105 protein-coding genes, 3 tRNA genes, 1 other RNA gene, 1 pseudogene and 1 riboswitch are annotated in these 103,702 nt (G+C 66.8%); of the genes and pseudogenes, 42 read left to right on the forward strand and 68 right to left on the reverse strand.

Going from position 1 to position 103,702, the window contains the following annotated elements:
* Positions 1-376: 376 nt before the first annotated feature.
* The 6 genes from JF542_RS21305 to JF542_RS21330 all read right to left on the reverse strand — a co-directional run bounded on the left by JF542_RS21305 (position 377) and on the right by JF542_RS21330 (position 3,995).
* A complete protein-coding gene (locus tag JF542_RS21305; RefSeq protein ID WP_207077338.1) occupies positions 377-931 on the reverse strand; it encodes a metallophosphoesterase in 555 nt (184 codons plus the stop codon).
* A gap of 192 nt (positions 932-1,123) precedes the next feature.
* Positions 1,124-1,198: transfer RNA gene (locus JF542_RS21310), tRNA-Gln, on the reverse strand.
* 94 nt (positions 1,199-1,292) lie between these two features.
* The gene (locus tag JF542_RS21315) at positions 1,293-2,270 is read right to left on the reverse strand and encodes a GGDEF domain-containing protein (protein WP_340689173.1); all 978 of its coding nucleotides are present in this window, start codon (positions 2,268-2,270) and stop codon (positions 1,293-1,295) included.
* Positions 2,267-2,881: a heme NO-binding domain-containing protein gene (locus JF542_RS21320; protein WP_007799240.1), complete on the reverse strand. Its 615-nt coding sequence runs from the start codon at positions 2,879-2,881 to the stop codon at positions 2,267-2,269. The genes JF542_RS21315 and JF542_RS21320 overlap by 4 nt, the downstream gene beginning before the upstream one ends.
* Before the next feature lie 134 nt (positions 2,882-3,015).
* A complete protein-coding gene (locus JF542_RS21325; protein ID WP_207077339.1) occupies positions 3,016-3,714 on the reverse strand; it encodes an HAD family hydrolase in 699 nt (232 codons plus the stop codon).
* Positions 3,711-3,995 (reverse strand): DUF3572 domain-containing protein, encoded by a 285-nt coding sequence (locus JF542_RS21330; protein ID WP_207077340.1) that lies wholly within the window; start codon positions 3,993-3,995, stop codon positions 3,711-3,713. Before JF542_RS21330 ends, JF542_RS21325 begins: the two co-directional genes overlap by 4 nt.
* A 121-nt stretch (positions 3,996-4,116) precedes the next feature.
* Here JF542_RS21330 and JF542_RS21335 point away from each other — a divergent pair, with 121 nt between their 5' ends.
* Positions 4,117-5,517 carry a diguanylate cyclase gene (locus JF542_RS21335; protein WP_340689174.1) on the forward strand — a complete coding sequence of 467 codons (1,401 nt, stop codon included), beginning with the start codon at positions 4,117-4,119 and terminating at the stop codon, positions 5,515-5,517.
* 13 nt (positions 5,518-5,530) lie between these two features.
* Here the strand turns inward: JF542_RS21335 and JF542_RS21340 are convergent, their stop codons facing one another.
* The 5 genes from JF542_RS21340 to JF542_RS21360 all read right to left on the reverse strand — a co-directional run bounded on the left by JF542_RS21340 (position 5,531) and on the right by JF542_RS21360 (position 8,804).
* Positions 5,531-6,028 (reverse strand): periplasmic heavy metal sensor, encoded by a 498-nt coding sequence (locus JF542_RS21340; protein ID WP_007799232.1) that lies wholly within the window; start codon positions 6,026-6,028, stop codon positions 5,531-5,533.
* A 3-nt stretch (positions 6,029-6,031) separates the two neighbouring features.
* A complete protein-coding gene (locus tag JF542_RS21345; RefSeq protein ID WP_224887571.1) occupies positions 6,032-6,421 on the reverse strand; it encodes a hypothetical protein in 390 nt (129 codons plus the stop codon).
* The gene (locus tag JF542_RS21350) at positions 6,414-6,998 is read right to left on the reverse strand and encodes an RNA polymerase sigma factor (protein ID WP_007799229.1); all 585 of its coding nucleotides are present in this window, start codon (positions 6,996-6,998) and stop codon (positions 6,414-6,416) included. The genes JF542_RS21345 and JF542_RS21350 overlap by 8 nt, the downstream gene beginning before the upstream one ends.
* Positions 6,999-7,079: 81 nt before the next feature.
* Positions 7,080-7,748: an EF-hand domain-containing protein gene (locus JF542_RS21355; protein ID WP_007799227.1), complete on the reverse strand. Its 669-nt coding sequence runs from the start codon at positions 7,746-7,748 to the stop codon at positions 7,080-7,082.
* A gap of 153 nt (positions 7,749-7,901) precedes the next feature.
* Positions 7,902-8,804, reverse strand: coding sequence for a LysR family transcriptional regulator (locus JF542_RS21360; protein ID WP_007799225.1), 903 nt, complete (start codon positions 8,802-8,804; stop codon positions 7,902-7,904).
* A 149-nt stretch (positions 8,805-8,953) separates the two neighbouring features.
* Between JF542_RS21360 and JF542_RS21365 the strand changes: the two genes are divergently transcribed.
* The 3 genes from JF542_RS21365 (at position 8,954) to JF542_RS21375 (ending at position 10,854) form a co-directional block, all read left to right on the forward strand.
* Positions 8,954-9,433 (forward strand): fasciclin domain-containing protein, encoded by a 480-nt coding sequence (locus JF542_RS21365; RefSeq protein ID WP_207077343.1) that lies wholly within the window; start codon positions 8,954-8,956, stop codon positions 9,431-9,433.
* Between the two features lie 220 nt (positions 9,434-9,653).
* Complete coding sequence (locus JF542_RS21370; RefSeq protein WP_007799222.1) at positions 9,654-10,124, forward strand: DUF983 domain-containing protein; 471 nt, start codon at positions 9,654-9,656, stop codon at positions 10,122-10,124.
* A gap of 37 nt (positions 10,125-10,161) precedes the next feature.
* Positions 10,162-10,854: an NUDIX hydrolase gene (locus JF542_RS21375; RefSeq protein WP_007799220.1), complete on the forward strand. Its 693-nt coding sequence runs from the start codon at positions 10,162-10,164 to the stop codon at positions 10,852-10,854.
* A 20-nt stretch (positions 10,855-10,874) separates the two neighbouring features.
* Here JF542_RS21375 and JF542_RS21380 read toward each other — a convergent pair whose 3' ends face one another.
* Positions 10,875-11,255 carry a hypothetical protein gene (locus tag JF542_RS21380; RefSeq protein ID WP_207077344.1) on the reverse strand — a complete coding sequence of 127 codons (381 nt, stop codon included), beginning with the start codon at positions 11,253-11,255 and terminating at the stop codon, positions 10,875-10,877.
* Between the two features lie 122 nt (positions 11,256-11,377).
* Here JF542_RS21380 and JF542_RS21385 point away from each other — a divergent pair, with 122 nt between their 5' ends.
* Complete coding sequence (locus JF542_RS21385) at positions 11,378-12,142, forward strand: alpha/beta fold hydrolase (protein ID WP_207077345.1); 765 nt, start codon at positions 11,378-11,380, stop codon at positions 12,140-12,142.
* 118 nt (positions 12,143-12,260) lie between these two features.
* Here the strand turns inward: JF542_RS21385 and JF542_RS21390 are convergent, their stop codons facing one another.
* Positions 12,261-13,229: a LysR family transcriptional regulator gene (locus tag JF542_RS21390; protein WP_040544709.1), complete on the reverse strand. Its 969-nt coding sequence runs from the start codon at positions 13,227-13,229 to the stop codon at positions 12,261-12,263.
* A gap of 90 nt (positions 13,230-13,319) precedes the next feature.
* On the opposite strand from JF542_RS21390, the gene hisD reads away from it, so the two are divergent.
* A complete protein-coding gene (gene hisD, locus JF542_RS21395; protein ID WP_207077346.1) occupies positions 13,320-14,633 on the forward strand; it encodes a histidinol dehydrogenase in 1,314 nt (437 codons plus the stop codon).
* 176 nt (positions 14,634-14,809) lie between these two features.
* Here hisD and JF542_RS21400 read toward each other — a convergent pair whose 3' ends face one another.
* The gene (locus tag JF542_RS21400; RefSeq protein WP_040544707.1) at positions 14,810-15,154 is read right to left on the reverse strand and encodes a hypothetical protein; all 345 of its coding nucleotides are present in this window, start codon (positions 15,152-15,154) and stop codon (positions 14,810-14,812) included.
* Between the two features lie 242 nt (positions 15,155-15,396).
* Between JF542_RS21400 and lepA the strand changes: the two genes are divergently transcribed.
* Positions 15,397-17,199: a translation elongation factor 4 gene (gene lepA / locus JF542_RS21405; protein WP_207077347.1), complete on the forward strand. Its 1,803-nt coding sequence runs from the start codon at positions 15,397-15,399 to the stop codon at positions 17,197-17,199.
* A gap of 260 nt (positions 17,200-17,459) precedes the next feature.
* Here the strand turns inward: lepA and JF542_RS21410 are convergent, their stop codons facing one another.
* Positions 17,460-17,912: a DUF4168 domain-containing protein gene (locus tag JF542_RS21410; RefSeq protein WP_207077348.1), complete on the reverse strand. Its 453-nt coding sequence runs from the start codon at positions 17,910-17,912 to the stop codon at positions 17,460-17,462.
* A gap of 487 nt (positions 17,913-18,399) precedes the next feature.
* On the opposite strand from JF542_RS21410, the gene JF542_RS21415 reads away from it, so the two are divergent.
* Positions 18,400-18,999 carry an outer membrane protein gene (locus tag JF542_RS21415; protein ID WP_207077349.1) on the forward strand — a complete coding sequence of 200 codons (600 nt, stop codon included), beginning with the start codon at positions 18,400-18,402 and terminating at the stop codon, positions 18,997-18,999.
* Between the two features lie 111 nt (positions 19,000-19,110).
* Here JF542_RS21415 and JF542_RS21420 read toward each other — a convergent pair whose 3' ends face one another.
* The 3 genes from JF542_RS21420 to JF542_RS21430 are packed head-to-tail and all read right to left on the reverse strand — an operon-like array spanning position 19,111 to position 24,762.
* On the reverse strand, positions 19,111-20,502 hold the full coding sequence (locus JF542_RS21420; protein WP_207077350.1) for an efflux transporter outer membrane subunit: 1,392 nt from the start codon (positions 20,500-20,502) through the stop codon (positions 19,111-19,113).
* Positions 20,499-23,612: an efflux RND transporter permease subunit gene (locus JF542_RS21425; RefSeq protein ID WP_207077351.1), complete on the reverse strand. Its 3,114-nt coding sequence runs from the start codon at positions 23,610-23,612 to the stop codon at positions 20,499-20,501. The genes JF542_RS21420 and JF542_RS21425 overlap by 4 nt, the downstream gene beginning before the upstream one ends.
* A 4-nt stretch (positions 23,613-23,616) precedes the next feature.
* Positions 23,617-24,762 carry an efflux RND transporter periplasmic adaptor subunit gene (locus JF542_RS21430; protein WP_207077352.1) on the reverse strand — a complete coding sequence of 382 codons (1,146 nt, stop codon included), beginning with the start codon at positions 24,760-24,762 and terminating at the stop codon, positions 23,617-23,619.
* Between the two features lie 294 nt (positions 24,763-25,056).
* Here JF542_RS21430 and JF542_RS21435 point away from each other — a divergent pair, with 294 nt between their 5' ends.
* Positions 25,057-25,386, forward strand: a complete 330-nt coding sequence (locus JF542_RS21435; RefSeq protein ID WP_007799195.1) for a hypothetical protein — start codon at positions 25,057-25,059, stop codon at positions 25,384-25,386.
* A gap of 230 nt (positions 25,387-25,616) precedes the next feature.
* Positions 25,617-25,871 carry a hypothetical protein gene (locus tag JF542_RS21440; RefSeq protein WP_007799193.1) on the forward strand — a complete coding sequence of 85 codons (255 nt, stop codon included), beginning with the start codon at positions 25,617-25,619 and terminating at the stop codon, positions 25,869-25,871.
* Positions 25,872-26,256: 385 nt separating this feature from the next.
* On the opposite strand, the gene JF542_RS21445 is transcribed toward JF542_RS21440, so the two are convergent.
* Complete coding sequence (locus JF542_RS21445) at positions 26,257-27,006, reverse strand: COG3904 family protein (RefSeq protein ID WP_007799188.1); 750 nt, start codon at positions 27,004-27,006, stop codon at positions 26,257-26,259.
* Positions 27,006-28,391 (reverse strand): hypothetical protein, encoded by a 1,386-nt coding sequence (locus tag JF542_RS21450; protein ID WP_207077409.1) that lies wholly within the window; start codon positions 28,389-28,391, stop codon positions 27,006-27,008. The genes JF542_RS21445 and JF542_RS21450 overlap by 1 nt, the downstream gene beginning before the upstream one ends.
* 125 nt (positions 28,392-28,516) lie before the next feature.
* Between JF542_RS21450 and JF542_RS21455 the strand changes: the two genes are divergently transcribed.
* Positions 28,517-28,984 (forward strand): MmcB family DNA repair protein, encoded by a 468-nt coding sequence (locus JF542_RS21455; RefSeq protein WP_207077353.1) that lies wholly within the window; start codon positions 28,517-28,519, stop codon positions 28,982-28,984.
* A gap of 20 nt (positions 28,985-29,004) precedes the next feature.
* On the opposite strand, the gene JF542_RS21460 is transcribed toward JF542_RS21455, so the two are convergent.
* Positions 29,005-29,199: a DUF6324 family protein gene (locus JF542_RS21460; RefSeq protein ID WP_007799185.1), complete on the reverse strand. Its 195-nt coding sequence runs from the start codon at positions 29,197-29,199 to the stop codon at positions 29,005-29,007.
* A gap of 98 nt (positions 29,200-29,297) precedes the next feature.
* Here JF542_RS21460 and JF542_RS21465 point away from each other — a divergent pair, with 98 nt between their 5' ends.
* Positions 29,298-29,789 (forward strand): GNAT family N-acetyltransferase, encoded by a 492-nt coding sequence (locus tag JF542_RS21465; RefSeq protein WP_207077354.1) that lies wholly within the window; start codon positions 29,298-29,300, stop codon positions 29,787-29,789.
* A 66-nt stretch (positions 29,790-29,855) separates the two neighbouring features.
* Positions 29,856-29,932 (forward strand) — tRNA-His (locus JF542_RS21470).
* 114 nt (positions 29,933-30,046) lie between these two features.
* Here JF542_RS21470 and JF542_RS21475 read toward each other — a convergent pair.
* The 3 genes from JF542_RS21475 to JF542_RS21485 are packed head-to-tail and all read right to left on the reverse strand — an operon-like array spanning position 30,047 to position 32,097.
* Positions 30,047-30,835, reverse strand: coding sequence for a metal ABC transporter permease (locus JF542_RS21475; protein ID WP_007799183.1), 789 nt, complete (start codon positions 30,833-30,835; stop codon positions 30,047-30,049).
* Positions 30,836-31,621: an ATP-binding cassette domain-containing protein gene (locus JF542_RS21480; RefSeq protein WP_207077355.1), complete on the reverse strand. Its 786-nt coding sequence runs from the start codon at positions 31,619-31,621 to the stop codon at positions 30,836-30,838.
* Positions 31,618-32,097: a Fur family transcriptional regulator gene (locus tag JF542_RS21485; protein ID WP_040545363.1), complete on the reverse strand. Its 480-nt coding sequence runs from the start codon at positions 32,095-32,097 to the stop codon at positions 31,618-31,620. The genes JF542_RS21480 and JF542_RS21485 overlap by 4 nt, the downstream gene beginning before the upstream one ends.
* 86 nt (positions 32,098-32,183) lie before the next feature.
* On the opposite strand from JF542_RS21485, the gene JF542_RS21490 reads away from it, so the two are divergent.
* Positions 32,184-33,245, forward strand: a complete 1,062-nt coding sequence (locus JF542_RS21490) for a zinc ABC transporter substrate-binding protein (RefSeq protein WP_207077356.1) — start codon at positions 32,184-32,186, stop codon at positions 33,243-33,245.
* Between the two features lie 50 nt (positions 33,246-33,295).
* Here the strand turns inward: JF542_RS21490 and JF542_RS21495 are convergent, their stop codons facing one another.
* From JF542_RS21495 to JF542_RS21510, 4 genes are all read right to left on the reverse strand, one after another.
* Complete coding sequence (locus JF542_RS21495) at positions 33,296-33,550, reverse strand: DUF2484 family protein (RefSeq protein ID WP_207077357.1); 255 nt, start codon at positions 33,548-33,550, stop codon at positions 33,296-33,298.
* Positions 33,551-33,695: 145 nt separating this feature from the next.
* The gene (gene murC / locus JF542_RS21500) at positions 33,696-35,099 is read right to left on the reverse strand and encodes a UDP-N-acetylmuramate--L-alanine ligase (RefSeq protein ID WP_040545362.1); all 1,404 of its coding nucleotides are present in this window, start codon (positions 35,097-35,099) and stop codon (positions 33,696-33,698) included.
* Positions 35,100-35,128: 29 nt separating this feature from the next.
* Positions 35,129-36,262, reverse strand: coding sequence for a UDP-N-acetylglucosamine--N-acetylmuramyl-(pentapeptide) pyrophosphoryl-undecaprenol N-acetylglucosamine transferase (locus JF542_RS21505; protein WP_207077358.1), 1,134 nt, complete (start codon positions 36,260-36,262; stop codon positions 35,129-35,131).
* A gap of 129 nt (positions 36,263-36,391) precedes the next feature.
* Entirely contained in the window at positions 36,392-37,561 is a 1,170-nt protein-coding gene (locus JF542_RS21510) for a peptidoglycan glycosyltransferase FtsW (protein ID WP_207077359.1), read from the reverse strand.
* Positions 37,562-37,773: 212 nt separating this feature from the next.
* Here JF542_RS21510 and JF542_RS21515 point away from each other — a divergent pair, with 212 nt between their 5' ends.
* Together JF542_RS21515 and JF542_RS21520 are read left to right on the forward strand one after the other, a co-directional pair.
* Positions 37,774-38,964, forward strand: a complete 1,191-nt coding sequence (locus JF542_RS21515; RefSeq protein WP_207077360.1) for a BaiN/RdsA family NAD(P)/FAD-dependent oxidoreductase — start codon at positions 37,774-37,776, stop codon at positions 38,962-38,964.
* 54 nt (positions 38,965-39,018) lie between these two features.
* Positions 39,019-39,717, forward strand: coding sequence for a hypothetical protein (locus tag JF542_RS21520; protein ID WP_007799168.1), 699 nt, complete (start codon positions 39,019-39,021; stop codon positions 39,715-39,717).
* A 3-nt stretch (positions 39,718-39,720) separates the two neighbouring features.
* On the opposite strand, the gene murD is transcribed toward JF542_RS21520, so the two are convergent.
* From murD to mraZ, 8 genes are all read right to left on the reverse strand, one after another.
* Entirely contained in the window at positions 39,721-41,124 is a 1,404-nt protein-coding gene (gene murD / locus JF542_RS21525) for a UDP-N-acetylmuramoyl-L-alanine--D-glutamate ligase (protein ID WP_207077361.1), read from the reverse strand.
* Positions 41,125-41,461: 337 nt separating this feature from the next.
* Complete coding sequence (gene mraY / locus JF542_RS21530; RefSeq protein WP_207077362.1) at positions 41,462-42,544, reverse strand: phospho-N-acetylmuramoyl-pentapeptide-transferase; 1,083 nt, start codon at positions 42,542-42,544, stop codon at positions 41,462-41,464.
* A gap of 13 nt (positions 42,545-42,557) precedes the next feature.
* Positions 42,558-43,991 carry a UDP-N-acetylmuramoyl-tripeptide--D-alanyl-D-alanine ligase gene (locus JF542_RS21535; RefSeq protein ID WP_207077363.1) on the reverse strand — a complete coding sequence of 478 codons (1,434 nt, stop codon included), beginning with the start codon at positions 43,989-43,991 and terminating at the stop codon, positions 42,558-42,560.
* Complete coding sequence (locus tag JF542_RS21540) at positions 43,988-45,472, reverse strand: UDP-N-acetylmuramoyl-L-alanyl-D-glutamate--2,6-diaminopimelate ligase (RefSeq protein WP_207077364.1); 1,485 nt, start codon at positions 45,470-45,472, stop codon at positions 43,988-43,990. The genes JF542_RS21535 and JF542_RS21540 overlap by 4 nt, the downstream gene beginning before the upstream one ends.
* A gap of 63 nt (positions 45,473-45,535) precedes the next feature.
* Positions 45,536-47,326, reverse strand: coding sequence for a peptidoglycan D,D-transpeptidase FtsI family protein (locus tag JF542_RS21545; RefSeq protein WP_207077365.1), 1,791 nt, complete (start codon positions 47,324-47,326; stop codon positions 45,536-45,538).
* Positions 47,323-47,667, reverse strand: coding sequence for a cell division protein FtsL (gene ftsL, locus JF542_RS21550; protein ID WP_207077366.1), 345 nt, complete (start codon positions 47,665-47,667; stop codon positions 47,323-47,325). Before ftsL ends, JF542_RS21545 begins: the two co-directional genes overlap by 4 nt.
* Positions 47,667-48,659: a 16S rRNA (cytosine(1402)-N(4))-methyltransferase RsmH gene (gene rsmH, locus JF542_RS21555; protein WP_207077367.1), complete on the reverse strand. Its 993-nt coding sequence runs from the start codon at positions 48,657-48,659 to the stop codon at positions 47,667-47,669. The genes ftsL and rsmH overlap by 1 nt, the downstream gene beginning before the upstream one ends.
* A 1-nt stretch (position 48,660) precedes the next feature.
* Positions 48,661-49,170: a division/cell wall cluster transcriptional repressor MraZ gene (gene mraZ, locus JF542_RS21560; RefSeq protein WP_083793931.1), complete on the reverse strand. Its 510-nt coding sequence runs from the start codon at positions 49,168-49,170 to the stop codon at positions 48,661-48,663.
* Between the two features lie 692 nt (positions 49,171-49,862).
* Positions 49,863-50,050, forward strand: a riboswitch (cobalamin riboswitch).
* Positions 50,051-50,200: 150 nt separating this feature from the next.
* Between mraZ and JF542_RS21565 the strand changes: the two genes are divergently transcribed.
* The 7 genes from JF542_RS21565 (at position 50,201) to JF542_RS21595 (ending at position 57,619) form a co-directional block, all read left to right on the forward strand.
* Positions 50,201-52,063 (forward strand): TonB-dependent receptor plug domain-containing protein, encoded by a 1,863-nt coding sequence (locus tag JF542_RS21565; RefSeq protein WP_207077368.1) that lies wholly within the window; start codon positions 50,201-50,203, stop codon positions 52,061-52,063.
* Positions 52,050-52,886, forward strand: a complete 837-nt coding sequence (locus tag JF542_RS21570) for an ABC transporter substrate-binding protein (protein ID WP_340689175.1) — start codon at positions 52,050-52,052, stop codon at positions 52,884-52,886. Before JF542_RS21565 ends, JF542_RS21570 begins: the two co-directional genes overlap by 14 nt.
* Complete coding sequence (locus tag JF542_RS21575) at positions 52,883-53,860, forward strand: FecCD family ABC transporter permease (RefSeq protein WP_207077369.1); 978 nt, start codon at positions 52,883-52,885, stop codon at positions 53,858-53,860. The genes JF542_RS21570 and JF542_RS21575 overlap by 4 nt, the downstream gene beginning before the upstream one ends.
* On the forward strand, positions 53,857-54,606 hold the full coding sequence (locus JF542_RS21580; protein WP_207077370.1) for an ABC transporter ATP-binding protein: 750 nt from the start codon (positions 53,857-53,859) through the stop codon (positions 54,604-54,606). Before JF542_RS21575 ends, JF542_RS21580 begins: the two co-directional genes overlap by 4 nt.
* Positions 54,607-54,714: 108 nt before the next feature.
* A complete protein-coding gene (locus tag JF542_RS21585; RefSeq protein WP_207077371.1) occupies positions 54,715-55,521 on the forward strand; it encodes a TatD family hydrolase in 807 nt (268 codons plus the stop codon).
* Entirely contained in the window at positions 55,518-56,318 is an 801-nt protein-coding gene (locus JF542_RS21590; RefSeq protein WP_007799145.1) for an MBL fold metallo-hydrolase, read from the forward strand. Before JF542_RS21585 ends, JF542_RS21590 begins: the two co-directional genes overlap by 4 nt.
* 371 nt (positions 56,319-56,689) lie before the next feature.
* Positions 56,690-57,619 carry an AEC family transporter gene (locus JF542_RS21595; protein WP_007799144.1) on the forward strand — a complete coding sequence of 310 codons (930 nt, stop codon included), beginning with the start codon at positions 56,690-56,692 and terminating at the stop codon, positions 57,617-57,619.
* Between the two features lie 77 nt (positions 57,620-57,696).
* Here JF542_RS21595 and JF542_RS21600 read toward each other — a convergent pair whose 3' ends face one another.
* Positions 57,697-59,880: a DEAD/DEAH box helicase gene (locus JF542_RS21600; RefSeq protein WP_207077372.1), complete on the reverse strand. Its 2,184-nt coding sequence runs from the start codon at positions 59,878-59,880 to the stop codon at positions 57,697-57,699.
* A 261-nt stretch (positions 59,881-60,141) separates the two neighbouring features.
* Between JF542_RS21600 and JF542_RS21605 the strand changes: the two genes are divergently transcribed.
* Positions 60,142-61,443, forward strand: a complete 1,302-nt coding sequence (locus JF542_RS21605) for an MFS transporter (protein ID WP_007799142.1) — start codon at positions 60,142-60,144, stop codon at positions 61,441-61,443.
* Positions 61,444-61,544: 101 nt separating this feature from the next.
* Here JF542_RS21605 and JF542_RS21610 read toward each other — a convergent pair whose 3' ends face one another.
* Positions 61,545-62,147: an inner membrane-spanning protein YciB gene (locus JF542_RS21610; RefSeq protein WP_207077373.1), complete on the reverse strand. Its 603-nt coding sequence runs from the start codon at positions 62,145-62,147 to the stop codon at positions 61,545-61,547.
* Between the two features lie 108 nt (positions 62,148-62,255).
* On the opposite strand from JF542_RS21610, the gene JF542_RS21615 reads away from it, so the two are divergent.
* The gene (locus JF542_RS21615; protein ID WP_007799140.1) at positions 62,256-62,750 is read left to right on the forward strand and encodes an MgtC/SapB family protein; all 495 of its coding nucleotides are present in this window, start codon (positions 62,256-62,258) and stop codon (positions 62,748-62,750) included.
* A gap of 54 nt (positions 62,751-62,804) precedes the next feature.
* Here JF542_RS21615 and ftsY read toward each other — a convergent pair whose 3' ends face one another.
* Entirely contained in the window at positions 62,805-64,193 is a 1,389-nt protein-coding gene (gene ftsY / locus JF542_RS21620) for a signal recognition particle-docking protein FtsY (protein ID WP_207077374.1), read from the reverse strand.
* A 100-nt stretch (positions 64,194-64,293) separates the two neighbouring features.
* Here ftsY and JF542_RS21625 point away from each other — a divergent pair, with 100 nt between their 5' ends.
* Complete coding sequence (locus JF542_RS21625; RefSeq protein WP_207077375.1) at positions 64,294-65,202, forward strand: lytic transglycosylase domain-containing protein; 909 nt, start codon at positions 64,294-64,296, stop codon at positions 65,200-65,202.
* 25 nt (positions 65,203-65,227) lie between these two features.
* Complete coding sequence (locus JF542_RS21630; RefSeq protein ID WP_207077376.1) at positions 65,228-66,259, forward strand: alkane 1-monooxygenase; 1,032 nt, start codon at positions 65,228-65,230, stop codon at positions 66,257-66,259.
* 68 nt (positions 66,260-66,327) lie between these two features.
* Here JF542_RS21630 and JF542_RS21635 read toward each other — a convergent pair whose 3' ends face one another.
* Positions 66,328-66,525, reverse strand: a complete 198-nt coding sequence (locus JF542_RS21635) for a hypothetical protein (RefSeq protein ID WP_007799134.1) — start codon at positions 66,523-66,525, stop codon at positions 66,328-66,330.
* 288 nt (positions 66,526-66,813) lie between these two features.
* Here JF542_RS21635 and JF542_RS21640 point away from each other — a divergent pair, with 288 nt between their 5' ends.
* Positions 66,814-67,209 (forward strand): hypothetical protein, encoded by a 396-nt coding sequence (locus tag JF542_RS21640; RefSeq protein WP_207077377.1) that lies wholly within the window; start codon positions 66,814-66,816, stop codon positions 67,207-67,209.
* 90 nt (positions 67,210-67,299) lie between these two features.
* On the opposite strand, the gene xseA is transcribed toward JF542_RS21640, so the two are convergent.
* Positions 67,300-68,832: an exodeoxyribonuclease VII large subunit gene (gene xseA, locus JF542_RS21645; RefSeq protein ID WP_207077378.1), complete on the reverse strand. Its 1,533-nt coding sequence runs from the start codon at positions 68,830-68,832 to the stop codon at positions 67,300-67,302.
* Positions 68,833-68,995: 163 nt separating this feature from the next.
* Between xseA and purD the strand changes: the two genes are divergently transcribed.
* Entirely contained in the window at positions 68,996-70,258 is a 1,263-nt protein-coding gene (gene purD, locus JF542_RS21650) for a phosphoribosylamine--glycine ligase (RefSeq protein WP_207077379.1), read from the forward strand.
* 278 nt (positions 70,259-70,536) lie between these two features.
* Here purD and dps read toward each other — a convergent pair whose 3' ends face one another.
* The 3 genes from dps to mgtE form a co-directional block, all read right to left on the reverse strand.
* A complete protein-coding gene (gene dps / locus JF542_RS21655; RefSeq protein WP_007799125.1) occupies positions 70,537-71,022 on the reverse strand; it encodes a DNA starvation/stationary phase protection protein Dps in 486 nt (161 codons plus the stop codon).
* A 112-nt stretch (positions 71,023-71,134) separates the two neighbouring features.
* Positions 71,135-71,701, reverse strand: a complete 567-nt coding sequence (locus JF542_RS21660) for a 5-formyltetrahydrofolate cyclo-ligase (protein ID WP_007799124.1) — start codon at positions 71,699-71,701, stop codon at positions 71,135-71,137.
* Entirely contained in the window at positions 71,698-73,095 is a 1,398-nt protein-coding gene (gene mgtE, locus JF542_RS21665) for a magnesium transporter (RefSeq protein ID WP_007799123.1), read from the reverse strand. Before mgtE ends, JF542_RS21660 begins: the two co-directional genes overlap by 4 nt.
* A gap of 119 nt (positions 73,096-73,214) precedes the next feature.
* On the opposite strand from mgtE, the gene guaD reads away from it, so the two are divergent.
* Positions 73,215-74,498, forward strand: coding sequence for a guanine deaminase (gene guaD, locus JF542_RS21670; protein ID WP_207077380.1), 1,284 nt, complete (start codon positions 73,215-73,217; stop codon positions 74,496-74,498).
* Between the two features lie 36 nt (positions 74,499-74,534).
* Here the strand turns inward: guaD and JF542_RS21675 are convergent, their stop codons facing one another.
* The 5 genes from JF542_RS21675 to JF542_RS21695 all read right to left on the reverse strand — a co-directional run bounded on the left by JF542_RS21675 (position 74,535) and on the right by JF542_RS21695 (position 78,438).
* On the reverse strand, positions 74,535-75,095 hold the full coding sequence (locus JF542_RS21675) for a CAP domain-containing protein (protein ID WP_207077381.1): 561 nt from the start codon (positions 75,093-75,095) through the stop codon (positions 74,535-74,537).
* A gap of 110 nt (positions 75,096-75,205) precedes the next feature.
* The gene (locus tag JF542_RS21680) at positions 75,206-75,682 is read right to left on the reverse strand and encodes a CAP domain-containing protein (protein ID WP_242533884.1); all 477 of its coding nucleotides are present in this window, start codon (positions 75,680-75,682) and stop codon (positions 75,206-75,208) included.
* Between the two features lie 65 nt (positions 75,683-75,747).
* Positions 75,748-77,088, reverse strand: a complete 1,341-nt coding sequence (locus JF542_RS21685; RefSeq protein ID WP_207077383.1) for an 8-oxoguanine deaminase — start codon at positions 77,086-77,088, stop codon at positions 75,748-75,750.
* A gap of 110 nt (positions 77,089-77,198) precedes the next feature.
* A complete protein-coding gene (gene hisN, locus JF542_RS21690) occupies positions 77,199-77,999 on the reverse strand; it encodes a histidinol-phosphatase (RefSeq protein ID WP_207077384.1) in 801 nt (266 codons plus the stop codon).
* Between the two features lie 55 nt (positions 78,000-78,054).
* Complete coding sequence (locus JF542_RS21695; protein WP_007799117.1) at positions 78,055-78,438, reverse strand: helix-turn-helix domain-containing protein; 384 nt, start codon at positions 78,436-78,438, stop codon at positions 78,055-78,057.
* A 298-nt stretch (positions 78,439-78,736) separates the two neighbouring features.
* Here JF542_RS21695 and JF542_RS21700 point away from each other — a divergent pair, with 298 nt between their 5' ends.
* A complete protein-coding gene (locus tag JF542_RS21700) occupies positions 78,737-79,702 on the forward strand; it encodes an NADPH:quinone oxidoreductase family protein (protein ID WP_207077385.1) in 966 nt (321 codons plus the stop codon).
* A gap of 114 nt (positions 79,703-79,816) precedes the next feature.
* Here the strand turns inward: JF542_RS21700 and JF542_RS21705 are convergent, their stop codons facing one another.
* Entirely contained in the window at positions 79,817-80,689 is an 873-nt protein-coding gene (locus JF542_RS21705; RefSeq protein WP_007799114.1) for a LysR family transcriptional regulator, read from the reverse strand.
* Between the two features lie 125 nt (positions 80,690-80,814).
* Here JF542_RS21705 and JF542_RS21710 point away from each other — a divergent pair, with 125 nt between their 5' ends.
* Together JF542_RS21710 and JF542_RS21715 are read left to right on the forward strand one after the other, a co-directional pair.
* On the forward strand, positions 80,815-81,036 hold the full coding sequence (locus tag JF542_RS21710; protein ID WP_207077386.1) for a DUF1127 domain-containing protein: 222 nt from the start codon (positions 80,815-80,817) through the stop codon (positions 81,034-81,036).
* Positions 81,037-81,172: 136 nt separating this feature from the next.
* Complete coding sequence (locus JF542_RS21715) at positions 81,173-81,913, forward strand: Bax inhibitor-1/YccA family protein (RefSeq protein WP_207077387.1); 741 nt, start codon at positions 81,173-81,175, stop codon at positions 81,911-81,913.
* Positions 81,914-81,999: 86 nt separating this feature from the next.
* Here the strand turns inward: JF542_RS21715 and JF542_RS21720 are convergent, their stop codons facing one another.
* The 8 genes from JF542_RS21720 to JF542_RS21755 form a co-directional block, all read right to left on the reverse strand.
* Positions 82,000-82,656 carry an aminotransferase class IV family protein gene (locus tag JF542_RS21720; protein WP_340689176.1) on the reverse strand — a complete coding sequence of 219 codons (657 nt, stop codon included), beginning with the start codon at positions 82,654-82,656 and terminating at the stop codon, positions 82,000-82,002.
* Positions 82,617-83,768, reverse strand: a complete 1,152-nt coding sequence (locus JF542_RS21725) for an aminodeoxychorismate synthase component I (protein ID WP_207077388.1) — start codon at positions 83,766-83,768, stop codon at positions 82,617-82,619. Before JF542_RS21725 ends, JF542_RS21720 begins: the two co-directional genes overlap by 40 nt.
* 93 nt (positions 83,769-83,861) lie before the next feature.
* On the reverse strand, positions 83,862-84,029 hold the full coding sequence (gene rpmG / locus JF542_RS21730) for a 50S ribosomal protein L33 (RefSeq protein WP_007799108.1): 168 nt from the start codon (positions 84,027-84,029) through the stop codon (positions 83,862-83,864).
* 116 nt (positions 84,030-84,145) lie between these two features.
* Positions 84,146-84,549: RNase P RNA component class A (gene rnpB, locus JF542_RS21735), an RNA gene on the reverse strand.
* 52 nt (positions 84,550-84,601) lie between these two features.
* Entirely contained in the window at positions 84,602-85,312 is a 711-nt protein-coding gene (locus JF542_RS21740; RefSeq protein WP_007799105.1) for an alpha/beta fold hydrolase, read from the reverse strand.
* A gap of 154 nt (positions 85,313-85,466) precedes the next feature.
* Positions 85,467-85,904: a VOC family protein gene (locus JF542_RS21745; RefSeq protein ID WP_207077390.1), complete on the reverse strand. Its 438-nt coding sequence runs from the start codon at positions 85,902-85,904 to the stop codon at positions 85,467-85,469.
* Positions 85,905-85,909: 5 nt separating this feature from the next.
* Positions 85,910-86,506: a histidine phosphatase family protein gene (locus JF542_RS21750; RefSeq protein WP_207077391.1), complete on the reverse strand. Its 597-nt coding sequence runs from the start codon at positions 86,504-86,506 to the stop codon at positions 85,910-85,912.
* Positions 86,503-87,243 carry an alpha/beta fold hydrolase gene (locus JF542_RS21755; protein WP_207077392.1) on the reverse strand — a complete coding sequence of 247 codons (741 nt, stop codon included), beginning with the start codon at positions 87,241-87,243 and terminating at the stop codon, positions 86,503-86,505. Before JF542_RS21755 ends, JF542_RS21750 begins: the two co-directional genes overlap by 4 nt.
* A gap of 304 nt (positions 87,244-87,547) precedes the next feature.
* Here JF542_RS21755 and JF542_RS21760 point away from each other — a divergent pair, with 304 nt between their 5' ends.
* Positions 87,548-87,886: a hypothetical protein gene (locus JF542_RS21760; RefSeq protein WP_207077393.1), complete on the forward strand. Its 339-nt coding sequence runs from the start codon at positions 87,548-87,550 to the stop codon at positions 87,884-87,886.
* An 80-nt stretch (positions 87,887-87,966) separates the two neighbouring features.
* On the opposite strand, the gene JF542_RS21765 is transcribed toward JF542_RS21760, so the two are convergent.
* The 4 genes from JF542_RS21765 to JF542_RS21780 all read right to left on the reverse strand — a co-directional run bounded on the left by JF542_RS21765 (position 87,967) and on the right by JF542_RS21780 (position 91,583).
* The gene (locus JF542_RS21765) at positions 87,967-88,707 is read right to left on the reverse strand and encodes a YebC/PmpR family DNA-binding transcriptional regulator (protein WP_007799096.1); all 741 of its coding nucleotides are present in this window, start codon (positions 88,705-88,707) and stop codon (positions 87,967-87,969) included.
* A 335-nt stretch (positions 88,708-89,042) separates the two neighbouring features.
* Positions 89,043-89,819 (reverse strand): LamB/YcsF family protein, encoded by a 777-nt coding sequence (locus JF542_RS21770; RefSeq protein WP_207077394.1) that lies wholly within the window; start codon positions 89,817-89,819, stop codon positions 89,043-89,045.
* A gap of 13 nt (positions 89,820-89,832) precedes the next feature.
* Entirely contained in the window at positions 89,833-90,846 is a 1,014-nt protein-coding gene (locus tag JF542_RS21775; protein ID WP_207077395.1) for a 5-oxoprolinase subunit C family protein, read from the reverse strand.
* Complete coding sequence (locus JF542_RS21780) at positions 90,843-91,583, reverse strand: 5-oxoprolinase subunit B family protein (RefSeq protein WP_207077396.1); 741 nt, start codon at positions 91,581-91,583, stop codon at positions 90,843-90,845. The genes JF542_RS21775 and JF542_RS21780 overlap by 4 nt, the downstream gene beginning before the upstream one ends.
* Before the next feature lie 233 nt (positions 91,584-91,816).
* On the opposite strand from JF542_RS21780, the gene selD reads away from it, so the two are divergent.
* Positions 91,817-93,979 carry a selenide, water dikinase SelD gene (selD, locus tag JF542_RS21785; RefSeq protein ID WP_207077397.1) on the forward strand — a complete coding sequence of 721 codons (2,163 nt, stop codon included), beginning with the start codon at positions 91,817-91,819 and terminating at the stop codon, positions 93,977-93,979.
* Here the strand turns inward: selD and mnmH are convergent.
* The gene (mnmH, locus tag JF542_RS21790) at positions 93,961-95,019 is read right to left on the reverse strand and encodes a tRNA 2-selenouridine(34) synthase MnmH (protein ID WP_207077398.1); all 1,059 of its coding nucleotides are present in this window, start codon (positions 95,017-95,019) and stop codon (positions 93,961-93,963) included. The genes selD and mnmH overlap by 19 nt on opposite strands.
* Before the next feature lie 149 nt (positions 95,020-95,168).
* Here mnmH and JF542_RS21795 point away from each other — a divergent pair.
* Positions 95,169-95,243, forward strand: a tRNA-Phe gene (locus JF542_RS21795).
* A gap of 697 nt (positions 95,244-95,940) precedes the next feature.
* On the opposite strand, the gene JF542_RS21800 is transcribed toward JF542_RS21795, so the two are convergent.
* From JF542_RS21800 to JF542_RS21810, 3 genes are read right to left on the reverse strand one after another with little or no spacing between them, the layout of a single operon-like run.
* Entirely contained in the window at positions 95,941-96,717 is a 777-nt protein-coding gene (locus JF542_RS21800) for an ImmA/IrrE family metallo-endopeptidase (protein WP_207077399.1), read from the reverse strand.
* Positions 96,717-97,127, reverse strand: coding sequence for a hypothetical protein (locus JF542_RS21805; protein WP_207077400.1), 411 nt, complete (start codon positions 97,125-97,127; stop codon positions 96,717-96,719). Before JF542_RS21805 ends, JF542_RS21800 begins: the two co-directional genes overlap by 1 nt.
* Complete coding sequence (locus tag JF542_RS21810; RefSeq protein ID WP_207077401.1) at positions 97,124-97,681, reverse strand: hypothetical protein; 558 nt, start codon at positions 97,679-97,681, stop codon at positions 97,124-97,126. Before JF542_RS21810 ends, JF542_RS21805 begins: the two co-directional genes overlap by 4 nt.
* A 317-nt stretch (positions 97,682-97,998) precedes the next feature.
* On the opposite strand from JF542_RS21810, the gene JF542_RS21815 reads away from it, so the two are divergent.
* Together JF542_RS21815 and JF542_RS21820 are read left to right on the forward strand one after the other, a co-directional pair.
* Positions 97,999-98,538: a multiubiquitin domain-containing protein gene (locus tag JF542_RS21815; RefSeq protein WP_207077402.1), complete on the forward strand. Its 540-nt coding sequence runs from the start codon at positions 97,999-98,001 to the stop codon at positions 98,536-98,538.
* A complete protein-coding gene (locus JF542_RS21820) occupies positions 98,535-98,915 on the forward strand; it encodes an E2/UBC family protein (protein WP_207077403.1) in 381 nt (126 codons plus the stop codon). The genes JF542_RS21815 and JF542_RS21820 overlap by 4 nt, the downstream gene beginning before the upstream one ends.
* On the opposite strand, the gene JF542_RS21825 is transcribed toward JF542_RS21820, so the two are convergent.
* On the reverse strand, positions 98,840-99,355 hold the full coding sequence (locus tag JF542_RS21825) for an Arm DNA-binding domain-containing protein (protein ID WP_242533880.1): 516 nt from the start codon (positions 99,353-99,355) through the stop codon (positions 98,840-98,842). The genes JF542_RS21820 and JF542_RS21825 overlap by 76 nt on opposite strands.
* Positions 99,356-99,659: 304 nt before the next feature.
* On the opposite strand from JF542_RS21825, the gene JF542_RS21830 reads away from it, so the two are divergent.
* The 4 genes from JF542_RS21830 to JF542_RS21845 are packed head-to-tail and all read left to right on the forward strand — an operon-like array spanning position 99,660 to position 102,783.
* The gene (locus JF542_RS21830; RefSeq protein ID WP_207077404.1) at positions 99,660-100,634 is read left to right on the forward strand and encodes an HNH endonuclease; all 975 of its coding nucleotides are present in this window, start codon (positions 99,660-99,662) and stop codon (positions 100,632-100,634) included.
* A gap of 21 nt (positions 100,635-100,655) precedes the next feature.
* Positions 100,656-101,297 carry a DNA-binding transcriptional response regulator gene (locus JF542_RS21835; protein WP_207077405.1) on the forward strand — a complete coding sequence of 214 codons (642 nt, stop codon included), beginning with the start codon at positions 100,656-100,658 and terminating at the stop codon, positions 101,295-101,297.
* The gene (locus JF542_RS21840; protein ID WP_207077406.1) at positions 101,297-101,911 is read left to right on the forward strand and encodes a hypothetical protein; all 615 of its coding nucleotides are present in this window, start codon (positions 101,297-101,299) and stop codon (positions 101,909-101,911) included. Before JF542_RS21835 ends, JF542_RS21840 begins: the two co-directional genes overlap by 1 nt.
* Positions 101,911-102,783 carry a hypothetical protein gene (locus tag JF542_RS21845; protein ID WP_207077407.1) on the forward strand — a complete coding sequence of 291 codons (873 nt, stop codon included), beginning with the start codon at positions 101,911-101,913 and terminating at the stop codon, positions 102,781-102,783. Before JF542_RS21840 ends, JF542_RS21845 begins: the two co-directional genes overlap by 1 nt.
* Positions 102,784-103,183: 400 nt before the next feature.
* Here the strand turns inward: JF542_RS21845 and JF542_RS21850 are convergent.
* Positions 103,184-103,702 (reverse strand): annotated as a pseudogene (locus JF542_RS21850) (transposase); the annotation flags it as partial.

A 103,702-nucleotide genomic window follows, 5' to 3' on the forward strand; every position in this document is an offset into this window, starting at 1 on the left:
GCTGGCCCGATACGGCTGCGCTGTGTGAGGGCTACACCGCATCGGGCCAGCTACCCGGGCGCTCCAAGGGGGTCATTTTTGGATGCCGATAGGGGGTCACGATTGGCTGCCGATTGACACCATCCTCGGGTTTGACAGGGGAGGGGCTGCGACGGGATCGACATGGCCTGAGCCAGGGATCAAAGCAGCATGGATTTTCGTAAGGAAAACAGCACCGGTCTGCGCGGCAGAGGCAAATCCTCTGACGAGAAAGGCAGAACTATATGGTGCTTTTCAACACGGATGCGAGCTGCCCTTGCGAGATCGAACCTCCGAGCTCTTGCTCACCATGCGATCGCTCAACCAGCTGGTCCGAGATGCCACCCGCTCAATTGGTCTACGGAAGCTCGTTTCCATGTTCGACATCTGCCCAATGCTTGTTAACCGGCATACGGGCTGCCCGCTTTGCTATTTCTCCAATCTGGATTGGTCGAAAATCCCACTGGTCGACGCCGACATTTATGCTGTTTCGCGAGCCTGCCCATTGGTCGTGGACGTGGCCGAACAGCTGCAGGGCGCCTCTACGTGCGCCGTTCCAGGTGATCATCGGATAGTGGCACAGGACGAGGCTATGATCTCCGTCTTGTATCTCGGCCATGTACTCGGTGCTGGCCCAAGGGAGCGAGATTACTGCTTCGTCGTCGTGGTTGCCAATGATCAGATGCTTGCGGCCGGGCAGGCTGTGAAACCAGCTCTCAAACTGTGCCGTATCATCAGCGCGACCGAAGGCGAAATCTCCCAAGATCCAGAGGTCATCATCGTGCGCGACACAGCCCTGGAAGTTGGCGATCAGGGCCGCGTTCATCTCCGCGGTTGAGGCGAAGGGGCGCCTGCAGAAGTCGATGATGCGGTGGTGGCCGAAGTGCAGGTCGGCCGAATACCAGTTGGCCATACCTGTGCCCTCCGTGTTCGTCGTCCCTCAGTTTAGGGACGAGATCATACGGGCGCAAATGCCTGTCAGTTCAGAGGAATTGCGGACGGCGAAACGTTCGAAATCTCAGCAGATACCAGTCTTGCCCGAGCAAGGTGCCAAGTAGAACCGGATAGGTTCCAATCTTCGGCGAACGTCATACTTAGGAAGTACTGGCTGGGGTGGCAGGATTCGAACCTGCGGTACGCGGTACCAAAAACCGTTGCCTTACCACTTGGCTACACCCCAACCGTGGCGGCGGTATTACTGTAGGTGTTCGGGGGGCGCAAGACCTCAGAATGCAAAAAGTTCATCTCTTTTTCGCCTTACGTCGGGACAGCCCTCAGGCGGCCTCGGCGCGGTGAAAGGCGTGACGGCTGCGGCCCTCGCGTTTGGCCGCGTAAAGCGCTGAATCCGCCTGCGCCAAGAGCCCGGCGACTCCCGCAGGCGACGGATTGTCCGGATCGTGCAAAGCGATTCCGATGCTCGCCGAGACCTGGCAGGCGCCATCCTCGATCGGAACCGGCTCTTCGATTCGTGCAATCAGCTGGCGCGCCAGATCCGACAGCCGCTCGTGATCGGTCAGGCCCAGCGGCAGGATGACGAACTCGTCCCCGCCGATCCGCGCCACCAGATCATTCTTGCGCGTGAGATCCAGCATCGTCCGCGCGACCGCCTGCAGGACCCGGTCGCCGGCGGCATGGCCGCGGCTGTCGTTGACCTGTTTGAAGTGATCGAGGTCGAGATGCAGCACGGCGAACCGCTCACCGCCGCGGATCAGCCGCTGCAGGAGCTGATCCATCGCCCGCCGGTTGCCGAGACCGGTCAGGGGATCGGTGAAGGCCCGCTGCTCGGCGGCCTGCATGGCCCCCTGAAGCCGCCGGTTGAGCGTGCGCGACGATTCCATCGCCGCGCTCTTGGCCTCGACCAGGTAGAGCATGTCGATGGCAAGATCGGTGGCCGCAAAATCACTGCTCGTGAGCGCATGCCGGCGCACCGCCTCGACCACGCCGATTCCGAAGGAGAGATTGAGCACCGCGCCGCCGCGTCCGTCGGGCATCGCCAGCCCCTTCATGGCAAGCCCCGCCCGACCGCGAAGGCGAAGCTGCAACTTACGCCCCGCAAGCGACAGCAGCACGGGCAACGTGGCCACCGCGCGCGGACGGTAAATCTCGACCAACTGGGTGAAGGCCGCCCCCTCGCCCGCCCCTGGGCCGAGCACCTTGGCCAGCGTCGGGCCAAGCGACACGACCTGTCCATCGGCCCCGATCGCCATGTGAAGCGGCATCAGGGTCGCCATCGTCTCGGGCGGGAGGCTCACTGTCCCTCAACCGGCGAAGGCGGCGCGCCACCGAGGTCGAAACTCCGCCCGGCCGCGAAATCGGTCTGCACCACGGTGATCTCGATCCGCTCGCGACCTGCGCTCGCGCCCGAATGTCCAAGGATCACCAGCGCGCCGTAATCGTCGGCCATCGCCCGCAGCACGCCCACCAGCACGTGGCCGAGGCCGCGCGGATGGGTGCTGCCCGCCCGGCAGATCAGGTCGAACCCGCCACCCTCCCGGTCACAGAGTTCGAGCTCGGGAAGATCGAGGTCCGCCACGGCGAGCCGCGCCCGGCCCGGCAGATCCTCGAGCGAATGCAGGAAATCGATGAAGTCGAGCCCGCCATAGCGCATCAGCCGGCGCAAACCCTCGTTGTTGTGGTGGCTGATGAGATAGGTGCCGATATCCTCGAGGATCGCCTCACCGGGCTTGTCGAGGCGCTGCACCGCGGCGGCCAGCACCCGCTCGACCGTGGCCGGCTCGTAATCGAGCATCGCCTCGAAATCGGGGCTGTCGAGATCGGCGCGACGGGCGATCTCGGCCCAAGTGCCCAGCCCGTAGGTATCCTGCAGGAAACACTGAAGTGTCCGCGCCAGAAGCCCGTGCATCCGCTTTATCCGCTCTCTTCGCTTGCCTGTCGTTTCAGGCAGTGTCGGAGGGGGATATTAATATTGGCACAACAATTAGAATTTGCCGGAGATTCCTGGCACAGCCCCTGCGAAGCTCCGGCCCAGGGCGCGGCTCAGATCGCCGTCAACCAGCCCGGCAGATGGCCGACATCCGGCAGCACGGCATCGGCAAGCGGTGCGAGCCGGTCGGCGCCGATCGGACCGGTCAGCACGGCCACGGTCTGCATCCCGGCAGCCCGCCCCGCGGTGAGGTCGTGCGGGCTGTCTCCGACCATGACGATGCGGCCCGGCGCGAGCCCCAGCCGGTCCGCAAACGCGAGCAGAGGCGCAGGGTCCGGCTTGGCGCCAAAGCCGCTGTCGAAGCCGGCGATGAAATCGAACACGCCGCGGATCCCCGCATGACCAAGATGCGCATGCGCGACGCTCTCGGCGTCATTGGTCATAACGCCCAGCGCCAGCCCGAGCGCCTCGAGCTGCGCCATCAGAGGCACCAATGGCGCGGCCTCTACCAAAGGCGCCTCGGCGCCGCTGATTTCGAGATAGGCCTCGACCTCCGATGCACTGCGCCCTGGCAGCACCGACGCGAGACAGGCCGCGGCCTCGCGGTTGGTTCCGGCCACCACGGGGCTGTCGGCCCGGAAGCTCTGGGTCTCGAGATCGAAGCGCGCGGCCTCGGCAAGCGCCAAGAGCGTCGCCTCGCAGCCCTCGGACAGGTGCTGCAGCGCCTCACGGCCCCAGGCATTCCACGTGGCTCCGAACTCGAACAGCGTGCCATCCTTGTCGAACAGCACCGCATCCGCGCGCAGCCTCATGTCCAGTTCACCTCGCCACCGCCCGGCAGCATGGCCCGGGCCATGCGCGGGGTCTCGTAGGACAGCGACTGCGCGTCGCAGAAGCCGGAGATCCAAGCGTCGTCCATCAGGATGAAATCGAGAACCGCGACTTGGAAGACCGGATCCTCCAGCGCCTCGCGGAAGTCTTCTTGCGAGGCCCCGGTCGCGCCGAGAAAAACCGGCAGAAGCTCGTCATTGGTGGCCAGCCAGGCCACGGCCTGAAGCCCGACCAGTTCAGCGCTGTCGCGGGAAAGTGCCATGGGGACGCCTAAAATCCGAAAGAGATTATTAACCATTGTACGGGAAGACTTCCCGCCACAGGACGCGGGCGCCCCGGTGCCTGCGTAGCGCATGGTGGAAAAGGCTGCAATGACGGGAAAGGTGCTTATCGCCGATGGTCTCGCGACCCATCGCATCTCGCTGGCGGCGGCGCTGGACCGGGCGTTCTATGACGTGATCGTCACCGGCAGCGGCGCCGAAGCCCTGCGCGCGATGCGTCGCGAGCGGCCCGACCTCGTGATCGCGTCGACGGCCCTGCCCGATCTGGATCCGACGCGGTTCTGCGCCCGGGCGCAGGCGCTCGCGGGTGGCGGGGACATGCCGCTCATCCTGCTTGGTGGCGCGCTCACGCGCCCCGAGCGTCTCGCCCTGCTCGCCGCCGGTGCCGATGACGTGCTGAGCGCGCCGGTCGATCGGAGCCTGCTTCTGGCAGGTCTGCGCAACCGACTGCGGGCGCGCGCCGCCGATGCCGAACTGACCCTGCGCGACGACACCCGGCTGGCGCTGGGACTGGCCGAGGCCGCCGGCGCCGCGATCCAGTCCCCGGCGCGCGTGGCCCTGATCGAGATATCGGCAGAGCACGGTATCCCCCCGATGCTCGAACGCTTGCGGAGCCTTGTCCCGGACCGGATCGAGCTGCTTGCCGCCTCCGAGGCGCTACGCGCCACCGCCTCGCCGCCCGAGGCCTTCATCATCGTCGAGACCGGCAACCAGCCGCATGGCGGGCTGGCGCTGCTGACGCAGCTGCGCGCCAGTCCCAGCGCCCGCAACGCCGCCCTGCTCTATGTCGGCTGCGCCTCCCGGCCAAGGCAAGCTGCGGCGGCGCTCGATCTCGGCGCCGACGACGTGCTCATGGGGGCGCTCGATCCCGACGAGCTGGCGTTGCGCCTGCCGCGTCAGATTGCACGAAAACGCAACCGCGACCGGCAACGGGCCAACCTTCGTGACGGGGCGCAGGCGGCCCTCATCGACCCTCTGACCGGGCTCTACAACCGCCGCTACGCGCTGCCGCACGTCGCACGCCTGCTGGAGCGGGCAACCGAGCGAAGCCGTGGCTTCGCGCTTCTGCTGGCCGATCTCGACCACTTCAAGCAGGTGAACGATCGCTTCGGCCACGCGGCCGGCGACGTCGTTCTGCGCGAGGTGGCGCGCCGCCTGAACAGCATCCTGCGACCGTCCGATCTGGTGGCCCGCATCGGCGGAGAGGAGTTCCTCGTCACCCTGCCGGATGCCACCGCCGAAACCGCCCATGCCGTGGCGCAGCGGCTGCGCGCGTCGGTGGCGGCCCGCCGTTTCGCCCTACCCGGCACGCCCACGCGGCTGCCGGTCACCCTGAGCATCGGTCTTGCCCTGTCCGGGAGCGGTGCGGCGCCCGGGGCAGACGCGCTGCTGGAGCGGGCCGACCGGGCGCTCTATGCCGCCAAGGATGCGGGGCGCGACAGGGTCATGGCGTGGGCCGACCCGCACGACACCACGTGCCGGGCGGTCGGGGCCGCGCGGTGACCTTGCCCACGTCTCAGGGCTTGTTCTTGCGGATGCGCTTGCCGATCTCGCTGATCTTGTCTTCGAGCCGCTGGGCGTAGACCGCGCGCTGCTCCGGCGAGAGCCCCGCGACATACTCGACCAGCATCCGCTGCCCCTCTTCCTGCCGCCGCTCGGCACGGGCCCCCTGCCGGTCAAGCGTGGCGGCAAAGGCCGCCGGATCGAAGGGCTCGGTCCGCAATGTCTCGATCGCGGTCCGGTACTCGGCGAGGAAATCGCCCCGGGTGTCGCGCTGCCGCTCGATCCGGCCGCGCAGGCTGCGACCAAGCTCGCGGCGCTGATCCTCGTCGAGCGCATGGGTGTAAGGGAACACGAAATCGCGCCCGCGCGGCGGCCCGCCACGCTCCATGTCGGGGCGGTTGAAATAGAGCCCCGCAACCACGCCAACAACAGCCAGGTTGGCGGCCAGCGAGGCAAAGAGCAGGATGCGCATCCCGGCGGTCATCTTCGGGGTCTTGGCGTCTTCGGTCATGGCTCAGAGTCCCAGCATCGCGACATCGAACCCGCTTGCCGGTTCGAAGGTGGTGTAACTGTCAGAGGCGGCGGCGGTGGCTGTCGCGGCGGTCCACTCGGTCAGCCCCGTCGGCGAGACCGCCCCGAACCAGACCCCGGCGGCACAGGCCGCCGCCAGTCCGGCCACTGCGGGCCATCCGCCCAGCGCCGACATCAGATCGCGCAGCCGGACGCCGCGGCGCGAGCGCTCGGGGCTGACGGCGACCGCAGGCGCCTGCGGCGCGGGCTGCTCCTCGAGCGCCAACGCCTCCATGCGCGCCAGCCAGTCGCCCGACGGCGCCGGCGCCTCGGCGCGCCCCGCGTCGAACCAGGGGCCCAGCCCCGCTTCCTCTGCCTTGCGCTTGTCACTCATCGTCATATCCCAGCTCTGCGCGTCGGGCCCCGAGCAGGCCCTCCAACGCCTTGCGGCCCCGCGCGGTCAGACTTTCGACCGCGCGCACGCCTATGTCCATGATCTCGGCGATCTCGGGGTTCGAAAGCCCCTCGAGATGGCGCAGGATCACCGCCTGTCTCTGCCGCTCGGGCAGCGTGTCGAGCGCTGCCTGAAGCGCCGCGCCGCGCGCCGTCTCCTGCAGTTCCTGCTCGGCCGAGCGCGCCGGATCGGGAGGCTCGGCCACCGCGTCGAGATCGACATGGCCGCCGCGCGCCTTGCGGATCCGGTCGATGCACAGGTTCGACACCACACGGTAAAGCCAGGTCGAGACCTTTGCCTCGCCCGCGCGCCAGCCCGGCGCCGCGCGCCAAAGGCGCAGCAGCGCCTCCTGTGCCACGTCCTCGGCCTCGGCCCGGTCCTTCAGCATGCGCATCGCCACGCCGAAGGCCTTGGGCCCCAGACGCAGCGCAAGCGCCCGCGCCGCGGCAGGCTCGCCGGCCGCATAGGCCGCGAGCAGGTCCTCGTCACTGGTGTCGCTCATCGCGTCATATGGCATCCGGTCCATCCAATTGCGCTAGCCCGACCCGGGCCGCAACGCAACGGGCGCGGCGGCGGCACGGGGCCGCCGCCTGCCGTGTCAGTCCTGCGCCTCGGGCGCGGCTTCTGGCATCTGTGCCCCCGGACGCATCGGCGCCTGGCCGTCCGGGCCACCGCGTCCGCCGCCCTGATGCATCTGGTGCTGGTGCTTGCCGCCATAGCCGCCGGCGCGCATCTGATGCTTGCCGTCGCGACCGCCGCGATCGCGCATCTCCGAGCGACGCTCCTGCATCTTCTGCAGCATCCGCTGCTGCGCCTCGGCCAGCTCCTCGAGGCTCACCTCGCCATTGCCGTCTGCATCGAGACGATCGAACATCTGCTGCGGTCCGCGCCGGGAGCCCGCCTCGATCTCTTCAAGGCTCAGCATGCCGTCGCCGTCGGTGTCGAGGCGCTCGACCATGCGCTGCTGCCGCCGCTCTTCGCGGGCACGCTCCTGCGCCGCGCGGAAGGCCGCCAGCTCGTCGCCATCAAGCATGCCGTCGCCATTGGCATCGGCCTCGGCGAAGGCCGCGGCGGGGCCAACTGCGGACAGTTCCTCGGCGGTCACGACACCATCACCATCGGCGTCGAGGCTGCGGAACATCTCGAGCATCATCGGTGCCCGAGCCTCGCGCGCGCCCCCCTGCTGACCGGGCTGGCCCTGGAAGGCCATCGCCAGGCTTGCGGACCCCATCACCGCAAGCGCGGCACCGGTAAGAAGTTTGCTCATGCGTGTCATTTTCTGCGATCTCCTGTTATCGCGGGTCGCCGGCGCCCCATCGGCCGCCGATCTGTTCCTTTCACGCGCTGGCGCAGAGATCCCGTCGCAGATTTTTCACGGCCAATGATTTTCGCGCCCCCAGAGCGATGCCCTCGGTGCGCTTCAGCCGATGCGGCCCGCCGGCCCGGCGAAGGCTTCGGCGAGGAAGTCGATGAAGCTACGGGTCCGCGAAGGCACATAGCGACGCGCCGGGTAGACAAGAAATATGTCGGCATTGTCGACGCTGTAATCCGGCAGCAGCTCCATCAGCCGGCCCTCTGCGAGATCCTCCTGCACATCCCAGATTGATTTTAGCACCACTCCCTCGCCATGCAGCGCCCAGCTCTGCGTGACCTCGCCGCTGTTGCTTGCCAGCGTCGCCGGCACGCTCACCGAGCGCATCACGCCATCGATCTCGAACATCCACTGATCGAGCAATTGGCCGTCGCGTATCAGCACGATGCCGCGATGCTCTGCGAGATCGTCGGGCACCTGCGGTGCGGCACGGTTCTCGAGGTAAAGTGGAGCGGCGCAGACCACGCGCCGCGCCTTGAGCAGGCGGCGCGTGATGAATTCGCCCTTGGTCGGGCGACCGACTCGCAGTGCGCAATCGTATTCGCGCCATAGCAAGTCATCGCTTTCGTCGGAGAGCGTGAGTTGCACCGAGATCTGGGGGTATTTCCTTCGAAAGGCGGTGACCAGTGGCGCGATCTGGCGGCGGCCGAAGGACAGTGGCGCCGCCACCCGCAGCGCTCCGTTCGGACCAAGGCGGCCGGTGCGGATCTCGTCCTCTGCGTCCTCGAGCTCGCTCACCAATGGCGCGCAGCGCTCAAGAAAGCGCTCGCCGTCGAGGGTCAGTCGGCACTGCCGGGTGGTCCGGGTGAAGAGCCGCACCTCAAGCCGCGCCTCAAGCGCGGCGATGGCACGGGTCACCGAGGCTGGCGATATCTGCAGCTTCCGTCCGGCGCCAGCAAAGCTGCCCTCCTCGGCAGTGGCAATGAAGATCTTCAGTTCGGTGCTGTCCATAGCGGCTCCCTCCGGGTTCCATCAAAATCGCGCTTTAAGCTGCAACGGAGCATTTCATAATCCGGCGTAGTCGAAATTCTGTGGCGACTATGTCTTTTGGCAAGCCCCGGGGATGGTCCCTGACGGGCGCAATTGAAAGGAAACTCACGATGAAGATGTTCTTCGCCACCGCCGCCACTGCAGCCGTTCTTGCCAGCCCGGTTCTTGCCGATCACCACATGGAAACCATCCCTGCCGTCGCGGAAGAGGCCGGCGACTTCACCACGCTGCTGGCCGCCGTCGAGGCCGCTGGCCTTGCCGAGACCCTCTCGGGAGAAGGCCCCTTCACCGTGCTCGCCCCGACCGATGCAGCCTTCGAGGCGCTGCCCCAGGGCACCCTCGACGAACTGCTGATGCCCGAGAACAAAGACCAGCTGGTCGACATCCTGACCTACCACGTGATTGAGGGTGCGGTGATGTCGGGAGATCTCGACGATGGCATGACTGCCACCACGATCGAAGGCGGTGACGTCACATTCGATCTTTCGAGCGAACCGATGGTCAACGACGCCACCATCGTGATGCCGGATGTGGAAGCCTCGAACGGCGTGATCCACGCCATCGACACCGTGCTGATGCCTGAGGGCTGATCGTCCCTCTGGCATCTCAAAAACCATACGAAGCGCCCGGTCGAGCCCCTCGGCCGGGCGTTTTGTCATGGCGGGTCGCCCTTCCCGTCCCACGGCACGGGTTGCAGCGCAAAGGTGCACGCTCCACACTGCTTTGCGACATGGCGCCGCAAGGACAGTCTGCGCACTTCTGTTAGCGTAGAGCTTTCGTCACGCTTCGCGGGAGGAGCGAGGGAAACCGATGCAAGACACGACCACGACCCGTGAGGACGCCGCAGAGCCGCCCTCGGACGTCAGGACCACCGACCCGGCCGCCGCGCCGCTGGATGGTGCGCCCGACACCAGCGCCGATGCCGGCGAAGAGCGCGACGCCTGGCCCGCGGTCTGGCGCGGCTTTCGCGGGCGCTGCCCGAATTGCGGCTCGGGGCCGCTCTTGCGCAGCTATCTCAAGGTGCGGGACCACTGCCCCGTCTGCCGCCAGGAGCTGCACCACAACCGTGCCGATGACGGCCCGGCCTATCTCACGATCCTGATCGTCGGCCACATCATGGCCCCGGCGCTGCACATCGTCTTCGTGACGTGGCGTCCCGAGCCGCTGATCCTGATCACCATATTCTCCATTGGCTGCATCGGCTTGTCCCTCTATCTTCTGCCCAGACTGAAAGGGGCGATCGTGGGCTTCCAATGGGCCCGCCGGATGTACGGGTTCTAGACCCGAGGCACGGTCGGCCACACCGGCAGGAGACCAGATGACCCAGGACAAGACGGCAATCCGCAACGCGGCGACGGTGATCGTGATGCGCGACCGTGCCACTGCTCCGCGCATTCTCATGGGCCAGCGTGGCGCCAAGGCAGCCTTCATGCCGAACAAGTTCGTGTTCCCCGGCGGCGCCGTGGATGCCGAGGATGCGCAGGTGCCGCTGAGCCGCCCCCTGCCCGCGCTCTGCGAAACCCGGCTCGGCGAGGACAGCCCGGCGGGCCTCGCCCATCCGCTGGCCGTCGCGGCGATTCGCGAGCTCTGGGAAGAGACCGGGCTGATTCTCGGCGCGCGCGGAGACTGGGCCGAGCCGCCCGCCGACTGGCGCAGCTTCGCAGCCACCGGCCACGTGCCCGATGCCTCGGGGCTTCAGTTCGTGTTCCGCGCCATCACGCCTCCGGGCCGTCCCCGGCGCTTCGACGCGCGGTTCTTCCTCGTCGACGCCGAGGCGCTGGCCACCGATCCAGACGATTTCTCCGCCGCTTCGGACGAACTCAGCCACCTGCAATGGATCGGGCTCGACGCGCTGCGCAATTTCGACATGCCGTTCATCACCGAGGTGGTGCTGGCCGAGATCGCCGCCCGCGCCCACGAGGTCGGTCCGCCCGCCTCGGTGCCGTTCTTCCGCAACGATGACGAGGAAAGCCTGTTTCTGCGGCTCAACGGAACAGCGCTGCCGGACTGACCCGTCGCCTTGCCGTGCGCTCAGATAAAGCCGCGCCAGCGCAGCACGATCACCACCAGAGCGACCACGACGATGATCCCCGCCATGATGCTGGCGAGGACGCCGAGGATCCGCCCCTTGCGCTGATCGGCGAGATCGATCGCATTGAGATGACGCTCGAGCCGCCCCGCCGCGGCGCGGATCGACGGCGCGTCGAGGGTGCGCGCGAGCTTGGGGTGGTCGGCAAAGCGCCGCGCCTCGAGAATCCGGGTCAGATCCTTGCGCAGCTTGTGCGGCAGACGCCGCCGCGCCTTGGCGGCACGGGCGTCGAAATCGCCCCGGGTGAGCTTGAGCCGGCTCTCGAAGAGCCGGTCGAGCCGCCCCACCGCGGCCTTGGTTTCCTGTGCGCCATCCATCGACATGGGCCACAGATCTCCTGATTTGGCACGGCGGCGCAAGGGGGCGCGGGCACGGAGCCGGGCAAACCGCGCGGATCGGCAACACGGGCATTCCCTTTGCCCCGCCGCTCTCCTAGAAACGGGCCATGCTGAACACCATCTTGCACGGCACCGAAGGTGCGAAACCGCCGCTTCTCATCGTTCACGGCCTCTACGGCTCGGGGCGCAACTGGGGCGTCATCGCCAAGCGGCTCTCGGACGAGCGGCAGGTGATCGCGGTCGACCAGCGCAATCACGGCGACTCGCCCTGGACCGAGCGCCACGGCTACGAGGACATGGCCGGCGATCTGGCCGAGGTGATCGAGGCGCATGGCGGCAAGGCCGACGTGCTTGGTCACTCGATGGGCGGCAAGGCGGCGATGGTGCTGGCCCTGACCCGGCCCGAGCTGGTCAACCGCCTGATCCTCGCCGACATCGCGCCGGTGGCCTACGATCACAGCCAAATCCAGTATATCGAGGCGATGCGCGCGGTGGATCTCGACGCGGTCGAAAAGCGTTCGGATGCCAATGACCAGCTTGCCCGACACGTGCCCGAGCCGACGCTGCGCTCGTTCTTCACCCAGTCGCTCGACATCAAGGAAAAGCGCTGGAAGCTGAACCTCGACCTGCTGGCCGAGGAGATGCCCAAGATCATCGGCTTCCCGGAGGTCGAGGGCCGCTTCGACGGCCCCACCCTGTTCCTGTCCGGTGGCGAGAGCGACTACGTGACACCCGAGCACCGCCCCCGCATCAAGGCGCTGTTCCCCGAGTCGCGCTTTGCCAAGATCCCCGGCGCCGGCCATTGGCTGCATGCCGAGAAACCGCGCGAATTCGAGGCGGCGGTGCGCGCCTATCTGGCAGCCACGGACTAACAGTTTCAGGAAAACCGAAACTGTGCGGGCCGTTTCTCAAATGCGCACGCGCAAGGGTTGATCCGTTCGGCGTATGCGCCCTTTCTCCCGAGAGAAAGGAGTCCCGATGCCACCCGCGCTACTCTCCGACCAGAACGCGCAGATCGTCTTCGAGCCACGGCAACTGGCGCAAGGCCGGTGCGATCACCAGCTCCGAGACCAGCTTGCGCATGGTGCGCGCCACGTCGCGCGGCACCCGGTCGCTCCAGTCGGCAGCAGCAAACAGCGAGATGGTGCGCGCGAACGGGCTGAAGGGCAGCGGGTGCGCCTCCATCTGGTCATGGAAGCGCCCGGCCCGCATGTAGCCCAAGGGCGTCGTGATGCCCCAGCCGACACCGCGCGCCACCAGCGTCATCAGCGACAGATGCGCGCCGATCTCGAAGCGCTCGGGGAAATCGAGCTTCTGGCGTTTCAGATGCGCCTCGATCTGCCGCCCGATGAGCTGGTCACGATCGTAGCGCAGCATCGGCAGCCCGCCCATCAGCGCATCCGCGCCGCCCGCCTCGGCCAGCGCGCCCCGGGCACAGACGAGGATGAAGGGATCGCGCACCAGCGGGTACTCGACGACGCCGTCGGTGACTCCGCCGGCGCTGGCGGCGATGGCGATGTGGAGCTTGCGCTCGCCCATCGCCTCCGCGATCTCGTGGCTCGGCGCGGTGACCAGCTTGAAGCGGCAGCGCGTCATGCTCTCGGCAAGGATGGTGACCAGCTTCGGGGTCAGGTCGTTGTCGAAATCGTCGATCACCCCGAGGTTCAGTGTGCTGAGATGGGTCAGGTCCATGACCGTCAGCTCGTTCTGCGCCAGCCGCAGCTGGCTCAGCACCGACTGGGTGCGCAACAGAAACGAGCGCCCGGCCTGCGTCAGCCGCATCGGGCGGCGGCCGTGATCGACCAGATCGGCGCCGAGCGCGCTCTCGAGGTTGCGCATCTGCTGGCTCACGGCGGGCTGGCTCAGCCCGGTCATCTCGGCTGCCTGCGCCACCGAGCCGGTCGCCGCCAGCGCCTCGAACACCTCGAGCCCGCGCAGCGTCACGCCCTTCATCACCATCGGTTCTCTCCCGCCCCGACGCGGCCGGACCGCGCCCCAGATATTCACCTTTTGTGAAACTCCCTCCCCTCAAGGTCAAGCGTTGCCGTCATGTCCCAAGCCTCCCAGATCCAGCAGCTGAAACCCGCCCCCGGCCTGCCGCCGCAGAGCGCCGCCGACATTTCCGACACCGTGGCGATCATGCTCGCCCGGCTGCGCACAGGGCGCGAGGATGCCGCGCGGGACTATGCCCGCCGCCTCGACGGAACTGACCGCCCCCCCGAGATCACGCCGGAGGCGCTGGTCACGGCGCAGCGCCGGCTGCCGGTGACGCTGGTCGAGGACATCGCCTATGCCCACGCCAATATCCGCGCCTTCGCCGAGGCACAGCGCGCCTCGATCACCGAGTTCGAGACCGAGCTGCGCCCCGGGCTCTTCGCCGGACAGACGCTGATCCCGCTGGGCTGCGCCGGGGCCTACGTGCCCGGCGGGCGCTACGCCCATATCGCCTCGGCGCTGATGAGCCTGACCACCGCCCGCGCCGCCGGGGTCGAGAATGTGATCGCCTGCACGCCGCCCGGCGCCGAGGGCCCGCACCCGGCGATCCTGCACGCCATGCACGTGGCCGGCGTGGACCGGGTGCTCGCCATGGGCGGGGTGCAGGGGATCGCGGCGATGGCGCTGGGGCTTTTCGACCTGCCCGAGGCCGACATCCTCGTCGGGCCCGGCAATGCCTTTGTGGCCGAGGCCAAGCGCCAGCTCTTCGGCCCGATCGGCATCGACATGGTGGCGGGCCCCACGGATTCGATGATCCTCGCCGACGCCACCGCCTCCGCGCAGACGGTGGCGCTCGATCTAGTCAGCCAGGCAGAGCATGGCGGCAATTCCCCGGTCTGGCTGGTCACGACCCACAGGCCGCTCGCCGAGGCGGTGCTGCGCGAGGTGCCCCGCATCATCGCCACCCTGCCCGAGCCCAACCGCAGCGCCGCCGCCGAGGCCTGGGCGGCGCTCGGCGAGGTCATGCTGGCCGAAAGCCGCGAGGCGATGGCGGCGCAGGCGGATCTCTATGCGCCCGAGCACCTGCACGTGCAGGCCGCCGATCCCGACTGGTGGCGCGGGCGGCTGCGCGCCTATGGCTCGCTGTTCCTCGGGGCCGAGACCACGGTGGCCTTCGGCGACAAGGCGGCCGGGCCGAACCACGTGCTACCCACCGGCCGTGCGGCGCGCTATACCGGCGGGCTCTCGGTGCACAAGTTCCTGAAATGCGTGACCTGGCAGCGGGTCGAGGAACAGGCCCTGCCGGATCTCGCAGGGGCCAGCGCCGGCATCGCCCAGGCAGAGGGCATGGAGGGCCACGCCCGCGCCGCCGAGGCACGACTGCCACTCGGGCGCGCCCGCAGCCCGCGGGCGGCGGCTGGGGCGTAGGATCCGAGCCAAGACGTTCAAGCGCGCGCGACGCCCCAGGACCAAAGCCGCAGCCAGCCCGGCCTGTCAGACGTGCGCGGCATGCTCGACGTTGATCGACCAACGCCGGGCCCGTGCATAAGCTGCTGCGGCGCCTCCCCGCTGGGGGGCGCCTCCCAGAGTAAGCTGTCCGTGGATCAGAGCCCGGTGCACATGCTCTCGGCGCGGTTCACGAAGGCGCTGTAGCGCTTCCAGAATTCCTCGTCGCGGGCGCGGTCCGACTGGCGCACCTCCTGTGCCTCGTGGGGATCGTCGTAGAAGCGCACCATGCGGCGCTGATCGCTGCCGCTCAGTTCGACATCCGCCGCCGCCTGGATACAGCCGCACAGCTGGGGATTGCGGGCGCTGCGCTGCGAGCTGTTGCACGCATTGCTCACCGGTCCGCTGGCCATCCGCACCACGCGATAATCGTTGGACGATCCGCCGCCGCCACCACAACCGGCCACGAGGGCCAGCGCCAAAACACAGGAAATCGCTTTCATCCGCCTGTCACCTTTTCCGCTCGGCGCTCCCCCGGGCTTGTCGCCCTGCTCTGTCGGGAGCTTTTGCGACAAGATGCCCGAAACCGTGCACGGTTTCAATTCACCAGCCCGTCAGAAGCGCTGTCGACCCGGCCGGCGGGCGCGCCCTGCTTCAGTCTGTGGCGGGGCAGCGCCAAAAGACCCGCCCAAGGCCCACAACTCACCTTGACCGGCCAGCGAAACACCCGCATATCCAGCAAATCATGACCGATCTCGCGCATATCCGTAACTTCTCCATCGTTGCCCATATCGACCACGGGAAATCCACCCTGGCCGACCGGCTGATCCAGCTCACCGGCACCGTCGCCGAACGCGACATGCAGGAGCAGCTTCTCGACTCGATGGATATCGAGCGGGAACGCGGCATCACCATCAAGGCCAACACCGTCCGCATCGAATACCCGGCGCAGGACGGGCAGACCTACGTGCTGAACCTGATCGACACGCCCGGCCACGTCGACTTCGCCTACGAGGTCGCGCGCTCGATGCACGCGGTCGAGGGCTCGCTGCTGGTGGTCGACGCGACCCAGGGCGTCGAGGCCCAGACCCTGGCCAATGTCTATACCGCCATCGACGCCGATCACGAGATCGTGCCGGTGCTCAACAAGGTCGACCTGCCCGCGGCCGAGCCCGACCGCGTCAAGGAGCAGATCGAGGACGTCATCGGCATCGACAGCCAGGATGCCTGCCTGATCTCGGCCAAGACCGGCGTCGGCATCCCCGACGTGCTCGAGGCCATCGTCAAGCGCCTGCCCGCGCCCACCGAGGGCGACCGCGACAAGCCGCTCAAGGCGATGCTGGTGGATTCGAAATACGACCAGTATCTCGGCGTGATCTGTATCGTTCGCATCATCGACGGCGTGCTGAAAAAGGGCGACCGCATCCGCATGATGAAGACCGGCGGCACCTACGATGTCGACGATGTCGGCGTCTACCGCCCGGCGATGACCAACGTGAAAGAGCTCGGACCCGGCGAGATCGGCTATCTCAACGCCTCGATCAAGCAGGTCCGCGACACCCGCGTCGGCGACACCATCACCCACGAGAAGAAGCAATGCGCCGAGCCGCTGCCGGGCTTCAAGCCGTCGGTGCCGGTGGTGTTCTGCGGCCTGTTCCCGGTCGATGCCAACGACTTCGAGGACATGCGCGACGCCATCGAGAAGCTGGCGCTCAACGACGCCTCCTTCACCTTCGAGATGGAGACCTCGGCGGCGCTCGGCTTCGGCTTCCGCTGCGGCTTCCTCGGGCTTCTGCACCTCGAGGTGATCCGCGACCGGCTCGAGCGCGAGTACAACATCGAGCTGATCACCACCGCGCCGTCGGTGATCTATCACCTCTACACCAAGGACGGGGAGCGCCGCGACCTGCACAACCCCGCCGACATGCCCGACATGTCGACCGTGGACCATATCGAAGAGCCGCGCATCAAGGCCACCATCATGGTGCCGGACGAGTATCTCGGCGACGTGCTCAAGCTCTGCCAGGAGCGCCGGGGCCTGCAGCTCGATCTGACCTATGTCGGCGGCCGGGCGATGACGGTCTATGACCTGCCGCTCAACGAGGTGGTGTTCGACTTCTACGACCGCCTGAAATCGGTGACCAAGGGCTATGCGTCCTTCGATTACGAGATGATCGGCTACCGCGAGGACAACCTCGTGAAGATGTCGATTCTGGTGAACGACGAGCCGGTCGATGCGCTGGCGATGATGGTTCACCGCGAGCGCGCCGAGATGCGCGGTCGGGCGATGTGCGAAAAGCTCAAGGAGCTGATCCCGCGCCACATGTTCAAGATCCCGATCCAGGCGGCGATCGGCGGCAAGGTCATCGCGCGCGAGACGCTGTCTGCGATGCGCAAGGACGTGACGGCCAAGTGCTACGGCGGCGACGCCAGCCGGAAGAAGAAGCTTCTCGAGAAGCAGAAGGCCGGCAAGAAGAAGATGCGCCAGTTCGGCAAGGTCGAGATCCCGCAGGAAGCGTTCATCTCGGCGCTGAAGATGGACAGCTGAGGTCTTCGGCCTCGGTTTGGATTTGCGAAGGGGTGCCCACGGGCGCCCCTTTTTTTTTTGGCGACAGGAGCAATCGTCCTCAAGCATGGGCGAACGGCTGAACGTCGTGCGCGCGGAATAAAGACCGCAGGCCAAGGCCCAATCGCTGGCCCGCCCCCCACGATGGCGATCGCGCGGCTTCACAAACGATGTTGTGTGAAACCAATGAAAAAGCCGCCCCGAGGGGCGGCTTTCCCGTTTGTCAGACTGTCAGTCCCGGATCATTCCGTCATGGTCTCTGCGCCGCCCTGCTGGCGGGTCTGCAGCATCGCGAGGATGCGCTCGTTGAGTTCGGGGTTGGTCTGGGCGGCCTGACCGATCTCGTTGTAGGTCTGCACGTCCATGCCCTCAGTCTCCTCGACCGCGTTGGCCATCTCCTGCTGTGCCTCCTGCACCAGCGCCTGGCGCTCGGCATCCTCGGGCGCGGCCTCGATCTGGGCCATGTAGTCCTGCTGCACCGCCTGCACTTCCATCGCCGCATCGACGAAGGAGGTCAGCTCGTCCTCGCTGAAGCCTGTCGACGGGGTCTCGGGCATGGTGTCGGGCGCGGCCTGAGCCGGCGCCTCGGTGGCGGCAGGATCGTCCTGCATCGTCTGGGCCATCACCGGCGCGACGGGCGCGGCGACGAGGGCAGCAATGACGGTGGACTTGAGAAGCATACCGTTGAGTTTCATGACGTCTCCTTCCGGGGGTTCCGGTTGTCTGTGTCGTCGGGCGCAGGGGCATCCCGCGCCGTCTTCCCAGAGCTATGCAGCCTGCCCCGACGCTTCAAAGGGGGAACGCACGCGCGACATGATAGACAGCGAGGTCTTGCCGGAACCGGCCCTTCGCGCTGGCGGCGCCCCGCGCACCCGGCTTGACGTTTCGACCTGCGACCCCACGCGCGAGGGACGCCGCTCCCGGCACCGTCGGACCGCCCCGCAAGGAAAGGTTCCGTTGACGTTGCGTGCGTTGAGCCAATCCTTGCCGGAGACCGCTCACGCGCCGGCATGTTCCTGCAAACATGTCGAAAAATCCGCAAATCCGTCGCTGTTCCGCAACAGCAAAATCATGTGACCGGTGCGTGTGGAGCGGATCGCCCGCCCCGTGGTTATGTCCCCAGTCGCCGCACCGGACCTCCCCCGGATCGGCGCGAGACACAAAAGCAATGGAGCAGAAGACATGACCTTCAAACCGCTCATCCTCGTCCCCTTCCTCGCCACCCCGGCCTTCGCGGGTTCTCTCGATCAGACCCCGGTCGAGCCCGCGCCGGTGGCGCCCGTCGCCCCTGTCGCGTCGCCGGTCACCGGCGACTGGACCGGTCCTTCGGTCGGTGTTCAGCTGGGCTACGGCTATGCCGATCCTGACGGCCCCGAAGAGGAGACCTCCGACGGCGCGGTTTACGGCCTCAACGCCTATTACGACCACGATTTCGGCAACTGGATCGCCGGTGCCGGCGTGGAATACGAAGGCGCCGATATCGACCTCGGCGAGGCAGGTGACCTCGAGAGCATGGCGCGCGTCGGTGGCCGCGTCGGCTATGACCTCGGCACGACCATGGTCTACGGCCAGGGCGGCTATGCCCGCGCTATGACCGATGGTGGCAGCCTCGATGCCGGCGATTCCAACGGCTACTACGTGGGCGTCGGGGCCGAGACCTACGTGGCCGACAACGTCACCCTCAGCGGCGACGTGAAGTACAACGAGTTCAGCGATTTCGACGATGACGACCTCGAGATCGGCGCAACCACCGCGACTGTGGGCCTGAACTACCGCTTCTAAGCGCCCACGCGTCTGAAGCGCACATGAAAAGGGCCGCGTCCGGGATCCCCGGGCGCGGCCCAATGCTTTTCAGCTTCCCCGTCCGCCTTGCAACGGGCGGGCCGGTACGGCTCAGCTGTCGCCGGCGACGGTCGGCGTGGCGCTCGACGCGGCGGTCGGAACCGACCAGCCCTTGCCGGCAGCCACCTGAAGCGACGCCCAGCTGGTGGCGAGATCGCGCACGCTCGAGGCCAGCGTCAGGCGTGCGCTCGAGAGCGCGCGCTGCACGGTCAGCAAGTCGAGCAGGGTCGTGGTGCCGCCGCGATAGGTTTCGCGCGACAGCTCGACCACGCGCTCGTTCGAAGCGACGCTGCGCTGGTAGCCCGCCACGGCGCGACGGTTGCGCAGATAGCTGGTCTGGGCGCTTTGCACCTCTTCCACGGCGTCAAGCACCGAGGAACGCCACTGCAACTCCGACTGCTCGGCCTGCGCGGCCTGCTGGTCACGCTGGGCGCGCAGCGCCGGCTGGTTCAGCACCGGCAGAACCACCGACGGGCCAAAGGTCCAGGAGTTGAAGCCCTCGGTACGGGTGATCGTGCCGCCCAGCGTCAGCGACGGGTAAAGCGCCGCCTCGGCAATGCCGATCTCGGCGGTGGCGGCGGCGAGGTTGCGCTCGGCGGCGCGCACGTCGGGGCGGTTGCGCACCAGGTCCGCAGGTACGCCGACATCTGCGCCCGAAGCGGGACGCGGCTGCGCGGCACCACGCTCGAGGCGGTCCTCGATGCTCTGCACCGGCTGCGCCAGAAGCGTCGCGATGGCGTAGGTGGCCGAGTAGAACCCGGACTCCAGCCCCGGCAGCGACGCGAGGTCGGCATCGAGGCTGGCCTGCGCCTGCGCCTCGTCGAGTGCGGTGGCCGCCCCCGCCTCGCGCTGGCTCTGCACCAGCGACAGGGTCTCGCGCCGGGTCTCGATCGTCTGACGGTTGATCGCGAGCGCGTTCTGGAAGTAGCGCATGTCGATATAGTTGGTCACCAGCGACGAGAGGTAGGCCAGCCGGGCAGTGCCGACGCTCAGCTCTGCCGATTGCAGCGCAGCGAGCGCCGCTTCGCGCGAGCGCCGCTCGCCGCCAAACAGGTCGAGCACGATCGCAGGGTTGAACGACCCCGAGTTGGTCGCGGTGTTGTCGACGACCTCGTTGCCGGAAATGCTCCGCTGTGCAGAGAGGTTGCCGCTCACCAGGCTCGGAAGGCCCGTCGCCCGGGCCACGGCCTGTGCTTCCGCCACCCGCGCGACCGCAGTCTGGATGTCGAGGTTCTGGTCGAGACCGGTCTGCACCAGCTCGTTCAGCATGTTGTCGTTGAAGGCACGCCACCAGTACTGCTGGGCCGCCTGCCCGATCGGCTGGGCGCTGCCTTCGGCAAAGGCCACGGCGAGGGTTTGGCTCGGGGCTTGATACTCGGGCCCGACGGTGCAGGCCGCGAGTCCCAATGTAAGGGAAAGTAGGGCTGTTTTTTTCGGGGTCATCTGCTCGATACTCTGGAACGCGTTGCCGACAGTATTTGCATGATTAAAGCATAAAAGGCAGGGACCAAGAAAATCCCGACGAAAGTTGAGGCAATCATGCCACCAATCACCCCGGTGCCGATGGCGTTCTGGGCCGCGGCCCCTGCCCCGCTGGCCGTGGCGAGCGGGACGACGCCAAGGATGAAGGTCAGCGCGGTCATCAGGATCGGCCTGAGGCGCAGGCGGGCCGCCTCGACCGCGGCCTCGGTGATCGAGCGGCCCTCGCGACGCAATTCCTCGGCGAATTCGACGATCAGGATGGCGTTTCGCGCCGCCAGACCGATGGTCGTCAACATGCCTACCTTGAAGTAGACATCGTTGGACTGGCCAAAGGCCCAGGCCGCAAGCAACGCCCCAAGAACCCCGACCGGCACAGCGAGCATCACCGAGAACGGAATCGACCAGCTCTCGTAGAGAGCGGCGAGGGCGAGGAAAATCACCAGCGCCGAGATGGCGTAGAGATACGGCGCCTGATCGCCGGACTGCCGCTCCTGGTAGCTGATTCCGGTCCAGGCGCTGCCGTAGCCGCCATCAAGGCCGGCGACCATCTCCTCCATCGCATCCATCGCCGCCCCGGAGCTGACGCCGTTCGCCGCCGAACCGGAGATCTCCAGCGCCGCGGTGCCGCCGTAGCGTTGCAGAGACGGTGCGACGGGCTCCCAGTCGGTGGTCATGAAGGCCGAAAACGGCACCATCTCTCCGCTGGCGTTGATCGCGTACCACTTCATGATGTCCTCGGGCTGCATCCGGTGCTCGGGCGCGGCCTGCACGATCACCGGGCGCAGCGAGGCGCCGAGGACGAAATCGTTCACGTCGGAGCCGGCGAAGATCACCGACAGCATGCTGTTCACCGCCGACAGCGAGACGCCGAAGCTCTCGGCCTTTTCCTGGTCGATGTCGATTCGCAGCGCGCTGTCCTCCTCGGTGCCGCGGGCATCAACATTGGTCACCAGCGCGTTCTCCTCGCCCAGCGCCACCAGCTGCTCCGCCGCGGTCTTGAGCGCCTCGGCGCCGTTGCCGGCCTGGTCGATGAGATACATCGAGAAGCCGCCGGTGTTGCCGAGGCCCGGGATCGCGGGAGGCTGCATGATCATCACCCGCCCCGCCCGGTGCCCGGCAAAGCGCGCGTTGGCGCGGGCCGAGACATTGGCGGCAGAGAGCGCGGGATCGTCCTGACGCGCCTCGAAGTCGCGCAGCTTCACGAAGACCATCGCGCTGTTCTGCCCGCTGCCGCCGAAGCCGAAGCCCAGCGCCGCGAAGGTCGCCTCGACCGCCTCGCCCTCCTCTTCAAGCAGATAGGTCTCGACCTCCTTGACGGTTTCCAGGGTCTGCTGCGAGGTCGCCCCTTCCGAGAGCGACACCATGGTGATCAGGACGCCCTGATCCTCGGTCGGGATGAACGAGCTCTCGAGCCGCTGGTTCAGCCACCACGCGCCACCCAGCACCAGCGCCAGCACGCCCAGCATCAGAACCGGTGCGCGCAGGCTCGCCTCGACGCCCCGGCCATAGGCATTGGTGACGCGGTCGAGGCTGCGGTTGAACCAGCGCGCCGGTGCGAAGCGGATCATCTCGTCGCGCGGGCGCAGCAGCTTGGCCGACATCGGCGGCGACAGGATGATCGCCACCAGAAGCGACAGGGTCATCGCCGTCACCATGGTGATAGAGAACTGCCGGTAGATCACACCGGTAGAGCCGCCGAAAAACGCCATCGGCAGGAACACCGCCGCCAGCACCACGTTGATGCCGAGAAGGGCCGAGGTGATCTGCCCCATGCTCTTCTTGGTGGCCTCCCGGGCCGAAAGCCCCTCCTCGTCCATGATGCGCTCGACGTTTTCGACCACCACGATGGCATCGTCGACCAGAAGGCCGATGGCCAGCACCATGGCGAACATGGTCAGCGTGTTGATGGTGAAGCCGGTGGCATAGAGCACCGCGAAAGTGCCCGAAAGCACCACGGGCACTGCGATCAGCGGGATCAGCGTGGCGCGCCAGCTTTGCAGGAAGACAATCAGCACGAGGAAGACCAGCACCACCGCCTCGATCAGGGTGTGATAAACCTGTTCGATCGACAGCTCTACGAAGGGCGAGGTGTCGTAGGAGATGCGGAACGCGACGCCCTCGGGCAGCGTGTTCTCGAGCCGCGCCATCGTCGCCTTGACCGCATTGGCGGTGTCGACGGCATTGGCGCCGGTCTCGAGGTTGACCCCGAAGCCCGCGGCGTTGAGACCGTTGAAGCGCGAGTCGCCGCCGTAGCTCTCCTGCCCGATCTCCACATCGGCCACGTCGGCCAGCCGTACGGCGCCGCCATCCTCCTCGGTCTTGAGCAGAATCCGCTCGAACTGCTCGACGCCGGTGAGCTGGCTCTGCGCGGTGATGGTGGCGGTGAATTGCTGCCCCTGGACCGTGGGTTGCTCACCCAGCGAGCCGACAGAGACGGTGGTGTTCTGGTTCTGGACCGCCGCGACCACATCCGACGGGGTCAGCTGGTAGCGCGCCAGCGCCAGCGGCTTGAGCCAGATGCGCATGGCATAGCCCGAGCCGAAGACGTTGATGCCGCCCACGCCGTCGGTACGCTGAATCGGCCCCTCGACGGTCTCGCTCAGGATGTCGCCCAGTTCGAGCGTCGAATGCGCGCCATCGGTCGAGACCAGCGCACCGACCATCAGGATCGACGAGGTCGAGCGGCGGATGCTGACACCCTGGCTCTGCACCGCCGAGGGCAGCTGGCTCTCGACCTGGCTGACCTTGGTTTGCACCTCGTTCTGAGCATCGATCGGATCGACGCTGTCATCGAAGGTCAGCGACAACGAGGCCGAGCCCTGGGAGGAGCGCGCGGTCATGTAGATCATGCCCTCGAGCCCGGTCATCGAATCCTCGATCACCCGGGTGACGGAGTTCTCGACCGCCTCGGCGGTGGCGCCGGGATAGCTGGCCGAGACGCGCACGGTGGTGGGGGCGATGTCGGGATACTGCGACACCGGCAGGGAGAGGAAGGACCACGCTCCGGCGAGCATGGTCATGAGCGCCAGCACCCAGGCAAAGACCGGGCGGCGAATAAAGAACGTTCCCACTGTCTCAGCCCTCGTCCGCGCTGTCCTGGACCTCGGTCACGACCCCGTCCTCCGAGATCGTCACCGGCAGCGTGCTCACCGCCGCGCCGTCCTGCAGGTTGCTGAGCCCGTCGACGATCAGGCTCTCGCCGGCCTCCACACCCTCGGTCACCACCCAGGCATTGCGGTAGCTGCCCTGATCCTCGAGCACACGCTCCTCCGCAAGGCCGTCCACGGCCACGAAGGCGGTCAACTCGCCGTTCGAGGCGCGCGAGGTGGCGCCTTGCGGCACCAGCACCGCCTGAATCGTGCCGATCGTGATGTCGACCCGCAGGTACTGGCCCGGCATGATGCGGCGCTCGGCATTTTCGAAGCGCAGGCGCATCTCGGTGGTGCCGGTGGTGGTCGAGACAGTGGTGCCGGGCGACACCATTTCGCCCTCACCGGAATAGGTGTCGCCGGTCTCGAGCTCGAGATTGATCTCGAGCCGGTCGCCGCGCTGCAACGAGCCGGTGTCGAAACGGTTGCGGATCTCTCCGACGCGGCGGCTCGATTCGGCCACATCGACATAGATCGGATCGAGCCGAGTGACCGTGGTAAGCGCGTCGGTCTGGTTCTCGGTCACCAACGCCCCCACCGAGACGGTCGGCACCGTGGCGTAGCCCGAGATCGGCGAGGTGATCTCGGTGCGTTCGAGATCGAGCCGCGCCACCTCGAGAGCCGCCTGCGCCGAGCTGCGATCGGCCTCGGCCTGCTTCAGGGAGACGCGCGCGGTGGCCATATCCTCGGCGGTGACGCCGGTACCGAGCAGGTTCTCGTAGCGGGTCACCGTCTCCTGCGCCGCATCGACCGAGGCCTGCGCCAGATCGACGGCGGCCTGCGCCGAGGCGACATCGGCGCGGTAGGTGTCGTCCTCGATGCGAAAGAGCACGTCGCCCGCCGCGACAGGGCGACCCGACTCGTAGACGATCTCCGAGATCATCCCCCCGACCCGCGGCCGGATATCCACCTGCTGGTAGGCCACGGCGCGGCCCGGCACGGTGGTGGTGAAGGGCACCGGCTCGCGCTCCAGCGTGATGACCCCGACCTCGGTCGCCCCTCTCCCCTGGGCGCCTCCGGCCTGTTGTGCGCTGCTGTCTCCTCCCCAAGACGACAAGATGACTGTCGCCATGGCAAATCCTGCAAGCCATGACGGGCGATAGACGCAAGCTCGGTGCATGAAACCTCTCGTTCGATTGTCTCGAGTTCTGCTCAACTGGTCTAACACGATGCAAAGGCCAGTTTCCGTCGCATGTTTCGAAAAGAATCTTAACACCGCAGCGCAAGCCTGCCCTCCTGTGACGCACTGCTTGCAAAACCGGCCAATGCATTCCACATTAGAGATGTAACGGTCTCGAGAGGCGCTTTGCGCTTGCCATCGGACCGATGTGAGATACCTTGCCTTCAAGAGGAAGGAGACTTCGCAATGCCCCGTTTGATCCGTCTGTACATCCTTCAGATCCTTGCCGGCTTCGGCCTGTCGACCGTATTCGTCGGCATCCTGCTCTGGCAGAACGTCGCGAATCTCTACCATCTCGTCACCCATACCGAGGCCGGTCTGCTGGCCGTCTTCCTGCTCTGGCTGTTCAACGGGCTGGTCTTTGCCGGTGTCCAGTTCGCCATCTCGGTGATGCGCATGCAGGACAACGGCACGCCCCCGTCCGGTGGCAAGCGCGACATGGTGCTCGACTACCAGCCGGTACGCGTGCCGGTGGATCAGGCGCCCCGCAACCAGCTGACGCGTCGCCGTCACTGAGCCTAAACGTCACGGTCCCGTTATCTGGAGACGGAAAAAGCGCCCCATGGGGCGCTTTTGTCTGTTCTGGCCATATGGCCTTGGGCTTAGACAGGAACAATGACAGTTTGGTAACGTTGTTTCATCCTACGGTGCCGGTGCGCGCGTCCTCGGATGCCGCCGGCCGCGGCCCGCACGGTGCGGCGACCGCAGCCGACAATCGACCGATCACAACGAAGAGGACCTCCTCCTTGCAAGCTCAGACGATTGCCTTCCTGATCATCGTGCCCTTCGCACTGGCCTTCCTCTACGCATGCATCCACGAATATCTGAGATACCGCACCGAGGGCCGCGCCAGCTACGGGCTGGTCTACAATGAAGAAACCGGCACCACGCATGTCACCGGGATCCCCGAGCACGAAGAAGCCTACGATCCCGTGGATTACGATCCCAACGACTACAACGACCCCGAGATCAACCGGTCGTCGGACGACGAAAAGACCTGAGATCGCCCCGCTGAACAGCATGAGGATCGCGCCGCAACGCTTTGAGGGAAAAGCCCTTCAGGCCTTGTGGGCGACACGCGAGCAACCGAACTTGGAACAGGCCGGTTTCCCGTCCGCCAATAGCGAGCAGGCAGGCACATCGCGCCTGTCGATCAGGTGAGCTCGGAGGGAAAGCGGCGGGAACCACACCAACCGTGGGGTTATCTCATTCCCGAGGACCTGTATATACAGGTGGGCGTCAGGTAACCGGACCAGGGCCCGGACAGAGCCAACTCCCTCGGAATTGCTTAAGGCCACCGGAATGCAACCATGAACGAGAAGGGCAGAACCCGCCTGAGCGCGAGATAGTCGCGACCAGCCGGTTCGGCAAGGGCTTGCTGCGAATTCAGCCTTCTTCGACCGTCACGAAATTGTAACGCTCCAGCTCTTCCGGCAGCAGCAGGTAGATCTCGTCCGAGGGCGTGGTCAGCGCGTGGCTCATCACCAGCGGGTCGATGCCCATCTCCTCGAGATAGATCATCACTTCGCCCTGCCCGCGCTGGATGTCCTCGACCGCCACGAAGGCCGGGAGAATGGTGCTCTTGCCGAAGTAGTGCTGGTGCACGCCCACCGAGGCGCCCTCCTCGATGTCGCGGCGCGCACCGCCCGCAAGCAGATAGGGGCAGGCCGAATAGCAGATTTCGCCGCGCAACATCCGCGTCCCGATACCGGCCTCGCGCAGGTGCCGGCCAAGCTCGAGCGCATCGCCCACCGAGCCGCCGGGGCTTTGCAGAACCAGCGTCTCGACCGCCGGATCGGCCGCCTCGATCAGCCCGATCACGCGCGCGCCATCGCCCGGCGCGATGGCCCCCTCGAGCCGCCATTCCCCGCCGGTGCCGGTCTCCGTCAGCGTGAGCCGCTCGGGCAACTCACCGGCATCGCGCGCCGGGTCGAGCGGTGGACGCTGACGCGACGGATCGAAGACCCGGCGCTGATCGCCCGGGCGCACCGGCTCGGACAGGCGCGGCGCCGCGGGGGTCATGCTGGGCAGGCGAAAGCCGTTGGCGCGCATGTCGCCCAGAACGAGGAAGGCGCCGATGGTGATCTGGAAGGCGAGGATGCCGGTCAGCACCCGCCCGACCGTCAGCCCGCGCATCAGCTGCCCGCGCCCTTGAGCCGCGCCACATCCGCTTCGCGACGAGTGGGCGATGGGTCTGGCGACTCAGCCTCCTCCGCCGCGGGCGAGACCGGCCGTGCGGTGCTCTCTGGCAGATCGCCGGGCGGATCCCCTGCCCGGTCGCGCACCTCAGGCATCCGCGACATGTCGGTTTCCACGTCGCGCAGCGCCGAGAGCGCCGAGCGCAGCTCGCTGAGCGTCATGGTGTCCTCGATGGCGGCATCCTCGCGGTTCTCGCGGATCGCCGCCTGCGTCACGGCGAGGATCAGCACCAGCACCGCCGGCAACAGGTCGATGGCGATGGCCCCGGCCCAGGAGGGCACGAAGTTGCGGGCGTAGAGGATCACCGCATCCGCCGCCGAGACCGGCGTGTAGGTCACCTCCGCCGCGGGCGTCATCGCCATGACCTCGCGCGCTGCCTGTTCCAGCGTCGCCGCCCGGCTGGCCAGCGCCTCGAGCACCGAGTCGATGGTGGCGGTCTGGTTGCCGCGGATTTCTTCCGTGCTGCCGTCGAGCTCTGGCAGCACCACGGACGCCGAGAGATCCTGCGCCGCGCGCTCCACCAGCGGTGCCACCGAGAGCTGCCGCAGCTGCGCGATCAGCCCCTGCAGCTGCACCGCCGCCTCGGAGAATTCGACCGAGCGCGCCTCGACCGGGCCGGGCTCGACCGTCAGCGCCCGCATCTGCGACAGGATAGTGTTGCCTTCGGTAAAGGCGGATTGCACCAGCGGCGTCTGGCCCGCGATCTGGGTCTCGAGCGCCGACAGCTCCGCCGCCTTCTGCCGCAGCACCCGGAACACCGCACCGCGCCCGGCAAGCCCCGAGAGCGTGCCCTGAGCCTCCTGCTCGGAGAGATCCTCGAAGCTCTGGCGCACCCGCGACACGTCACGCTCCAGCGCCTGCGCCGAAAGCGCGATCTCATGGGTGCGCTCGAGCGAGGACTGGTAATCCTGCACGGTCTTGGCGAGATGCTGCTCGATGGCTGCCGAACCCGCCAGCGCCGCGGCATTGAGCCACGAGGACATGGCCACGATGGCGAGGCTTCCCAAACCCATCGCGCCCAGCAGGCCGATCCGCGCCCGCGCCGTGCGCACCGCCGGGAACAGTCGCATCAGGTAGGACCAGAACACGAAGATCCCGACCGAGACGGCGACGGAGTAAGCGATGGCGGCAAACACCGTCATCGCGCCGTTGTCGTCGAGCAGCGAGGACACGCCGAGATAGGTGTAGATCCCGGACGCCACCGCCAGCACGCCGAGCGCGGTGCCCGAGAACGTGTCGAGCCAGTTCAGGTGGTCCTGCAATTCGCGGGCATGGCGCACGCGCCGCGCCTGATGGCGGGGCATCCCCGTCTCGTCGCTCATCCTCTCGTCACTCATACGCGGGTCTCCCGTAAGCACATTTGTAAGAAGTTAGGGGCTTCCAGCGCTCAAGGAAGAGTGACGGGGCAGATGCTTGCGTTTGTTCACGGATTGTTCATACTTGCGCCATGACCCTTCAGTCCGATCCCGTCCTGATGCCCGGCCAGCTTCTGGCGCGCGGCGTGTGCCGTCACCTCTCGGGGGCGCATAACTTCGCCGTGGTCGAAGAGTTCGTGCCCGAGCGCGGCAAGCGCGTCGACGTGATGGCGCTGGGACCGAAGGGCGAGATCTGGGTGATCGAGTGCAAGAGCAGCCGCGCCGATTTCATGTCGGACGGCAAGTGGCAGGGCTATCTCGACTGGTGCGACCGCTATTTCTGGGCGGTGGACGAGGCGTTTCCGACCGATCTGCTGCCCGAGGGCACCGGGCTGATCATCGCCGATGCCTACGACGCGGAAATCCTGCGCATGGGCCCCGAGAGCAAGCTCGCTGGCGCCCGACGCAACGCGCTCACCCGGCGTTTCGCGATCCACGCGGCACGCCGGCTGCAGACGTTGCGCGATCCCGGCGCGATGCTGGATGGCCGGATTGGCTAGGCCGGCTGCATTTCAAGGCCTTAGCGGCGGCCCTTCATCTTGCGCGCGGCGGCGGCGGCGGCGCGGATCTCTTCTGCGATTTCCTCGGCCTCTTCGGGTTCGAAATCCATCGGGATCTCGGCGTCTCCCGCGGCCACGAAGATCCGGACCATGGCCTGATCCGTCGGACCGATCTGCAGGTTGGCTTCGATGTCGCGTTCGGTGTTGATACCCATGGCCTCGTCCTCGTCTGGCCGCGCAACCCCGCGCGGCATCCCTGCGAGGTAGCCCCGGCGGGCTTGATTTGCAAGCCGCGCGGTGGAACCGTGGCGCCATGACCGCCATGACCCTACCCGAGATCACCCCCTATACCAGCGCCGATCATGATTGGCTGGTCGAGGCCCATGGCCGCCTCTACGCCGCCGAGAACGGCTTCGATGCCAGCTTCCCGGTCGTGGTCGATGCGGTTCTGCGGGATTTCGAGACGGCTCACGACCCCACGTGCGAGCGCGGCTGGATCCTGCGCGCCGGGGCGCGTCGGCTCGGCAGCATCTTCTGCGTTCGCGAGGACGACCGCACCGCGCGGCTGCGCCTGTTTCTGCTGGAACCGGAGGCGCGCGGCACTGGCCAAGGCCGACGCCTGCTCGAGACCTGCATGGGCTTCGCACGCGGGCATGGCTATCGCCAGATTGTTCTCGGCACCCATGAAAGCCACCGCGCGGCCTGTGCGCTCTATGCCCGGAACGGCTTTGCCTGCACGCGTTCGACACCGATCCGGAACTACGGCCAGGCCTTGGTCGAGCAGGTCTGGGAGCGCCCACTCTGATCGCCGGAACAAGGTCCGGATTTTGACTTGCAATCCTCCGGAGCCGACGGTATTTCCCCCCAACGTGCCGCCTTAGCTCAGTAGGTTAGAGCGCTTGATTGTGGATCAAGAGGTCTCCCGTTCGAACCGGGAAGGCGGTACCACCCTCCCCCTCCAAGATTTTGGTGCCTGATCGCGGGTTGCCGCGTCCCTGATCGACGGGCTCTGTCGCGCGCGGTGTGCCGCGAATCGTTGCGACGCCCCGGAGGGCGCCGCGCTTATTTCTTCAGAAGACGCACCGCGCTGGTGGCGGCAAAAAGCAGGGCCGCGGCGCTGATCATCGACGGGCCCGCCGGCGTGTCGAGCAGGAATGCCCCCCACAGCCCGGACAGCGCCGCCATTGCGCCGATGCCGGCGGCGATCAGCGCCATGCCCTCCGGGCTGCGCGCCAGCGGCCGGGCGGCGGCGGCGGGAATCAGCAGCATGGCGCTGACCAGCAGCGCCCCCACCACCTTGATCGCGACCGCCACGGTGAGCGCCAGCGCCAGCGTCAGGATGCGCTGCTCGCGCCGCGGGTCGAGCCCGCTGGCATAGGCCAGATCCGGCGAGACCGTGGCCGTCAGCAGCGCCTGCCAACGCCAGGCGATCAGCGCGATCACCGCGCCCGCCCCGGCCCAGATCACCGCAAGGTCGACCTTGGTCACCGCGAGGATGTCGCCGAAAAGATAGGCCGAGAGATCGAGTCGCACCCCGGGAACGAAGGTCACCGCCACGAGGCCCAGGGCCAGCGCGCTATGGGCCAGCACCCCCAGCACCGTGTCCATCGCCAGCCCCCGGTCGGTGAGCGAGCCCACCAGAAAGGCCATCAGCAGCGCCACGACCATCGTGCCGATGACCACCGGCAGCGACAGGGCAAGCGACAGCGCCACGCCGAGGATGGCCGCATGGGCGGTGGCATCGCCGAAATAGGCCATGCGCCGCCACGCCACGAAACAGCCCAGCGGCGCCGCCGCGAGGGCAAGGCCCAGCCCCGCCAGCGCGGCACGCACGAGAAAATCGTCGAGCATTCAGCTTGCCTCCGAACGGGTATGCGCGTGGCCGTGATCGTGCGCGTGACCATGATCGTGATCGTGATCGCAGGCCGCATCATGGCGATGGCTGTGCTCATGCCGATAGAGCGCCAGCGCGCCGGCGGTGCCGGTGCCGAAAAGCGCCCGGTACTCCGCCGCCTGCGCCACCACCTCCGGGTGGCCCTGACAGCAGACATGGCCGTTCAGGCACACCACCCGGTCCGAGGCGCTCATCACCACGTGCAACTCGTGGCTGACCATCACCACGGCACAGCCCAGATGCTCGCGGATATGTTCGACCTGCCTATAGAACGCCGCTGAGCCGGGCTGGTCGAGCCCCTGCGTCGGCTCGTCGAGCAGCAACAGGTCGGGCTTTTCGAGCAGCGCGCGCGCCAGCAGCACGCGCTGGAACTGCCCGCCCGAGAGCCCGGACATCGGCCGCTCGCCGAGCGTGCCCGCCCCTGCCTCGTCGAGCGCCGCCTGCCGCTCGGCCGCCGGTACGCGCTTCGGCAGCGACAGGAAGCGCATCACGTTCATCGGCAGGGTCGGATCCATCATCAGCTTCTGCGGCACGTAGCCCAGCCGCAGGCCCGGCTTGCGGGTCACCTTGCCTGCATCCGGGCGCAGCGCGCCCAACAGCGTCCGCAAGAGGGTCGACTTGCCCGACCCGTTCGGGCCCACGATGGTGACGATCTCGCCCGGCGCGACGTGAAAGTCGACATGGCTCAGCACCTTGTGGCTGCCGAGCGTCACCTCGAGACGCTGCGCCTCGATCAGGTTCATGCCGCGGCCGTCCGGCAGTCTGGGCAGCGACCCTCGGCCTCGATCACCATGCGCGCCACCTCGAAATCGAGCGTGCCGGCAGCCTTGCGCACCGCCTGCGCGATCTCGCGCGAAGGCATCTCGGCCACCGCGCCACAGTCCGAGCAGATCAGGAAGGCGGGGGCGTGGCGCTCGCCGGGATGGGCGCAGGCGACAAAGGCGTTCAGCCGCTCGATCTTGTGTGCAAAGCCGTTGCCCACGAGGAAATCCAGCGCCCGGTAGACCGTCGGCGGCTGCGCGCCGATCCCCTCGGCACGCAGCACGTCGAGCAGTTCGTAGGCGCCCATGGCGCGATGCTTCTCGAGCAGGATCTCGAGCACCCTGCGGCGCTGCGGGGTGAGCTGGAGCCCCTGCTCGGCGCAGGTTTCCTCGGCGGCGCTCATCGCCTGCGAGATGCAATGCTGGTGATCGTGGTGGGTGAACCCGAGCGCGTCCATGGCGGCCTCCATCAATTATGGGCTTGATATGTTATAGCGTGGCCAGTATCAAGCCCGCGATGTTATACTATAACGAGATGAAGACGATGCTGAAACCGCTCCTCCCCGCGCTCTTCCTGGCCAGCCCGCTTTGCGCCGAGGTGCCCAAGGTGGTCACCGACATCGCCCCCGTGCAGGGACTGGTGGCTTCGGTGATGGGCGATCTGGGGACGCCCGAACTGCTGGTGCCGCAAGGGGCCTCGCCGCATGATCACGCGCTGAGCCCGTCCGAGGCCCGCAACCTTCAGGATGCGGATCTGGTGGTCTGGATCGGCGCCGAACTGTCGCCGGGCATCGGCCGCAAGATCGACGCCATCGCCGGCAGCGCTGCCGAGCTGGCGCTGTTCGACGCCGAGGTCACCGCGCATCTCGCCACCCGCGACGGGGCATTGTTCGAGCACGATCATGACCATGCGGACGACGGGCACGCGCATGAAGAGCATGCGCACGAAGACCACGACCACGACCACGACCACGACCACGACCACGACCACGACGATCATGACCATGATGATCACGATCATGAAGGCCATTCTGACGCGCATCACGACGACGACGATCACGCCGCGGCCGCCCATGGCCACGATCACGGCCCCGAAGATCCGCATGTCTGGCTTTCGCCCGCCAATGCCCGCGCCTGGCTCGGCGTGATCGCCGACGCACTGGCCGAGGCCGACCGTGAGAATGCCGGCGCCTACCGTGCCAATGCCGAGGCGGCGCAAGCGGAGATCGATGCCGCCGTCACCACGGCGCGCGCGCAGCTGGACGCCGCTCGGGACAGCCGGTTCGTGGTGTTCCACGACGCCTACCAGTATTTCGAGGACACTTTCGGCCTCAACGTTCTCGGCGCCATCCAGCTCTCGGACGCCACCGCGCCGAGCCCTGCGCGCCTCTCGGAGCTGCGCGATGCCATTGCCGAAACCGGTGCCACCTGTGTCTTCGCCGAGCCGCAGTTCGATTCGCGGCTGATCGATGCGGTCACCGAGGGCACGGAGGTGAAAGTCGCCGAGCTCGACCCTCTCGGCATGGCGCTCGAGCCCGGTGCGGGATTCTACCCTGCTCTGATCGGGGATCTGGCGACCCGCATCTCGGATTGCGCCGCCGACTGAGCGACGCTCGCAGAACCAAGATCACCAGAGGGGGCCGTGTGCCCCCTTTGTCATGCGCCGGGACGAGACCGCCGGCGCAGCCATCGCCAGAGGTAGAGCACCGGCCAGCGCAACACGCTCATCATCGCGAGCAAGACAACCAGCCCGACCCACGGGCCGCTCTCCCAGACCACGTAGCCGAGGATCGGCAGGCCGCTGGCGATCAGCAGATAGGCGCGGGTCCAGTGGTTGTCGCGCGAGGGCAGCAGGGCGGCGAGATTGGCCGCGATGCCCCAGGCGCAGGCCAGCATCAGCGAGACGGGCATGGGGCGGTCCTTTCGCGGTGACGTCGCTGGCAGACTGCCCCGGCGGACTCCCCCCCGCAAGCGGAAGAAACAGGAATTTTCGTACGAAAATTCCTGTCAGGCGCAGGGTCGGACAAGATTTTTCGTCCGAAAAATCTTCGCCGGCTCAGGCCTCGCGGCTCAGACGATCCGGCAGGTTGTTGGCCCAGCTCGAGATCGTGCCGGCGCCGAGGCAGACCACCATGTCGCCCGGGCGCGCCTGCTCGCGCACCAGCCGCTCGAGATCGTCCTCGTCGTGGATGGCGCGGGCATGGCGATGGCCGTGGCGGATCAGCCCGGCGACGAGATCGTCGCGGCTGGCGCCCTCGATCGGGTCCTCGCCAGCGCCGTAGACATCGCCGATTGCGACCACGTCTGCCTCGTTGAAGCAGGCGCAGAAATCGTCGAACAGCGTGTGCAGGCGCGAATAGCGGTGCGGCTGGTGCACCGCGATGACCCGGCCCTCGCTGGCCTGGCGCGCAGCCTTGAGCACCGCGGCGATCTCAACCGGGTGGTGGCCGTAATCGTCGATCACCGTCACCCCGTTGACCTCTCCCACGCGGGTGAAGCGGCGGTTGACGCCACCAAAGGCCGCGAGCGCCGCGCGGATCTCTTCGCGCGTCATGCCGAGATGGCGCGCCACCGCCACGGCGGCCAGCGCGTTCGACACGTTGTGATCGCCCGGCATCGGCAGGGTGCACTCCTCGATCTTGCTGTCCTCGCCCTGCAGCAGGATGTCGAAATGGGCGATGCCCTTCTCGTAGCGCAGGTTGACGGCGCGCACGTCGGCCTGGGCGTTGAAACCGTAGGTGGTCACCCGACGATCGCTGACCCGACCCACCAGCGCCTGCACCTCGGCATGGTCGGTGCAGCACACCGCCAGACCGTAGAACGGGATGTTCGAGACGAACTGGTAGAAGCCGTCGCGCAGGTTCTCGATCGAGCCCCAGTGCTCCATGTGCTCGGGGTCGATATTGGTGACGATGGCGATGGTCGCCGGCAGGCGGTTGAAAGTGCCGTCGCTCTCGTCGGCCTCGACCACCATCCACTCCCCAAGTCCGACGCGGGCGTTGGAGCCGTAGGCGTGGATAATGCCACCGTTGATCACAGTGGGGTCGAGCTGGCCCGCATCGAGCAGCGTCGCCACCATCGTCGTGGTGGTCGTCTTGCCATGCGTGCCGGCCACCGCGACGTTCGATTTCAGCCGCATGAGCTCGGCCAGCATCTCGGCCCGGCGCACCACCGGCAGGCCACGCCGCCGCGCCTCGTCGAGCTCGGGGTTGCCGGGCTTGATCGCCGAGGAGATCACCACCACCTCGGCGGCCTCGAGATTCTCGGCCCGCTGGCCCTCGAATACATGCGCGCCGAGGCTCTCCAGCCGTTCGGTGATCTTCGAGGCCTTCAGGTCCGAGCCCTGCACGGTGTAGCCATGGTTGAGCAGCACTTCCGCGATGCCCGACATGCCGATGCCGCCGATGCCGACGAAATGGATCGCCCCGACATCGCCGGGAAGTTTGGTTGCGGCGTTCATCATGCCCCCTGCGTCTGCGCGTTCGTGTTTCATGCCTGCCCGTCCTCTGCTGCCTGTTCCTGTCCCAATCCCGCGAGATGCTCCACCAGAACCGCGAGATGCTCTGCCGCGTTCGGTTTCGCCACCGACAGCGCCGCGCGCGACATCTGCAGCGCGCCCTCGGGATTGCCGAGCACGGCGGCGATGGCCTCGGCCATGCTGTCGACACTGAGCTTGCTCTCGGGCATGCGGATCGCGGCGCCCGCATCCACGAGCCCCTGCGCGTTCACCGTCTGATGGTCGCCCGCCGCCACCGCGTAAGGCACGAGGATCGAGGGCCGCCCGATCACCGAGATATCCGCCAACGACGAAGCGCCCGAGCGCGAGATCACCAGCTGCGCTTCGGACATGCGGGCGGGAATGTCGGTGAAGAACGGCTGCACGTCGGCGTCGATGCCGTGCTGGTGGTAGAACTCCGCGACCCGCTCGCCATCCTCGTCGCGCGCCTGATGACTGACGCGGAGGTGGCGCAGGATCTCCATCGGCAGGCGCTCGATGGCGGGCGGCACGATGTCCGACAGGATGCGCGCGCCCTGGCTGCCGCCGATCACCAACAGCGACATCGGGTAGTCACCGGGCACGATGTAGCCCGCGCCGCCGCGCTCCTGCACCGCCATGCGGACCGGGTTGCCGGTGTGCACGCCCTCGATGCCTTCGGGCAGCTTGGTGGGCCAGGTGCCGCAGCAGACGCAGTCGACCTTCTTGGCAAAGATCTCGTTGACGCGGCCCAGCACGCCGTTCTGCTCATGGATCATCCGCGGCAGCTTCATCAGGTGCGCCGCCCCCAGCGCCGGAATCGAGGGGTAGCCTCCGAACCCCACCACCACGTCGGGCCGGTCGCGACGGAAGCGCCGCATCATCGACAGCACGCCGCCCGCAATGCGGAACGGTACGCCGAGCTTGGACAGCGCCCCGCCCCGGGCGAAGGTGGCCGAGCTCACCTGCTCGATCTCGGTGGAATGGGGGAAGCCGCCGGTGTAGCGCGCGCCGCGCGCGTCGGTCGAGAGCTTCACCCGCCAGCCGCGCCGCAGCATGATCTCCGCCAGCGCCTGCGCCGGAAACATGTGCCCGCCGGTGCCGCCCGCCGCGATGACCAGTAGAGGGCGCCGGAACTGCTCTGCCATGATCCCGTGATCTCCCGTTCTTGTCCGCCGAAGCGCGGCTGAGCGCCGCGCCGGCTGTTGTTCGTTGCCTGCAGGCCGCCCCTGCGGCCCGACGCCGCCTCAGAGCACAGGCGGCGGGGAAAACCCAGCCTAGCGGGCGCGCCCGCGCAGGATTTCGCCGATCTCGCCTTGCGGGCGGGTCCGGGTGAAGGCCAGCAGCATGCCAAGCGCAATGCCCCCGGCAATCAGCGACGAGCCGCCATAGCTCACGAAGGGCAGCGTCATGCCCTTGGCGGGCAGCAGCCGCACCGCCACGCCCATGTTGATCATCGCCTGCACGCCGAACATCGCGGCAAGGCCGGTCCCGGCGAGGCGGATGAACGGATCACGCTCGCGGATCAGGCGCATCATCGAGCGCACCACCACGGTGGTGTAGAGCGCGATGATCGCCAGCACGAGGATCAGGCCGTATTCCTCCGCCGCCACGGCGATGATGAAATCGGTATGGGCATCGGGCAGCGACCATTTCACCGTGCCCTCGCCCACGCCCACGCCGAAGAAGCCGCCTTCCTGGATGGCATTGGTGGCGTAGCCGAGCTGGGTGGTGGGATCGACCTCGGGGGTGAGGAAGCCGTCGATGCGGCGGGCAAAGTGCTCGGAGTTGTTATAGGCGACCATGCCGCCCAGCACCACGAGCGCGGCAAGCCCCACCAGCAGCAGCATCGGCGCGCCTGCCACGAACCACATCACGCCCCAGCCGAAGAGCACCAGGCAGGCCTGCCCGAAATCCGGCTGCAGCGCCAGCGTCAGCACGATGGTCACCGTGAGCCCGAAAGACCAGATCTTGCCCGGCGGGCCGCCGATCTCCTGGCTGGCGGCCATCAGCCAGGCCACGACGATGACGAAGAGCGGCTTGAGGAACTCCGAGGGTTGCACGCTGGCAAAGCCCAGCGAGTACCAGCGCACCGCGCCCTTGCCGAAATCGGTGCCGAGGAAGGGCAGCCCCAAGAGCGCGATGAAGGCGCCGAGGAAGCCGATCACCGCGATCCGGCGCACCTGCACCGGCGTCATCATCGAGGTCAGAAGCATTGCGGTCAGCGCCAGCCCGCCAAAGAAGGCCTGCCGCTGCACGTAATGGAAATGGCCAAAGCCGTTGCGTTCGGCCAGCGGCGGAGACGCGGCCAGCCCCAGCAGGATGCCGACGCCGAAGAGCATGAGAATGCAGGACAATGCCCAGCGATCCACCGTCCGCCACCATTTGGGCAGAACGGGTTCGCCCTCGCGCACGGAGGACACCGTGCCGTAAACCATTTCCGTCATGGGATCACCGCTCGTGATGGCCGGCGCAGGGCCGGCAAACTGCCTGTATCGTCCGGGTTGTCCCGGATCTTCTGGAAAAAGCTTAGCAAAGCCCGGCCCGGTTGGGAAGCGCTGGTTGCGGCGCGTGTCGGCAGCCGGCAAAGCCCGCCCGCGCAGCCGGGGACGGCCCCAAGCCCTTGCGCGGCGCGGCGATCCGTGTTCCTGAGCGCCTCATGCAGATCGAAACGCTCATCCTCGGCGCCGGTGCCGCCGGCATGATGTGTGCCGCCCATGCCGGGCCCGGCACGCTGGTCATCGACCACGCCCGCGCCCCGGGCGAAAAGATCCGCATTTCCGGCGGCGGGCGCTGCAACTTCACCAATCTCGAGGTCGAACCGGCGCGCTTCCTCTCCGGGAACCCGCATTTCTGCAAATCCGCGCTGGCGCGCTACACACAGTGGGATTTCATCGAGCTGGTCAGCCGCCACGGCATCGCGTGGCACGAAAAGACCCTCGGCCAACTGTTCTGCGATGACAAGGCGACCCAGATCGTCGCCATGCTGCGCGCCGAAATGGAGACCGCGGGCGCCGAGCTCTGGCTCTCCACCGAGCTGGCCGAGCTCAGCCACGATGGCAGCTGCTTCATCGCGCGACTGACCCGCGAGGGCCGCACGGAGACAGTGAAAGCGCGCAACCTCGTGCTCGCCACCGGCGGCAAGTCGATCCCGAAGATGGGCGCCACCGGGCTGGCCTACAACATTGCCGCGCAGTTCGGTCTGCCGCTGGTGCCGACACGCGCCGGGCTGGTGCCCTTCACCTTCCCCGACGGACGCTTCTCGGCGCTCTCGGGCCTGTCGCTGCCGGTGCGGGCCCGCGCCGGACAGGCGGCGTTCGACGAGGCGATGCTGTTCACCCATCGCGGGCTCTCCGGTCCGGCGATGCTGCAGGTCTCGAGCTACTGGCACGAGGGCGAGGACATCGCCGTCGACCTGCTGCCGGGACAGGATCTGGCGGCGGCGCTGAAAACCGCCCGCAGTGAGAATGGTCGCCGCGCCGTCACCACCGCGCTGGGGCACCTGCTGCCGCCGAAGCTGGTGGCGCATCTCTCCGAGAGCCTGCCGCTCGCGGGCAATCTCGCCGACCTGTCGGACCGCCGCATCGCCGAACTGGCCGAGGCGCTTCAGGGCTGGCACCTGCGCCCGCAGGGCACCGAGGGCTGGCGCACCGCCGAGGTCACGCTCGGCGGCATCTCGACCGCGGCGCTGTCGTCGAAGACCATGGAGGCCAAGTCCGTCCCCGGCCTCTTCGCCATCGGCGAGGCGGTCGACGTGACCGGCTGGCTTGGCGGCTACAATTTCCAGTGGGCGTGGTCTTCCGGCACCGCCTGCGGTCGCGAGATCGCCTCCCGCCGCGCCGCCTCTTGAAAACGAGATCGAAACGTTACATTTTCGTCGTCTGTCTGTTACGGAGACGAGCCGATGGCGTTCGCCGATCATCCCACGCTGCACCCGACGAACTGGATTCGCGACCTCAAGGCACAGGTGCCGCGCAAGCTCGTCCGCGATGCGTGGAACAAGGCCCTATACGGCGCTGAGGCGCCGCTGTCGGACGAGGCGATCTACATCGATCCACTGGCGGTGCGGGAAACCTGCCGGACAATGCCGGGCGGCCCCCGCCTGCGCCGGCGCCAGAGCGGCATGGTCGTCGCCGGCGACTGGGACCTGTCGCGCACGACCTTCGGCGGCAACGTCAAGGTGGTGAGTTGCCGTATGCGCTATCTCGATGGCGTCGACTGGGAGCAGACCCCGCTCTTCGACAGCCTGATGGGCAAGATCGCTGCTGGCGAGCGACCCGACGAATGCGCCAGCCGCGACGACATCCTCAACCGCTACGAGTCGCTGGATCGGGTCTTCGAAGAGACCCGCCGCCGCGGGCGCCTTCTGAGCAAGGCCGAGCTGCCCGATTTCTTCCGCCGCGAGCATGGCGGCATCCTGATCCATATCGACCGCAACGGCGCTCCGCTGCGCGCGGCAAGCGGCGGCATCCACCGCCTCGCGATCGCGCAGATCCTCGAGCTCCCCGAGATCCCGGTTCAGATCGGCGCCGTGCACCGGGATGCCGTCAAAAAGGGGCTCTACGCGCCGCTGCGCCGGTCCCGGATCGGCACCGGCGCCTGAGCCTCAGCCCGCCAGCCGCGCCTTGACGCGGGCGGCGAAGTCGTCGCCGCGCTGCTCGAAATTGTCGTACTGGTCGAAGCTCGCCGCCGCCGGCGCCAGAAGCACCGTCTCACCCGGCTCGGCATCGGCCATGGCACGCGCCACGGCCGTGTCCATGTCGGTGCAGACCTCGGCCTCGACCCCGGCAAGCCCGAGCGCAAAGCCCGCTGCCTCACGGCCGATGACATAGGCCTTGGCGACATGGTCGAAACCCGGCGCAAGCGCCTCGAGCCCGCCCTCTTTCATCAGCCCGCCGCAGATCCAGCGAATCCGAGGGAAGGCCTGCAGCGCCTTCAGCGCCGCGTCCACGTTGGTCGCCTTGCTGTCGTTGACATAGGCCACGCCGCCGGCCTCGGCGACGATCTGGGACCGGTGAGGCAGCCCCTCGAAGGAGTGGAACGCCGCCTCGATCACCCGCGGCGCCACCCCCAGCGCGCGCGCCGCCGCGTAGGCCGCGCAGGCATTCTGGTGGTTGTGTGCGCCGGGAAGCCCGCGCACCTGCCGCAGATCGATCGACGCCACCTGCCGCCCCTTGCGCCACTCGGTGAGGAAGCCCTTGCGGGCAAAGACGTCCCAGCCGGGTCCGCTCAGCTTGCGCGCCGCCGAGACCCGGATGAGCCGGTCATCCACCGCCCCCTCGGCAAGCTGGTTCGCCAGGTACCGGCCTTCGGCCTCGTCGACGCCGATGACGCAGCGGTCCGGGCCGCCCTCGGCAAAGAGCCGGCGCTTGGCGGCAAAGTAGCCCCCGAGGCCGCCATGCCGGTCGAGATGATCCGCGGAGAGATTGGTGAACACCGCCACGTCCGGGGTCAGCGCGCGGGCGAGATCGGTCTGGTAGCTCGACAGCTCGAGCACGACCACGCCCCCCTCCTCCGGCGGCTCGATGTCAAGCACGCCGCGGCCGATATTGCCGGCAAGCTGGCTGCCGCGCCCGGCGCTCTGCAGGATGTGATGGATCAGCGCCGAGGTGGTCGACTTGCCATTGGACCCGGTGACCGCAACCACCTTGGGAGGTTGGTCGAACATCTCCCAGGCGCCGCTGCCGAAGGAGCGGAAGAACAGGCCGATGTCATTGTCGACCGGCACGCCCGCCTCCCACGCCGCAGCGATGACCGGGTTCGGAGCAGGATAAAGATGCGGGATGCCGGGCGACACCACCAGCCGGGCGACGCCGTCAAAACCGCCCTGGGCGGAAAGATCGCGGGTCTCGAAACCCTCGGCCTCCGCCGCGGCTCGTGCCGCGGGGTTGTCGTCCCAGCACAGCGCCTGCGCCCCGCCCTCGCGCAGCGCCCGCGCCGCCGAGAGGCCGGAGCGCCCGAGCCCCAGCACCGCCACCGTCTGACCATCGAACCCGGTTACCGGAATCATTCGCCCTGCCCTCGCTCTCTCACATTCGCCCCAGCGCTACCGCAAGCGCCGCACCATGACCAGAGCACCAAACGGCTCGAGCGCGGCGCGTGAGGGGGCCAGCCCCCTCTTGGCGCTGTGCGCCAATTCACCCCCGAGGTATTTTTTGAACCAAAGAAGCCAGGAGCGCTGCGCCACTGGCTTCTCTTCGTCGAAAATACTCCCGCCGGAGGCAGGCCGACCAGCGCAATCGGCACCGCTCGCGGCAAAGGCGTCACGCCCGCCAGAGCCGTGGAGACCGGGGCCACGCCCCCGGTCGACGTGACCTGTGCGCGGCCCGCGGACGCGCGCCGCCAGATCAGCGCAGCTTGAGCGTGGCGAGCCCGATCAGCGCGAGGATCAGCGAAATGATCCAGAACCGGATCACGATCTGCGGCTCGGCCCACCCCTTCTTCTCGTAATGGTGGTGGATCGGCGCCATCAGGAAAACCCGCTTGCCGGTGCGCTTGAAGTAGAACACCTGAATGATGACCGAGAGCGCCTCGACCACGAAGAGCCCGCCGACGATGGCCAGCACGATCTCGTGCTTGGTGGCCACGGCGATCGCCCCCAGCGCGCCGCCGAGCGCCAGAGAGCCGGTATCGCCCATGAACACCGCTGCGGGCGGCGCGTTGTACCACAGGAACCCGAGCCCGCCTCCGATCAGGCCGGCGCAGAAGATCAGGATTTCGCCGGTGCCGGGCACGTAGTGCACATCGAGATACTCGGTGAAGTCGGTGCGGCCCACCGCGTAGGCGATGATGCCCAGCGTGCCCGCGGCGATCATCACCGGCATGATGGCGAGCCCGTCGAGCCCGTCGGTCAGATTCACCGCGTTTGCCGCCCCCACGATGACGATCATCGCGAAGGGCACGAAGAAGATCCCCAGATCCAGTAGCGCGTTCTTGAACACCGGGAAGGCCAGCTCGCCGGTCAACTCGGCCGGGTGGTGCCATGCGGCCCATCCCGCCGCCAGACCGGCGATCAGAAAGCCCAGCAAAAGCCGGATCTTGCCGGAAACACCTGCGGTGTTCTGCTTGGCCACCTTGGCGTAATCGTCGGCAAAGCCGATGGCGGCGTAGCCCATGGTCACAAACAGCACCATCCACACGAAGGGATTGTCGAGCCGCGCCCAGAGCAGCGTCGAAGTCAGCAGCGCCCCCACGATCAGCAGCCCGCCCATGGTGGGCGTGCCAGCCTTGACGAAATGCCCCTCGGGGCCGTCGTCGCGGATCGGCTGGCCCTTGCCCTGCCGCTTGCGCAGCACGTCGATCAGCGGGCGTCCGAAGATGAAGCCGAAGATCAGAGCGGTCAGGAAGGCGCCGCCGGCGCGGAAGGTGATGTAGCGGAACAGGTTGAACAGGTCGCCGCCGTCGCTCAGTTCTGTGAGCCAGTAAAGCATGCTGTGGTCCTCGTTACCCGTTGCCGCCCGCGGGGGATACGCCCATGCGCCGGATCGCGTCAACCACGCGCCCGAGCCCGGTGGAGAGCGAGCCCTTCACCAGCACGACATCGCCCGCATCCATATCATGCCGCACCCGCGCCGCCATGCCGTCGGCGGTCTCGGTCCAGTGGCCGCGCTTGTGCTGCGGCAGCGCCTGCCACAGGGTGCGCATCAGCGGACCAACGCAATGCACGAGATCGATCCGTTCCATGGCCGGCAGATCCGCCACCGCGCGGTGCAATGCCGCCTCGGTGGCGCCGAGCTCTTTCATGTCCCCGAGATAGGCGATGCGCCGCCCATGCGAGACGCGCCCCACCCCGTCTCGGGTCTTCGCGCCCGCCAGCACCTCGAGCGAGGCGGCGAGCGAGGCCGGGTTGGCGTTGTAGGCGTCGTCGATCAGCTCGAGAGAGAGATGCGTCTCCACCGGGTCGAGCAGAATGGTCTCGCGCTGGCCGCGCCCGGCGCCAGCGGTCCACTGCCCCAGCGCGGTGACCGCCAGAGCCCGGTCTAGCCCTAGCGCATGCGCCACAGCCAGCACGCCCATGCCGTTGACCGCGAAATGCCGCCCCGGCACGGAGACCTTGAACAGCACCGGCGAGCGCCAGGCCCGGCCCTGCACCACCGTGGTGCTGTCGCCGATATCGACATGGGTGACACGGTGATGGTTGCCCTCGGCCTCGCCGAAGGTGAGCACATGCGCGGCTCTCGCCTCCCCGGCCGCCACCAGCAGCGGCGAGACTGGCAGATCGCCGTTCACCACCGCCGTGCCGCCGGGCTCCAGCCCCTCGAAGATCGCCGCCTTCTCGCGCGCGATGCCCTCGAGGCTCTCGAACGCGGCAAGGTGCGCTGGCGCCACGATCGTGATCATCGCCACATCAGGGCGCGCCATGCGCGACAGGGGGGCGATTTCGCCGGGGTGATTCATGCCGATCTCGATGACCGCGAAATCCACGTCCTCGGGCATCCGCGCCAGTGTCAGCGGCACGCCCCAGTGGTTGTTGTAGCTCTTCTCGGCGGCGTGGACGCGGCCCTGCGCGCCGAGCACCACGCGCAGCATTTCCTTGGTCGAGGTCTTGCCGACCGAGCCGGTGACCGCCACGACCCTGGCCCGCGTGCGCGCCCGCGCGGCGCGGCCCAGCGCCTCGAGCCCGGTCTGCACGTCATCCACGATCAGCAGATTCGCCGGGTCCACGCCCTCCGGGATGCGGCTGACCAGCGCGGCGCTGGCACCGTTATCCAGCGCCTGCGCCACGAAATCATGCCCGTCCCGCGCCGCCTTCAGCGCCACGAAGAGATCGCCCTTGGCGATCGTGCGGGTGTCGATGGAGACGCCGTTGGCCTCCCAGTCGCCCGCGACCTGCCCGCCGGTGGCGGCAGCCGCGTCCTTGGCCGTCCAGAGTGTCACAGGCCCCTCCCGTCCAGCGCCGCCACGGCCACGCTGGCCTGTTCGACATCGTCGAAGGGATAGACCGTGTCGCCGACGATCTGCCCGGTCTCGTGGCCCTTGCCGCAGACCAGCAGCGCGTCGCCCGGCTGCAACAGATCGACGCCCCGCAGGATCGCCTCGGCGCGGTCGCCCACCTCGGTGGCCTCGGGCGCCCCCTCGAGCACCTGCGCGCGGATCGCCGCCGGATCCTCGGAGCGCGGGTTGTCGTCGGTGACGATGACGAGATCGGCGTTCTCGGCGGCGGCGCGGCCCATCAGCGGGCGCTTGCCGGCGTCACGGTCGCCGCCGGCGCCGACGATGGCGATCAGCCGGCCCATGACATGCGGGCGCAGCGCCTTGATGGCGGTGGCCACCGCATCGGGCGTGTGGGCGTAATCGACATAGACCGCCGCGCCGCTGTCGCGGGTGGCGGCAAGCTGCATCCGGCCATGCACGGTCTCGAGCCGGGGCAGCGCGCGGAACACGTCCTCGGCCTCGGCGCCGCAAGCGATCACGAGGCCCGCCGCGACCAGCGCGTTCTGACCCTGGAAGCCGCCGATGAGGTTGAGGCGGAGCTGCTCGACCACGCCATGCCAGCTCAGGCGCAGCTCCTGCCCGGTGGCATCGAAGCGCTGGCCCAGCAGGCGCAGGTCGGCGCCTTCGCTCTCGCCCACGGTCAGCACCTCCTGCCCGCGGGCGCGGGCGATGGCGAGCATGTCGATGCCGCGGGCATCGTCGATATTGACCACCGCGGTGCCCTCTTCGGACAACACGCGGGCGAAAAGACCGGCCTTCGCGGCAAAGTACTCTTCGAAGTCCGCATGATAGTCGAGGTGGTCCTGGGTGAAGTTGGTAAAGCCCGCCGCAACCAGCTGCACGCCGTCGAGCCGGCGCTGGTCGAGCCCGTGCGAAGAGGCCTCCATCGCGGCGTGCTCGACGCCGGCGCTCGCGGCCTCGGCCAGTGCCTTGTGCAGGGTGATCGGCTCGGGCGTGGTGTGGCGCAGCGGCGCCTGCCAATCGCCCTCGACCCCGGTGGTGCCGAGATTGACCGCGCGGTAGCCCAGCTCCTGCCAGAGCCGGCGCACGAAGCTCGCCACGCTGGTCTTGCCGTTGGTGCCCGTCACCGCGACCATCGTCGCCGGCTGCGCGCCGAAGAACAGCGCGCAGGCATAGGCCAACGCCGCGCGCGGCTCGGCGGCGATCACCAGCGCCACGTCGCTCTCGGCCAGTGCCGCCTCTGCGAGGCGCGCCCCCTCGGCATCGGTCAGCACCGCCACGGCGCCCTGCGCCAGCGCAGTGTCGATGAAGGTTGCGCCATGCACCTTGGTGCCCGGCATCGCCGCAAAGAGATGGCCCGGCATCACCGCGCGGCTGTCGACCGAAATGCCCGTGACCCGGGCGTCGCGGCCGCCGCGGGCCGTCAGGCCGAGATCCGACAGGCTCTTTTCCTCACCGCTCATATCTGCCCCCGAAGCGTTTGGTGGTTGAGAGAGGTCCGGATCCGGCGGGAGCCCGTGGCGGCGTCACTGCCGGACCAGCGTGACCTCTGCCACTTCTCCCATATCGTAATCCGGACGCAAGCCCAGAAGCGGCGCGATCCTGCCGATCATCTCGGCGGCCACCGGAACGGCGGTCCAGCCGGCGGTGCGGCGCGGCTTCGAGCCCGAGGTTTCCACCGGCTCGTCCAGCGTCACGATGAGCACGTATTTCGGATCATGCGCCGGGAACATCGCGGCGAAGGTGGCGATGACCTTGTCCTTGTAATAGCCGCCGCCCTGCTCGCGCGGCTTGTCGGCGGTGCCGGTCTTGCCGCCCACGTGATAGCCCGGCACCTCGCCGAAGCTCGCCGTGCCGGTGCTCACCACCTTGCGCAGCATGTCGCGCGAGGCCGCCGCCACCTGCGGCGACATCACCCGGTCGCCGAACTGTGCGCCCTGCTGCTTGAGCAGCGTGGGCTTCACCAGCGTGCCGCCATTGGCGATGGCCGAATAGGCCGCCGCGAGGTGCAGCGGCGAGGACGACAGGCCGTGGCCATAGGAGATCGTCACCGAGGACAGATCGGTCCAGCGCGCCGGCAGCAGCGGCTTGCCGCCCGCCGCCTCGACGATCTCGAGCGGTGTCGGCTCGAAGAAGCCCAGCTTCTTGAGGAAGTCCTGCTGGCGGTCGATGCCGATGGCCAGCGCCATCTTGCCGGTGCCGCGGTTCGAGGACTTGATGATGATCTCCTCGACCGGGATCTCGCCGTAGTTGTGGCCCTCGAACTCGCCGATGCGGTGGCCGCCGACCTTGAACGGCGGGCGGGTGTCGATGATGGTGTCGGGCCGCACGAGGCCCAGCTCCATCGCCTGTGCCGCCGCGAAGATCTTGAAGGTCGACCCCAGCTCGTAGACCCCCTGCACAGCGCGGTTGAACAGCGGGCTGTCCGAAGGGCTGCCCGAGGTCGGCGGGCGCGGGCGGTCGTTGGGGTCGAAATCCGGCAGCGACGCGATCGAGATCACCTCGCCGGTATGGACGTCCATCAGCACCGAAGCGGCGCCCTTGGCGTTGAGCAGCCGCATCCCGGCGTCGAGCACGCGCTCGCTCGCGGCCTGCACGGATAGGTCGATGGACAGCTCCAGCGGTGCCCCGCCACGAGCCGGGTCGCGCAGTTCGGCGTCGAAGAACTTCTCGATGCCGGCGGTGCCGATCACCTCTGCCGAGGCCACGCCCTCGCGGCCGAAGCTGGCGCCGCCCATGACGTGCGAGGCCAGCGCGCCGTTGGGGTAGAGACGCATCTCGCGCGGGCCGAACAGCAGGCCCGGCTCGCCGATATCGTGCACGGCCTGCATCTGCTCGGGGCTGATCTTCTTCTTCACCCAAAGGAACTTGCGCTTGGGGTCGGTGAAATCCTTCACCAGGCGCTCTTCTTCGAGATCCGGGAAGATCGCCTTCAGCTCCTTGGCGGCGCGCAGCGGTTCGATCATCTGCTGCGGGTGGGCGTAGAGCGAGTGGGTCTCCATGTTGGTCGCGAGGATGCGGCCGTGCCGGTCGGTGATGTCGGCGCGGCTGGCGATGATCGAGGCGCCGCTGGCATGGGCGCGCGGCTCGGCCGGCTCGGAGGCGGCAAGCATGCCCATGCGGGCGCCGACCACGGCAAAGGCCACGAGGAACATCACGCTCATCACCAGCAGGCGGCCCTCGGCCCGGACCCGCGCCTTGTCGCGCATCTGCTCGTGGCGGATTCGCAGGTTCTCGCGTTCGATGGCGTCGGGGTTCTCGCCCTTCTGGCGGGCCTCGAGAATGCGGGCGAGCGGGCGGAGCGGCGTGCGGGTCATTGCGTTGCCCCCGCGCTCGAGACGTCGATCGGCTCCATCACCACCAGCGGCTGGGTCACCGGGTAGGAGACCTGATCGACACGGCCGAACTGGTCCGGCCGCATCGGCAGCAACTCGAGCCGAGGGAAGTTGATTTCGGCCAGGTCCCGCAGCCGGTCGGGGCGGTTGAGATAGGCCCATTCCGCCTTGAGGATCGCCAGCCTCGCGCGTGCGTCGGCAATGTCACGGTGCAGGCGCTCGACATTGTCGAGCGCTGCCTGGGTCTCGTAATTCTCGCGATAGGCCCAGAAGGCGAGGCCGATCAGGCCGAGGAACGTGGTCACGTAGAGCAGCGTCCGCATCAGCGTTTCCCCTTGAGCTGAGGCATGTTGAGCTTGTCCGCGCCGATCTCGCCGGGCGCGGCGTCGGTGCGTTTGCCGATCCGCAGCCGGGCCGAGCGGGCGCGCGGATTGGCGGCGAGTTCCTCGTCATCCGGGCCGACGGCCTTGCGGGTGAGGAGTTCGAAGCGCGGCGCCTCGGTCTCGGTGACCGGGGCGTGGCGGCTGACTGTGTCGAGGCGGCCGGTGCGCGCCTGAAAGAAGCGCTTGACCATGCGGTCCTCGACGGAATGGAAGGTGACGACGCAGAGCCAGCCGCCGGGCTTCAGCGCCCGCTCGGCCGCCATCAGCCCGCGCCAGAGCGCGCCATACTCGTCGTTCACCGCGATGCGCAGCGCCTGGAAGCTGCGGGTGGCCGGATGCGACTGGCCGGGCTTCGGACGCGGCAAGCAGGCCTCGACGATCGAAGACAGCCGCGCGGTTGTCTCGATCGGCTCCTGGTCGCGGGCCTTCACGATGGCCCGCGCGATGCGGCGCGAGGCGCGCTCTTCGCCATAGGTATAGAGAACGTCGGCCAGCGCCGTCTCGTCGAGCCGCTTGACCAGGTCGGCGGCGCTCTCGCCCGACTGCTCCATGCGCATGTCGAGCGGACCGTCCTTCATGAACGAGAACCCGCGTTCGGCGATATCGAGCTGCATCGACGACACACCAAGGTCCAACACCACCCCGTCGGCGCCGCTGATGACCTTGTCCATGTCGGCGAAATTGCCCTTGACCAGCTCGAGCCGGTCGCCATAGTCGCCGATCCAGCCCTGCGCCATCTGGTGTGCCAGCGGATCGCGGTCGATGCCGATCACCTTGTCGGCCCCGGCCTCGAGCAGACCGCGGGCGTAGCCCCCTGCCCCGAAGGTGCCGTCGACCCAGGTGCCGCTGACCGGCGCCACGGCCTTCAGAAGCGGCCGCAGGAGAACCGGGACATGCGGCGCGCCGTTATCTTGATCCGCCGCAGGTGCCATCTCAGATCTCCTCGTCCTCATCGTCTTCATCGAGCAGTTCCAGCGGGTCGCCGTCAAAATCGGCCAGTTCGTCCTCGGTCTCCTCGAGATCGGCCTCGTAGGCCGCGGGCTCCCAGATCTGGAAGGTGTCGACTGTGCCGATGAACTGCGCTTCGTTCTCGAGCGCAATCTTGTCGCGCAGCTTGACAGGAATCACGATCCGACCTGTGTCGTCAACGCTCGACGTGACCGACTGGCCCGAGATCAGCCGCTCGAGCAGGCGCCGCTTGCGCGAGCCACGCTTCATGTTGCTGATGCGGTCCTCGATGGCCTCGATTTCCTGGATGGTGAAGCATTCGAGATACTTGCGGCGCTGGTCGCCGTAGACGATCACGAAATTGGGGCTCAGACCTTCGGTCCAGTCGGGATCACCGGCTTCAAGCACACGGCGAAAAGAGGCCGGGATGGACACCCTGCCCTTGCTGTCGACCTTGTGCCGACTTTCGCCTCTGAACCTCAGCCTGCGGCCCACTGTCCCTACTCACGCCCCTTGAAACGAAATACGGCGGGTTGATCTGCTGCCACCGATCAACCCGCCGCCTTGACCCGCTGTGCGGGCTGGTCCAGCTGCGCGCGCCACCTGGGGGGATGTCTGCTCGCTCGCGCGCCGGATCTCTGTGTTTCGATGAGGGCGGGTGCCTGTATGAACCTGCTCTTTTATTATTGTGGGTGTTTGCCGGGGCTTTGTTTTTTGCCCTCTGTCCCGTCCCTCATCGTGGTTAAAGGTATGTCATGGGAATTCATGGGAGGCAACGGGGAATTTCGGGAGAAGGCACAAGTTCTTGTCCACACCCCCTGTGGAAAACAACATGTAGAGGCCTATTCGACAAAATCTCACAAACATGTGGTAAGCGGGAACCTGCACACAACTATATATAGTCACGCTGTCGTGAAGATGTCACGGGCCGCAAAATCCCAAAAATGTTTTGTTGCTAAACACAAGAATTTAGGCGTCCTGAGATAAACCCAGATTCGGGCGCACCAGACCCGATGAATCACCTGAAAATCCGGCCGTGATGCGCGCTCTGACCCACGCGGGGGCAGTATTTCCCAAATCAGTTCCATGCAATCCCATGCGCGGTGCCATCCATTCCCATGCGGCCCCGAATCCACGCGCCCGGCGGCTGGCACCAAGGAAGCACTTGTGTGGTGCGACGCGCCGCATTAAGCGGAGCGGGCCTCGGTTCCGGGCCTTGTCCGGAGAATAGGGAACGCGGTGCAAACCCGCGACTGCCCCCGCAACTGTGAGCGGTGAGTGCGACCGGCATATGCCACTGGGCGAAACGCCCGGGAAGGCCCGCGTCGCGCGATGACCCGCAAGTCAGGAGACCTGCCAAGGTGATCACCCTCCCCATGCGCGGGGCTGCGCTTCGGGGTACGGTCTTTCCGTTCGTGGTGACATCCGCACCGTTCACGGGATCCGGACTCCGTCCTCTCTTTCCGCGAACACCACGACAGCCGCCCTTCTGCCTGAAGGGCCGACATGGAAAGGATGGACAGGGATGAAGCATGTCCTCACCTCCGCCTCGGTGCTCGCTCTGAGCACCACGCCCCTGCTCGCGCAGGATGCCGAGTATTACCAACTCCCGACGCTGACGCTCTATGCCAACAGCACGCCGTTCGAGCTCGGCCGCACCGGCACCTCGGTGTCGGTCCTCACCGAGCGCGATCTGGACGACAGCCCCGAGACCACGCTGGCCGATACGCTCGACACGCTGCCCGGCGTCAACGTCGTTACCAATGGCGGCCCCGGCACCAGCAGTGCCGTCAGCATCCGCGGCCTGCCCTCCTATTATGCGCCGGTCTATATCAACGGCATCGAGGTGACCGACAGTTCGTCGACGCAGAGCAGCTTCAACTTCGGCAACATCCTTCCCGGCGGCGTGAGCCGCGTCGAGGTGCTCAAAGGTGCTCAGTCGGCGCTCTACGGTGCCGATGCGGTCGCGGGGATCGTCGCGATCGACCTCGCGCGTGCGCCGGAAGAGCCCGGCCAGACCACGAAGGTGGGCGCCGAGGCCGGCACCTACAACACCAAGAGCGCGGCCCTCAGCTATGGCGCCGCGACCGAGCGTGCCGGTGTCGCGTTCAGCGCCACGCGCTTCGTGACCGACGGGTTCTCGGCGGTCGAGGCCGACGGCTACGACGAGGATGACGGTTTTGCGGCGACCCAGCTGGCCTTCGACAGCTATTTCCAGGCGACACCGGATCTGCGCGTCGGCCTTTCGGGCTTCCGCTTCGACGCCGAGGGCGACTACGACTCCAACGACTGGACCGCCCCCGAGAGCGGCACGACCGACACCGAGAGCTATGGCCTGCGCGCCTATGCCCAGCTGCAGACCGGTGCCGTGGCGCACGAGCTGGCCTACTCGCGCTACCAGATCGACCGTGATACCGACGCCGCCGGCTGGAGTGACAGCTTCGGCTCGACCCGCGACAAGTGGACCTATAGCGGCACATGGGAATTCGCCGCCGGCCGCAGCCTGAGCTTCGGCGCCGAACACAGCCTCGAAGAGGCCGATTTCAGCGCTCCGGTCTATGATGCCTTCTTCTCGCGCGTCGGCACCGCGGAAAACAGCGAGTCGATCGACAACACCGGCGCCTATGCCGAGCTTGCCTGGGCCTTCACGCCGGATGTCGATGCCGTGGTCACCGTGCGCCACGACGATCACTCCGAGTTCGGCGGCGAATGGAGCGGTCGCGCAACCGTGTCCTGGCGCGCCACCGAGGCGCTGACCCTGCGCGGCGCCCTCGCCAAGGGCTATCGCGCCCCGTCGCTCTACGAGCTCTACAGCCCGTCCTACGGCAATGACGGCCTCGAGCCGGAAACCAGCCGTGGTGGCGAGATCGGCGCGGACTATGCCTTTGCCAATGGCGCCACGCTGGGCGCGACCTGGTTCTACACCGAGATCGACGACCTGATCCAATACGAGGGGACAGGCTACGCCCAGGTCTCCGGCACCTCCGTGTCGAAGGGCCTCGAGCTTGCCGGGAGCGTGCCGCTCGGCGACCGCTTCACGCTCTCGGGCAGCTACACCTACACCGATGCGCGCGACGACAACGATGATCCGCTGGCACGCGTGCCGCGCTACGATCTCGCCATGCGCCTCGATGCCGACATCACCGACCAGCTGCGCGCAGGCCTCAGCGTTGTGCACAAGGCCGACTATGCCGAAACCTGGGGCGTGACGGTTCAGGACGAAAGCGACGATCACACCGTGGTCAACGCGCAGGCGAGCTACGATTTCGGCAACGGCTTCGAGGGCTACGTCCGCATCGAGAACCTCTTTGACGAGGATTACCAGATCGTGCCGGACTACCAGACCACGGGCCGCGCCTACTACGCGGGGATCCGTGCGCGCTTCTAGGCCCACCACGCTCGCCGCCGCCCTGCTCCTCATGGCAGGCGCGGCGGCGGCCGACGACGCGGGCCCGGCCCGCGTCGTCTCTCTCAACGTCTGCACCGACCAGCTCGCGCTGCTGCTCGCGGCGCCCGGCCAGCTGATCTCGGTCTCGCCGCTCGCGCATGACCCGCGCAGTTCGGCGATGGCGCGCGAGGCCGGTGCCCTGCCCGCCAATCACGCCCATGCCGAGGAGATCGCCCTGCTCGAGCCCGATCTCGTGCTCGCCGGCAACTTCACCGCCCGCGCCGCCACCGACATGCTCGACCAGCTCGGCTACCGCGTCGAACGCTTCAACCCAGCCAACTCCCTCGAGGATGTGCGCGACAACATCCTGCGCATGGGCACCCTGCTCGGGCGCGAGACCGAGGCCGACGCCCTGCTCTCAAACTTCGACGCCCGCCTCGCCGAGCTGAGCGATGCCCCCGAGACACGCCCGGTCGTGGCCTACTACCTGCCCTTCAACGAGACCGCCGGGGTCCAGTCGCTCACCGGCGAGATCCTTGCCGCTGCCGGGATGGCGAACATCTCCGAGGCGCGCGGCCTGCCCTATGGCGGCCGGCTGCCGCTCGAGGAACTGGTGCTCGCGCAGCCCGACATGATCCTCGTGGGCCAGCCCTATGACAGCCCGGCGCAGGCCACAGCGCTGCTGCAGCACCCGGTGCTGCGGTCCACCGGCACCCTGCACGAGATCCCCGACGGGCAGAACTGGATCTGTGGCACGCCCTTTGTTCTTGATGCGGTCGAAGCGATGCGCAACCTGCGCCGCGACTGGGAGGCCACCCGATGAAACTGGCCCTCGCGCTCTCGACCCTCGTGCTGGCTCTGCTGCTCGCCTCGCTGTCGCTGGGATATGCGCCGCTGCCGCTCTCCGCCGTGCTCGGCGGCGTTCTGGGCAATGGCGATCCGCTGCATGTCATGGTGATGCAGGAGATCCGCCTGCCGCGCACCGCACTCGCCGCGCTGGTGGGTGCCGCTCTCGGGCTCTCGGGCGCCGCGATGCAGGGCTACCTGCGCAACCCGCTGGCCGAACCAGGGCTGATCGGCGTCTCTGGCTCTGCGGCGCTCGGCGCGGTGCTCGCATTGCAGACCGGCCTGTCGGCGGCCTTCGCGCTCGCCCTGCCGCTGATGGCGCTGGTCTTCGCACTTGGCGCGGTGGCGCTGATCCTGCTGCTCGCCGGCCCGCGCGGCGGCTCGCTGACGCTGATCCTCGCGGGCATCGCGGTCTCGGCGCTGGCGGGCGCGCTGACCTCGCTGGCGCTGAACCTGTCGTCGAACCCCTATGCCACCTTCGAGATCGTGTTCTGGATGATGGGCTCGGTCGCCGACCGCTCGCTCACCCACCTCGCGCTCGCCGCGCCGTTGGTGGCGATCGGGGCCGCGGTGCTGCTGACGCTGGGCCGTGGGCTCGACGCGCTGACGCTGGGCGAGGACGGGGCGCAGGCGCTTGGCGTGTCGATGACAGCACTGCGCCTGAAGCTGCTGTTCGGCACCGCCGCCGCCGTAGGCGCCGCGACGGCAGTGGCCGGTGCGGTGGGCTTCGTCGGCCTCGTTGTGCCGCACCTGCTGCGTCCGCTCTGCGGCGCACGTCCCTCGCGGCTGCTCTGGGCCTCGGCGCTTGGCGGCGCGGCGATGCTGCTCGCCGCCGACATCGCCGTCCGTCTGGTGCTGCCCGAGCGCGATCTCAAGCTCGGCGTGGTCATGGCGCTGATCGGCGCGCCGCTGTTCCTGCACCTGATCTACAAGACGCGGAGGGGCGGATGAGCCTGCTGTCGCTCGAGGCGCTGACGGTCAAGCGCGGCCCCTGCCCGGTTGTCGACAGCGTCAGCCTGGAGATCGCGCCCGGTGAATGCGTCGGGCTGATCGGCCCCAACGGCGCCGGCAAGACCACCTTGATGCGCGCCGCCCTCGGCCTGATGAAGCACGAGGGCCGCTCCTCGCTCACCGACCTGCCCGCCCGCGACCGCGCCCGTGCCGCCGCCTGGCTGCCGCAGGCACGCGAAATCGCCTGGCCGGTAGCCGTCGAGACGCTGGTGGCGCTTGGCCGCCTGCCGCATGACAGCCGCGCCGGAGACCTGCGCGCCGAAGCCGTCCTGCGCGCCCTTGACCGCATGGGCCTCACCGCCTTCGCACAGCGCCGCGCCACCGAGCTCTCGGGCGGCGAGCAGGCCCGCGTGCTGATCGCCCGCGCACTGGCGCAGGAGGCGCCGCTGCTGATGGCCGACGAGCCCATCGCCGGGCTCGACCCGGCGGCGCAGATCGCCACGCTGCGGGTCTTTCAGGACTTGGCAAAGGAGGGCCACGCGGTGCTCGTCTCGTTGCACGACCTGACACTGGCGGCGCGCCATTGTACCCGGCTCATCCTGCTCGATCGCGGCCGCACCGCCGCCGACGGCCCGCCGCTCGAGGTGCTGAGCGAGGCCCGGCTGGCCGAGGTCTTCCACCTGCGCGGCAACATGCTGGACACCGCGGACGGCCCGCTGCTACAGGCGCTCGACGTGCTGGGCTGAGCCGCCTGCCCGCCGCGTGAGCGCCCCGCCCCGCAGCGCCAGCGTGCCAGCCGCATCCGCTTGACCCTGCCGGCGCCATCCCCCACAACCGGCGCAAAGGACATGACCATGACCACTCCCCTGATCACCGACAGCCACTGTCACCTCGACTTCCCGGATTTCGACGCCGAGCGCCCGGACGTCATCGCCCGCGCCGTCGACGCCGGAGTGCACCGCATGGTGACGATCTGCACCCGCCTGCGCAACGAGCCGCAGGTGCGCGCCATCGCCGAGGCCAACGACCCGGTGTTCTACGCCGCCGGCACCCACCCGATGAGCGCCGCCGAAGAGCCGCTGGCGTCCGTGGACGAACTGGTCGCGCTCTCGCAGCACCCGAAATTCGTCGGCATCGGCGAGACCGGGCTCGACTATCACTACACCGCCGAGAGCGCCGAGGTTCAGAAGACCTCGCTGTGCATTCATATCGAGGCGGCGCAGGAAACCGGCCTGCCGCTGATCATCCACGCGCGCGCCGCCGACGATGACATGGCGCAAATCCTCTCCGAGGCCTACCGCGCCAAACCCTATTCTTGCGTGATGCACTGCTTTTCCTCTTCTCCGGAGCTCGCCAAGGCGGCGCTCGATTGCGGCTTCTACCTGTCGATGTCCGGCATCGCGGCGTTTCCGAAGTCGAAAGAGCTGCGCGAGATCTTCGCGAGCGCCCCGCTCGAGCGCATCCTCGTGGAGACCGACAGTCCCTATCTCGCGCCGCCGCCCTATCGCGGCAAGCGCAACGAGCCCGGCTACACCGTGCACACCGCCAAGGTCGGCGCCGAGGCTTTCGGCCTGTCTTACGACGACTTCGCCCGCGCCACCGAAGCGAACTTCGAGCGCCTCTTCGCCAAGGCCGCTGCCTGGGCCCCGGAGACCGCATGAGCGAGTTGCGTTTCACCATTCTCGGCTGCGGCTCCTCGGGCGGCGTGCCGCGCCTTGGCGGCCACTGGGGCGAGTGCGACCCGGCCAACCCTCGCAACACACGGCGGCGCTGCTCGATGCTGGTCGAGCGCGACGGTGCCCAAGGCACCACGCGGGTGCTGATCGACACCACGCCAGACATGCGCCAGCAGCTGCTCGACGCCGGCATCGGCCATCTCGACGCGGTGGCCTGGACCCACAGCCATGCCGATCACACGCACGGGCTCGACGACCTGCGCCAGATCGTCTTCAACCGGCGCGACCGGCTGCCAGTCTGGGCCGATGGCGACACCCAGAACGCGCTCTTCGCGCGGTTTGGCTACGCCTTCGTGCAGCCCGAAGGCAGCCCCTACCCGCCGATCCTCGAGATGCACACGATCGGCGACGGGCCGTTCACCATCGAAGGCGCCGGCGGCCCGATCACGCTCACGCCCTTCGAGGTCGACCACGGCAGTATCGACGCGCTCGGCTTCCGCATCGCCGACGTCGCCTACCTGCCCGACGTGATCCGCATCCCCGAGGCCAGCTGGGCGCATCTTCAGGGGCTCGACTGCTGGATCCTCGACGCGCTGCGCCGCACCCCGCACCCGACCCACGCGCATCTTGACCTCGCGCTGGAATGGATCGCAAAGGCGCAGCCGAAAGAGGCTGTGCTCACCAACATGCATATCGATCTCGACCACGACATCGTCGCCGCCGAGACCCCGGATCACATCCGCCCGGCCTATGACGGCATGGTCCTGCGCTATGCGCTCTAAGGCCGACCACGCGCGAAGCCCGCAGCCTCACAAGACCCGTCTCAGCAAACCTCGCCACCGGATCAGGAGCGCGCTCACCCACGCTCACAAACCGCGCTGCCCTCGCCTCCCCGCGCCGCGTCCTGATCTTCTCTACGTCCCAAATACTCACATCCGCCCTCTCCGGCCCTCCCGCCGCCGGGACACCAGCGCGTCCCGACAAGCACGCCACCCTCGCCGCCTCACGTCGCGCCAAGATCTTCTCTACGTCGCAAATACTCAACTCCGCCCCGACCGGCCCTCCCGCCGCCGGGACCCGGGCGCAGCGCCAAACCGGCGCGCCCCCGGCGACGCGCGCAGCGCGGCGCAAAACCTCTTCGCAAGAGACTGACATGCAAGCTCTTTTCGACATCATTCTGCCGGTCTTCCTGGTCATCGGCGCCGGCTACCTCGCCAGCTGGCGCGGTCTCCTGCCCGACAATGCGGTCGACGGGCTGATGGGCTTCACCCAGACCATCGCCATTCCCTGCCTGCTCTTCACCGCGATCTGGCAGCTCGACCTCGGGACGAACTTTTCCCCGCCGATCCTGATCTCCTTCTATCTCGGCGCCGCCAGCGGCTTCGTCGCCGGTCTGCTCGGGGCGCGCTACATCTTTGGACGCGACTGGGAAGATTCCGTCGCCATCGGCTTTGCCTGCCTGTTCTCCAACTCGCTGCTGCTCGGCCTGCCGATCACCGAGCGCGCCTACGGGCCGGATGCGCTCTCGGGCAATTACGCCATCATCGCCATGCATTCGCCGTTCTGCTACGCGCTCGGCATCACCGCGATGGAGATCGCCCGCGCCCGCGGAACGGAACTGCGCCATCTGCCGCTGACCGTCGGCCGCGCCATGTTCCGCAACGGGCTGGTGATCGGCATCATGATCGGCGTCGCCTTCAACCTCGGCAACGTCACCCTGCCCGCCCCGGTGATGCAGGCGCTCGACATGATCACCCGCACCGCCCTGCCGGCGGCGCTCTTCGCGCTCGGCGGCGTGCTGTTCCGCTACCGCCCCGAGGGCGACCTGCGGACCATCCTCTATGTCTGCGCGATCTCTCTGGCGCTGCACCCGGCGATCACCTTCGCGCTCGGCCACGGCTTCGGCCTCTCGACCGACTCGCTGCGCTCGGCGGTGATGACCGGGGCGATGGCACCAGGGGTGAACGCCTATGTCTTTGCCAACATGTATGGCCGGGCCAAGCGCGTCGCCGCGTCCTCGGTGCTGCTGGCCACCGGCCTGTGTCTCTTCACCAGCTGGGTGTGGTTGCACCTTCTGCCCTGAGCCAGCCTGACATGCTGAAATGACAAAGGGCCCCGTCCAGCCGGACGGGGCCCTTTCAATTCGTCACGCCTGGCGCGTCAGGATTTGCCGCGCTTCGGCGGCTGCATGCCGCCCTGGCGCGGCTTTCCCGGGCGCGCGCCCTTGGAGGCGCGGCCGGTCGGGTCGAAGCGCTGCGAGGTGTCGGCGGCATTGGCCGGACGCTTGGGCTTGTCACCCTGCGCCGCCGGACGCGCCGGACGCCCGCCCGGCTTGCCGCCGAAGCCCTTGGACGGGCCGTCACGGCCCTCGCCAGGGCGCTTGGACTTGAAGGGCTTGCCGCCGCCCTCGCCATCGCGCTTCGGTTTCCAGTCCTTGCCACCCTCGCCGCGGGGCTTGTCTCCCCAGGGCTTGTCGCTCTTCGGACGGTCACCACGCGGCTTGTCGCCCCAGGCCTTGTCGCCGCGCGGCTTGTCGAACTTGGGCTTGTCGCCCTTCGGACGGTCGTCGCGCTTGAAGCTGCCCTTCGGCTTGTCGCCCTTGGCAGAGCCGCCCTTGGCCCCCCAGGCCTCGCCATCGGGACGCTTGCGCGCCGGCGCATCGCCCTCGGGGCGCGGCTTGCGCGGGCCGTCCTTGCGCGGGCGGTCATTGCGGGGACCGTCGGAGCGCGGGCCGTCGCGGCGCGGCGGGCGGCTGGCGAATTCCGGCGTGCCCTCGACGGCGCGTACAGTCACACCGTCCTCGAGCGTGCTGCCGTCGCCGAGACCGCCGAGGAAGCCCTCGACCACCGGCTCGGAGAGCTCCACGAAGGTTTCGCTGTCCTGCACCCGGATGGCGCCGATGGCATCCTTGTCGAGCCCGCCAGCCCGGCACAGCAGCGGCAGCAGCCAGCGCGCCTCGGCGCGGTCATCGCGGCCGACCGACAGGGCAACCCACCGGCTCGGGCCGAACGCCGCGCGCTCCTTGCGCTCGGGGCGCTCGGGGCGCGCATCCGGTGCCGAGAGCTCCTCGGGCGCCGAGTGGCGATCGCGGTAGAGGCGCAGATAGGCGGCAGCCACGGTCTCGGGCGACTGCTCGGCCAGCAGGCGCGCGGCGAACCCGGCCTCGTCCTCGGTGATCTCCTCGGACCAAGTGGGATCGGCCAGCAGGCGCTCCTCGTCGCGGCGCAGGATCTCCTCGGCGCTCGGCGCCTCGATCCACTCCGCGGTGACCTTGGCCCATTTCAGCAGGCGCTCGGCCTTCTTGGTGAGCTTCGGCGGCACCACGAGGGCCGAGATGCCCTTGCGCCCCGCGCGGCCTGTGCGGCCGGAGCGGTGCAGCAGGCCCTCGGTGTTCGAGGGCAGCTCGGCATGGATCACCAGCTCGAGGTTGGGCAGGTCGATGCCACGCGCGGCCACGTCGGTGGCGACGCAGACCTTGGCGCGGCCGTCCCGCATCGCCTGCAGAGCGTGGCTGCGCTCGGTCTGGCTGAGCTCGCCCGAGAGGCAGACCACCGCGAAGCCGCGGTTGCTGAAGCGCGCTGTCAGCCGGTTCACGGTGGCGCGGGTGTTGGCGAAGACGATGGCGTTCTGCGCATCGTGGTAGCGCAGCATGTTGATGATGGCGTTCTCGGCATCATGCTGTGCCACGCGCAGCGCCTGATAGGTGATGTCGGCGTGCTGGCTGCGCTCGGAGATCGTGGTCACGCGCACGGCGTCGCGCTGGTAGTGCTGCGCCAGCGTGGCGATCATCGGCGGCACGGTGGCCGAGAACAGCAGCGTGCGCCGCTCTTCCGGCGCCTCGCCCAGCATGAACTCGAGATCCTCGCGGAAGCCGAGGTCGAGCATCTCGTCGGCCTCGTCGAGCACGATGGCGCGCAGCGCGCTCATGTCGAACGAGCCGCGCTGGATGTGGTCGACCAGGCGCCCCGGAGTACCGACGACGATATGCGCGCCACGCTCGAGCGCGCGGCGCTCGTCGCGCATATCCATGCCACCGACGCAGGAGACGACGCGGGCCCCGGCCTTGGCATAAAGCCACTCGAGCTCGCGCTTGACCTGGAAGGCCAGCTCGCGCGTGGGCGCCACGATCAGCGCCAGCGGCAGGCTCGCCTCGCCCAGCATCCCCGCCTCGTCGAGCAGGGTCGGCGCGATGGCGAGGCCGAAGCCCACGGTCTTGCCGGAGCCGGTCTGGGCCGAGACCAGAAGGTCGGAGGTCTGAAGGTCGGGGTTGGTGACCGCCTCCTGAACGGGGGTCAACGTGTCATAGCCACGCTCTGCGAGCGCATCGGAAAGGGTCTGAATCATGGGAGGCCGATCTGCGAGGAAGTGGGACGCGGAACGGGCCGACTCAAGAAGGGCGCATCGCGTCAGGAAGGCGCTCATCTAACGCAGATGCGGGCGTTTGTATACGGGTTTCTTTGTGCCGCCCGCCCCAGGGCAATGCAGCAGACACATGGCGGGACTGTAAAATGAGCAGAGAAGGTGGCGTTAACACTCGCCGGTGTTCGCGTTAACGGAACATGCACAAGAGAAATATGTCCCGGACGCGAACGGATAAGAAAGAAAATGACTGACAGCACCGCCGAATTTGAAACGGCCGCCCCCGCGGGGCAGCCGGCGCTCAACTCTCCCGCCAAGGTTCTGCTCGCGAGCCTTGTGGGAACCACCATCGAATTTTTCGACTTCTACGTCTATGCCACGGCGGCAGTCCTGGTGTTTCCGGCGCTGTTCTTTTCCAACAGCGACCCGATGACGGCGCTGCTGGCCTCCTTTGCCACCTTCTCGATCGCGTTCTTCGCCCGTCCGCTGGGGGCCATCGTGTTCGGCCATTTCGGCGACCGCATCGGCCGCAAGGCGACGCTGGTGGCGGCGCTGCTGACCATGGGCATCTCGACCGTGGTGATCGGCCTGCTGCCGACCTATGCCCAGATCGGCGTGGCGGCACCGGCGCTGTTGGCGCTCTGCCGTTTCGGTCAGGGCTTCGGCCTTGGCGGTGAATGGGGCGGCGCGGTGCTGATGGCGACCGAGAACGCACCCGAGGGCAAGAAGAACTGGTACGGCATGTTCCCGCAGCTCGGCGCGCCGGTGGGCCTGTTCCTGTCGTCGGGAATGTTCTGGCTGCTGCTGCAGTTCATGCCCGAGGAAACCTTGCTGAGCTGGGGCTGGCGGATCCCGTTCCTCGCCTCCATCCTGCTGATCATCGTCGGGCTCTGGGTGCGGCTCTCGATCACCGAGACGCCGGACTTCCAGAAGGCCATCGACAACGAGGAGCGCGTGGCGGTCCCGGTGATCGAGCTCTTTGCCAACCACAAGATCTCCATCGTGCTCGGCACCTTCGTGGCGCTGGCGACCTTCGTGCTGTTCTATCTCAGCACCGCTTACCTGCTGAGCTACAACGTCAAGGTCGTGCAGATCCCGTTCACCGACGCGCTGGCGATCCAGATCTGGGGTGCGATCGTCTTCGGCCTGTTCATCCCGGTGGCCGGCCTCACCGCCGAACGGCTGGGCCGCCGCCAGGTGCTGATCGGCACCACGCTGGCGATTGCAGCCTTCTCGTTCCTCGTGCCGGTGCTGATGGTCGAGAACGAAGCCCGCATCCTTGGTTTCGTGACGCTGGCGATGGCGCTGATGGGGATGACCTACGGCCTGATCGGTACCGCGCTGGCGGCGCCCTTCCCGACCCGTGTGCGCTATACCGGCTCGTCGATCACCTTCAACTTCGCGGGCATCGTGGGCGCCTCGCTCGCGCCCTACATCGCGACCTGGCTGCAGGGCACATACGGCATTGCCTATGTCGGCTACTACCTGCTGGCGGCAGCGCTGGTGACGCTGTTCTGCATCGTGGCAAGCGCCCGCGGCAAGGTCTGAGACAAGACGCCTTCCAGGACGCCAACGTCTGAAACGATACGGGGCCGGCAAGACTGCCGGCCCCGTTTTGCATTTGCAGAGATCTGAGGAGACGCAAGGGCCTATTCGCCCTCCTGCTCCAGCCCGTAGCGCTTGAACAGGCTGCCTTGCGTCATGAAGAACAGGAACACCGCCGCGGTCAGCCCGAAGGTCTTGAAATAGACCCATGTCTCGGTGCTCATGGTGCGCCAGATCACCTCGTTGAGCAGCGCCAGCCCGAAGAAAAGCGCGGTGACGCGCTTGGTCAGGATCATCCAGCCCTCGTGGCGCAGCGGCATCAGGCCTTCCATCACCTTGCGCAGGTAGCTCTCGCCGCGCAGCAGGCCGACGCCAAGTGCCACGCCGAACATCAGATAGATCAAGGTGGGCTTCATCTTGAAGAAGCGCTCGTCATTGAGCCAGACCGAGAGCCCGCCGAAGACCACGATCAGCACCGCGGTGACGATCTGCATCGGGCTCAGGTGGCCGGTGAGCTTCCACAGCGCCGCGGTGCAGACAAGCATCAAGGGAATGAAGCCGGCGGTGACAAGGATGAAGCCCTGATATTCGGTGCCGCCGATGGTGAAGACCCGGTCCTTCAGCAGCAGGTAGGCGGCGAAGAAGACGATGATCGGGCCGATCTCGAGCGCCGATTTGAGGAAGGGGTTGATCTGTTTCGCGCTCATGCGGCCTCCGGTTCTGTCGCCGCAGAGATAGCCCCTGCCCCGCCCCTTCACAATGGGAACCCGGACGCTTCACCGTGGGTTGAGCCCACACGTCAAAGCGGAGGGGACATGTTCGAGCAGATCCTAGACGAATTCACCGGCACCTTTTCTGCGGTGCCGCCCTCGGTGGCCTTCGCGCGTCTGCTGGCGGCGATCTTTCTGGCCGCGTGCATCGGCTTCGAACGCGAACGGCGTGGCAAGCCGGCCGGGCTGCGCACCCACATCCTCGTCTCGGTCGCCGCCTGCCTCTTCGTGATCCTCGGGCGCGAACTGGCAGCGATGGAGTTCGGCGGAGACGAGCAGCGCAACGATCCGCTGCGGATGATCGAGGCGGTGACCGCGGGCGTGGCCTTCCTTGCCGCCGGGATCATCTTCACCAGCGGCGGCAAGGTGCGCAACACCACCACCGGAGCGTCGCTGTGGCTCGCGGGCGCGGTGGGGCTTGGCTGCGGCGCGGGGCAGATGCCGCTTGCAGCCATGACGACGCTGATCGTCGTTGTGGTACTCACGATCGTGCGCGCCTTCGAGACATGGTTCTGGCCCGAGCAGGCGCGCGACGAGTGAGCGACGAGGGCCGCTAACGCGGCCCTCGACAGACGTTCGGAAATCAGCCCGCGCTCAGCCCTGCTCAAGCCCGGTGAGCGCGGCGGCGAACTCCTCGGGGTCGAAGGGCGCCAGATCGTCGATCTGCTCGCCCACGCCGATGGCATGGATCGGCAGGCCGAACTTGTCTGCCAGCGCCACCAGAACGCCGCCCTTGGCGGTGCCGTCGAGCTTGGTCATCACCAGACCTGACACATCCGCGACCTGCCGGAAGATCTCGACCTGCGTCAGTGCGTTCTGACCGGTCGTGGCATCGAGCACGAGAAGCGTGTTGTGCGGCGCGTCGGGATCCTTCTTGCGGATCACCCGGACGATCTTGGCCAGCTCCTCCATCAGGTCCTGCCGGTTCTGCAACCGTCCGGCAGTGTCGATCATCAGAAGGTCCGCGCCCTCGGCCTGCGCCTTGGTCATCGCATCGAAGGCAAGGCTTGCCGGATCCGAGCCCTCGGGCGCGGTCAGCACCGGCACCCCGGCGCGATCGCCCCAGACCTGAAGTTGCTCGACCGCGGCGGCGCGGAAGGTGTCGCCCGCGGCGATCACCACCGACTTGCCGGCGGCGCGGAACTGCGAGGCGAGCTTGCCGATGGTGGTGGTCTTGCCGGAGCCGTTCACCCCGACCACCAGAACAACCTGAGGCTTCTTGGGATAGAGCGGCAGCGGCTTGGCCACCGGGTCCATCACCCGCGCCACCTCGGCGGCCAGCGCCGCCTTGATCTCCTGCGTCGAGACGCGCTTGCCGTAGCGGCCTTCGGCGATGTTGGCCGAGACCCGCAGCGCGGTGTCGACGCCCATGTCAGAGGCGATCAGCAGCTCTTCGAGGCTTTCGAGCATGTCGTCGTCGAGCACCCGGCGCACCACCGGCGCGCTCGGCATCTCGCGGCCGAAGAGCCGGCCCAGCAGGCCGGGCTTTGCACTGGAGGGCGTCTGGGTCGGCGCCTCCTGCGGCGGTGCCACCGGCGTCGGATCGAGCGGCGCCGGCATCTCGAGCGGCGGGGCTGACGGGATCTCGGAGGGCGGCGCCGGGATCGGATCGGCGGGCGGCGTCACGTCGGGGCCCGGCTCCGGCGTCTCTGCCGGGTCGGGTAGCGGGCTCGGCGTCGGGTCGACCGGTGCGGGGGCCTCCTCTGGCGCCTTGGACGGGGCCTCGTCGGGCGCGACCGGCGGAGTCTCGGAGGGGCGCTCCGGCGTCTCGGCAGGCGGCGGCGGCACATCCGCCGGGGCCGGCGGCGCCGAGGGTGTCGGCTCCGGTGCGGACGGCGTCGGGGCCGGCGGCGCAGCGGGCTCCGGTGCGCTCGGTTCGGGCGCGTCTTCCGACCCGCCCTCCTGCACGATGGCGTCGAGCCCTTCCTCGAGCTTCGAGGACGACTTGAACAGCTTGCTCTTGAGCTTGCCGAAGAAGGACATGTGGCGGACCCCTTTTGTACCTGCTCCCCAAGTAATACGCCCGGGCGTCAGTGAAAAGTGTGAGTTGACCTGCGCAGGCCCGCGAGGCCAAGTGAACCACATGTGGCGTGTCGCGATCCTGTTCTCCCTTTTCTTCCTGACCGGCCCGCTCGCGGCCGATCAGACACCGCCACCGGACGAGCCCGGCACGCTCTGCTCGGCCGGTGCCTTCGGGCCGGTGCAGTGCATCCGTCCCAGCCATGCGGTGCACGACACCTGCCAGGCAATCGGCCATTTTGCCGCCCGTCACGGGCTCGACCCGGGCTTCTTCGCCCGGCTCCTCTGGCAGGAAAGCCGCTTCGATCCCAACGCGCTGAGCCATGCCAACGCGCAGGGGATCGCGCAGTTCATCCCCTCCACCGCCGAGCTGCGCGGGCTGGTCGATCCCTACAATCCCGCCGAAGCGATGGAATATTCCGCCGAGTATCTTGGCGAACTGGCCCGCCGCTTCGGCAATCCCGGCCTCGCGGCGGTGGCCTATAACGGCGGCGAGCGCCGGGCCGAGGCGCTGGTGGCCGACAGCGCCGCCGCCCTGCCCCGCGAAACGGTGGACTATGTGCGCATCATCACCGGTGTCGCGGCGGAAGACTGGGCCGAGGACCCGCCCGAGGCCCACGATTACAGCCTGCAGCCCGGCAAGCCCTTCGCCGAGGCGTGCTTCGAGCTGGCGCGGGACCGCCGCCTCACCGCCTATCCCGAGCCCGAACCGCGCCTCGCGCCGTGGGGTGTGCAGCTGGCCTATGGCACCACGAAAACCCGCGCGCTCTCGCAATATCGCGACCGTACGCGGATCTGCCCCTCGCTCGTGCGGGGCGAGGAGCCCGATCTCGTCTGGCAGAAGAGCCGCGCCAGCCCCAAGGGCGGTTACTGGATGGCGCGGATCGGACGGCGCGACCGCGGCGAGGCGTTCCAGCTCTGCGCGCGGCTCAAGAAAAGCGGCTGCACCTGCGCCGTGTTCAGCAATTCCTGAGGCGTGACGGTTAAGAGGACGACAGATGGCGCGTTTCGCGTTCGCGACACTGACAATGGCGGCGCTTCTCGGCGCGACGATCGTCTCGAACGGGGCGTGGAGCGATGTCTGGGCGCTGGCGGCGCTGCTTGGGATCACCGTCGGGGTGTTCGCGCTGGACAAGCTGGCCGCACTCGCGGCCCCGGACCATCCGGGTGAGGAATTTCCCGCCGGGGACGGGCTTGCCGTTGCGCTGGGGCTGCTGCACTTTCCACTGCTCTATGGCGGGGTCTGGGCCATCTCCGGCGGCGGCGGGCACGACGCGACAGCCCGCGTGGCGCTGTTCTTCGCGCTGTCGCTGTTTCTCGGGCAGGTCGGCAACTCGAATGCCCACGAGCTGATCCACCGCCCGGACCGCGGGCTGCGCCGGTTGGGCATCGCGGTCTATTCCTCGTTGCTTTTCGGCCACCACGTCTCGGCGCATCTGCGGGTGCATCACGTGCATGCGGCCACCGATGCCGACCCCAATTCGGCGCCGCTGGGACAGAGCTACTACGCCTTCGCGCCACGCGCCTGGATCGGCAGCTTCCGGCAGGGACTGCGCGCCGAGACCGCGCTGCGCCGCCGCGCCTCGTCACGACGGGGGCTTCATCCCTATGGGATCTATGCAGGTGGCGCGGTGCTGTCGCTGGGCCTGGCATGGTTGCTGGCGGGCGGCGCCGGGATGCTGGCGCTGTTCGGGCTTTGCGCCTACGCGCAGGCGCAGCTTCTGCTGTCGGATTACGTGCAGCACTACGGGCTGCGGCGCCGGGAGCTGGCCCCGGGGCGGCGTGAGCCGGTGGGGCCGCAGCACAGCTGGAACGCCCCGATGCCGGCCTCCTCGGCGCTGATGCTGAACGCCCCGCGCCATTCCGACCACCATGCCCGCCCCGCCCGCCCCTATCCGGGGCTCGAGATCGACCGGGCCGCGATGCCGATCCTGCCGCACGCGCTGCCAGTCATGGCGGTGCTCGCCCTCATCCCACCGGTATGGCGACGCCTGATGGACCCCCGCGCCCGGCGCTGGAGCAGGACCTGAGGCGAAACGCAACGGGGCGGGCCGTGATGGCCCGCCCCGTGCGACGTGTCATGAAAGGCGCTGCGGCCTCACTCGGCCGCAAAGCCGGTGGCGAACTTGCCGCACCAGTCGGTGGCATTGACCACCGGCCAGAGGCCGCGGCTGTCGGGCTGGGTCTGGCTCACCGGCGGGTTGGCGCGGCACAGGCCCGCATCGTCGAGCGTGTGGGCATCGTTGGCGACGTGATCTTCGTAGAATGCACAGGTCTTGCAGGCTGCAGTGGCCATGGCTGGACTCCTTCCGGGGCAAAATCGGGAAAATCGCTGGCGGGCTGCGGACCGGGCGTTTCGCTGGGTGCGTGGCTGGCTGGCGTTGAGCCTTGGATAGGTGCTCCCGGCCAGACCGTCAAGATTTTTCTTCAATGAATTCATATAGTTGATAGAATTACTCAGCCTTCAAATCCCGAGTCTTTTGCTTGGCTCGGGCGCGGTCAAACCCGATATTTTCGCTCGGATTGGCCAACCTGATGGCGCATGCCCCTTCCCCGGGCGCGCAAGCTCTGGCAGGGTTGGACCATGCGCCATATCCTCCTGCTCCTCCTCATGTGCCTGCCCCTGCCCGGCCTCGCCGCCGAGCCGATGAGCGGCGCCGAGTTCGAGCGCTACACCCTCGGCAAGACGCTGTATTTCGGGCTCGCCGGCAGCGCCTACGGGGTTGAGGAATACCTCCCCGACCGCCGCGTGCGCTGGTCCTTCCTTGACGGCAAGTGCAAGGACGGCCTCTGGTATGAGGACGCAGGACAGATCTGCTTCGTCTACGACGACCAACCGACCCCGCAATGCTGGAGCTTTTTCCGCGAGGGCTCGGGGCTCAGGGCGGTGTTCGAGAACGACCCCGAAAGCACGGTGCTCTACGAGGCGCGTCAGGACGAGGCCCCGATGATGTGCCTCGGCCCCGAGATCGGGGTCTGAGGGGGCGCTGCCCCCGTCCGCGCGAGCGCGGACTCCCCCGAGGTATTTTTCAACCAGAGAAGACAGGGGCGCCGTGACCGGCCCTCGGGCTCAGAACAGGCTGCCTTGGTCCGGTGTGTCGGTGGGCTTGCGTTTCTGGCGCGACGCGGAGGGTTTGGACTTGGCTGCAGCTGTCGGGGCGCTGGCCGGGACAGAAGCCGCGCCCGGGGCGCCGAGCGACAGGCGGCCATCGGCGAATTCGATCTCGAGCGCACCGGCGGCCTCGGCCGCGGATTTGCGGGTAAGGATCTCGTTCTCGCCGCTGCGCACCACCGCGTAGCCGCGTTGCAGCGTGCCCTTGTAGCTCAGCGTCTCGAGCAGGCGCGTGAGCCCGTCGAGGGTGCTCCGCGGGGTCTCGAGGCGGCGGGTGCCGGCCTCGTCGAGTCGGCGGGTCAGCGTGGCGAGGCGCTCGCGTCCCTGTTTGATCTCGCGTTCGACGGGGCGCAGCGACAGGCGGTCGGTGCGTCGGCCGAGGGATTCGCGGCCGTGGGCGATGACCCGCGACAGCAGCGAGGGGCGCAGGGCGCCCGCAGCGTCGGACAGGACGACGCGGCGCTGCTCGGTGCCGCGGATCAGGCCGCGCGGCAGGCGCTCGCCCAGCAGATCGAGGCGCTGGCGCGGCTGGTCGAGCAGGGTCTCGGCCCGCGGCAGGGCGCGGGAGAGATCGCGCAGGCGCTGCGCGCGCAGCTCGATGCGCTGGCCCATGGCGCGGGTCATGCGGGCGCCGGCCTCGCCGGTCCAGCCGAGCAGTTCCATGCGCACCGGCACGGCGATCTCGGCGGCGGCGGTGGGGGTCGGTGCGCGGCGGTCCGAGACATAGTCGATCAGCGTGGTGTCGGTCTCGTGGCCGACGGCGGAGATCAGCGGAATGGTCGACGCGGCGGCGGCGCGCGCCACGATCTCTTCGTTGAAGCCCCAGAGGTCCTCGACCGAGCCGCCACCGCGGGCGACGATCAGCAGGTCGGGCCGCGGCATCGCACCACCCGGGCTGAGCGCGTTGAAGCCTTCGATGGCGCGGGCGACCTCGGGGGCGCAGGACTTGCCCTGCACCGCCACCGGCCAGATCAGCACCTTGCGGGGAAAGCGGTCGCGCAGACGATGCAGGATGTCGCGGATCACTGCGCCCGAGGGCGAGGTCACCACCCCGATGATCTCGGGCAGGTAAGGCAAGGGTTGTTTGCGGGCGGGATCGAAGAGACCTTCGGCCTGCAGTTGCGCCTTGCGCTTCTCGAGCATCGCCATCAGCGCGCCGAGCCCGGCCGGGCGGATGTCCTCGATGACGATCTGGTACTTGGACTGGCCCGGGAAGGTGGTGAGGCGCCCGGTGGCGACCACCTCCATGCCTTCCTCGGGCTGGGTCTCGAGCCGCGCCGACACGCCCTTCCAGACCACGCCGGAGATCACCGAGCGGTCATCCTTGAGGTCGAGGTAGATATGGCCCGAGCGCGGCCGCGACACCCGCCCGACCTCGCCCTTCACGCGAACATGGCCGAACTCGCCCTCGATCGTGCGTTTGACCGCCCCCGAGAGTTCGGAGACGGAAAATTCGGGGGTGTTGCCGGTGTCGTCGTCGAGAAGATCCATGTGGCGCAGACTAGCGGCGCGGCACGGGGAAGAAAATGCCTTCCAAGCGCGATTTCGCGCCCGCGAGGGGCGGTTTGCCGGCGCGCGCGGCGCCGCCGCGTCTTGCGCGCTTGCGGAGCCGGGGCTAGGACGGCGAAAGAACCAAGCGGAAGGGGTTTCGGACATGAACATTCTCATTCTCGGTGGCGGCGGACGCGAGCACGCGCTGGCCTGGGCGGTGATGCAGAACCCCAAATGCGACAAGCTGATCGTGGCGCCGGGCAATGCCGGCATCGCGCAGATCGCCGAATGCGCCTCGCTCGACATCGAGGATGGCGGCGCGGTGGTCGAGTTCTCCGGCGAGAACGCCATCGACCTGATCATCATCGGCCCCGAGGCGCCGCTGGCCGCCGGCGTGGCCGACGCGCTGCGCGACGCGGGCTTCCCGGTCTTCGGCCCCTCGAAGGCCGCCGCCGAGCTCGAGGCCTCGAAGAGCTTCACCAAGGAAATCTGCGACGCCGCCAAGGCGCCCACCGCGGCCTACGGGCATTTCACCGAGGCGGAGGCCGCGAAGGCCTACGTGCGTGACCAAGGCGCGCCGATCGTGGTCAAGGCGGACGGGCTTGCCGCCGGCAAGGGCGTCATCATCGCCGAGACCGTGGAAGCGGCGGAGGCCGCCATCGACGACATGTTCGGCGGCGCCTTCGGGGGCGCCGGGGCCGAGGTGGTGATCGAGGAGTTCATGACCGGCGAGGAAGCCAGCTTCTTCCTGCTGGTCGATGGCGAGGACGTGCTGCCGATCGGCACCGCGCAGGATCACAAGCGCGTCGGCGAAGGCGATACCGGGCCGAACACCGGCGGCATGGGTGCCTACTCCCCTGCCCCGGTGCTGTCGGACGCAGTGGCCGAGAAGGCGCTCGAGGAGATCGTGAAGCCCACCATGCGCGAGATGGCGCGGCGCGGCACGCCCTATTCCGGCGTGCTCTATGCCGGGCTGATGATCGAGGACGGCCAGCCGCGGCTGGTCGAGTACAACGTCCGCTTCGGCGACCCGGAATGCCAGGTGCTGATGATGCGTCTGGGCGCGCAGGCGCTCGACCTGATCCATGCCTGCGCCGAGGGGCGTCTGGCGGAGGCGCAGGTGACCTGGGCCGACGATCACGCCATGACCGTGGTGCTGGCCGCCGAGGGCTACCCGGGATCCTACGAGAAGGGCACGGTGATCGGCGGGCTCGACGGGCTGACCGAGGACAGCTTCCACCAGATGTTCCACGCCGGGACCTCTGAGAAGGACGGCAAGGTGGTGGCCAGCGGCGGTCGAGTGCTCAACGCCACGGCGCGCGGCGCGACGCTGGCCGAGGCCGCGGAGCGCGCCTACGCGCTGGTGGACGGGGTCGACTGGCCGGAGGGGTTCTGCCGGCGCGACATCGGCTGGCGGGCGCTCTGAGGGCGCGCGCTTCGGGCTGAACTGCTCAGGCGAATGCCCCCCGTCGCGTAGACCTTGACGATCATGAAGGTCGGGGGCGCTGCCCCCGTCGCAGCAAAGCTGCGACTCCCCCGAGGTATTTTGGAACCAGAGAAGACGGGGGACGTGTCGGATCGAGGCGCTTCCCCGGCGGCGCGGGCGCGTGTGGTTGGTGCGAGGCAGTTTGGACCGCGCAAAGCAAAGGGCGCTCCGTGGCGGGAGCGCCCTGCTTTCGGAACAGCGGTGTTCAGCCTGTCGGATCAGGCGGCCTTGGCGCTGTTCGAGCCGATGAACCAGGCGTCCTTCTCGGCGTTGCGGCTGACCTCGGTCAGAAGGTCGGCAGTGTCTTCATCGCCAGCCTCGTCGGCGGCTTCCATGGCTTGGCGCAGCTTCACGGTGTAGTCGTTGAAGCGGCTCACGAGGGCCTGAACGTGGTCCTCGACCGAGACCAACTCGGTGGGATAAGGCTCAAGCGAGCTCTTCTCGGCCACGGTCTGGGTGGTGCCCTGCGCCAGACCGCCCATCATCGCCACGCGCTCGGCCATCATGTCCGATCCTTCGCGCAGGTGGGCAGTGACGTCGTCGAGCAGCTCGTGCACACCAATGAAACCGGTGCCCTTGAGGTTCCAGTGCGCCTGCTTCACCGCATGCGACAGGTCGATGGTGTCGGCAAGACGATCATTGAGGACGCCGATCATCTCGGTGCGGGCGTTTTCGCTCAGGAAGGGAACAAAATTCTGCGGCATATCTCTCACTCCTAGTCGTCAACAGGGGATGGCACCCGGGTGTGTGGAGGGGGCGCCCCCGGGCGGACCCGGGCTTCGGTCTGTCAACGTCGCGACCGCCGCGCGGGTTCCGTCAGATCGGAGAGATCACCTCGGTTTCGGTGACGATCAGGTCGAGCGGCTGGTCGAACGGATCGAGTGGCAGGGTCTCGGCCTCCTGCGCGCCGTAGGCGAAGCCGATCGCCAGTGCCGCGCCCTGCCCGCGCAGCCCCGCCAGCGTGCGGTCGTAGAAGCCGCCGCCATAGCCCAGGCGGGCGCCGGCACGGGTGAAAGCCACCAGCGGCACGATCAGGATCTCGGGGGTGACGAACTCCGGCGCCTCCGGGACCATGGCACCGAACGGACCCGGCACCAGCGGCATCTCCGGCTCCCAGAGCGCGAAGCGCAGCGGCTGGCCGGCGGCCTCGATCACCGGCACCGCAACGGGCCCATAGGCGGAGGCCTCGGCCATCGCCGGGCGCGGATCGATCTCGCTGCGGATCGGCAGGTAGCCCGCCAGCGGTACACCGCGATGGCCCGCCAAAAGCTCCGAGAGCCGCCCTGCCCCGGCGCCGGCATCGGCCTCATGCGCCGCCTTGCGCCGCGCGAAGGCGGCCTTGCGGGCCGCCGCTTTGACCTCGGCCAGAGCCGCCTCGCTCACAGCAGCACCGCCGACGCGAGGCCGAGGAAGGCGAAGAAGCCCACCACGTCGGTGACCGTGGTCACGAAGGTACCCGAGGCAAGCGCCGGGTCGACACCGAAGCGTTCCAGCACCACCGGCACCCCGATGCCGGCCAACCCGGCGACGACCAGGTTGATGATCATCGCCACCGCAATCACGCCCCCGAGCACCGGCGAGCCGAACCAGAGCAGCGCCAGCACCCCCATGACCACAGCGAAACAGATCCCGTTCACCAGCCCAACCGACAGCTCGCGCAGGATGATGCGCCAGACGTTGCTGGAGGTCAGGTCCTTGGTGGCCAGCGAACGCACCGCCACCGTCAGCGCCTGCGTGCCCGCGTTGCCCCCCATGGAGGCCACGATCGGCATCAGCACCGCCAACGCCACCACCGTCGCCAGCACGTCCTCGAACTGCGCGATGACCAACGAGGCCAGCACCGCCGTCGCGAGGTTCACCGCGAGCCACGGCAGGCGCTGCCGCACCGTCTCGACCGTGCCGTCCGACAGCCGGCTCTCCTCGCCGACACCGGCGAGGCGCAGGATGTCCTCCTCGTGCTCTTCATCAAGAACCGACATGGCATCGTCGATGGTGATCACGCCGACCAGCCGCTCGCTCTCGTCGACCACCGGGGCCGAGATCAGGTGGTACTGGTTGAAGGCATAGGCGACCTCGCCCTCGGGCCGGGTCACCGGGAAGACGTGGAACGTCTCGGAGATCAGCGAGCGCAGCAACACCTCGCGGCGCGAGGCCATCAGCCGGCCCAGCCCGACATTGCCGATCGGGCGCAGCTTCGGGTCGACCAGCACGATGTGATAGAACTGCTCGGGCAGATCGTCGGTCGAGCGCAGGTAGTCGATCGCCTCGCCCACGTTCCAGTGCTCGGGGGCCATCACCACCTCGCGCTGCATCAGGCGGCCGGCGGAATATTCCGGATAGGTCAGCGACTGTTCGACGGCAACCCGGTCGCTGTCCTCGAGCACCTCGAGGATGGCTTCCTGCTGGGCCTCGTCGAGATCCTCGAGCAGGTCGACCACGTCATCGGATTCGAGCTCGCGCACCGCGTCCGCCAGCACCTCGGGGTGCAGGGTGCGGATCACCTCCTCGCGGATCGACTCGTCGAGTTCCGACAGGATGTCGCCGTCGAACTCCTTGCCGTAGAGCTTGATCAAGCGCATCCGGTCGAAGGCGTTGATCTGCTCGAGAAGGTCGGCGATGTCGGCCGGGTGCAGCGGCTCCATCAGCTCGATGAGCTTTTCGCGCTCGCCGGTATCGACGGCAAAGAGGATTGCCGCGACGTTCTTCGGCTGCAGCGCGTAGGCGTCGTCCTCGCGCGCGTCGGTGTCCTCGACGGCCTGTTCCGGTTCCTGGGTCATCGCTGCTCCGCTGCCTGCCGTTTGGCCGCAGATTAGGGGATCGCGACGGCAAGCAACAGGGCACATTGCGCTTCGGCGCCCTTGCCGTCATGTTGCGGCGGGTTTGCATCGGAGACACCATGGCGACGCTACATCTGGGACAGGTCCTGAGCTTCGACGGCTCGCCCTTCGACGAGGGTCACGACGCCGTCTGGCATGAGCGCCGCGGCGCGCTGGTGGTCGAGGGCGATCGCATTCTCGCCGTCGGCCCCGCCGATGCGATGCGCGCGGCGCATCCCGGGGCCGAGGTCATCGACCACGGCGACGGGCTCATCGTCCCGGGCTTCGTCGATGCCCACGCGCATTACCCTCAGACCGGCATGATCGCGAGCTGGGGCAAGCGGCTGATCGACTGGCTGAACCACTATACCTTCCCCGAAGAGATGCGCTTTGCCGATCCCGCCCATGCCCGCGCGATGGCCGGGCGCTATCTCGACCTGCTGCTCGACCACGGCACCACCTCTGTCTGCACCTACTGCACCATCCACCCGGCCTCGGTGGACGCCATCTTCGAGGCCGCAGAGGCGCGCGGGATGCGGGTCTTCGCCGGCAAGACCTGCATGGACCGCGACACCGCGCCGGAGGGCCTGCGCGACACCGCGCAATCGGCGTATGACGACAGCAAGGCATTGCTTGAGCGCTGGCACGGCACCGGCCGCGCCTCCTACGTGATCACGCCGCGTTTCTCGCCCACCTCGACGGTGGCGCAGCTCGAGGCGCTGGGGGCGCTCTGGGGCGAGCACCCGGATTGCCTGATGCAGACCCACCTGAGCGAGCAGGTCGACGAGATCGCGTGGGTGAAATCGCTCTACCCCTCGGCACGGGACTACCTCGATACCTACGAGGCCCACGGCCTGCTGGGGGCCGGTGGCCTCTACGGCCATGCCATCCATCTGGAACCACGCGAGCGCGACCGGCTGCGCGAGGTTGGCGCCTCGCTGATCCATTGCCCGACCTCGAACACCTTCATCGGCTCGGGCCTGTTCGACATGGGCGGGCTGACGCGCGAAGGCCAGATCGTCGGGCTTGCAACCGATACCGGCGGCGGCTCGTCTTTCTCCATGCTGCGCACAATGGCCGCGGCCTACGAGATCGGCCAGCTCAGGCACCGCCCGCTGCACGCCTCCGAACTGCTGTGGCTGGCGACGCAGGGCTCGGCGCGGGCGCTGCATGTGGACGACCGCATCGGCAACCTTGCCGCCGGGATGGAGGCGGATTTCGTCGTGCTCGACCTGGCCTCGACGCCCGCCATCGCGCAGCGCGTGGCGCAGGCGGGCGACATCTGGGAGGCGCTGTTCCCGACGATAATGATGGGCGACGACCGCGCCGTCGCCTCGACCTGGGTCGCGGGACGCAAGCGCTGAGGTCTGAGGTCTGAGGTCTGAGGTCTGAGGTCCGGTTTAGCCCTGCTGGCCGGTGATCAGCACCCAGTAATCCCCCGACCGTCCGATGCCGTAATCGCTGACATCGGTGCGGATCATGGTCTGGAGGTGCGACGGCGAGTCGGTCCAGCTCTCGAGCACGAAGTCGAAGCCGCACGGCGTCCAGCCGACATTCTCGTGCACGTGGCGCAGGGGGTAACCGGCTGCGCTGGCGCGCTGCCCGACCTTGCTGCCGTCAGAGCCGACATGTGTCACGGTCTGCAAGCGCGCCACGTCCCGCGCATGGGTCGCCGCCGCCGCTTCCAGCGCCGATGAGCGTCGCAGCGCGGGCAATCCCCGCGCGGCGCGGTAGGCCGCAAAGCTCTGATCCGCGCTCTGGCCGCTGGCCGCGGGGCAGCCGGTGCCGCTGAAGACCGACTTCGTCGGCGCGTTCTCGCCCGCGCGGAGGCCGGGCGCCCCGGCGGTCTGAGCAGCCACGGCACCCGCCTCGGGTCGGGCTGCCGGCGCATCATCGCGCACGTCGATTTCCACGCAGGCGGCGAGAGGGGCGAGCAGCAACAGGGGCGCGAGGAGCTTCATCGGATCACCTTTTGGCGGGCTGGTTGGCGGACTTGGCATTTTGCCTCCAGATAGCGCCGCGCCAAGCCAACGGCCACACCCTCCAGACGCCGTGTGCGGGAAAGCGCCGCCTAGCGCGGCGCCGCCAGAACCATGGCGTAGAAATCGCCCGCCCGGGCCAGACCGTATTGCGTGACATTGGTCTTGAGCATGTTCCTGCGGTGACCCGGAGAATTTATCCAGAGGCGCATCGCGTTGTCCATGCCCTGGCGCGTCTGCGCCACGTTCTCGGCCGCGGCGCGGTACCGATAGCCTTCACGCTCGAGCCGGTCGGTCATCTGGCTGCCGTCCGAGCCGGTATGGGTCATCAGGTCCATGGCCTGCATGTCACGCGCATGGGCCTCGGCAACGGCCTCGAGCTTGGCGGAGCGGGTCAGCGGACGCAGGCCATGCGACGCGCGGAACGCGTTGAGCGAGGGCACCGCTGCCGCTGGCTCCGGCTCGATCTGTGCGGTGGCGGCAGGCTCCATTGGCCCGCTCCGGCTGGCGATGTCAGGCGTTGGCGCGGCACAGCCCGCCGTGAGCAGCAGCGCGGCTGCGGTGATCATCCGTTTCAATGCGTCTTCCTTCGTACCGTCATCAGATCCTTGCCGGGAACTCCCTAAGGTTTTGTTCACGGCTGTTCGGCCAGCCTCAGAGCCAGCGTGTCCTGATGCGCCAGCGTCGCGCCGAGGTCGATGGTCGTGAGCAGCCCGTCGCGCACCACCTGCCGTCCTTCGACGAACAGGTGGCGCACCCGTTGCGGACCGGCGAGCAACAGGGCCGCCTTGTCCCAGCTGCCGGCGCTGTCGATCCCCGTGACATCCCAGAGCGCCAGATCGGCGCGCTTGCCCGGCGCGATCTGGCCGCAATCGTGGCGGCCGAGCACCTCGGCCCCGCCCCGGGTCGCAAGCCGCAGCGCCTCGCGGGCGCTCATCGCGTCGGCCCCGCGCGACACCCTTTGCAAAAGCATCGCCTGCCGCGCCTCGGCGACGAGGTTGGAACTGTCGTTGCTGGCCGACCCGTCAACGCCGAGCCCCACCGGCACGCCCGCGTCGACCATGTCGCGGATCGGCGCGATGCCCGAGCCGAGCCGGCAGTTCGAGCACGGGCAATGCGCCACCCCGGTTCGAGATTGTGCAAAGAGATCAATCTCCTGCCCGTCGAGCTTTACGCAATGTGCGTGCCAGACATCGGGGCCGGTCCAGCCCAACTCCTCGGCGTATTGACCGGGCCGGCAGCCGAACTGCGCCTCGGAATAGGCGATGTCCTCGTCGTTCTCGGCAAGGTGCGTGTGCATCATCACGCCCTTGTCCCGGGCCAGAAGTGCCGCGTCGCGCATCAGCTCGCGGCTCACCGAAAACGGCGAGCACGGCGCCACGCCGACGCGCACCATCGCGCCCTCTCTGGGATCATGGAAGGCGTCGATGACGCGAATGCAGTCCTCGAGGATCGCCTCCTCGCGCTCGACCAGCGCATCGGGCGGCAGGCCGCCGTCACTCTCGCCGATGCTCATGGCGCCGCGGGTGGCATGGAAGCGCAGCCCGATCTCGGTCGCGGCGTCGATCGTGTCGTCGAGACGCGCGCCGTTGGGGTAGAGATACAGGTGGTCCGAGGTCAGGGTGCAGCCCGAAAGTGCCAGCTCGGCCAGCCCGGTCAGCGCCGAGATGCGCATTTCCTCGGGACCGAAGCGGGACCAGATCGGGTAGAGGGTCTGGAGCCAGCCGAAGAGCAGCGCGTCCTGACCGCCGGGCACCGCGCGGGTCAGGGTCTGGTAGAGGTGGTGATGCGTATTCACCAGCCCGGGCGTCACCACGCAATTCGCGGCCTCGACCACCTCGCCCGCGGTCGTGAGCCCCTCGCCGATCTGCACGATCACGCCGTCCCGGATCAGCACGTCGGCGCCGGCAAACTCGCTGCCGGCATCATCCATGGTGAGCACGCTATGGGCGTTGCGGATCAGGGTCTCGGACATGGTGAGGCACTCCTTGGGGTTTGCCCGGAGAGTGGCCGGTTCCGCACCGGAATGGAAGTTGCGACCTCACGATCCGGGCGGTTTCGCCCGAGACCGTGACCGTCTCCCGCTCAGCCCTGGAGCAGCGCCAGCGCCTCTGCGTGAAGTTCCGCGTTGGCGGCGGCGAGAACGCGCCCGCCCTCGTGCGCCGGGCCGCCCTCCCAGTCGGTGACGATGCCGCCCGCCGCCTCGATCACCGCGATCGGCGCCTGCACGTCATAAGGATAGAGCCCGGCTTCGACCACAAGGTCGATCTGCCCCGCCGCGAGCAGAGCGTAGGCGTAGCAATCCATGCCATAGCGGGTCAGCCGGGCGCGGTCCTTCACGCGCGTAAAGGCGGTGCGGTCGGCATCTGTGCCGATCTCGGGGAAGGTGGTGAAGAGGATCGCCTCGTCGAGCCCACGCGGGCGGCGTGTCGAGAGCGCGAAGTCGCCCAGCGGGCCGCTCCACTCGGCGCGGCCAAGCCCGCCGCAAAACCGCTCGCCGGTATAAGGCTGGTCGATGATCCCGAGCCGCGGCCCGGTCTCGTCGGAAAGAGCGATCAGCACGCCCCAGGTGGGCGTGCCGCTCAGGAAGCCACGGGTGCCGTCGATGGGATCGAGCACCCAGGTCAGCCCGCTGCTGCCGCTGGTGGTGCCGAGCTCTTCGCCGAGAATGCCATCCTCGGGCCGGCGCGCCGCGAGCAGGCCGCGCATCGCCTCTTCGGCAGCGCGGTCGGCGACGGTCACCGGGTCGAAGCCCTCGGCCTGCTTGTTCTCCGCATCGAGCCCATGGGCCCGGAAATGCGGCAGGATCGCCGCACGCGCGGCATCTGCCAGCGCATGCGCCGTGTCCCAAAGCTCGTTGGCCAGATTTTCGGATATATCGGCCATCGCCGCCACCTCGCTGATTTTCTTGCAAATCAGCTAGCGCAGCGGCGACGCAGGCTCAAGCCACGTCGGACAGGACGCGGGCCAGTTCGAACAAGCGGCGGCGCTGGTTCTCGGGGATCGCGTAATAGGAGCGCACCAGGTCGAGCGCTTCCTTGTCGCCGAGGATGTCGGCCGGCATCGCTGCTGCCGGGGCGGCTGCCTCTTCCGGGGCCTCCTGCTCGGCGTCGATGCCTTCGAAGAAGAAACTCACCGGCACTTCAAGTGCGTCCGCGATATCCCAGAGGCGGGAGGCGCTGACGCGGTTGGCGCCGGTCTCGTACTTCTGGATCTGCTGGAACTTGATCCCGACCTGCTCGGCAAGTTGCTGTTGCGTCATCCCCACCAGCCAGCGGCGGTGACGGATGCGTTTGCCCACATGGACGTCCACGGGATGCGTCATTGGCGTTTCCTTCTACCACACCCCGTACCAGGGGCGACTAATTCTTCCTGCGCCACCGGCGCAACCTGCTCTGGGCACACACACACGCACCCAGCGATCTTTTTACCAGCCTGCGGACAGTACATCGTCAGAGGCGTTGTGATCAAGCACGACGCGCCTGATACGGTAAATACAGTCGACTATGTGCACCTAAAGGTTGCAGGAGCACGTACCACTTAAGCACATATGGGGGCGGATCGAGATTTGACAATTCAACAAAAGCACCATCACATTCACGATCACGATCCACGAGGCCCGTATGCTATCTTTTCTTCTCAGCTCGCATGAAAAGCAACCTACCCTAACGGATATAGACATTCCTGAATGCGCGTCAGGGCAGATCAGGCTGCGGATCGGGGCCTGTGGGCTCAATTTCGCGGATCTCCTGATGATTGAGGGGAAGTACCAGGATACCCCCAAGGTTCCGTTCACCATGGGCATGGAAGTGGCCGGCACGATCGACACGATCGGCACCGGTGTGACCGGGTTTGCGCCGGGCGATCGCGTGGCGGTCTTCGGCGGAAAGGACGGGCTGGCCGAGTATGGCGTGTTCGACGCCGCGCGCGCTGTGAAGATCCCCGACAGCATGAGTTTCGAAGACGCGGCCGCCTTCCAGATTGCCTATGGAACCAGTCACTTGGCGCTCGATCATCGTGCACGTCTCCAGCCCGGTGAGACCCTCCTCGTGCTCGGCGCGGCGGGCGGTGTGGGGCTCACGGCGGTCGAGATTGGCAAGCTCATGGGAGCCACCGTGATCGCCTGCGCGCGGGGACCGGAAAAGCTCGAGGTCGCCCGTCAGGCAGGCGCGGATCACCTCATCGATGCCCGCACCGAGGACATCCGCGAGGCGGTGCTCGCGCTCGGCGGGTCGGACATTGTCTACGACGCGGTCGGAGGCGACCAGTTCACTGCCGCGTTCCGCTCCTGCAAGCCCGAGGCGCGGATTCTGACCATCGGCTTTGCAAGCGGAGAGGTCCCGCAGATCAAGGCGAACCACCTATTGGTGAAGAATCTCACCGTCATGGGGCTCTACTGGGGCGGCTACCTGACCTTCCGGCCGGAGATTCTCACCGGATCTCTGGCACAGCTCTTCGCATGGTACGACCAGAAGAAGATTCGTCCGCATGTGAGTCACGTGCTTCCGCTGGAAGAGGTCGCCGACGGGCTCGCCCTGCTGCGCGACCGCAAGTCGACCGGCAAGGTTGTGATCCGCATCGACGGTTAGCGCCGGACAGATTCCAATTTCCTGAAACTGAGACAGCTTACCTCAGCGCCGAAGCGCAGGGCGCGACAAAACGCCCTGAACCGCGCGCTCAAGTCAAGCTTTCGGTGCGAATGCCTACGCGGCGGCGATTTCGCGCCGACCGCGCAGCACGCCGAACTCTGCCCGCAGCGCCCCAAGAAGGGGCTCGATGAGCTGAGGGCGCGCGCTCGACGCGTAGAGACAGATCGACTGCTTGCCGAGTTCCGGCAACTCTCCCGGCGGGATCAGTTCGAAATGCGCCGGCGCGTGGCCCTCGAGGATCGGCGTCACCGCGAGATCGGCCGACACCGACACTTCGATGGTGCGGTCGCTCTCGCTGTCCACTGCCAGTTCCCAGTCGAACCCCTCGCGCTCCATCAGCGAGATCGCAACCGGGCGGAAACCGCAACGCCGTGAAAAGGCGATGCGCAGGGGCCGGGTCTTCCATGCGGTGCCGGTCGGCGCACCGTACCAGCGCAGCGGCACCTCGAGCAGCGGCTCGGCGCCGTCGCCCGGCTCGGTCTCGGTGGTCAGGATCACGTCGACCTCGCCCCGGGCGAACTGCTCCTTAAGCCCGGCGGTGTAGGAGCTGATCAGCTGTAGCCGCACCCGCGGGAAATCGCGCTGCATCTTCTTCATCACGCGCGGGATCACCGGGTAGACGATGTCATGCGGCACGCCGAGCACCAGCTCGCCCTCCCAGTCGGTCGCCGTCAGTCTTGCGTAGATCTCGTCGTTCAGCTCGACCATGCGGCGCGCATATTTCAGCAGCTGCTCGCCCGCGGGCGTGAGACTGACCCCGCGCCCCGAGCGGTCGAGCAGCGCCAGCCCAAGAGACTCCTCCAGCCGCTTGAGCTGCATCGAGACCGCCGATTGCGTGAGGTTGAGGAACCCGGCGGCGCGGGTGACCCCGCCGGCCTCTGCGACAGCGAGGAAGGAACGGAGCGTGGTGATGTCTAGATTGCGCATGAATCGGATTTCGTGATGGGAGGGATCAGGGATATTCGTTTTACAGATGGGTTGGCCAAGAGCATACCGATCACATGAAGACATGAATACAGAAATCCACATCACATTTCGTGAAGGACACCATCATGCCCCGTGACACCGCCCTGCCCCGCGCCGCCTGCAAGCCGTCCGCGCAGCACCGCCCCCTTCTGCACCGACTGCTCGACCTGCAGGCGCTGTGGCGCCAGCGCCGCCGCCTGGCCGAGCTCGACGACGCCGCGCTGCGCGACATGGGCATCAGCCGCGCCGATGCCCTGCACGAGGCCAGCCGCAAACCTTGGGACGCCCCCGCCCACTGGCGCGGCTAAGCCGCGAGCAGGCCGCAAAAGACGTATCGAAAGCACCGGTTTTCCGGTGCCTTCCATCTTGAAATGCCGCCCCGCTCTGCCAATATCGAAGGCAATAAATCCATCTCGATACCTGAGACACAGCTTGGAGGCATGAATGGCTGAATACAGAACAATCCGGACCGCTACCGGAAGCGCGAGCGCGGCCCAGATTGACGAGGGTCTGCGCGCCCACATGAACAAGGTCTACGGGACCATGTCCATCGGGATGCTGCTGACCTTCGCAGTCGCCTGGGCAGTGGGCACCAGCCCCGAACTGCTGGCCGTGTTCCGTGACCCCGCCACGCTGCAGCCGAACATCCTTGGCTGGATCATCATGTTTGCTCCGCTGATCATGGCCTTCGCCTTCGGCGCGGTTCTGAACCGCATCTCCGCCGCCGGCGCGCAGCTGTTCTTCTTCGGCTTCGCCGCCGTGATGGGCCTGTCGCTGAGCTGGATCTTCGTGGCCTTCACCGGCTTCTCGATCGCGCAGGTGTTCCTCGTGACCTCGATCGCCTTCGCGGGCCTGTCGCTCTGGGGCTACACCACCAAGAAGGACATCTCCGGCTGGGGTTCGTTCCTGATCATGGGCGTGATCGGCATCCTCGTGGCCTCGATCATCAACATCTTCCTGGCATCGCCCGCGATCTACTTCGCGATCTCGATCCTGGGTGTGCTGATCTTCGCCGGCCTGACCGCCTACGACACGCAGAACATCAAGAACACCTACCTGCAGCACGCAGCGCATAGCGACAGCGAGTGGCTCGGCAAGGCCGCCATCATGGGCGCCCTGCAGCTCTACCTCGACTTCATCAACATGTTCATGTTCCTGCTGCAACTGCTTGGCAATCGCGAATAATCGCGCCGCCACCGGCACAAAATGACAAGGCCCCGGGCGATTGCCCGGGGCCTTTTTCGTAGCAAAGCCTCATGTGCGTACGCAGGTCAGCCCAGCGCAGAGCCCAGCCGCACCGGGATCAGCCCGCGCAGCGAATTCCCGATCCAGATGGTCTCGGCCCGCTCAAGATCCTCCATCCCAAGCACGGCCTCCTGAGCCTCGCCGCTCAGCAGCAGGCTCTCGCGCAGCACGCCGGGCAGCAGGCCGCATTCCGCGTGCGGCGTGAGGATACGCCCGCCCCGGCTCAGAAAGACGTTGGTATAGGCACCCTCGCAGAGCTCGTCATGCTGATTGAAGAACAGCACATCTGTGACGGCGCGCGGCTTCTGGCGCAGCGTCTCGTCATAGAGATGACGGCGGGTGGTCTTGAGCCTCAGGAACGGATCACCGGCGTCGAGCCGGTGCGGCGAAATCGTCACCATGCCGTTTTCGGGAGACGAAGCGAGGTTGAAGGGCTGCTGGTCGAACTCGATATCGCCCTCGCGCCCGACGGTCATGCGCAGCCGCAGCGGCGCGTCGCCCGAGATCCGCTCGATCCGCTGCCAGGCCGTCGCGCGGTCGAAGGCAAAGCCGAGCGCCGCGCAGCTACGTTCGGCGCGGGCCATGTGCATCCCGCCCCGGGTCACCCCTGAACCGGGCAGCCACAGCATGGTCTCGATCACTCTCAGCGCGGGATCAGACCGGTCACGAAGCGGGATTTCCACAGTGCTTCCTCGTACTCGTCATCGCACACACTGTCGTGCACGATACCACCTCCGACGCCCATTTGTGCGCGTCCCGTGCCGGTCACCGTCAGGCTACGGATCGCGACGTTGAAATCGGCGCCGCCATCCGGGCCGGCCCAACCGATGGCGCCGCAATAGGCGCCCCGCTGCCAGCGCTCGAGCCGATGGATCGCCTGCATGGCGGCGATCTTGGGCGCGCCGGTGATCGAGCCGCAGGGGAACAGCGCCCGCATCAGCTCGGGCAGTGACGGCGCTCCCTCGAGCTGCGCCTCGACCCGGCTCACCATCTGGTGCACCGTGGCGTAGGTTTCAACCTCGAGCAGCGCCGGCACGGTCACCGAGCCCACGCGCGAGAGGCGCGACAGGTCGTTGCGCATCAGGTCGACGATCATGATGTTCTCGGCGCGGTTCTTGGCGTCCTGCGCCAGCGCGTCGCGCAGGGCGGCGTCGCGCTCGGGATCGGCTGCGCGCGGGGCGGTGCCCTTCATCGGCGCCACCATGATCCGCCCGTCTGCTTCGAGCCGGAAGAATCGCTCCGGCGAGCGCGACAGGATCTGCGTGTCGCCCAGCGCGACATAGGCGCCGTGCCCGACCGGCTGGAAGCGCCGCATCGCCCCCCAGAGCCCGAGCGGCGCGCCGTTGAACCGCAGCGTCATCGGCATGGTGAGATTGACTTGGTAGAGATCGCCACGGGCGATCATCGCCTTGATCTCGTGGAATCGCTCAGCATAGGCGGCGCGATCCCAGAGCGGCGTCACCTCTGAAACCGTCACATCGGCGCTCTCGGCCTCGGCCTGCGCCAGCAGCGGCGCGGCATCGGAGGGACGCTCGAAGATACCGAAGGTCAGGAGCGGGCCTGCACCCTGTGCCGCAAGCGCCGCAAGCTTCGGCTCGAGCGCATGGCCAAGTTCATAGGAGGCCACGCCCGCGATCCAGAAGCCCGCGCGCCGTGCCGCCTCGAGTCGCTCGAGCGCGGCCGCAGGGTCATCGCCCTGCCCGCAGGTGACGATCTCGAGCGGGTTGCAGAACAGCGCCGGCGCGCCGCCAGGTCCGGCCTCGACCAGAACGCCGCTGAACGCCTCTGTGCGCATCAAAGCCCCCGCGCCTGCCATGCCCCGGATAGAGAAAGACCGCGCGGGTGTTATCCCGCGCGGCCCAGATCACTGTCCCTTACGAGGTAAGGCTTACTTGATCTTGCCTTCTTTGTATTCGACATGCTTGCGCACGACCGGATCGTACTTACGCACGGTCATCTTCTCGGTCATGGTGCGGGCGTTCTTCTTGGTCACGTAGAAGTGGCCGGTGCCCGCGGTCGAGTTCAGGCGGATCTTGATTGTGGTAGGCTTCGCCATGGTTCTTCTCCTGCGACGGGCAAGCGCGCACCTTGGCCCGCGCCCCGTAGAAATCCTTGAAGCCCGCCTTTTACCCAAGCGGGCGTCCGAGTCAACCGGGAATGACCCGGAAAATTATGCGTGGAGGGCCTGTAAGCCGGATTCTGTTCAGAGCGGGTCTCCCCGCCCCTCGGCGACCATTCCTCTAGGCCCGCGGTTGCCCGCGCGCTCAAGCTGCCAACCCGGACCTCTCGGGCCGAAGCAGCCCTGCGGTGATATCCCGAAGGATCATGCCCGCGCGAGGTCCCTATTTGGCATTGCTCCCGGTGGGGCTTGCCATGCGGGTCCGGTTGCCCGTCCCCCGGTGGTCTCTTACTCCACCGTTTCACCCTTACCGCCCCGAAGGACGGCGGTCTGTTCTCTGTGGCGCTGTCCGTCAGGTTGCCCTGCCCGGGCGTTACCCGGCACCGGCGCTTCGGTGAGTCCGGACTTTCCTCCCCCGACGGGTCACCCCGTCGGCGGCGGTCGCCCGGCCCTCCACGCCGGCCCGACATAGGCGCGGGGGCATGGCGCGTCAATCGCCGATCGCGCGCTCAGCGCAGCAGCATCGGCGCGCCCATCCAGTCGCGGATCAGATCGCTGAGCCGATCGGGCGCCTCAAGCGGTAGCAGGTGCCCGGCCTCTTCGACCACCTCGAGCGTCGCGCCGGGAATCAGCTCGGCGAGGAAACTCTGGCGCTTCTCGGGATGCAGCGTGTCATGCGCACCGCAGAGCACCGTCACCGGCACCCGCAGCTTGCGCAGCGTGCCCTGCTGGTCACGCCGACGTTGCAACACCCGGACCTGCCGCACAAAGGTCTCGGGGCCGAGGGTCTGCGCCATGTCCATCAGCATGGCCTGGATCTCGAGCTTGTAGGGGCCCGGCGCGTAGCACTCCGACGGGATCAGGGCCTGCACGGCCTGATCGAGCCGCCCGGCGCGGGCCTTGATGATCAGCGCATCGCGGTCTGCGGCCTGTTGCGGCGTGTCGGCCAAGGGCGTTGTGTTGATCAGCATGAGCCGCGCCACCCGGTCCGGCGCCCGGCGCTGCAGTTCCATCGCGACGACACCGCCGAGGCCGAGCCCGGCCAGCGCAAACCGTCGCGGCAGCACGTCGAGCAGACCCGAGGCCACTTCCTCGACCCGCTCGCCGGTGTTGATCGGGGCGACCATGACGGCCATGTCTCGAGACAGATCGGCGATCTGCGGCCCGAAGAGCCGCGCGTCGCACATCAGTTCGGGCAGCAGAACGAGAGGTTCAGCCATTCCGTCCCCCGAAAATCCGGATCCGTCCCGCGCCGGAGACCAACATGCCCTGCCTCTTGGTTTTTTTGGTGTTGCGCGAATTCTAGCACGCAGGCGAGCGAGGAAAAGCGGGAAACCGCCGCGCGGGCGGAGCGCCGCGCATGCGCCAGGAGCCTTACCCCTCGCCGTAGCCTTCCCAGCGAAACGCCCCATCCTCCGCGCGCAGCGGCGAAAACGGGTTGTGCGCGATCTCCCAGATATGGCCCTCGGGATCGGCGAAATAGCCGTGATAGCCGCCCCAGAACACCTCCTGCGCGGGCTTCAGGATCTTCGCCCCCGCCGCCTCGGCGCGAGCCAGAAGCGCGTCGACCTCCTCGCGGCTGCCCAGGTTGTGCGCCAGTGTCAGCGCTCCATGGCCCAGCGTCTCCACGGGCACGCCAATATCCTTGGCAAGATCCTCGAGCCCGAACAGGCCCAGCGTCTGCCCCAGCAGGTCATAGGCGATGACCCCCTCGGGCCCGTTCGCGCGCTGCCATCCCAGCGCGTCGTAGAACGCCGCCTCGCGCGCCATGTCGCGCGCCCCCAGAGTGATAAGACTGATCCGCTGCTGCATGCGCGCTACTCCTCGAATTCCCGGTCGCGGCTGAACCGCTCCATCGGCACCCATCCCTCGAGCAGGCGCCAGTCCGGCAGCGCCACCCGCAAGACATTGCCACCGCCCGCCGGCTGATCATGGCTGCGCGCGATGGGCTCTTTCAACAGGTGCGCCCGCAGCAGCGCCCCCACGCCGCCATGCCCGATCACCGCGATGTTGCCGGGCCGGTCGTCCCGCGCCACCAGCCGCCGCAGCGCCGTCAGCACCCGCGCCTGCGCGTCGACCGCGCGCTCCCAGCCCTCGACGCTTTCCTCGGGCCGGGCAAAGAACGCATCTGCCATGCGCTCGAACGCCTCCGACGGCAGATAGCCCGTGGCCGACCGATCGTTCTCGTGAAGCGCGTCGATCACCTGCACGTCGAGCTCGAGCAGCCCCGCCATCAGCTCGGCCCCCTCCCGCGCCTTGCGCTCATTGCTGCAATAGATCGAGGTCACGCCGGCACAGCGCTCGGCGAAATTCGCGTGCCGGGCCCGCCCCTTGCGCGACAGATGCCAGTCAGGCACCGGCACCTTCGAGTCAATTTCGACCTCCGCATGCGAGACGTAGAACAGCTGCCTCACCCGCCGACCTCCACGATTGCCGCCTCGATCATCGCGAGGTTCTCCGGCTCCGAGAACCGGTGATCCGCGCCCTTCACGAAGCACAGTTGCACATCGTCACCTTCGATGTGATCGAGCAGACGCAGCGCGGTCTCGCGGGTCACCGCCTCGTCCTCGGTCCCCTGCATCAGCCGCACCGGCACCGCCATCGGCAGCGGCGCGCGCAGCACGAGGTTCTCGCGCCCGTCCTCGATCAGCCGTTTGGTGACGGCGTAAGGATCGCCATAGGCCGAGGGCAGATAGGTCACCCCTTCGGTCATCACCTTCTCCCGCTCCTCGTCCGAGAAGCCGGCCCAGAAGCCGTCCTCGGTGAAATCCGGCGCCGCGGCGATGCCGACGAACCCCGCCAGCCGTGCCGACAGCCGCTTGGCGAGCAGGCAGGCGATCCAGCCCCCCATGGACGAGCCCACCAGCACCAGAGGCCCCTCGGTCACCGACTCGATGACCGCCTGCGCGTCCTGCGCCCAGTCGCCGATGCAGCCCTCCTCGAAAACGCCACCGGACTGGCCATGGCCGGAATAGTCGAGCCGCAGGAAGGCGCGGCCACGCGCCTCGGCCCAAGCCTCGAGATGCACCGCCTTGGTGCCCTCCATGTCCGACTTGTAGCCCGACAGGAAGACCACGGTCGGCCCCTCTCCGGGCGTGTGGGCATAGGCCAGCCGGGCGTTCGGCCCGTCGAGATAGGCGGTCACAGCCATGTTCGTCACCTCCGTGCGTGATTGCGCCGACTGTGACCCCGCCGCGTGGCACGATGCAACCGGGTTTCGCGTCGCGCGCCGCCGGTCTCATCGCGATACGGATTTTCCGTTTGCCCACAGAGCCTTGCCAGGCACGGCACGCCATGGTCGACGACCGCATACAGCAACGCATTGATTTCAATGCATATCCGACATTCCGGATTGAGCATTTCCGGCCTTGGCCGGACGTGAAATGCTGCACTGCAGAAACCCTTGCCGCCCTCCCCGCGGCGCCTCCTATCCGAACACATCCGAAGGATCGCTGATGAAAGCCCTCACCCTCGCTGCACTGATCGCCGCCGCCCCCGTCGCCAGCCTCGCCGACAGCCTCACCCTTGCCACCCCGCTCGCGGGCGGCACCGTGCGTGCCGCCGGCACCGACCTCTCGGCCTACTGGGTCGAGGATGGCGACGCTGCCGAGCTCGTGGCCTACTACACCACCGGCGGCGCGGCGCCGCAGCCGCTGCGCATGCGCCTGACCGAGGGCGACCGCGTGGTCTTCGGCCTGCCCGGCCAGAGCGGCGCCACCTGGAGCTTCGCCCGCGAGGCCGGCGCCGTCACCATCACCGGTGAAGCCCTGCACAGCCAGCTGGCGATGAACTGAGCCGTTAGACGCGCTGAAAACACGAAGGCCCGGGAGGCGTCACCTCCCGGGCCTTTCTCGTTCCGGTCAAACCGCGCGGCTCAGAGCTGCGCCATGACCTCGTCCGAGGCTTCGAAGTTGGTGGTGACGCGCTGCACGTCGTCGTCATCCTCGAGCGCATCGACCAGCTTCATCAGCGACTGCATCGAGTCCAGATCGAGCTCGGTGGTGGTGGTCGGCTTCCAGATCAGCTTGGTGCTTTCCGACTCGCCCAGCTCGGCCTCGAGCCCGGTCGCCACGTCGTTGAGATCGCTGTCGGCGCAGTAGATCACGTGGCCCTCATCCGAGCTTTCCACATCCTCGGCGCCAGCCTCGATCGCGGCCATCATCACCGTGTCGGCGTCGCCGGCGTCGGCCGGGTAGACGATCTCGCCCTTGCGCTCGAACATGAACGCCACCGAGCCGGTCTCGCCGAGGTTGCCGCCGTTCTTGGTGAAGGTCGAGCGCACGTTCGAGGCGGTGCGGTTGCGGTTGTCGGTCATCGCCTCGACGATCACCGCCACGCCGTTCGGGCCATAGCCCTCGTAGCGGATCTCCTCGTAATCGTCGCCCTCGCCGCCGGACGCCTTCTTGATGGCGCGCTCGATGTTGTCCTTGGGCATGGACTGCGACTTGGCTTCCTTGATCGCGAGCCGCAGGCGCGGGTTCTTGTCGGGATCGGGATCGCCCATCTTGGCGGCGACGGTGATCTCCTTGGAGAATTTCGAGAACAGCTTAGCGCGCACCGCGTCCTGACGGCCCTTGCGGTGCTGGATGTTTGCCCATTTGGAATGGCCGGCCATGGATGCCCCTTGCCTTGTAAACGTGGTGTTGAAACTTCGCCCAGCGCTATAGCCCAGCACGCCCCGCCCCCGCAAGCCCGGCCACGGCGCACGCGGCACGGGCAGATGCCTCCGGCGGGAGTATTTTTGACGAAGAGAAGCCAAGGGCGCAGCGCTCCTGGCTTCTCTGGTTCCAAAATACCTCGGGGGTGAATTGGCGCACAGCGCCAAGAGGGGGCAGCGCCCCCTTCTCTTCCCTTTCGAGGCGCACCTCCGGTGCGACAGGGGGCAGCGCCCCCTCGCCTCGCGATCCCCCGCGCCGCCTGACCCTGTGATGGGCCAAAGCCCTCGTCGTCTCAAACCGTGCCGCGGCGCCCCGGGAAGGTCTCGAGCGTCACGCCCGCCGCCTCAAGCGCGCGGCGCACGTGGCGCGCGATCTGCAGCGCGGTCTTGCCGTCGCCATGCAGGCAGATCGTGTCCACCGCCGCGGGGATCTGCTTGCCGCTTTCGGTGATGATGGCGCCGGCCTGCACCATTGCCACCATCCTGCGTGCCGCGAGCTCGGCGTCGTGGATCACCGCGCCGGGCTGCGACCGGTCGACCAGCGTGGCGTCGTCGTTATAGGCCCGGTCGGCAAAGATCTCACCAGCCCAGCGGCACCCCAGCGCCTCGACGGCACGCTGCTGCGCGGTGGCCGCCAGCACCATCACAATGATCTCCGGGTCGACCGAGAGCGCCCCCTCGTAGGCCGCCCGCGCCATCGCCTCGTCGGCCGAGCACATGTTGGCCAGCGCGCCGTGCAGCTTCAGGTGCCGCACCTCGCCACCGGCGGCATGGGCCATCGCCCGCGCCGCGCCGAACTGGTAGGCCACGAGGTTGCGCAGGCTGTCCTGCGAAAGCTGCATCTTGCGCCGTCCGAAGCCCTGCAGGTCGGGAAAGCCCGGATGCGCGCCGATGCCGGTGCCGCGCGCCACCGCGGTCGCCATGGTCTGCGCCATCACGTCCGGGTCGCCGGCATGGAAGCCGCAGGCGATGTTGGCCGAGGTGATGACCTCGAGCAACTCTGCATCCTGCCCCATCACCCAGGGGCCGAAGCTTTCTCCCATATCCGCGTTGAGATCCACCGATGTCATATGAAAGCCTTTCTCAATGGTCGTGATGATCGCCGCTGGAGAACCCGCTCACCAGCTTGTGCGACAAAAGATCGGGCACGTCGCCCGGGTGCCGCACCACCGGCTCCACCTTTCGGTGCAGCTCGGCCATGTGGCGGCGATAGCCCGCCTCGACGCTCAGCGCCTCCTCAAGCGTGATCCAGCGGAAGGTGAGCCGCGCCCCTGCCGGGGCCTGCGCCACGCGCGGCAGGTCGGCGGGAATCACCGTGGCGAGCCGCGGATAGCCGCCGGTGGTCTGGCACTCGGCCATCAGCACGAAGGGCGCGCCGTCGCCGGTCATCTGGATGTCGCCGGGCGAGATCACCTCCGAGACCACCGAGAGCCCGCCCTCGACGCCGTAGCCCTCGCCGTCGGGATTGACCTTCACCCCCATGCGGTTGGCCCGGTTGTCGCGGGTGAAGCCCTCCTCTCCGAAGCGCGCCCGCTGCGCCTTCGAGAACATCGCCGTCTGCAGGCTCTCGACCACGCGCAGCGTGCCGCCGTTGAAGCGCTCCTCGACCGCGAGCTTGCACCCGGTCTCGCCGCCGCGGTCGGGCCCGACTGCCAGCCGCGCTCCCGAGGCGACCGGGGCGCCGAGCCCGGCGGTCAGATGCGCCGATTGCGCGCCGAGGATCTCCGGCTCCGCGAAACCACCGCCCACGCTGAGATAGCCATAGGCGCCGCTGGTCACCGGCCCGATCTCCAGCACCGCCCCCTTGGGAAGAAGATGCGCGCCGTGCCAGAGCAGCGGCGCGCCGTCGAGCGTGGCGCGCATCGGCGCCCCGGTCAGCGCGATGCGGATGTCCTCGCTGGCCTCGAAGCGCCCGCCCATGCCGCCCATCTCCAGCGCCGCACCCGGCGGCTGGCCCAGCAGCGCCGTGCCCTCGGCCAGCGCCAGCCGGTCCATCGCGCCCCCGCGCGACAGCCCATAGGTGATCCAGCCCGGACGGCCCTCGTCTTGCAGGCTGAGCGCCGGCCCGGCGCGCTGCACGATGAGCTCCCGGCTCATGCCAGCGCCTCCCAGCTTGCGCCACCGCCCGGCGCGCGGCGCAAGGCCTCGAACTCCGCCTCGCTCACCGCCGGGAAGATCACCTCGTCGCCCGGCGCCAGCAGGAACGGTCGCTTATCGCCCAGCCGGAACAGCTCCGCCGCGGTCTGGCCCACGTGGCGCCAGCCGGTGGGCGCGGTCACGCCAAAGAGCACCAACTGCCGGATCGCCAGCACCAGCGCGCCCTTCGGCACCTTCGGCGTCAGCGCCGACTGGCGCGGGATGTTCCAGACCTCCGGCAGCAGACCGAGATAGGGCTGCCCCGGCGCAAACCCCAGCGCCGTCACCCGCACCTGCGCCTCCGAGAGCATTTCCACCGCCTGCGCCTCCGAGAGGCCAGCCTCCGAGGCCGCCTCGCCAAGCTGCGGCGCCAGCGCGCCACCATAGACCGTGGGAATCCGGTGCAGCCGCCGCCCCGCCGGCAGGTCCGCCTGCAACCAGTCGCGCGATGCCATCACCTGCCGCAACCGCGCCTCGAGATCAGCATGCGACAATGCCAGCGGATCGAAGCGCAGGTAGCACGACACCAGCGAGGACGAGCTCTCCTGCACCCCCTCCCAGCCGGCGCGTTCGACCTCGGCGCGAAAGGCGATGGCGGCCCGGTTCGCCGCCTCGTCCAGCCGGTCGCCGAAGCTTACGAGCATGCCGTCGATGCCGGCGGTGCGGATGATCGGAAAGCCGGGCTGATCCAGCGCCATGACGGTCTGTCCTCCAAGGAAAAACTCATTCGAGTGTTAACAAACCCCGCGCCCGCCGCAAGCCACGCGCGCCCCTGTCTTCTTCTGGCCAAAAATATCCCGGGGTGAATGCCGCCCCCGGCGGCAGAGGGGCAGCGCCCCTCCCCGGGCCGCGCCAGCCTGCGCGACAAGGCGCATGGGCGCGGCGCACACCGCGTGCTACATGCCCCCGGAGCAAGCCCGGAGCCCACGCGATGAAGACCCCAGCCCTGCCCCTCACCCGCGACCTCGTGCTGATCGGCGGCGGCCACAGCCACGCACTGGTGCTGCGCATGTGGGGCATGGATCCACTCCCCGGCGCCCGGCTCACCGTGATCAACCCCGGCCCCACAGCGCCCTATTCCGGCATGCTCCCGGGCTTCGTCGCCGGACATTACGACCGCGATGCGCTCGATATCGACCTCGTGCAGCTCGCCCGTTTCGCCGGTGCGCGGGTGATCCTCGGCGCGGCCTCCGGCATCGACCGCACCGCACACGAGATCCACGTGCCTGGTCGTCCGCCGGTCGGATACGACGTGGCCTCGATCGACATCGGCATCACCTCCGCCATGCCCGACCTGCCGGGCTTCGCCGAACATGCCATTCCCGCCAAGCCCCTCGGCCCGTTCGCCGAAGCCTGGGACCGCTACCGCGCCAAGGACGGCCCCGCCTCGGTGGCGGTGATCGGCGGCGGCGTCGCCGGCGCCGAGCTGGCCGCGGCGATGGCCTTCGCGCTGCGAACGCGCGGCCGCGCGGCCCAGGTGCACCTCGTCGACAACGGCACCGCCCTCTCGGCTTTGCGCCCGCAAGCCGCGTCAAAGCTGCGTGCTGCGCTCACTGCGCAAGGCGTCACCCTGCACGAACACACGGAGATCGCGGAGGTGACCGCAGACGGGCTGGGCCTGGCCAACGGGCACGAGATCGACGCGAGCTTCATCACCGGGGCCGCCGGCGCCCGCCCGCACGGCTGGCTTGAGACAACCTCCCTCGAGCTCACCGACGGCTTCGTCACCGTCTCGCCGACGCTGCAGAGCTCCGACCCGGACATCTTCGCCACCGGCGATTGCGCCCACATGGCCGAGACGCCGCGCCCCAAGGCCGGGGTCTATGCGGTGCGGCAGGCCCCGGTGCTGTTCGACAACCTCCGCAAGCGCCTCTCCGGCGAGGGCACGCCCTGCCCCTACCGCCCGCAGCGCGACTACCTCAAACTGATCTCGCTGGGCGAGAAATCCGCCCTCGCTGACCGCTTCGGCCTCGCACTTTCCGGCCCCGCGATGTGGCGCTGGAAAGACCATATCGACCAGAAATTCATGGACCGGTTCCGTGACCTGCCGCAGATGGCCCCGCAGCCGCTGCCGAGCCCTCGCGCCGCCGGCAGCCGAGAGGCGCTTGGCGACAAGCCGATGTGCGGCGGTTGCGGCGCCAAGGTCGGGCGCGATGCGCTCTCCGCCGCGCTCTCCCACCTGCCCGCACCCGTTCGGTCCGATGTCACCGCCTTGCCCGGCGACGACGCGGCTCTGCTGCTCACCGGGGGGACCCGCCAGGTCATGACCACCGATCACCTGCGCGCCTTCGTCGAGGACCCGGTGATCATGGCCCGCATCGCCACCGTGCACGCGCTCGGTGACATCTGGGCCATGGGCGCGGCCCCGCAGGCCGCCACAGCAAGCCTCACCCTGCCCCGGATGTCCGAGGAACTGGCGCAGCGCACCCTCACCGAGATCCTGACCGCCGCCTCTGAGATCCTGCGCGACACAGGCGCCGAGATCGTCGGCGGCCATTCCTCGATGGGCGACGAGATGACCATCGGCCTCACCCTTACCGGGCTTTGCGAGCGCGACCCGATCACCCTTGGCGGCGCGCAGATCGGCGACGATCTCGTGCTGACCAAGCCGCTGGGCTCCGGCGTGCTGATGGCGGCCGAGATGCAGGGTGCTGCGCGCGGCGACAGGGTGTCAGCCGCGCTTGCCAGCATGACCCGCCCACAGGATGACGCGGCGAAGATCCTGCAAGACGCGCACGCAATGACCGATGTCACCGGATTCGGCCTCGCCGGACACCTGCACGGCATCTGCATGGCCTCCAACGTCAGCGCCGAGCTGCATCTCGATGCCATCCCCCTGCTGCCCGGCGCCTTGAAGCTCTCAGGGCAAGGGATCCGCTCGACGCTCTACCCGAAGAACCGCGATGCCGTCCCCGGACTGACGCTTGAGGGGGCGCGCGCCGACCTGCTCTTCGACCCGCAGACCGCAGGCGGCCTGCTTGCCGCGATCCCCGACGGCGCCGCCCACGTGGCCGAGCTGCGCGCGGCGGGCTATGAGGCGGCGGTGATCGGGCGCATCGACGGTGACTGGCCCGGTCAGATCTCCATCGTGTGAAACGCGTCGGCGATGCGGTCGGCCAGCGCGTCGAGACCGGCCGCGTCCAGCGTCGGCGTCTCGAAGCGCTGCAGCACCCGCGGCGTCATCGCCGACATGGATTTCTCGTAGGCCGGGTCGTAGTGATCGGCGGCCAGAGACCGGCAGAGCGCCAGCCGCTCGCCGGCATCGATCAGCGCGTCCCACTGGTCGATCAGCGCGTGGCCGCGATGGTAGCGCAGCGGCGCCAGCTGCGCCTTGAGCCGCGCCCCGTCCGAGAGAATGTCGTCATAGGCTTCGTCGAGATAGACCGCCCGCGCGTCGAGCGGCGCCGCGACCTCGATCCAGGGCGCCTGCTTCATGCCTTCCCAGAGCGACGGCGGCAGCAGGATCTGCCCGACCTTGCTGCTCTCCGCCTCGACCAGCACCGGTCGGTCCGGGTCGAGCTGCGACAGCTCCTGTGTGAGGCAGGTCTCGAACCATTTCTGGCTTGGCTGCCCGCCGGGCATGTCGCCCAGCAGTGAGCCACGATGCCGCGCCAGCCCTTCGAGGTCGATCACCTGCACCCCGCGCGCCGCCAGCCGCGGCAACAGCGCCGTCTTGGCGGTGCCGGTATAGCCGCCGAGTTGCACGAAGCGGTGCGGCAGCGGATCCTGATAGAGCGCCTTGGTGACGAGACGTCGGTAGGTCTTGTAGCCCCCCTTCACCACCTCGGCCCGCCAGCCGATCTGCTGCAGCATCCAGCCGAACGAGCCCGAACGCTGTCCGCCGCGCCAGCAATAGACCAGCGGCCGCCAACCCCCCTCGTGATGCGCCAGCGGCCCCTCGATATGGGCGGCGGCATTGCGGAACACCAGCGCCGCGCCAAGCTTGCGGGCAAGGAACGGGCTTTCCTGCTTGTAGATCGTGCCCACCCGGGCGCGCTCTTCGTTGTCGAGCACGGGCAGGCTGATCGCACCGGGCACGTGGTCCTCGGCGAATTCTGCAGGGCTGCGCACGTCGATGACGGTGTCGAAGCCGTGGTTGAGCATGTCGGAAAGGGATGAGAAGGCGCGCGTCATGGCCGCAGATGTAGCGCGCTCTTCCGGCGGAGAGAAGCCGCTTCAGGTTTTCTGCACGGCGAGGTGATTTTTTCGCCTTTGGCCTCTGGACACCACCATCCGCCTCGGCTATCTCGCCTCCACCCGAGGGGCAGCGCCCTTCACCCAGTGCCCGGGTAGCTCAGGGGTAGAGCAGTGGATTGAAAATCCTCGTGTCGGTGGTTCGATTCCGCCCCCGGGCACCATTTTACCAAACGAAAACAAATGCTTGCGGCGATTGTTTCGGTGGTGTTCTAAGTGAGCCGCCGTCATGGGTATCGCTGGGGTAGCAATTTGGAAGAGTTCCCAATGCGGTCGAAAATAGACCTCTAGGTTATTTCCGCGTCATGAGCCTGATTGCAGCTGATGTGGGTCCCCAACGAAATGAGAAGGCTTCGGACACATCGAACCAGCCACTCCCATCTCCGATGCCATGGTTCGCTCCCATGCACGAACACTGACAGTCATGCCCGACTGCGTTGCGGCAAGCAGGTGCGCACTTCTCCAATTCACGGTATGGCTGTACGACATACAAGCGCCCATAGCGCTCCAATCCACTATCAACAAAGCGATTGAGCCAACTGACAGGTAGTTTCCAGGATTTTTCCACTGGTGACCATTTTACGTCCGGTTTGCGCCTACCGGTTGCGAGGCTGAACAACCATTCCCTATTGTCGGGACGGTACGGCAGTCTTGCTGTAAGTCTATCGCCGCGAATACCTGAGCGGACAACTATCGGAATGCTTGGGTTTTGCCACTGCTTAAGAATTTCCCTCGGGATACTTGTCGTGTCCATTGTCACCTCAGTTGAACTCAATTGAATGGCGGCGAATGCTTACATCAAAAGCGCAACGTCATTTGTTGGGTGCGGCTCTGCATTCCGTCGGATCGCATTTGCGAAACTTAGTAGCGTGCTAACATGCGTTCATCTTCCACCACCAACAACGTGAGAGTTTCATCTTCGTAGATCTTTGTTGTTTGCTCTTTGATTGGCATTCCGTCAGCCCACTGGTGATTAAACCAAGCATCTGCTCCACTACTGCGGAGAAACCTGTCATCAGGGCTATTATTGAACAAAACATCAAACGCGAGGCTGTCGGGATCCAGTTCCCGCTTCGGGGTCCAGTACTCGCTAATTGCAGGTGATCTGGCAAACCATTTCCGGCCACTACGCGTGTGGCAAACAAGTAAACTGGGAACAGTATTCCGCTCCACCAATCTGATAGCTGCGGCAGTCAGGCTCATGTCAAAGTCGTCAGCCATCGCCCGGATCGTTCGCATGTTGAACCTGTTGTCATAGCCTCTCAAGCTTTCGCGAATCAGAAACTCGGGCATTAGCAGTTGAGCTGCGAAACGATCTGCTGCACGTTCGGGCAGTCTGTTGAGAACGCTACCCGTTTCGATGTCGCTAGACTGGCACATTAAAGTCTTGCCGCGATGGCACTGCCAATGGCCGATCTCATGTGCGAGCGAAAAACGGCGTCGGCGTGGATTTCCGTCTGGCTTCAGGGTGATCTTAGCCCGGTTTCCCGAGCCAATAATCCGAGCTTCACAGCCATGCAGTTGCCGATACTGAACACGCGCGTTCTGGGTCCATGCTATAGCCTCCAGATCAATCTGGTCAGGATGGGTAATGCCGAATTCCCTGAGTAACTCGTCTGGGTCACGGATTAGGCGCATTACTCAACATCGTCCCAGTCATCACCGGCTAGATCCTGCAGATCTTCAAGGATCCCTTCTAGATCGCCTTCGTGTTCCTCCTCGAAGTTCCGCGCAGCCATAGTGAGACTGGGGTTTTGGGCAATGATCGCGGCGATTTTCGCCCGAAGCTCGTCTTGGGACTTTTGCTGCCCTTTCCGCTTTAGTTGTTCACTATGCAGATCGACCGCCTCGCGGGCACCTTTCAGGCGACGTTGCCCGCCCTCAGCGAGGGCGGCCGCGAAAAGATCATCCATTTCCTTGTCGAACGCGTCGAGGTCGACACCTTCTTCCTGCAGCTCGGCTTCGATCTCAGCGTCGCTCATGGCGAATACGTCTTCTACCATCTCGTCTTCGAGACGGGACAATCCGGGTTCCTTCTTTTGCGTCATCGTTTGTCACCTTTGGCCCGGTAGTTCTTGATTTTTCGGTTCATTCGTTTCCGGACTGTTTCATAAGAGGTCTTGTCTCCGAAGAGCTCAACCAGCTCGTCAGGCGTGCTGTTGTCGAGCAGACCTTCTACGAGAAGTTGCACTTCCCAATCGTCACCGCACAGGCCGATGGCTGTTGCGCGCTGCTCCTCGCGGATTTCGCGCGCCTCAAGTGCCGCTTCGGTCGATGGCTGTTCGTCCCGCCATGCTCCTCGAGTCGACGTTTCTTCGAGATTGTCAGAGGCAACTTCTTTGCGCTTCGCGGCATTCGACGCGATGCTCTGCATCACCCTGTCCAGATGCCGCACGATATCGACGGAACGGTTCCATCTTCTCCTCCCCATTGCTGTGCTTGCGATGGCTTCGTGCAGGAGGCCCTTGTGGTCTCCTGAGAACCAAGCGCGCCTTTTGGCGGCCCGTTCGAGCCTCCGCTTCTGTTCGGCTGACAGGTTTCTGATCGCCTCGGTGGCGTCTTCATGGGTGTAGAATTTATCTATGTCTTTGTCGTCTTTCATGAGCCGCTCGTTTGCCTGTCACTCGTATATGCTCTTGAGGGAGGAGAAATCGGACGCCGTCTCAAATAAAAATCGTGTGTTCCCAAAAATTTCGAAGATCTCGACCGCAGCGATACTGTAGCAAGTCGCGCGCAGAAAACACACCAGCAACATATTGAAGCGGTCTATTTCGGGATTTTTCTTAGCCCCAACATCAGCGATACGAAAATTTTCTGAAAATTTGTGCCTTCCGGCGTCCGATTGCCTGAACCTCAAGAGCATAGGTGGCAGATGGCGCCCGCTGCGGGCGTCGAGCAGACAAGAAAAGGAATGCTGCTATGACTACCGTACCGAAAGAAGTTGAAGACATCCTGGATGCTCTGGAGGCTGGCCGCAAGCCCCGCGATCACGGGCCCTACAAGGTGCAGGTCAGCGATAACGACTTGAATTATTCAGCCGCCGTCATTGACGATCCCACGCCTACGGGCCGCCAGATCATTGAGGGTGCAGGCTTCCGCAAGGCGGAAGAGCATTTGGTGTTCCAAGTGCTGCGCAACGGTGAACTCGAGGAACTGCGCCTAGAGGAAACCACGGACCTGCGCCCCGGCCAAGTCGAGCGCTTCCTGGTTTTCCCGAGCGCGGCATCTTTCCGCTTCGACATCGATGGCAAGCGCTTCGAGTGGGGCCACAAGGTCATTAGCGGGCGCGTGCTCAAGAAGCTGGCCGAGGTCGATCCCGCTAAGTTCGCCGTCTGGCAGGTGATACCCGGCAAGGACGACATTCTGATCGGTGACACCGATCTGATCTGCCTCGCTGATGCGGGCTTGGAGCACTTCTTCACCGGCGTGACCCAAACCACGGAAGGGGGCGCGGTATGAGCCTCCTCCCCCGTCAGGATCGCCGCTACCTCGAGTGTCGCGGCATCACCGTTCGCGAGGTCATCGAAGGCGGTAAGAAGGGCGTGATCCTCACCGGGATCACGCTGCCGGAAGGCAAGTATCAGGTCGCTCAGGCGGATATCCTGATCCTACTGCCGCCCTCGTATCCCGAGGTCGCTCCCGACATGTTCTACGCAGTGCCGCATCTCCAGCTGGTCGCCGGTCAGCGTGAGCCCCGCTGCACGCAGGCACGCCAGACTTTCGATGGCCAGACCTGGCAGCGTTGGTCTCGCCACAACAATCAGTGGCGTCCCGGCACCGACGGCATCTGGACCATGCTGAAACGGGTCGAAGAGGCACTGGAGGTGGCGGCATGAAACGTAGCGACATCAGCGCGCTTTATCTCGTCGATCCGTCTGCCATGCAAGGTGGTGAATTTCGCCAACAGGGCTTCCTTGCGTTTCCAGTCGCGGTTGTGAACCTTGGCATGTTTCTCGATGTAATCGGGGATCACGGCGCCAAGCGTCGGTTTCGTTTCGACCTCAATGCCAATGCGATTCTCGAAGTGGCCTGTCTCGATTTCGTAGAGAACCTGTTGCACCCGCTTCCGCGCATCAGCCAGTGATATGATGGGGAACCGCCCGATGGTCAGTCGCCGCATTTTGCCGTTGATGCGCTTGTGCAGGCAGAAGGTCTTGGTGCCGGACGTGCTGATGCGCAGGACAAGACCCGGCATCAACTCATCCCGAAAATCGAGGCGCTTCGTCGGGTTGGGCTTCTGCCCCTCGATGAACTTGGAGGTGAGTTTGCGTTTCATAAGCCCAAGATAAGATGGGCGGACGAGCCACGTCAGGGACAATCCTAGATGCGTTGAGGCGAGATGACTCGCTCTGCACTGGCGGTCTGGTGAGCTTTGTGCTTTTGGACGGCTTCAATCTTGGTTGACTCTGTGTCGATATGAACGACATTCTTGGGTTGCGTTTCAGAGCATAAGGCAGCGCCTGACGCCGTGTTTCATGTCTGCCAACAATAACCGGCACCGGATCGAGTAGTCTGGGGAAGGCCGAGGCAATTTTGCACTGGAGAGTGTGATGCCATCTTTGGACCAAACGAGTTCGCCAGTGGGCGATCAAGATCACTTGCTTGAAGTCTACGAAAACGAAATCGAAGTTGAATATCGAGGTGAGCGGTATCTCGTTCGCGATAACGGCGCGGTTTACCGCTTCAACGAGCACCGCAAGCGTGCCCGTCCTTTGGATAAAACTTGGACTTTCGGACGCCAAAACCAGACAACTGGATACCACTATCTGGCGGGAATCCCAGTTCACCGCATAGTTTGCTCTGCATTTAACGGCGAGCCGCCTACAGATCAGCACGTTGTGGATCACATTGATACCAACCGTGCAAACAATCGACCGGAAAACTTACGATGGTTGACGAGGCTGGAAAACGCCCTGCTGAATGAAATCACCGCTCGGCGCATTGAACTGGTCTACGATTCAATCGAAGCTTTCCTAGCTGATCCTTCAAAGGTCCAAAGTGATGTTTCTTATCCAGATGTGTCATGGATGCGAACCGTATCGAAGGACGAGGCCGCTAAGACAAAATCACGTTTCGAGAAATGGGCAAGAAGCGGATCAGTACCCAGTGGTGGCGCAGTTGGTGAGTGGCTATACGGCACCGCTGAACGTGCAGATTTCGAGCCTGACCCAGAAGAGTACGAGTCTCTCACCCCTTCGGTCATCCAAGTTCGCTGGCGGGTGCCGACAGAATTTCCCGAATGCCCGACGGAAGTGACCGATGATGCGCTCGAGCGCTATGCAGAGAGCCTTATGTTTGGCAAAGTCTTCGCACGAAACGACATTTACCAAAGCTTGGTTGTTCAGCGTTCTCTTGTCGAAGATGCTTTGATCGTCATGACCCACAATCCCGGCCCCAACGCAATCAAGGATTGGGCAGTCGCACAGGTTTTCGTTCGTGGCGAGTTCTTCTACCATCGCAGTGAACATCAGTATTTTTCTTTGCAAGGTGCGCTAAAGACATTTTGCGAGCTGACCGGTGACAGCTATGAGGACTGTATGGATGACTACTGTTGATTGGACGCGGGAGTGAGGTTTTTGGACATTCGGATTTCCTTTTCAAGCCCAGAGAGTGGCTTTCAATGGTCTGACTTGCTGCCGCATACACCCCATCTTTTATGGGCACTTTTCTTTGCCTCTGTATTTTTCATCGTCGGGCCAAGAACCATTAGAGCCGCCTTTTCCCGGGCGACAAAGCTAGGGTTCGCCGGGGTTGAGTTGGAGTTGTCAGGGGAGGTGCAGGAGGCTGCAGAAGCAAGGGATATCACACTACCGGCAGGCTTGCGGGATCAATTGGCCCGAAGAATGAGAACGATTGGGCCGCTGCTAAGGTCATCGCGGATTTTGTGGATCGATGATAACCCTACTAACAATAGCCCCGAAATAAAAATTTTGCAGAAACTCGGCGTGCTCATTGATCTTGCGAAAACGGACGAAGAAGCGCGCAGGAAAATGGAAGGCGCGATCTATGATATCGTGATCTCCGATATCGGACGCGAAAACGATGGGGAGGCTGGTCTCAAGCTGTTGCCAGAAATTTTATCCTCTGTTTCTAGACCCTTCGTTATATTCTACGTCGGGGTGCAGCGCGACACGCCTCAGGGAGCATTCGGGCTAACTATCCGCCCCGATGATCTGTTCAATTTGATACTTGATGCAATCGAAAGGCGTAAGGGCTGATGTATATCCAGAAATGCGTGAAAGGTATTGCGGGTGACACCTCTGGCTTGACTGGCCTCACACAATCTGCAGCGCAGGAAATCATAAGTCAGGACCATGGCATCATGTCGAATTGGCGGAGAAGGGAGTGTGGCATAACTCCCCAAATGGTTGCGGACGTACTAACACCGCACAATCTGGATCGCCATTTGCACGATTATCAGAATTTCGGTGATGAAACGCCGTTTATCTCTTTGGCTAGTGGTGCAGTTGAGAGAAACACAATCCTTCAACAGAACTTTGCGTACTCTGCCATCGACACTGCCTTGCACTTTGCCACAGACGACTGGACGAGGCCGGGAGCACTATTCTTTTGCTGGGTGGCGACGAGTCACTATCCAGCGGTTGAGATCAGGAATGTTGCGGAGGCGGTGCGAGACATAAATATCTATCAACGATGGTCGCCTTACCAGCTAGAGGGCGAGTTAACGGCCAAGGTTCACATACCGTCTAATCAAATCGAGCGGGTTGAATGGTGGGACCCTGGTTATGGCCATTGGCGGCCGCAGCACACGTGGTCGAATCCAAAGTATGTTGAGCCTGATGTTCTCAGCAACATTAGGGAGCTTTTCTGATGCATGACGAGGGTTTTGGGATCGAACCCGATAGGCTTCGCAACCGGCTTAAATTTCTAATCGGTCGCGCTGAAGTCCATAACGAGATCAGACGGCAGGGTTATGAACATCAAGCGATTGCAGCGACTGCATACCGTGATGCCGCAGCGATTGCGCTGCTTCTCGAAGACTCCTATAAATCCCGTGACCTTCTCCAAAAAGCTGGGAAGGGTTTTCTTGAACTCGGGCTGATTCATGGCGCTGTACTGCTCAAGTTGTCAGGAATACCAAAAGCCGTTTCTTCGCTAGCCGATCATAGTGATCTCCTTGATGGCGTCAGAAGCCAAAAACGTTTGGAAGATGAAGAGGAACGCTTTGCTCGCCCCTTGGAAAACTCTGCGCGAACGGCGACTAGCCAATTATTCGCACTGTATCAGGTTGAGTGTTTGCGCGATGGGCTGTCCTCAAAAGAAAGCAGCGAGGTTCCGTTTAGGCAAGCTTTGGATCGTCGCGCAGGCTTCCAAGTTGGTGTGACAGGTCTTTCCATTGATAGCTACATGCGAGTGGGGCAGGAACTCATTGACCCAATGAAAAGTAAGTTCGGACTTGACCACCCCTTCGTTTCGCGAAGCGTTGAAACGATTGCAAATACTCGTTTTGAGGCAATCCAATCCGCAATGAAAGACAGCTATCATTGGCAGCGCATACTGCGTCCCTCTGCTCTGTTGGATTTTGACACGCTAGTATTGGGCTCTTTGGCGCTGTCTAGCCGCTTTGGTCTTGGCCCGTTCGACAGGTTGTTGAGCGACGACGTCCCGTATCTTGGCGCTCCAATACGTGCAGCAAAGCTCCTACAACAAGGACCTGAGCAAGAGCCGCTTAGTACCTACTAATCGCCGCGCTTGGGTATCACTGGGGTAGCAGAAGCGGTGAGCTTGAATGCTACGGCGTGAAACAGGTAGAGACGATCTGCCATACACAAAGGTCAAGGTTTTCAATCGGCTACGTTGCGGGTTGAGCGATCCTGAAACAGCGCGCATGGATCACAAGCCTAATTGAAAATCCTCGTGTCGGTGGTTCGATTCCGCCCCCCCGGGCACCACTTACCAGATCGATCGAGAATGTTGCGGCTTTAGACGCTGAGCGCGCATACGCGGCCTGACGTCTTGGCCCGCAACCAAGACAACCCTAACAGGCCGCTGAAAAGGTCTGCCTTGAGGAAGGGTTTCCCTTGAGCAGGAGCTCGATGCGGCCTGGTTTGCGAACCGGCAGTCCGAGTAGCCGCTTGCCGGCTCAGTTGGCGAGCAGTTTCGGCAGCCTCGCGAGGTTGCGGGCCGCCATCGCCAAGGTGAAGCGGGCCCGTACGCGCTCGATGCCGCGGTACAGGGTCTGCGCCATGCCACCGACGGTTTTGGCCCAGCCGAAAGGTTCCTCGATCTTCTTCCGGCGCCGCTGTGACTTGGCGTAGCCGGGGTGCCGGGTGGTTCTGCCGTCGATGGCGGAGTGTCGAGACTTCTGGGCGACATGCGGCGTGACCACCATTTGGCGCAGTTCGGCGACGAAGTCGGCGCTGTCGTAACCGCGGTCCGCTGCCAGGGTCAGGCGCCGGGTCGATCCCGGCGAGTGGCGGTGAAGCATGTCGATGGCAGCACGCCGCTCGGCGTGGCCGTCCGCCCGCGTCAGGTCGGCCTGCACGATCAGGCCGGAGCGGTTCTCCATCATGCTGTGCCCCATGAAGCACAGCATGGCGCCGGCGCCGGGGGGGTCTTGAACAGCCGGGCCTCCGGATCGGTCATCGAAGCATGGGTCGCG

It is taken from the genome of Salipiger bermudensis (assembly GCF_017309175.1).
Lineage (GTDB): Bacteria > Pseudomonadota > Alphaproteobacteria > Rhodobacterales > Rhodobacteraceae > Salipiger > Salipiger bermudensis.

Excerpts from the sequence above, each read along its gene's own strand:
- JF542_RS21305 (WP_207077338.1), bottom strand. The coding sequence starts at position 931 with ATGGCCAACTGGTATTCGGCCGACCTGCACTTCGGCCACCACCGCATC.
- JF542_RS21320 (WP_007799240.1), bottom strand. The coding sequence starts at position 2,881 with ATGCACGGGCTTCTGGCGCGGACACTTCAGTGTTTCCTGCAGGATACC.
- JF542_RS21325 (WP_207077339.1), bottom strand. The coding sequence starts at position 3,714 with ATGAGGCTGCGCGCGGATGCGGTGCTGTTCGACAAGGATGGCACGCTG.
- JF542_RS21330 (WP_207077340.1), bottom strand. The coding sequence starts at position 3,995 with ATGGCACTTTCCCGCGACAGCGCTGAACTGGTCGGGCTTCAGGCCGTG.
- JF542_RS21340 (WP_007799232.1), bottom strand. The coding sequence starts at position 6,028 with ATGACCGAAGACGCCAAGACCCCGAAGATGACCGCCGGGATGCGCATC.
- JF542_RS21345 (WP_224887571.1), bottom strand. The coding sequence starts at position 6,421 with ATGAGTGACAAGCGCAAGGCAGAGGAAGCGGGGCTGGGCCCCTGGTTC.
- JF542_RS21350 (WP_007799229.1), bottom strand. The coding sequence starts at position 6,998 with ATGCCATATGACGCGATGAGCGACACCAGTGACGAGGACCTGCTCGCG.
- JF542_RS21355 (WP_007799227.1), bottom strand. The coding sequence starts at position 7,748 with ATGAGCAAACTTCTTACCGGTGCCGCGCTTGCGGTGATGGGGTCCGCA.
- JF542_RS21360 (WP_007799225.1), bottom strand. The coding sequence starts at position 8,804 with ATGGACAGCACCGAACTGAAGATCTTCATTGCCACTGCCGAGGAGGGC.
- JF542_RS21365 (WP_207077343.1), top strand. The coding sequence starts at position 8,954 with ATGAAGATGTTCTTCGCCACCGCCGCCACTGCAGCCGTTCTTGCCAGC.
- JF542_RS21370 (WP_007799222.1), top strand. The coding sequence starts at position 9,654 with ATGCAAGACACGACCACGACCCGTGAGGACGCCGCAGAGCCGCCCTCG.
- JF542_RS21375 (WP_007799220.1), top strand. The coding sequence starts at position 10,162 with ATGACCCAGGACAAGACGGCAATCCGCAACGCGGCGACGGTGATCGTG.
- JF542_RS21380 (WP_207077344.1), bottom strand. The coding sequence starts at position 11,255 with ATGTCGATGGATGGCGCACAGGAAACCAAGGCCGCGGTGGGGCGGCTC.
- JF542_RS21385 (WP_207077345.1), top strand. The coding sequence starts at position 11,378 with ATGCTGAACACCATCTTGCACGGCACCGAAGGTGCGAAACCGCCGCTT.
- JF542_RS21390 (WP_040544709.1), bottom strand. The coding sequence starts at position 13,229 with ATGGTGATGAAGGGCGTGACGCTGCGCGGGCTCGAGGTGTTCGAGGCG.
- hisD (WP_207077346.1), top strand. The coding sequence starts at position 13,320 with ATGTCCCAAGCCTCCCAGATCCAGCAGCTGAAACCCGCCCCCGGCCTG.
- JF542_RS21400 (WP_040544707.1), bottom strand. The coding sequence starts at position 15,154 with ATGAAAGCGATTTCCTGTGTTTTGGCGCTGGCCCTCGTGGCCGGTTGT.
- lepA (WP_207077347.1), top strand. The coding sequence starts at position 15,397 with ATGACCGATCTCGCGCATATCCGTAACTTCTCCATCGTTGCCCATATC.
- JF542_RS21410 (WP_207077348.1), bottom strand. The coding sequence starts at position 17,912 with ATGAAACTCAACGGTATGCTTCTCAAGTCCACCGTCATTGCTGCCCTC.
- JF542_RS21415 (WP_207077349.1), top strand. The coding sequence starts at position 18,400 with ATGACCTTCAAACCGCTCATCCTCGTCCCCTTCCTCGCCACCCCGGCC.
- JF542_RS21420 (WP_207077350.1), bottom strand. The coding sequence starts at position 20,502 with ATGACCCCGAAAAAAACAGCCCTACTTTCCCTTACATTGGGACTCGCG.
- JF542_RS21430 (WP_207077352.1), bottom strand. The coding sequence starts at position 24,762 with ATGGCGACAGTCATCTTGTCGTCTTGGGGAGGAGACAGCAGCGCACAA.
- JF542_RS21435 (WP_007799195.1), top strand. The coding sequence starts at position 25,057 with ATGCCCCGTTTGATCCGTCTGTACATCCTTCAGATCCTTGCCGGCTTC.
- JF542_RS21445 (WP_007799188.1), bottom strand. The coding sequence starts at position 27,006 with ATGCGCGGGCTGACGGTCGGGCGGGTGCTGACCGGCATCCTCGCCTTC.
- JF542_RS21450 (WP_207077409.1), bottom strand. The coding sequence starts at position 28,391 with ATGAGCGACGAGACGGGGATGCCCCGCCATCAGGCGCGGCGCGTGCGC.
- JF542_RS21455 (WP_207077353.1), top strand. The coding sequence starts at position 28,517 with ATGACCCTTCAGTCCGATCCCGTCCTGATGCCCGGCCAGCTTCTGGCG.
- JF542_RS21460 (WP_007799185.1), bottom strand. The coding sequence starts at position 29,199 with ATGGGTATCAACACCGAACGCGACATCGAAGCCAACCTGCAGATCGGT.
- JF542_RS21465 (WP_207077354.1), top strand. The coding sequence starts at position 29,298 with ATGACCGCCATGACCCTACCCGAGATCACCCCCTATACCAGCGCCGAT.
- JF542_RS21475 (WP_007799183.1), bottom strand. The coding sequence starts at position 30,835 with ATGCTCGACGATTTTCTCGTGCGTGCCGCGCTGGCGGGGCTGGGCCTT.
- JF542_RS21480 (WP_207077355.1), bottom strand. The coding sequence starts at position 31,621 with ATGAACCTGATCGAGGCGCAGCGTCTCGAGGTGACGCTCGGCAGCCAC.
- JF542_RS21485 (WP_040545363.1), bottom strand. The coding sequence starts at position 32,097 with ATGGACGCGCTCGGGTTCACCCACCACGATCACCAGCATTGCATCTCG.
- JF542_RS21490 (WP_207077356.1), top strand. The coding sequence starts at position 32,184 with ATGCTGAAACCGCTCCTCCCCGCGCTCTTCCTGGCCAGCCCGCTTTGC.
- JF542_RS21495 (WP_207077357.1), bottom strand. The coding sequence starts at position 33,550 with ATGCCCGTCTCGCTGATGCTGGCCTGCGCCTGGGGCATCGCGGCCAAT.
- murC (WP_040545362.1), bottom strand. The coding sequence starts at position 35,099 with ATGAACGCCGCAACCAAACTTCCCGGCGATGTCGGGGCGATCCATTTC.
- JF542_RS21505 (WP_207077358.1), bottom strand. The coding sequence starts at position 36,262 with ATGGCAGAGCAGTTCCGGCGCCCTCTACTGGTCATCGCGGCGGGCGGC.
- JF542_RS21510 (WP_207077359.1), bottom strand. The coding sequence starts at position 37,561 with ATGACGGAAATGGTTTACGGCACGGTGTCCTCCGTGCGCGAGGGCGAA.
- JF542_RS21515 (WP_207077360.1), top strand. The coding sequence starts at position 37,774 with ATGCAGATCGAAACGCTCATCCTCGGCGCCGGTGCCGCCGGCATGATG.
- JF542_RS21520 (WP_007799168.1), top strand. The coding sequence starts at position 39,019 with ATGGCGTTCGCCGATCATCCCACGCTGCACCCGACGAACTGGATTCGC.
- murD (WP_207077361.1), bottom strand. The coding sequence starts at position 41,124 with ATGATTCCGGTAACCGGGTTCGATGGTCAGACGGTGGCGGTGCTGGGG.
- mraY (WP_207077362.1), bottom strand. The coding sequence starts at position 42,544 with ATGCTTTACTGGCTCACAGAACTGAGCGACGGCGGCGACCTGTTCAAC.
- JF542_RS21540 (WP_207077364.1), bottom strand. The coding sequence starts at position 45,472 with ATGAGCGGTGAGGAAAAGAGCCTGTCGGATCTCGGCCTGACGGCCCGC.
- JF542_RS21545 (WP_207077365.1), bottom strand. The coding sequence starts at position 47,326 with ATGACCCGCACGCCGCTCCGCCCGCTCGCCCGCATTCTCGAGGCCCGC.
- ftsL (WP_207077366.1), bottom strand. The coding sequence starts at position 47,667 with ATGCGGACGCTGCTCTACGTGACCACGTTCCTCGGCCTGATCGGCCTC.
- rsmH (WP_207077367.1), bottom strand. The coding sequence starts at position 48,659 with ATGGCACCTGCGGCGGATCAAGATAACGGCGCGCCGCATGTCCCGGTT.
- JF542_RS21565 (WP_207077368.1), top strand. The coding sequence starts at position 50,201 with ATGAAGCATGTCCTCACCTCCGCCTCGGTGCTCGCTCTGAGCACCACG.
- JF542_RS21575 (WP_207077369.1), top strand. The coding sequence starts at position 52,883 with ATGAAACTGGCCCTCGCGCTCTCGACCCTCGTGCTGGCTCTGCTGCTC.
- JF542_RS21580 (WP_207077370.1), top strand. The coding sequence starts at position 53,857 with ATGAGCCTGCTGTCGCTCGAGGCGCTGACGGTCAAGCGCGGCCCCTGC.
- JF542_RS21585 (WP_207077371.1), top strand. The coding sequence starts at position 54,715 with ATGACCACTCCCCTGATCACCGACAGCCACTGTCACCTCGACTTCCCG.
- JF542_RS21590 (WP_007799145.1), top strand. The coding sequence starts at position 55,518 with ATGAGCGAGTTGCGTTTCACCATTCTCGGCTGCGGCTCCTCGGGCGGC.
- JF542_RS21595 (WP_007799144.1), top strand. The coding sequence starts at position 56,690 with ATGCAAGCTCTTTTCGACATCATTCTGCCGGTCTTCCTGGTCATCGGC.
- JF542_RS21600 (WP_207077372.1), bottom strand. The coding sequence starts at position 59,880 with ATGATTCAGACCCTTTCCGATGCGCTCGCAGAGCGTGGCTATGACACG.
- JF542_RS21605 (WP_007799142.1), top strand. The coding sequence starts at position 60,142 with ATGACTGACAGCACCGCCGAATTTGAAACGGCCGCCCCCGCGGGGCAG.
- JF542_RS21610 (WP_207077373.1), bottom strand. The coding sequence starts at position 62,147 with ATGAGCGCGAAACAGATCAACCCCTTCCTCAAATCGGCGCTCGAGATC.
- JF542_RS21615 (WP_007799140.1), top strand. The coding sequence starts at position 62,256 with ATGTTCGAGCAGATCCTAGACGAATTCACCGGCACCTTTTCTGCGGTG.
- ftsY (WP_207077374.1), bottom strand. The coding sequence starts at position 64,193 with ATGTCCTTCTTCGGCAAGCTCAAGAGCAAGCTGTTCAAGTCGTCCTCG.
- JF542_RS21625 (WP_207077375.1), top strand. The coding sequence starts at position 64,294 with ATGTGGCGTGTCGCGATCCTGTTCTCCCTTTTCTTCCTGACCGGCCCG.
- JF542_RS21630 (WP_207077376.1), top strand. The coding sequence starts at position 65,228 with ATGGCGCGTTTCGCGTTCGCGACACTGACAATGGCGGCGCTTCTCGGC.
- JF542_RS21635 (WP_007799134.1), bottom strand. The coding sequence starts at position 66,525 with ATGGCCACTGCAGCCTGCAAGACCTGTGCATTCTACGAAGATCACGTC.
- JF542_RS21640 (WP_207077377.1), top strand. The coding sequence starts at position 66,814 with ATGCGCCATATCCTCCTGCTCCTCCTCATGTGCCTGCCCCTGCCCGGC.
- xseA (WP_207077378.1), bottom strand. The coding sequence starts at position 68,832 with ATGGATCTTCTCGACGACGACACCGGCAACACCCCCGAATTTTCCGTC.
- purD (WP_207077379.1), top strand. The coding sequence starts at position 68,996 with ATGAACATTCTCATTCTCGGTGGCGGCGGACGCGAGCACGCGCTGGCC.
- dps (WP_007799125.1), bottom strand. The coding sequence starts at position 71,022 with ATGCCGCAGAATTTTGTTCCCTTCCTGAGCGAAAACGCCCGCACCGAG.
- mgtE (WP_007799123.1), bottom strand. The coding sequence starts at position 73,095 with ATGACCCAGGAACCGGAACAGGCCGTCGAGGACACCGACGCGCGCGAG.
- guaD (WP_207077380.1), top strand. The coding sequence starts at position 73,215 with ATGGCGACGCTACATCTGGGACAGGTCCTGAGCTTCGACGGCTCGCCC.
- JF542_RS21675 (WP_207077381.1), bottom strand. The coding sequence starts at position 75,095 with ATGAAGCTCCTCGCGCCCCTGTTGCTGCTCGCCCCTCTCGCCGCCTGC.
- JF542_RS21680 (WP_242533884.1), bottom strand. The coding sequence starts at position 75,682 with ATGATCACCGCAGCCGCGCTGCTGCTCACGGCGGGCTGTGCCGCGCCA.
- JF542_RS21685 (WP_207077383.1), bottom strand. The coding sequence starts at position 77,088 with ATGTCCGAGACCCTGATCCGCAACGCCCATAGCGTGCTCACCATGGAT.
- hisN (WP_207077384.1), bottom strand. The coding sequence starts at position 77,999 with ATGGCCGATATATCCGAAAATCTGGCCAACGAGCTTTGGGACACGGCG.
- JF542_RS21695 (WP_007799117.1), bottom strand. The coding sequence starts at position 78,438 with ATGACGCATCCCGTGGACGTCCATGTGGGCAAACGCATCCGTCACCGC.
- JF542_RS21700 (WP_207077385.1), top strand. The coding sequence starts at position 78,737 with ATGCTATCTTTTCTTCTCAGCTCGCATGAAAAGCAACCTACCCTAACG.
- JF542_RS21705 (WP_007799114.1), bottom strand. The coding sequence starts at position 80,689 with ATGCGCAATCTAGACATCACCACGCTCCGTTCCTTCCTCGCTGTCGCA.
- JF542_RS21710 (WP_207077386.1), top strand. The coding sequence starts at position 80,815 with ATGCCCCGTGACACCGCCCTGCCCCGCGCCGCCTGCAAGCCGTCCGCG.
- JF542_RS21715 (WP_207077387.1), top strand. The coding sequence starts at position 81,173 with ATGGCTGAATACAGAACAATCCGGACCGCTACCGGAAGCGCGAGCGCG.
- JF542_RS21725 (WP_207077388.1), bottom strand. The coding sequence starts at position 83,768 with ATGCGCACAGAGGCGTTCAGCGGCGTTCTGGTCGAGGCCGGACCTGGC.
- rpmG (WP_007799108.1), bottom strand. The coding sequence starts at position 84,029 with ATGGCGAAGCCTACCACAATCAAGATCCGCCTGAACTCGACCGCGGGC.
- JF542_RS21740 (WP_007799105.1), bottom strand. The coding sequence starts at position 85,312 with ATGGCTGAACCTCTCGTTCTGCTGCCCGAACTGATGTGCGACGCGCGG.
- JF542_RS21745 (WP_207077390.1), bottom strand. The coding sequence starts at position 85,904 with ATGCAGCAGCGGATCAGTCTTATCACTCTGGGGGCGCGCGACATGGCG.
- JF542_RS21755 (WP_207077392.1), bottom strand. The coding sequence starts at position 87,243 with ATGGCTGTGACCGCCTATCTCGACGGGCCGAACGCCCGGCTGGCCTAT.
- JF542_RS21760 (WP_207077393.1), top strand. The coding sequence starts at position 87,548 with ATGAAAGCCCTCACCCTCGCTGCACTGATCGCCGCCGCCCCCGTCGCC.
- JF542_RS21765 (WP_007799096.1), bottom strand. The coding sequence starts at position 88,707 with ATGGCCGGCCATTCCAAATGGGCAAACATCCAGCACCGCAAGGGCCGT.
- JF542_RS21770 (WP_207077394.1), bottom strand. The coding sequence starts at position 89,819 with ATGACATCGGTGGATCTCAACGCGGATATGGGAGAAAGCTTCGGCCCC.
- JF542_RS21775 (WP_207077395.1), bottom strand. The coding sequence starts at position 90,846 with ATGAGCCGGGAGCTCATCGTGCAGCGCGCCGGGCCGGCGCTCAGCCTG.
- JF542_RS21780 (WP_207077396.1), bottom strand. The coding sequence starts at position 91,583 with ATGGCGCTGGATCAGCCCGGCTTTCCGATCATCCGCACCGCCGGCATC.
- selD (WP_207077397.1), top strand. The coding sequence starts at position 91,817 with ATGAAGACCCCAGCCCTGCCCCTCACCCGCGACCTCGTGCTGATCGGC.
- mnmH (WP_207077398.1), bottom strand. The coding sequence starts at position 95,019 with ATGACGCGCGCCTTCTCATCCCTTTCCGACATGCTCAACCACGGCTTC.
- JF542_RS21800 (WP_207077399.1), bottom strand. The coding sequence starts at position 96,717 with ATGCGCCTAATCCGTGACCCAGACGAGTTACTCAGGGAATTCGGCATT.
- JF542_RS21805 (WP_207077400.1), bottom strand. The coding sequence starts at position 97,127 with ATGACGCAAAAGAAGGAACCCGGATTGTCCCGTCTCGAAGACGAGATG.
- JF542_RS21810 (WP_207077401.1), bottom strand. The coding sequence starts at position 97,681 with ATGAAAGACGACAAAGACATAGATAAATTCTACACCCATGAAGACGCC.
- JF542_RS21815 (WP_207077402.1), top strand. The coding sequence starts at position 97,999 with ATGACTACCGTACCGAAAGAAGTTGAAGACATCCTGGATGCTCTGGAG.
- JF542_RS21820 (WP_207077403.1), top strand. The coding sequence starts at position 98,535 with ATGAGCCTCCTCCCCCGTCAGGATCGCCGCTACCTCGAGTGTCGCGGC.
- JF542_RS21825 (WP_242533880.1), bottom strand. The coding sequence starts at position 99,355 with ATGAAACGCAAACTCACCTCCAAGTTCATCGAGGGGCAGAAGCCCAAC.
- JF542_RS21840 (WP_207077406.1), top strand. The coding sequence starts at position 101,297 with ATGTATATCCAGAAATGCGTGAAAGGTATTGCGGGTGACACCTCTGGC.
- JF542_RS21845 (WP_207077407.1), top strand. The coding sequence starts at position 101,911 with ATGCATGACGAGGGTTTTGGGATCGAACCCGATAGGCTTCGCAACCGG.